The 113,135-nt window shown below is 71.8% G+C and carries 106 protein-coding genes and 3 pseudogenes (2 of these 109 cut by a window edge); 66 read left to right on the forward strand and 43 right to left on the reverse strand.

The genetic code is table 11. The annotated features are described in order from the left end of the window. The 3 genes in view from RCO28_RS23745 to RCO28_RS23755 are tightly spaced (at most 35 nt apart) and all read left to right on the forward strand, a layout consistent with a single transcriptional unit that may run on beyond the window. On the forward strand, positions 1–340 hold the 3' end of the coding sequence (locus tag RCO28_RS23745) for a sugar ABC transporter permease (RefSeq protein ID WP_308943441.1). Its footprint begins 512 nt before the window's first position; the window shows 340 of its 852 coding nt (coding positions 513–852); the start codon falls outside the window, past its left edge; the stop codon is at positions 338–340. Then, entirely contained in the window at positions 337–1,254 is a 918-nt protein-coding gene (locus tag RCO28_RS23750) for a carbohydrate ABC transporter permease (protein WP_308943259.1), read from the forward strand. The genes RCO28_RS23745 and RCO28_RS23750 overlap by 4 nt, the downstream gene beginning before the upstream one ends. 35 nt (positions 1,255–1,289) lie before the next feature. Continuing rightward, positions 1,290–2,270, forward strand: coding sequence for a hydroxyacid dehydrogenase (locus RCO28_RS23755; RefSeq protein WP_308943442.1), 981 nt, complete (start codon positions 1,290–1,292; stop codon positions 2,268–2,270). Positions 2,271–2,299: 29 nt separating this feature from the next. Here RCO28_RS23755 and RCO28_RS23760 read toward each other — a convergent pair whose 3' ends face one another. After that, the gene (locus RCO28_RS23760) at positions 2,300–2,812 is read right to left on the reverse strand and encodes a hypothetical protein (protein ID WP_308943261.1); all 513 of its coding nucleotides are present in this window, start codon (positions 2,810–2,812) and stop codon (positions 2,300–2,302) included. A gap of 10 nt (positions 2,813–2,822) precedes the next feature. Continuing rightward, positions 2,823–3,533 (reverse strand): heparin lyase I family protein, encoded by a 711-nt coding sequence (locus RCO28_RS23765; protein ID WP_308943262.1) that lies wholly within the window; start codon positions 3,531–3,533, stop codon positions 2,823–2,825. A 281-nt stretch (positions 3,534–3,814) separates the two neighbouring features. On the opposite strand from RCO28_RS23765, the gene RCO28_RS23770 reads away from it, so the two are divergent. Continuing rightward, entirely contained in the window at positions 3,815–6,175 is a 2,361-nt protein-coding gene (locus RCO28_RS23770) for a hypothetical protein (protein WP_308943263.1), read from the forward strand. A gap of 75 nt (positions 6,176–6,250) precedes the next feature. On the opposite strand, the gene RCO28_RS23775 is transcribed toward RCO28_RS23770, so the two are convergent. Beyond that, positions 6,251–7,972 carry a hypothetical protein gene (locus RCO28_RS23775; protein ID WP_308943264.1) on the reverse strand — a complete coding sequence of 574 codons (1,722 nt, stop codon included), beginning with the start codon at positions 7,970–7,972 and terminating at the stop codon, positions 6,251–6,253. A 173-nt stretch (positions 7,973–8,145) separates the two neighbouring features. Between RCO28_RS23775 and RCO28_RS23780 the strand changes: the two genes are divergently transcribed. Next, complete coding sequence (locus tag RCO28_RS23780) at positions 8,146–9,396, forward strand: FAD-dependent oxidoreductase (RefSeq protein WP_308943265.1); 1,251 nt, start codon at positions 8,146–8,148, stop codon at positions 9,394–9,396. Between the two features lie 41 nt (positions 9,397–9,437). Here the strand turns inward: RCO28_RS23780 and RCO28_RS23785 are convergent, their stop codons facing one another. The 5 genes and pseudogenes from RCO28_RS23785 to RCO28_RS23805 form a co-directional block, all read right to left on the reverse strand. Then, positions 9,438–10,058: a TetR/AcrR family transcriptional regulator gene (locus tag RCO28_RS23785; RefSeq protein ID WP_308943267.1), complete on the reverse strand. Its 621-nt coding sequence runs from the start codon at positions 10,056–10,058 to the stop codon at positions 9,438–9,440. A 108-nt stretch (positions 10,059–10,166) separates the two neighbouring features. Beyond that, the gene (locus RCO28_RS23790; protein WP_308943443.1) at positions 10,167–11,006 is read right to left on the reverse strand and encodes a tetrahydrofolate dehydrogenase/cyclohydrolase catalytic domain-containing protein; all 840 of its coding nucleotides are present in this window, start codon (positions 11,004–11,006) and stop codon (positions 10,167–10,169) included. A gap of 305 nt (positions 11,007–11,311) precedes the next feature. Continuing rightward, positions 11,312–11,734, reverse strand: a complete 423-nt coding sequence (locus tag RCO28_RS23795) for an acyl-CoA thioesterase (RefSeq protein WP_308943268.1) — start codon at positions 11,732–11,734, stop codon at positions 11,312–11,314. A 30-nt stretch (positions 11,735–11,764) separates the two neighbouring features. Further along, a pseudogene (locus tag RCO28_RS23800) lies at positions 11,765–12,905 on the reverse strand (acyltransferase family protein). 92 nt (positions 12,906–12,997) lie between these two features. Further along, on the reverse strand, positions 12,998–13,681 hold the full coding sequence (locus RCO28_RS23805; protein WP_308943270.1) for a hypothetical protein: 684 nt from the start codon (positions 13,679–13,681) through the stop codon (positions 12,998–13,000). Positions 13,682–13,821: 140 nt separating this feature from the next. On the opposite strand from RCO28_RS23805, the gene RCO28_RS23810 reads away from it, so the two are divergent. Further along, positions 13,822–14,403, forward strand: coding sequence for a hypothetical protein (locus RCO28_RS23810; protein ID WP_308943272.1), 582 nt, complete (start codon positions 13,822–13,824; stop codon positions 14,401–14,403). Positions 14,404–14,435: 32 nt separating this feature from the next. On the opposite strand, the gene RCO28_RS23815 is transcribed toward RCO28_RS23810, so the two are convergent. The 3 genes from RCO28_RS23815 to RCO28_RS23825 form a co-directional block, all read right to left on the reverse strand. Continuing rightward, entirely contained in the window at positions 14,436–15,656 is a 1,221-nt protein-coding gene (locus RCO28_RS23815; protein WP_308943273.1) for an FAD-dependent monooxygenase, read from the reverse strand. Positions 15,657–15,831: 175 nt separating this feature from the next. Beyond that, positions 15,832–17,454, reverse strand: a complete 1,623-nt coding sequence (aceB, locus tag RCO28_RS23820) for a malate synthase A (protein ID WP_308943274.1) — start codon at positions 17,452–17,454, stop codon at positions 15,832–15,834. Positions 17,455–17,826: 372 nt separating this feature from the next. Then, entirely contained in the window at positions 17,827–18,444 is a 618-nt protein-coding gene (locus tag RCO28_RS23825; RefSeq protein WP_308943275.1) for a nucleotidyltransferase family protein, read from the reverse strand. A gap of 424 nt (positions 18,445–18,868) precedes the next feature. Here RCO28_RS23825 and RCO28_RS23830 point away from each other — a divergent pair, with 424 nt between their 5' ends. Continuing rightward, positions 18,869–19,162 carry a DUF5955 family protein gene (locus RCO28_RS23830; protein ID WP_308943444.1) on the forward strand — a complete coding sequence of 98 codons (294 nt, stop codon included), beginning with the start codon at positions 18,869–18,871 and terminating at the stop codon, positions 19,160–19,162. A gap of 27 nt (positions 19,163–19,189) precedes the next feature. On the opposite strand, the gene RCO28_RS23835 is transcribed toward RCO28_RS23830, so the two are convergent. Further along, positions 19,190–20,656: a PLP-dependent aminotransferase family protein gene (locus RCO28_RS23835; RefSeq protein WP_308943276.1), complete on the reverse strand. Its 1,467-nt coding sequence runs from the start codon at positions 20,654–20,656 to the stop codon at positions 19,190–19,192. Positions 20,657–20,773: 117 nt separating this feature from the next. Between RCO28_RS23835 and RCO28_RS23840 the strand changes: the two genes are divergently transcribed. Then, a complete protein-coding gene (locus RCO28_RS23840; protein WP_308943278.1) occupies positions 20,774–21,388 on the forward strand; it encodes a universal stress protein in 615 nt (204 codons plus the stop codon). Here the strand turns inward: RCO28_RS23840 and RCO28_RS23845 are convergent. Next, on the reverse strand, positions 21,375–22,010 hold the full coding sequence (locus tag RCO28_RS23845) for a response regulator transcription factor (protein ID WP_308943280.1): 636 nt from the start codon (positions 22,008–22,010) through the stop codon (positions 21,375–21,377). The two genes, RCO28_RS23840 and RCO28_RS23845, sit on opposite strands and share 14 nt — an antisense overlap. Then, positions 22,007–23,299 (reverse strand): sensor histidine kinase, encoded by a 1,293-nt coding sequence (locus tag RCO28_RS23850; RefSeq protein WP_308943281.1) that lies wholly within the window; start codon positions 23,297–23,299, stop codon positions 22,007–22,009. Before RCO28_RS23850 ends, RCO28_RS23845 begins: the two co-directional genes overlap by 4 nt. A gap of 172 nt (positions 23,300–23,471) precedes the next feature. Between RCO28_RS23850 and RCO28_RS23855 the strand changes: the two genes are divergently transcribed. Beyond that, positions 23,472–24,557 (forward strand): ABC transporter permease, encoded by a 1,086-nt coding sequence (locus tag RCO28_RS23855; protein WP_308943283.1) that lies wholly within the window; start codon positions 23,472–23,474, stop codon positions 24,555–24,557. Then, positions 24,554–25,237, forward strand: a complete 684-nt coding sequence (locus tag RCO28_RS23860; protein WP_308943285.1) for an ABC transporter ATP-binding protein — start codon at positions 24,554–24,556, stop codon at positions 25,235–25,237. Before RCO28_RS23855 ends, RCO28_RS23860 begins: the two co-directional genes overlap by 4 nt. Positions 25,238–25,586: 349 nt before the next feature. Here RCO28_RS23860 and RCO28_RS23865 read toward each other — a convergent pair whose 3' ends face one another. Next, positions 25,587–26,393, reverse strand: a complete 807-nt coding sequence (locus tag RCO28_RS23865) for an IclR family transcriptional regulator (RefSeq protein ID WP_308943286.1) — start codon at positions 26,391–26,393, stop codon at positions 25,587–25,589. A gap of 299 nt (positions 26,394–26,692) precedes the next feature. Here RCO28_RS23865 and allB point away from each other — a divergent pair, with 299 nt between their 5' ends. From allB to RCO28_RS23885, 4 genes are all read left to right on the forward strand, one after another. Next, a complete protein-coding gene (gene allB, locus RCO28_RS23870; protein ID WP_308943287.1) occupies positions 26,693–28,030 on the forward strand; it encodes an allantoinase AllB in 1,338 nt (445 codons plus the stop codon). A gap of 5 nt (positions 28,031–28,035) precedes the next feature. After that, entirely contained in the window at positions 28,036–29,163 is a 1,128-nt protein-coding gene (alc, locus tag RCO28_RS23875) for an allantoicase (RefSeq protein ID WP_374991230.1), read from the forward strand. Positions 29,164–29,393: 230 nt separating this feature from the next. Continuing rightward, positions 29,394–29,993 (forward strand): dihydrofolate reductase family protein, encoded by a 600-nt coding sequence (locus RCO28_RS23880; protein ID WP_308943289.1) that lies wholly within the window; start codon positions 29,394–29,396, stop codon positions 29,991–29,993. 108 nt (positions 29,994–30,101) lie between these two features. After that, entirely contained in the window at positions 30,102–30,515 is a 414-nt protein-coding gene (locus tag RCO28_RS23885; protein WP_308943290.1) for a ribonuclease, read from the forward strand. 71 nt (positions 30,516–30,586) lie between these two features. On the opposite strand, the gene RCO28_RS23890 is transcribed toward RCO28_RS23885, so the two are convergent. Beyond that, positions 30,587–30,796, reverse strand: coding sequence for a hypothetical protein (locus RCO28_RS23890; RefSeq protein WP_308943291.1), 210 nt, complete (start codon positions 30,794–30,796; stop codon positions 30,587–30,589). A gap of 186 nt (positions 30,797–30,982) precedes the next feature. On the opposite strand from RCO28_RS23890, the gene RCO28_RS23895 reads away from it, so the two are divergent. The 4 genes from RCO28_RS23895 to RCO28_RS23910 all read left to right on the forward strand — a co-directional run bounded on the left by RCO28_RS23895 (position 30,983) and on the right by RCO28_RS23910 (position 33,908). Further along, on the forward strand, positions 30,983–32,242 hold the full coding sequence (locus RCO28_RS23895) for a histidine kinase (protein WP_308943293.1): 1,260 nt from the start codon (positions 30,983–30,985) through the stop codon (positions 32,240–32,242). Continuing rightward, the gene (locus RCO28_RS23900) at positions 32,239–32,925 is read left to right on the forward strand and encodes a response regulator transcription factor (RefSeq protein ID WP_308943294.1); all 687 of its coding nucleotides are present in this window, start codon (positions 32,239–32,241) and stop codon (positions 32,923–32,925) included. The genes RCO28_RS23895 and RCO28_RS23900 overlap by 4 nt, the downstream gene beginning before the upstream one ends. A 351-nt stretch (positions 32,926–33,276) precedes the next feature. Then, positions 33,277–33,681, forward strand: a complete 405-nt coding sequence (locus RCO28_RS23905; protein ID WP_308943296.1) for a hypothetical protein — start codon at positions 33,277–33,279, stop codon at positions 33,679–33,681. Between the two features lie 38 nt (positions 33,682–33,719). Next, complete coding sequence (locus RCO28_RS23910) at positions 33,720–33,908, forward strand: hypothetical protein (protein ID WP_308943298.1); 189 nt, start codon at positions 33,720–33,722, stop codon at positions 33,906–33,908. 53 nt (positions 33,909–33,961) lie between these two features. Here the strand turns inward: RCO28_RS23910 and RCO28_RS23915 are convergent, their stop codons facing one another. The 5 genes and pseudogenes from RCO28_RS23915 to RCO28_RS23930 form a co-directional block, all read right to left on the reverse strand. Continuing rightward, positions 33,962–34,468 carry a GyrI-like domain-containing protein gene (locus tag RCO28_RS23915; RefSeq protein ID WP_308943299.1) on the reverse strand — a complete coding sequence of 169 codons (507 nt, stop codon included), beginning with the start codon at positions 34,466–34,468 and terminating at the stop codon, positions 33,962–33,964. A gap of 61 nt (positions 34,469–34,529) precedes the next feature. Then, a complete protein-coding gene (locus RCO28_RS39395; protein WP_374991231.1) occupies positions 34,530–35,096 on the reverse strand; it encodes a glycoside hydrolase family 30 beta sandwich domain-containing protein in 567 nt (188 codons plus the stop codon). Positions 35,097–35,123: 27 nt separating this feature from the next. After that, entirely contained in the window at positions 35,124–35,675 is a 552-nt protein-coding gene (locus RCO28_RS39400; RefSeq protein ID WP_374991232.1) for a hypothetical protein, read from the reverse strand. Further along, a pseudogene (locus RCO28_RS23925) lies at positions 35,624–35,755 on the reverse strand (family 1 glycosylhydrolase); the annotation flags it as partial. The pseudogene RCO28_RS23925 and the gene RCO28_RS39400, both read right to left, overlap by 52 nt. An 89-nt stretch (positions 35,756–35,844) precedes the next feature. Continuing rightward, positions 35,845–36,018, reverse strand: a pseudogene (locus RCO28_RS23930) (carbohydrate ABC transporter permease); the annotation flags it as partial. A gap of 147 nt (positions 36,019–36,165) precedes the next feature. Between RCO28_RS23930 and RCO28_RS23935 the strand changes: the two are divergent. From RCO28_RS23935 to RCO28_RS23945, 3 genes are read left to right on the forward strand one after another with little or no spacing between them, the layout of a single operon-like run. Beyond that, positions 36,166–37,545 (forward strand): ROK family transcriptional regulator, encoded by a 1,380-nt coding sequence (locus tag RCO28_RS23935; protein WP_308943300.1) that lies wholly within the window; start codon positions 36,166–36,168, stop codon positions 37,543–37,545. Beyond that, positions 37,542–37,967, forward strand: coding sequence for a PaaI family thioesterase (locus tag RCO28_RS23940; protein WP_308943302.1), 426 nt, complete (start codon positions 37,542–37,544; stop codon positions 37,965–37,967). The genes RCO28_RS23935 and RCO28_RS23940 overlap by 4 nt, the downstream gene beginning before the upstream one ends. A 5-nt stretch (positions 37,968–37,972) precedes the next feature. After that, on the forward strand, positions 37,973–38,479 hold the full coding sequence (locus RCO28_RS23945; protein ID WP_308943304.1) for a hypothetical protein: 507 nt from the start codon (positions 37,973–37,975) through the stop codon (positions 38,477–38,479). Positions 38,480–38,688: 209 nt separating this feature from the next. Here the strand turns inward: RCO28_RS23945 and RCO28_RS23950 are convergent, their stop codons facing one another. Beyond that, a complete protein-coding gene (locus RCO28_RS23950) occupies positions 38,689–39,681 on the reverse strand; it encodes a Gfo/Idh/MocA family oxidoreductase (protein WP_308943306.1) in 993 nt (330 codons plus the stop codon). Between the two features lie 390 nt (positions 39,682–40,071). Continuing rightward, positions 40,072–40,995, reverse strand: a complete 924-nt coding sequence (locus RCO28_RS23955; protein ID WP_308943308.1) for a trypsin-like peptidase domain-containing protein — start codon at positions 40,993–40,995, stop codon at positions 40,072–40,074. Between the two features lie 184 nt (positions 40,996–41,179). On the opposite strand from RCO28_RS23955, the gene RCO28_RS23960 reads away from it, so the two are divergent. The 12 genes from RCO28_RS23960 to RCO28_RS24015 all read left to right on the forward strand — a co-directional run bounded on the left by RCO28_RS23960 (position 41,180) and on the right by RCO28_RS24015 (position 55,672). Further along, a complete protein-coding gene (locus RCO28_RS23960) occupies positions 41,180–41,722 on the forward strand; it encodes an EF-hand domain-containing protein (protein ID WP_308943310.1) in 543 nt (180 codons plus the stop codon). Positions 41,723–41,772: 50 nt separating this feature from the next. Then, a complete protein-coding gene (locus RCO28_RS23965; RefSeq protein WP_308943311.1) occupies positions 41,773–42,006 on the forward strand; it encodes a hypothetical protein in 234 nt (77 codons plus the stop codon). Positions 42,007–42,155: 149 nt separating this feature from the next. Beyond that, a complete protein-coding gene (locus tag RCO28_RS23970; protein WP_308943313.1) occupies positions 42,156–42,944 on the forward strand; it encodes a GntR family transcriptional regulator in 789 nt (262 codons plus the stop codon). Positions 42,945–43,066: 122 nt separating this feature from the next. Beyond that, complete coding sequence (locus tag RCO28_RS23975) at positions 43,067–44,071, forward strand: sugar ABC transporter substrate-binding protein (protein WP_308943315.1); 1,005 nt, start codon at positions 43,067–43,069, stop codon at positions 44,069–44,071. 157 nt (positions 44,072–44,228) lie between these two features. Further along, positions 44,229–45,230, forward strand: coding sequence for a sugar ABC transporter substrate-binding protein (locus RCO28_RS23980; RefSeq protein WP_308943446.1), 1,002 nt, complete (start codon positions 44,229–44,231; stop codon positions 45,228–45,230). Between the two features lie 46 nt (positions 45,231–45,276). Continuing rightward, positions 45,277–46,335, forward strand: coding sequence for an ABC transporter permease (locus RCO28_RS23985; RefSeq protein ID WP_308943317.1), 1,059 nt, complete (start codon positions 45,277–45,279; stop codon positions 46,333–46,335). After that, entirely contained in the window at positions 46,332–47,150 is an 819-nt protein-coding gene (locus RCO28_RS23990; protein WP_308943318.1) for an ATP-binding cassette domain-containing protein, read from the forward strand. Before RCO28_RS23985 ends, RCO28_RS23990 begins: the two co-directional genes overlap by 4 nt. A gap of 82 nt (positions 47,151–47,232) precedes the next feature. Beyond that, on the forward strand, positions 47,233–48,390 hold the full coding sequence (locus RCO28_RS23995; RefSeq protein WP_308943319.1) for an ROK family glucokinase: 1,158 nt from the start codon (positions 47,233–47,235) through the stop codon (positions 48,388–48,390). Next, positions 48,391–48,969 (forward strand): sugar kinase, encoded by a 579-nt coding sequence (locus RCO28_RS24000; RefSeq protein WP_308943320.1) that lies wholly within the window; start codon positions 48,391–48,393, stop codon positions 48,967–48,969. 112 nt (positions 48,970–49,081) lie between these two features. After that, positions 49,082–51,961 (forward strand): DEAD/DEAH box helicase, encoded by a 2,880-nt coding sequence (locus RCO28_RS24005; protein WP_308943321.1) that lies wholly within the window; start codon positions 49,082–49,084, stop codon positions 51,959–51,961. Further along, on the forward strand, positions 51,958–54,018 hold the full coding sequence (locus tag RCO28_RS24010; protein WP_308943322.1) for an SWIM zinc finger family protein: 2,061 nt from the start codon (positions 51,958–51,960) through the stop codon (positions 54,016–54,018). Before RCO28_RS24005 ends, RCO28_RS24010 begins: the two co-directional genes overlap by 4 nt. A gap of 202 nt (positions 54,019–54,220) precedes the next feature. Next, on the forward strand, positions 54,221–55,672 hold the full coding sequence (locus tag RCO28_RS24015) for an FG-GAP-like repeat-containing protein (RefSeq protein ID WP_308943323.1): 1,452 nt from the start codon (positions 54,221–54,223) through the stop codon (positions 55,670–55,672). Positions 55,673–55,754: 82 nt separating this feature from the next. On the opposite strand, the gene RCO28_RS24020 is transcribed toward RCO28_RS24015, so the two are convergent. Genes RCO28_RS24020 through RCO28_RS24035 form a run of 4 tightly spaced genes read right to left on the reverse strand, consistent with a single transcriptional unit; the run spans position 55,755 to position 59,627 of the window. Further along, the gene (locus RCO28_RS24020; RefSeq protein ID WP_308943324.1) at positions 55,755–56,936 is read right to left on the reverse strand and encodes an alpha-hydroxy acid oxidase; all 1,182 of its coding nucleotides are present in this window, start codon (positions 56,934–56,936) and stop codon (positions 55,755–55,757) included. Further along, on the reverse strand, positions 56,933–57,799 hold the full coding sequence (locus RCO28_RS24025) for an amino acid ABC transporter ATP-binding protein (RefSeq protein ID WP_374991233.1): 867 nt from the start codon (positions 57,797–57,799) through the stop codon (positions 56,933–56,935). Before RCO28_RS24025 ends, RCO28_RS24020 begins: the two co-directional genes overlap by 4 nt. Next, positions 57,796–58,743, reverse strand: coding sequence for an amino acid ABC transporter permease (locus RCO28_RS24030; protein ID WP_308943325.1), 948 nt, complete (start codon positions 58,741–58,743; stop codon positions 57,796–57,798). Before RCO28_RS24030 ends, RCO28_RS24025 begins: the two co-directional genes overlap by 4 nt. Further along, entirely contained in the window at positions 58,740–59,627 is an 888-nt protein-coding gene (locus RCO28_RS24035; RefSeq protein WP_308943326.1) for an ABC transporter substrate-binding protein, read from the reverse strand. Before RCO28_RS24035 ends, RCO28_RS24030 begins: the two co-directional genes overlap by 4 nt. Before the next feature lie 152 nt (positions 59,628–59,779). Here RCO28_RS24035 and RCO28_RS24040 point away from each other — a divergent pair, with 152 nt between their 5' ends. Next, on the forward strand, positions 59,780–61,432 hold the full coding sequence (locus RCO28_RS24040) for a helix-turn-helix domain-containing protein (RefSeq protein WP_308943327.1): 1,653 nt from the start codon (positions 59,780–59,782) through the stop codon (positions 61,430–61,432). Between the two features lie 69 nt (positions 61,433–61,501). On the opposite strand, the gene RCO28_RS24045 is transcribed toward RCO28_RS24040, so the two are convergent. The 6 genes from RCO28_RS24045 to RCO28_RS24070 all read right to left on the reverse strand — a co-directional run bounded on the left by RCO28_RS24045 (position 61,502) and on the right by RCO28_RS24070 (position 69,279). Beyond that, positions 61,502–62,365, reverse strand: a complete 864-nt coding sequence (locus RCO28_RS24045; RefSeq protein ID WP_308943328.1) for a 3-hydroxybutyryl-CoA dehydrogenase — start codon at positions 62,363–62,365, stop codon at positions 61,502–61,504. An 83-nt stretch (positions 62,366–62,448) separates the two neighbouring features. Further along, the gene (locus tag RCO28_RS24050) at positions 62,449–63,924 is read right to left on the reverse strand and encodes a cytosine permease (RefSeq protein WP_308943329.1); all 1,476 of its coding nucleotides are present in this window, start codon (positions 63,922–63,924) and stop codon (positions 62,449–62,451) included. Positions 63,925–64,030: 106 nt separating this feature from the next. Continuing rightward, complete coding sequence (locus tag RCO28_RS24055) at positions 64,031–64,786, reverse strand: enoyl-CoA hydratase/isomerase family protein (RefSeq protein WP_308943330.1); 756 nt, start codon at positions 64,784–64,786, stop codon at positions 64,031–64,033. 79 nt (positions 64,787–64,865) lie between these two features. Then, positions 64,866–66,035, reverse strand: a complete 1,170-nt coding sequence (locus RCO28_RS24060; RefSeq protein WP_308943331.1) for an acyl-CoA dehydrogenase — start codon at positions 66,033–66,035, stop codon at positions 64,866–64,868. 48 nt (positions 66,036–66,083) lie between these two features. Next, positions 66,084–68,195 carry an acetate--CoA ligase family protein gene (locus RCO28_RS24065; protein ID WP_308943332.1) on the reverse strand — a complete coding sequence of 704 codons (2,112 nt, stop codon included), beginning with the start codon at positions 68,193–68,195 and terminating at the stop codon, positions 66,084–66,086. A 220-nt stretch (positions 68,196–68,415) separates the two neighbouring features. After that, positions 68,416–69,279 (reverse strand): SDR family oxidoreductase, encoded by an 864-nt coding sequence (locus tag RCO28_RS24070; RefSeq protein WP_308943333.1) that lies wholly within the window; start codon positions 69,277–69,279, stop codon positions 68,416–68,418. A gap of 203 nt (positions 69,280–69,482) precedes the next feature. Here RCO28_RS24070 and RCO28_RS24075 point away from each other — a divergent pair, with 203 nt between their 5' ends. Both RCO28_RS24075 and RCO28_RS24080 read left to right on the forward strand, forming a co-directional pair. Continuing rightward, complete coding sequence (locus RCO28_RS24075; protein ID WP_308943334.1) at positions 69,483–70,142, forward strand: TetR/AcrR family transcriptional regulator; 660 nt, start codon at positions 69,483–69,485, stop codon at positions 70,140–70,142. A 235-nt stretch (positions 70,143–70,377) separates the two neighbouring features. Continuing rightward, positions 70,378–70,626, forward strand: coding sequence for a hypothetical protein (locus RCO28_RS24080; RefSeq protein WP_308943335.1), 249 nt, complete (start codon positions 70,378–70,380; stop codon positions 70,624–70,626). Between the two features lie 256 nt (positions 70,627–70,882). On the opposite strand, the gene RCO28_RS24085 is transcribed toward RCO28_RS24080, so the two are convergent. Both RCO28_RS24085 and RCO28_RS24090 read right to left on the reverse strand, forming a co-directional pair. After that, positions 70,883–72,175 carry a cytochrome P450 gene (locus RCO28_RS24085; RefSeq protein ID WP_308943336.1) on the reverse strand — a complete coding sequence of 431 codons (1,293 nt, stop codon included), beginning with the start codon at positions 72,173–72,175 and terminating at the stop codon, positions 70,883–70,885. A gap of 70 nt (positions 72,176–72,245) precedes the next feature. Next, positions 72,246–73,640 (reverse strand): glutamine synthetase family protein, encoded by a 1,395-nt coding sequence (locus RCO28_RS24090; RefSeq protein WP_308943337.1) that lies wholly within the window; start codon positions 73,638–73,640, stop codon positions 72,246–72,248. Positions 73,641–73,992: 352 nt separating this feature from the next. Between RCO28_RS24090 and RCO28_RS24095 the strand changes: the two genes are divergently transcribed. The 11 genes from RCO28_RS24095 to RCO28_RS24145 all read left to right on the forward strand — a co-directional run bounded on the left by RCO28_RS24095 (position 73,993) and on the right by RCO28_RS24145 (position 85,428). After that, positions 73,993–74,181, forward strand: a complete 189-nt coding sequence (locus tag RCO28_RS24095) for a ferredoxin (RefSeq protein WP_282514091.1) — start codon at positions 73,993–73,995, stop codon at positions 74,179–74,181. A gap of 3 nt (positions 74,182–74,184) precedes the next feature. Continuing rightward, on the forward strand, positions 74,185–75,417 hold the full coding sequence (locus RCO28_RS24100) for an FAD/NAD(P)-binding oxidoreductase (protein ID WP_308943338.1): 1,233 nt from the start codon (positions 74,185–74,187) through the stop codon (positions 75,415–75,417). A gap of 10 nt (positions 75,418–75,427) precedes the next feature. Further along, positions 75,428–76,234 carry an acetoacetate decarboxylase family protein gene (locus tag RCO28_RS24105; RefSeq protein WP_308943339.1) on the forward strand — a complete coding sequence of 269 codons (807 nt, stop codon included), beginning with the start codon at positions 75,428–75,430 and terminating at the stop codon, positions 76,232–76,234. Positions 76,235–76,265: 31 nt separating this feature from the next. Then, complete coding sequence (locus RCO28_RS24110; protein WP_308943340.1) at positions 76,266–77,729, forward strand: aldehyde dehydrogenase; 1,464 nt, start codon at positions 76,266–76,268, stop codon at positions 77,727–77,729. Next, positions 77,722–78,609 carry a 3,4-dihydroxyphenylacetate 2,3-dioxygenase gene (locus RCO28_RS24115; protein ID WP_308943341.1) on the forward strand — a complete coding sequence of 296 codons (888 nt, stop codon included), beginning with the start codon at positions 77,722–77,724 and terminating at the stop codon, positions 78,607–78,609. Before RCO28_RS24110 ends, RCO28_RS24115 begins: the two co-directional genes overlap by 8 nt. A 62-nt stretch (positions 78,610–78,671) precedes the next feature. Beyond that, positions 78,672–79,517, forward strand: a complete 846-nt coding sequence (locus RCO28_RS24120) for a fumarylacetoacetate hydrolase family protein (RefSeq protein ID WP_308943342.1) — start codon at positions 78,672–78,674, stop codon at positions 79,515–79,517. Between the two features lie 23 nt (positions 79,518–79,540). Continuing rightward, entirely contained in the window at positions 79,541–80,212 is a 672-nt protein-coding gene (locus tag RCO28_RS24125; RefSeq protein ID WP_308943343.1) for a TetR family transcriptional regulator, read from the forward strand. A gap of 149 nt (positions 80,213–80,361) precedes the next feature. After that, positions 80,362–81,819, forward strand: a complete 1,458-nt coding sequence (locus RCO28_RS24130) for an APC family permease (protein ID WP_308943344.1) — start codon at positions 80,362–80,364, stop codon at positions 81,817–81,819. A gap of 95 nt (positions 81,820–81,914) precedes the next feature. After that, positions 81,915–83,078: an MBL fold metallo-hydrolase gene (locus RCO28_RS24135; protein ID WP_308943345.1), complete on the forward strand. Its 1,164-nt coding sequence runs from the start codon at positions 81,915–81,917 to the stop codon at positions 83,076–83,078. Further along, the gene (locus RCO28_RS24140) at positions 83,075–84,574 is read left to right on the forward strand and encodes an aldehyde dehydrogenase (RefSeq protein ID WP_308943346.1); all 1,500 of its coding nucleotides are present in this window, start codon (positions 83,075–83,077) and stop codon (positions 84,572–84,574) included. Before RCO28_RS24135 ends, RCO28_RS24140 begins: the two co-directional genes overlap by 4 nt. Before the next feature lie 53 nt (positions 84,575–84,627). Beyond that, complete coding sequence (locus RCO28_RS24145) at positions 84,628–85,428, forward strand: gamma-glutamyl-gamma-aminobutyrate hydrolase family protein (RefSeq protein ID WP_308943447.1); 801 nt, start codon at positions 84,628–84,630, stop codon at positions 85,426–85,428. A 255-nt stretch (positions 85,429–85,683) separates the two neighbouring features. Here RCO28_RS24145 and RCO28_RS24150 read toward each other — a convergent pair whose 3' ends face one another. Continuing rightward, entirely contained in the window at positions 85,684–86,256 is a 573-nt protein-coding gene (locus tag RCO28_RS24150; RefSeq protein WP_308943448.1) for a MarR family transcriptional regulator, read from the reverse strand. Positions 86,257–86,629: 373 nt separating this feature from the next. On the opposite strand from RCO28_RS24150, the gene pcaC reads away from it, so the two are divergent. The 3 genes from pcaC (at position 86,630) to RCO28_RS24165 (ending at position 89,426) form a co-directional block, all read left to right on the forward strand. Further along, on the forward strand, positions 86,630–87,910 hold the full coding sequence (gene pcaC, locus RCO28_RS24155) for a 4-carboxymuconolactone decarboxylase (protein ID WP_308943347.1): 1,281 nt from the start codon (positions 86,630–86,632) through the stop codon (positions 87,908–87,910). A gap of 29 nt (positions 87,911–87,939) precedes the next feature. Next, a complete protein-coding gene (locus RCO28_RS24160; protein ID WP_308943449.1) occupies positions 87,940–88,581 on the forward strand; it encodes an MBL fold metallo-hydrolase in 642 nt (213 codons plus the stop codon). 65 nt (positions 88,582–88,646) lie between these two features. Next, a complete protein-coding gene (locus RCO28_RS24165; protein ID WP_308943348.1) occupies positions 88,647–89,426 on the forward strand; it encodes an exodeoxyribonuclease III in 780 nt (259 codons plus the stop codon). 131 nt (positions 89,427–89,557) lie between these two features. On the opposite strand, the gene RCO28_RS24170 is transcribed toward RCO28_RS24165, so the two are convergent. Together RCO28_RS24170 and RCO28_RS24175 are read right to left on the reverse strand one after the other, a co-directional pair. Then, positions 89,558–91,384 carry an SGNH/GDSL hydrolase family protein gene (locus RCO28_RS24170; RefSeq protein WP_374991234.1) on the reverse strand — a complete coding sequence of 609 codons (1,827 nt, stop codon included), beginning with the start codon at positions 91,382–91,384 and terminating at the stop codon, positions 89,558–89,560. A 222-nt stretch (positions 91,385–91,606) separates the two neighbouring features. Further along, positions 91,607–91,786 carry a hypothetical protein gene (locus RCO28_RS24175; protein WP_308943350.1) on the reverse strand — a complete coding sequence of 60 codons (180 nt, stop codon included), beginning with the start codon at positions 91,784–91,786 and terminating at the stop codon, positions 91,607–91,609. A gap of 217 nt (positions 91,787–92,003) precedes the next feature. Here RCO28_RS24175 and RCO28_RS24180 point away from each other — a divergent pair, with 217 nt between their 5' ends. The 5 genes from RCO28_RS24180 to RCO28_RS24200 all read left to right on the forward strand — a co-directional run bounded on the left by RCO28_RS24180 (position 92,004) and on the right by RCO28_RS24200 (position 95,836). Continuing rightward, entirely contained in the window at positions 92,004–92,444 is a 441-nt protein-coding gene (locus RCO28_RS24180; RefSeq protein WP_308943351.1) for a DUF6278 family protein, read from the forward strand. A 151-nt stretch (positions 92,445–92,595) separates the two neighbouring features. Next, positions 92,596–93,339 (forward strand): amino acid ABC transporter ATP-binding protein, encoded by a 744-nt coding sequence (locus RCO28_RS24185; protein ID WP_308943352.1) that lies wholly within the window; start codon positions 92,596–92,598, stop codon positions 93,337–93,339. Between the two features lie 42 nt (positions 93,340–93,381). Then, on the forward strand, positions 93,382–94,314 hold the full coding sequence (locus tag RCO28_RS24190; RefSeq protein WP_308943450.1) for a glutamate ABC transporter substrate-binding protein: 933 nt from the start codon (positions 93,382–93,384) through the stop codon (positions 94,312–94,314). An 8-nt stretch (positions 94,315–94,322) separates the two neighbouring features. Further along, positions 94,323–94,967 (forward strand): amino acid ABC transporter permease, encoded by a 645-nt coding sequence (locus tag RCO28_RS24195; RefSeq protein WP_308943353.1) that lies wholly within the window; start codon positions 94,323–94,325, stop codon positions 94,965–94,967. Next, complete coding sequence (locus RCO28_RS24200) at positions 94,964–95,836, forward strand: amino acid ABC transporter permease (RefSeq protein WP_308943354.1); 873 nt, start codon at positions 94,964–94,966, stop codon at positions 95,834–95,836. Before RCO28_RS24195 ends, RCO28_RS24200 begins: the two co-directional genes overlap by 4 nt. 45 nt (positions 95,837–95,881) lie before the next feature. Here RCO28_RS24200 and RCO28_RS24205 read toward each other — a convergent pair whose 3' ends face one another. Together RCO28_RS24205 and RCO28_RS24210 are read right to left on the reverse strand one after the other, a co-directional pair. Next, positions 95,882–97,477 carry a CocE/NonD family hydrolase gene (locus RCO28_RS24205; RefSeq protein ID WP_308943451.1) on the reverse strand — a complete coding sequence of 532 codons (1,596 nt, stop codon included), beginning with the start codon at positions 97,475–97,477 and terminating at the stop codon, positions 95,882–95,884. 137 nt (positions 97,478–97,614) lie between these two features. Next, entirely contained in the window at positions 97,615–98,829 is a 1,215-nt protein-coding gene (locus RCO28_RS24210) for an Ig-like domain-containing protein (RefSeq protein ID WP_308943355.1), read from the reverse strand. Between the two features lie 285 nt (positions 98,830–99,114). On the opposite strand from RCO28_RS24210, the gene RCO28_RS24215 reads away from it, so the two are divergent. Both RCO28_RS24215 and RCO28_RS24220 read left to right on the forward strand, forming a co-directional pair. Continuing rightward, positions 99,115–99,885 (forward strand): alpha/beta hydrolase, encoded by a 771-nt coding sequence (locus RCO28_RS24215; RefSeq protein WP_308943356.1) that lies wholly within the window; start codon positions 99,115–99,117, stop codon positions 99,883–99,885. Further along, positions 99,882–101,159 carry a cytochrome P450 gene (locus RCO28_RS24220; protein WP_308943357.1) on the forward strand — a complete coding sequence of 426 codons (1,278 nt, stop codon included), beginning with the start codon at positions 99,882–99,884 and terminating at the stop codon, positions 101,157–101,159. Before RCO28_RS24215 ends, RCO28_RS24220 begins: the two co-directional genes overlap by 4 nt. A 119-nt stretch (positions 101,160–101,278) precedes the next feature. Here the strand turns inward: RCO28_RS24220 and RCO28_RS24225 are convergent, their stop codons facing one another. Together RCO28_RS24225 and RCO28_RS24230 are read right to left on the reverse strand one after the other, a co-directional pair. Then, a complete protein-coding gene (locus tag RCO28_RS24225; protein WP_308943358.1) occupies positions 101,279–101,488 on the reverse strand; it encodes a hypothetical protein in 210 nt (69 codons plus the stop codon). A 231-nt stretch (positions 101,489–101,719) separates the two neighbouring features. Next, a complete protein-coding gene (locus tag RCO28_RS24230; protein WP_308943359.1) occupies positions 101,720–102,475 on the reverse strand; it encodes a hypothetical protein in 756 nt (251 codons plus the stop codon). Between the two features lie 127 nt (positions 102,476–102,602). On the opposite strand from RCO28_RS24230, the gene ggt reads away from it, so the two are divergent. Then, the gene (gene ggt / locus RCO28_RS24235) at positions 102,603–104,414 is read left to right on the forward strand and encodes a gamma-glutamyltransferase (RefSeq protein ID WP_308943360.1); all 1,812 of its coding nucleotides are present in this window, start codon (positions 102,603–102,605) and stop codon (positions 104,412–104,414) included. 19 nt (positions 104,415–104,433) lie between these two features. Further along, positions 104,434–105,120 (forward strand): glycoside hydrolase family 75 protein, encoded by a 687-nt coding sequence (locus RCO28_RS24240; protein WP_308943361.1) that lies wholly within the window; start codon positions 104,434–104,436, stop codon positions 105,118–105,120. 124 nt (positions 105,121–105,244) lie between these two features. Here the strand turns inward: RCO28_RS24240 and map are convergent, their stop codons facing one another. After that, positions 105,245–106,012 carry a type I methionyl aminopeptidase gene (gene map / locus RCO28_RS24245; RefSeq protein ID WP_308943362.1) on the reverse strand — a complete coding sequence of 256 codons (768 nt, stop codon included), beginning with the start codon at positions 106,010–106,012 and terminating at the stop codon, positions 105,245–105,247. Between the two features lie 78 nt (positions 106,013–106,090). Here map and RCO28_RS24250 point away from each other — a divergent pair, with 78 nt between their 5' ends. The 7 genes from RCO28_RS24250 to hydA form a co-directional block, all read left to right on the forward strand. After that, positions 106,091–106,342 carry a helix-turn-helix transcriptional regulator gene (locus RCO28_RS24250; RefSeq protein WP_308943363.1) on the forward strand — a complete coding sequence of 84 codons (252 nt, stop codon included), beginning with the start codon at positions 106,091–106,093 and terminating at the stop codon, positions 106,340–106,342. A 113-nt stretch (positions 106,343–106,455) separates the two neighbouring features. Beyond that, positions 106,456–107,703: an alginate lyase family protein gene (locus RCO28_RS24255; RefSeq protein WP_308943364.1), complete on the forward strand. Its 1,248-nt coding sequence runs from the start codon at positions 106,456–106,458 to the stop codon at positions 107,701–107,703. Between the two features lie 43 nt (positions 107,704–107,746). Continuing rightward, the gene (locus tag RCO28_RS24260; RefSeq protein WP_308943452.1) at positions 107,747–108,157 is read left to right on the forward strand and encodes a PPOX class F420-dependent oxidoreductase; all 411 of its coding nucleotides are present in this window, start codon (positions 107,747–107,749) and stop codon (positions 108,155–108,157) included. Positions 108,158–108,506: 349 nt separating this feature from the next. Next, positions 108,507–109,793 carry a hypothetical protein gene (locus tag RCO28_RS24265; protein WP_308943453.1) on the forward strand — a complete coding sequence of 429 codons (1,287 nt, stop codon included), beginning with the start codon at positions 108,507–108,509 and terminating at the stop codon, positions 109,791–109,793. Positions 109,794–110,028: 235 nt separating this feature from the next. Then, complete coding sequence (locus RCO28_RS24270; RefSeq protein WP_308943365.1) at positions 110,029–110,871, forward strand: nitrilase-related carbon-nitrogen hydrolase; 843 nt, start codon at positions 110,029–110,031, stop codon at positions 110,869–110,871. Next, a complete protein-coding gene (locus RCO28_RS24275; protein WP_308943366.1) occupies positions 110,868–112,148 on the forward strand; it encodes an aspartate aminotransferase family protein in 1,281 nt (426 codons plus the stop codon). Before RCO28_RS24270 ends, RCO28_RS24275 begins: the two co-directional genes overlap by 4 nt. 61 nt (positions 112,149–112,209) lie before the next feature. Beyond that, positions 112,210–113,135, forward strand: partial view of a dihydropyrimidinase gene (gene hydA, locus RCO28_RS24280; RefSeq protein ID WP_308943367.1) — the 5' portion only. Its footprint extends 481 nt past the window's final position; the window shows 926 of its 1,407 coding nt (coding positions 1–926); it begins with the start codon at positions 112,210–112,212; its stop codon lies beyond the right edge, outside the window.

Raw genomic sequence — 113,135 nt, forward strand, 5'->3', positions numbered from 1 at the left:
CGTCCCGCGCGAGACCCTGGAGGCCGCGAGGGTCGACGGCGCGGGAGCGTTCCGTACCGCGTTCCAGGTCAAGGTCCCGATGATCCGCTCGACCGTCGTCCTCACCCTCCTGTTCACCTGCGTCGGCGCCATCCAGCTCTTCGACGCGCCCAAGCTGATCCAACTGCGCGCCACCGAGCTCGGCCCCGAGTGGTCGCCGACCATGTACATCTACGCGCAGGCCTTCGAGAGCCGCGACTACGGGCTCGCCGCGGCCGCGTCCCTGCTGCTCGCCCTGGTCGCGGGCCTGCTCTCGTTCGTTGTCACCAAGCTCGGCAACCGGTGGAAGGCGGCCGCATGAGCACGCAGACCGCCCGCCCTGTTCGTCCGGCGACAGCCCCGGAGCCGGTGCGCTCTCGGCGCCAATACCCGCGCCCAGCAAGGCAGTTGACGTCCAAGTTCGCCGTCCACGCCGTCCTGATCGTCTTCGCCCTCTACACCCTGATGCCGCTGACCTGGCTGGTCATCGCGGCCACCAAGACCTACCGGGACCTGTTCGCCACCAACCCGTTCGCCCTCGGTGACTTCAACCTCTGGCACAACCTCGGCGAGCTGCTCGCGTACAACGACGGCATCTACAGCCGCTGGCTCGCCAACAGCGTGCTCTACACCGTCGTCGGCTCGCTGCTCTCCACCCTCATCTCGGTGGCCTGCGGCTACGCCTTCGACAAGTACGAGTTCAAGGGCAAGGAGTCGCTGTTCGGGCTCGTCCTGGTCGGTGTGCTCGTGCCCGCCACGGTCGTCCAACTGCCGCTGTATCTGCTCGCGTCCGAGGCCGGCCTGGTCAACACGTACTGGGCGGTGCTGATCCCGAGCCTCGTCAACCCGTTCGGCGTGTATCTGGCGCGGGTCTTCTCCGAGGGGTACGTGCCGGGGGAGGTCCTGGAGGCCGCGCGGGTCGACGGGGCGGGGGAGCTGCGGACGTTCGCCTCCGTGTCGCTGCCGATGCTGGCGCCCGGCTTCATGACGATCTTCCTGTTCTCGTTCACCGCGTCCTGGAACAACTTCTACGGCGCCCTGATGATGCTGAACGACGAGGAGCTCTATCCGGTCAACCTCGGCCTGTACGCCTGGCAGAAGAACGTGTACCAGCAGCCCGAGCTGTATCCGCTGGTCATCGTCGGCGCGCTCGTCGCCGTACTGCCGCTGATCGTCGCCTTCCTGTGCCTGCAGCGCTTCTGGCGCTCCGGGCTGACCGCCGGAGCCGTCAAGTGAACCCTGTTCAGCGCCGCCCCCGCACCCTGCTCGCCATGAGCCCGGAGACGCGCGACGCGGTGTTCGGGGCCGCCGCGCTGCGCCGCCTGGCCGAGGTGGCGCGCATCGAGCCGGGCCTGCTCGTGACGGACTTCCAAAACCCCTTGTTCGGCGGGGAATTGAGCGAGGCCGAGGTGCTGCTCACCGGCTGGGGCTGCCCGCCCCTGGACCGGGCGGCGCTGCGGCGACTGCCCCGGCTGAAGGCCGTCGTGCATGCCGCCGGGAGCGTGAAGGGGCATGTCACCGAGGAGTGCTGGCGGCGCGGCATCGCTGTCACGACGGCCGCCGCGGCCAACGCCCTGCCGGTCGCCGAGTACACGCTCGCCGCGATCCTCTTCGCCAACAAACGCGTCCTGACCGGCGCCCACGCCTACCGCACCGCCCGCGGCCGTGTGAACCTCATCGAACGCTTCCCCGACGTCGGCAACTACCGCCGCACCGTCGGCCTCGTCGGCGCCTCCCGCATCGGCCGCCGCGTCATCGAACTCCTCGCGCCCTTCGACGTACGGGTCCTGCTGCACGACCCGTACGTCAGTCCGGGGGAGGCGGCAGGTCTCGGGGTCGAGCCGGTCGACCTGGACGCGCTCGCCCTGCGCAGCGACATCGTGTCCCTGCACGCGCCCCAACTCCCGTCCACCCAGCACCTGTTCGACGCCCGCAGGCTCGCCCTGATGCCGGACGGCGCGACGCTCATCAACACGGCCCGCGGCTCGCTCGTCGACACCGAGGCGCTCACGGAGGAGGTACGTACGGGCCGCCTCCACGCGGTCCTGGACCACACCGACCCCGAGGTGCTGCCCGCCGACTCGCCCCTCTTCGACCTCCCGAACGTCCTCCTCACCCCGCATCTCGCCGGATCCATCGGCGGCGAACTGCACCGCCTCGCGGACACGGCCATCGACGAACTCGCCCGGTACGCACGGGGGTTGCCGTTCCTGCACGCGGTGGATCCGGGGACGCTGTCGCGCTCGGCGTGAGGGTGCGTACGTACGGGTCGGGGCTGGGGTCAGTCGGACACGAGATGGAGCAGCGCGGTGCCGTCCTCCCCGGCCGCCAACTGGACGACCACGGCGTCGGGTTGGGCCTCGGGTGCCGCAGTGCCGACTCTGCCGCAGGAGTTGCCGCTGCCGTTCTCCCGTAGGACCGTCAGGCATCCCTGCCCCGGCCCGCTCGCGCTGCCCCGCGAGCGGCCGTTCGCGGACTTCACGGTGTACGCGACCTTGTCCGGCCCGACCTCGGTGACGGAGAGGGCGGCCTTCCCGCCGGGTCCGTCGAAGCTCACCTCGACCGGCTCCGAGATGAGCACCTCGCAGTCGGCGTCCGCGCAGGCCTTGATGTCGTGGCCGTCCTCGGCGGTGAGGGAGGGCGTGGGGCTCGGTGTCGGTCGAGGTGTCGGTGACGTTTTCGGGCTGGGGCTCAGTGCCTTTCCGTCGTCGGTGCTGCCGCCGCACGCCGTGAGCGTCACGGCGGCGAGCAGAACGGCGCCTACGGCCCTGCTGCGCAAGGAAGTCGCACCCATGCGGGGCACGCTAGTCCACGTCGCCGTACTCCGTACCGACCTTGAGCCCGTCGATCCAGTTGATGACGCGCTTGTCCTTCACCTCGGCCCCGTACGTCCCGAACCGGGTGTCGTTGCCGAGGTCGTCCCAGGTGCGGCCGGAGAACTCGGCGACCTTGGTGCCGTTGTAGAACGCCGCAACCCAGCCGGTGGACGCCTCGTCGGAGGTGTGGATGCCGAGCACGATCCGCTTGTACGTGCTGGTCGCGACGGGCGTGGACCACTTCAGCGTCCACTTCTCGCCGACCTCGATGTGGAACAGCTTGAGCTGCCCGCCCTCGACCTTGATGAGCACCGGGTAGTTCTGCTGGTGCTGGTCGCCCGTGCCGTACGACTTCCACTGGAAGATCGTCCCGGCGTCCGGGGTGTTGGTGGAGGTGTCCCAACCGATCCAGTACGTGCTGTCGTTCCGGAACGTGTACCGGGAGCCGCCGACCCGGATCCCGTGCACCTCGCAACGCTCAAGGCCCAGCGGCTTGTTGAACTTGAACACCTGCCCGCGCCCGTCGCCGTTGTCCTGCGCCACTACGCTCCCGGGCGAGTCGCAGAGCGTGGACGAGAATGCGCCGGTCCCCTGCCCGGCGTCCCCGTCCCAGATGACGGATGCCTGAGCGGGACTCGCGGTGACGAGCCCGAGGGAACAGGAGGCGGCAACGAGGGCACCGGTACGTCGCTTGCGCATGGGGGCTCCTTGGAGAGGGAGACGCTCTGCGGGGGCCTTGGGATGGCCTTGGGATGGCCTTGGGATGGCCTTGCGGGTGCGCTGCGTACGGGGCGTTTCTAGCATGGGGCGATCGAACGCTCAATAGATGCAAGGGAGTTGAGCGTTTCGATCGGTTGGTGGTGCCGGTCCGATCCGGTCCGATCCGGTCTGATCGGTCCGATCCAGTGCCGGTGGGGCGGGATGATCTCTACGGTTGGGGGCGCGGGCGCGCGTACCGGCGTGTGGGGAAAGGGAGTTGCATGGAGGAGATCGCCACGTTGGCGGGGGTGTGCGCGAGCAGTGTGGTCACGTTGCTCGTGTCGGACGGGTTCGGCTGGACCAAGGCCCGGCTCCTCGGGCTCTTCCGGCGCGGACGGCACAACGGCCGCACCGCCGACGGGCGGGACGCCGAGCAGACCGTCGAGCGGCTGCGGCGTGCGCTCCTGGAGGGGCGCGAGGCGGGCGACGAGACCGTGGAAGGGGCCGTCGAGCATCAACTGGCCGACGAATTCGAGGAGTTGATGCGCGAGGACCCGGCGTTCGCCGAGCATGTCGAGGAGGTGGTGCGCGATGCCCGCAGCGCGGGTCCGCCGGCCGCGTTCGGGGCGAACATCCTGCACTACGTCAACCACGAGGAGCTCCTCGACGCCATGGAGGCGCACTGGTCCCGGTGCGCGGAAGCCGAAGTGTCCGCGGTGATGTTCCTCGCCGGACTGCGCGGCACCGGCCGCCGTACGACGGCCCTGCGCTGGGCGCACTCCCGTGCCGGGCACTTCGCCACGCCCCCGCTCGAAGCCGACCTGGGCCGGAACGCCGACGGCGCGCACGCCGACCCCGCCGCGGTCCTCGACGGCTGGCTGGCCCAGCTCGCGGTGCCCCCGGCGGACCGGCCCGGCGGCCTGGCCGGGAAAGCGGCGGCCTTCCGGGCGGCGTGCGCCCGGGTGCACCGCGACCAGGGGCCGGTCCTCGTGTTCCTCTTCAACGCCGAGACGCGCAGCCAGATCGAGCCGCTGCTTCCCCGTACGCCCGGCAGTGCCGTCGTCATCACCGGCCGCGAGGCGCCCCGGCACCTGGACAGCTCCCCGGACTTCGCACCCCTGCCGGTGCCCCCGCTGGGCCTCGACCACTCGGTGGAGCTGCTCGCCCGGGTCAGCGGCATCGCCACCGACCCCGGCCGACTGCGTCCGCTGGCCCGGAACGTCGGGGGCAACCCCTGGGCGCTGCGGATCGTCGCCGGACAGTTGCGCTCCCCGGACCCCGGCGTCCTCGACGACATCGGCGACCTGCTCGCACACCGCGACACGAGGCGGGAGCTCCTGGACATGACCGACGAGCACTCGCTGTACGCCACCCTCGACCTCGCGTACGACCGTCTCGCCCCGAAGCCCGCCCGGCTGTACCGCGTCCTCGGACTGTTGCCGTCGGGACGGGTCCAGGTGGACACCTTGTGCACGCTCCTCCCGGCCTGGAGAACGTCCGAAGTGCGGGGCGCACTGCGGGAGTTGAGGGACGGCAGCCTCGTGGAGCGCGCCGCGCAGGACGCGTACCGCCTCGAACCCCTCGTCCACGACCACGCCCTGACCCGCGCCGAACAGGACGAGGAGCCCACGGAGCGCGAACAGCTCCGGGACGGGTTCTTCGCGCACCTCCTGGAGTACGTGGAGCGCTGCGAGGCGGCGCTGTCGGCGCGTTGGCTGTACGACCCGGAGTACGTCGCCCCGCGCAGGGAGAGCGCGCCACGAGCCGAAGCAAGCCGCGCCGAGGAGCAGTTGGCCCGTCGGCGGGACGCGCTCGTGCCCGCCGTGCTCCTCGCGCACGCCACCGGCCGGCACCGGCACGCCTGGCGGCTCTGCCAAGGGCTGTGGAGCTTCTACCTGCGGACGGCGAGCCACACGGAGTGGATCGACTCGCACCGCGCGGGCCTCGCAGCGGCCCAGTCCTGCCTCGACGATCCGCTCGCCGTCGCACGGATGCACTTCCAGCTCGGCTTCGCCCACCTGGACCGCTGGAGCCTCGACGAGGACGACCCGCGCCTGGCCCGCGAGCAGTTGGAGGCGGGCCTGCGTCTGGTGCGTACCGGAGAGCGGGGGGAAGGGTGGCGGCGCACCGAGTCCAGCCTGCTCGAAGCCCTGGGGCTGCTCGCCCTGAAGCTGAAGCACGGCACGCGGGCCCTCGACTGCCTCACCCGGGCCAAGGATGCCCTCGACGGCATCGTCCACCCGCGCGGCCACGCCCTGCTCACCTTCCACGCGGCTCGCGCGTACTCGGCCCTGAACCGGCACAACGACGCCGAGCGGCAATTCGCCCTCGCGCGCGAGGAGTTCGAGCTGCTCCCGACCGGCCCCGACCACTTCAACATCGCCAAGACCTGGTGGCGTCAGGCCGAGGACCGCCTGGCCTGCGGGCAGCCGGAGTCCGCACTGCGCTGCCTGAACGAGGCCGACGCGGGCACGGCCGGTGCGACGTATCAGCGAGCGGTGGTCCTGCTGCTGCGCGGCGACGTCCACCAGGAACTCGGCGACCGCGACGCGGCGGAGGCGGACTGGGCGCACGCCCGGGACGTGTTCGCGGAACTCGGCAGCCCCCGGGCGGAGGAGGCACAGGAGCGCCTCGACGGCTGAGGTCGCGGGGTGTCGGGGTGCCGGGGTGCCGGGGTGTCGGGGTGTCGGGGGAGCCAGGCGGGAGTCATGCAGGAGTCAGGCGGGGCGCAACTCCAGCACCCCGACGTCCTGTTGCTCACCGGCGCGCACCCGTACGAGCCGGGCATGCCCGCCCCCTGTGTGCGTCAGGAGCGTGTGGACCACGGAAGCGGCGACACCGAAGTCGGCCCAGGCGGGACGCCGTGCCCAACGAGCCTGCAGAGAGCCGGAGTTGGTCGAGGCGGCCAGGCACCCATGGCCGGGTTCCTCGTACGCAAGCAGGTCGTGGTGCGGGAATCGTGCCGCGTACGTCCGGGCGTCCGGGCGCCGGTCGAGCGGTACGAGGAGTACGTCGGCGGTGCGGGGCAGGCGCTGGTCGGGGTCGTCGACGTCCGCGGCGAGGTGGGCGGACGTGAGGTGGGCGCTCTGGGTGCGCTGGTGGGCGGCGGGGTAGCGGCGCAGGGTGAGTTCCGCGGCGCCCTCCGACAGGTGCACGTCCGCGGTCACGTACTGGGCGGGCAGGTGGGGGAGTGCGCGGCGTGCGGGCGGGCCCGGAGGTACGGGGACCGCGCGCGTGATGGCGGGCTGTTCCGGTTCGGGGAGGTCGAGCCAGGAGTAGAACAACGTACGCAGGAGCCCGGCGGCCTCGCCCGGCCGTGAGGTGATGGGGTCGTACGTCGGGACCTGAGCCTGCGCTTCTGCTTCGGCGAGCTGTCGGGCGAGTGGGGTGCCGCGGCGGAGGCGGGGGAGTTGTTCGCCCAGGTGGTGCATCGGGGAATCCGGTGCGACGGTCGCGCTGTCGAATGCGCCCAGGACGCAGGGAATTCCGAGGGTCTGCCCGTACAGAGTCACCGAACCGTGGTCGCCTATCAGGAAGTCGGCGGCGCACAGTGCTGCTTTCCAGGTCTCCGTCTCGGGTGCGGGCAGGAGCAGTCCGGAATCCAGCATCGGGGCCAGCCAGTGGTGCCATTGCCAGGGGCTGTGGGCGTAATAGGCGCCGGGATGGGCTGTGACGAGTACGCGGAATTCGTCGGTGGGGAGTTCGGCGATGGCCCGGAGGATCACGTCGCGCGACGGCGAGCCGAGTATGGAGCCGGGCCCCCACGTGGAGGAGACGACGACGAGCCGTTCTCCCGGTTCGAGGCCGAAGGCGCGACGGTACTGCTCACGGAACGGCAGGGCGGCTCTGAGCTGGTCGATCACGGGGTCTCCGGCGACCACGGCTGCGGGGAGGGCCTGCGGGCAGCTTTCGGCGAGGCGGTCGAGCTGCTCTGAGTGGGAGAGGACGATGGCCGACGGAATCAGCTTCCCGTCGTGCACCAGCCACTCTTCCGTAAGCCCGAAAGCCCCGGAGTCCGGTTCCGGTTCCGGTTTCCGGTTTCCGGTTTCCGGTTTCCGGTTTCTTGCCAGCTTCTTATTGTATCCGGCCCCATGTGGCGTGCTGACAAGGGGAGTTCGGAGCCGGTGCAGGTCTCCGCCCCTGCTCGTCGCGATCGCGAGATCGAACTCCTCGGAGTCTCTCGCCTCCTCCCACGGCACGTACACCATTCCGCGTTCCGCGAAGAATTCCGTCACCCCGGAGTCGAGGGCGGACGAACCGGTGCAGGAGAAGACGACCTGCACGCGTTCGTCGCCCTCGAAGGCCGCGAGCAGATCGAGGAGCCGGGTCGCGGAGGTGATGTTGTGCACCACGCCGAGAACCGTGCGCGCGGGACGGACCGTGGCCCAACGGCCCCGGTCCGCACTGATCGGCAGCGGCAGCCGCCGGTCCTCCCGCACTGCATGACTCCTCGTGGTCCACGTCCTCCTGGGCTGCGGTCACCCTAACGGCCGCTCACCGCACCCCGACCACCACCCGCATTTCGATCGATCTGCGGGTGGTGACGAGACCCCGTCTGACCGATCGGTTAGATTGCTGTCCAGTCGGTCAGCCCTGCTGTGGAGGTACTGCGATGACCCAGGAACGTACGACGTGCTGCATCGTGGGCGGCGGACCCGCGGGCATGATGCTCGGGCTGCTGCTCGCCCGCGCCGGAGTGCGGGTCACCGTCCTGGAGAAGCACCGGGACTTCCTGCGCGACTTCCGCGGCGACACCGTCCACCCCTCGACGCTCCGCCTGCTCGACGAACTCGGCCTCGGCGCCCGCTTCGAGAAGCTGCCCGCGCGCCGCCTGGACGAGATGCGGATCCGGATCGGCGCCACCACCGTGACCATGGCGGACTTCGGGCGCATGCCCGGCCGGATACGGCACAAGTACATCGCGATGGTCCCGCAGTGGGACTTCCTCAACCTGCTCGCCGAAGCCGCCGCCGACGAGCCCACGTTCACCCTGCGCCGCAGCACCGCCGTCACGGGCCTGCTCACCGACTCCGCGGGCCGCGTCACGGGCGTACGCAGCACCGATGCTCAGGGCGCCCCGGGCGAACTCTCGGCCGACCTCGTCGTCGCCTGCGACGGGCGCGGCTCCGTCGCCGCCGCGGCGGCAGGACTGCGGCAGCGGAACTTCCCCGTGCCCATGGACGTCTGGCAGATCCGCGTGCCCGCCCCCGGCCCGGACGCCGCGCACAGTGGGCGGGTCTTCGGGCACTTCGGCTCCGGACAGGTCGCCGTCACCATGGACCGCGGCGACTACTACCAGACCTCCTACCTCATCGAGAAGGGCACCGACGCCGCCCACCGCCGCCACGACATACGCGAACTGCGCGACCGGCTGGCCCAACTCTTCGGCTGGGGGCCGGAGTCGACCGACGCCATCCGCTCCTGGGACGACGTGAAGATGCTCGACGTGACGATGGGGCGGCTGCCCCGCTGGTACACCGACGGGCTGCTCTGCATCGGCGACGCCGCGCACACCATGTCCCCGGTCGGCGGCGTCGGCGTCAACCTCGCCGTGCAGGACGCCGTGGCCGCCGCCCGCATCATCGCCGGTCCGCTGCGCCGCGGCCGGGTCACCGAGGCCGAGCTCGCGCGGGTGCAGAAGCGGCGCGAACTGCCCATGGCCGTCACGCAGAAGTCGCAGCTCGCCGAGCACGACATGCTGATCGGCCCCGCCCTCGACGGCACCCTCGACCACCGTCCGCTCCCCCTGCCGCTGCGCGCCCTGCGTCGCTCCCGGCTCCTCCAGGGAGTGGCCGCGTACGTGGGTGGCATGGGCGTACGACCGGAACACGCACCGGAGTTCGCCCGCAGAACGGTGTCCTGAGCAGGCGTCAGGCTCAGGTGGGACGCGTCAGGCGCAACGCGTCACGCGTCGATCGCCCGCAGCGTGAACTCGACCAGCTCATCGGCCGCCGCGTCCAGGTCGAGATCCGGGTCCGAGAGCCAGGCCGCGACCACCCCGTCGATCGCGCCGCCCACCGCCAGGGCGACCACGCGCGGCGCGAACTCCCGGCACACACCGGCCTGTTGGCCCGCGACGAGCAGCTCCACGAGCCCGTCGAGCCGACCGGTGGCCGCGTGCCCGCCCGGTGTCTTCAGGCGGGTGCCGCCCGCGTCGTCGAGGAGGGTCTCGGTGATCACGCGGACATGGCTCCGGTGGGCCTGCTGATAGCCGACCATCGCGCGCACGTACGCGACGATCGCCGCCCGCGGATCCGGCGCGGCGGCCACCCGCTCCCGCACATGGGCCGCGAACCGGCTCACGACATGCTCGAACGCTGCCCGCGTCAGCTTGTCCTTCGAGCCGAAGTGGTACAGCACCGCGGCCTTCGACAGGCCCGCGCGCTCGGCGATGGCGGAGAGCGAGGCCGCCGGGTAGCCGCGGCTCGCGATCAGCTCGATCGTGCACGCCACGAGCTGCTCGCGGCGGGCCCGCTCGGTGAAGGTCGGCTCCCCAGCGGATCCGGGGCTCCGGCGCGGGCTCATCGTGGGTCATCTCCCCTGCGTACGGGCGGTTCCTGGCCGGGCACCCGAGCGACACCCCCGGGGCGCCGCGACCGGGACCGACCGTACACCGGGACCTCCGCGGAGGCCTCAGGCGGAGGCCACGCCCAGCTGCCGCTCGGCGGCGTCCAGGGTCTGCTCCAGGAGCACCGCGATCGTCATCGGGCCGACGCCGCCCGGCACCGGCGTGATCAGGCTCGCCCGCTCGGCCGCCGCGGCGAACTCGACGTCGCCGACGTTGCCCTCGTTGTACCCGGCGTCGATGACCACGGCGCCCGGCTTGATGTCCGCGCCGCGGATGAACTCCGGCCGCCCGACCGCCGCGACGAGGATGTCCGCCTCCCGCACCAGGGACGACAGCTCCCGGGTGCGCGAGTGGCAGTACGTGACCGTCGCGTCCCGCGCGAGCAGCATCATGCCGACCGGCTTGCCGAGGATCGCGCTGCGCCCGACGACCACGGCGCGCTTGCCGGTCGGGTCGACGTCGTACGCGTCGAGGAGGCGCATGATGCCGCCCGGCGTGCAGGACGCGAAGCCGGGCAGCGCGAAGCCCATCGCCGCGAACGACCGCATCGTCACGCCGTCGACGTCCTTCTCCGGCGCGATCGCCTCGAACGCGGCCCGCTCGTCGATGTGCTCGCCGCACGGGTGCTGGAGCAGGATGCCGTGCACCTCCGGGTCGGCGGACAGTTCGGTGAGCTTCGCGACCAGCTCCTCGGTGGTCGTCCCGGCGGGCAGCGGCACGTGCAGGGAGCGGATCCCGGCCTTCTCGCAGCGGTTCCGCTTCATCCGTACGTACGTCACCGACGCCGGGTCCTCGCCGACGAGCACGGTCGCCAGACAGGGGGTGGCGCCGGTGCGCTCGGTCAGGGCGGCGGCGCGGGCGGCGGTGCGCTCCACGATGCGGCGGGCGACGGCGCTGCCGTCCATGAGCTTCGCGGTCTCGGCGGTCGTGGTCTCGGCGGTCGCGGGCTGCGGCTGGGTCTTCGTGGGCTGTGCGGCCATGGGGTGCTCCCGGGCGTCGTCGGCATCAACTGCGGATCTCGCCCAGGCGCGCGGCAGCGTACGCACCCCTCGCGGGGCCGTACGGCGACGGAGACCGTCGGGCCGCTCCCCGGTGGTACTCCACCTCAGCGCCAGTCACGGCCCGCACCCAGGGTAGAGGAGGGCGCGCCGGGGCCTTCCGCCCGGCCCCCGGCTCGGGTCCCTCAGGTCCCTCAGGTCCCTCGGGTCCCTCAGAGGCCGAACAGCTCCGGCCGCTTCGCGAGCGTACGGAAGTGGTCCTGCGGCTGAGCCACCAGCCTGCGGGCCTTCAGGTCCATCAGGCCGCCCACTCCGGAGAGCTCCGCCGACACCGTGCCGTCGGCCTTGCGGATGGTCTGCGTGATCCGGAACGACTTGCCCTCGCCCCACTGGAACGCGCAGCTCACCGTGACGTCGTCCCCGGCGTGCAGCTCGCGCAGATACCGGATCGTGGTCTCCAGGACGACCGGGCCGACGCCCTGGCCCACCAGATCGTTCTGCCCGATCCCGGCGGCCTGGAGCAGCGACCAGCGGGCGTGCTCGGCGTACTGCAGATACACGGCCTGGTTGAGGTGTCCCTGGACGTCCGTCTCGTAGCCACGGACGGTCACAGGTACGGAGAACGCTTCGGTCACGGTCTTTCCTTCGCTCGACGCCGGTGCGCGTCACCGAGGGGGCGGCGCGCGGCCATCATGCCCAACGGCACTGACAGGGACGGCATTCGGGTCCGCGGCGGGCGCACGGAACAGCCACGGCACCCGCGGCTCCACCACCGGCCGGAACACCCGGCGCACCGGCGCAGAGCAGAGCAGCGCGATCCCGCCCACCGCCAGCGCTGTCACGGCGAGTGCACCGGGCGGGGGTGTGCAGCCACGGCCTGTCGTACCAGTCCCAGAAGTGGGCGGCCTTGATCAGGAAACCGTGCAGCAGGTAGCCGTACAGCGTGCCCGTGCCGAGCGCCGTGATCCACAGTCGGCGGCCCGGCACCCAGGCCAGGAAGCAGGCGGTGAGCAGCAGCGCGAGCGCGAACAGCGCCGGTGTCGCCACGAGCCCCGCCCACGCGGGCACGCCGCGCCCGGTGACGTCCCCGCGGTGGTACAGCCAGCCGGCGTCGAACCACGGAGCCACCGCGTACGGCGCGACCAGGGCGCCCGCGAGGACCGGGAGCGCCGCGATCCGCACCCGGCGGCGGCGCAGCCACGTGAAGTGCTCCGGTCTCAGCATCAGTCCGGCCACGAAGCACGGCAGGAACCCGAGCACCCGCTGCAGCGCCAGGTCCCCGCCGAGCGCGGGCGAGGCGGAGGCCAGCGCGGCCACGGCGAGCGAGACGGCCACCGGCCACCGGATCAGCAGCCACAGCGGTGTGGTCAGCCGCCAGATGAACAGGGCGAGCAGGAACCACATCACGTACCACGGATCGAGCAGGCTGATCGGATAGCCGGGATCGTCCTCCGCCCAGCGGTAGAACAGCGTGTACGCGACCTCGAAGACGACGTACGGCACGGCCACGCTCGCGATCAGCCGCCGCACCCGGCCGGGCCCGAGGTCGAAACTCCGGGAGAAATAGCCGGAGATGAGGGCGAAGGCCGGCATGTGGAAGGCGTACACGAGGAGATACAGCGCGGTGGCGGCGCGGCTGCCGTACGTGAGCGGCTCCCAGGCGTGACCGCAGGCCACCAGGACGATGGTGAGGTACTTGGCGTTGTCGAAGTACGGGTCGCGGTACGAATCGCGGTTCGGCTCGCGGTGCGAATCGCGGTTCGGCTCGCGGTTCGGCTTGCTGTCCCGCTCGTTTGGTCGCTGCATCTGCCCCCCTCGTCGTGCGCGCTGCCTCCTCGGTTGCCCAGGAGGCCGGTGGTCATGTGTGCGCTTCGCGCCGCCACGCAGCGGTGTGCGGTTCAGACGCGGCGCGGTGAGGCGAGCAGCAGTCGGCCCCCGCCCCGCTCGCCGTGCTCGCTCACCTGCCAGCCCGCGCGCTCCAACGCGCCCGCGCACACGGTGAGTTCGGCCCGTACGTCCTCCGGCCCCACGGCGGGGGCCCCGGTCCGGCCGGGTATCACCCGCACCGCGACTGCCTCGGGCTGGTCCGTCGCCGTGACGCGATAGCCGGGCGTCGCGGTCGCCCCCGCGCCGGACGCCGGGGTTCCGCCCGCCGCCTCCAGGGCCAGCGCGGCGGCCTGCACGAGGTGGCCGCGTTCCCAGGCGCAGGGGCGGTCCAGGGCGCCGTCGGCGTTCGTCATCCGGCGCAGCTCCACGAGACCTTGCCAGGCACTGTGCACCTCGCGGAGCCGTGCGGGCCCCGCCACCGGCGCGTCCGGCTCGGCCCCGGTGCGGGCGGCGAACACCGCGCCCCTGGTGTCGGTGACCGGCGCCGCCGCGGGTGGGGCGGCGCTCGACAGCTCGGCCCGCGCCCGGTGTCCGGCGGGGGTGAGGAAGTGCGCCCGCGGCGGCCGGGCGTGCCGGAACGCCAGGCCCAGTCGGACCAGGCCCGCCAACTGCGCCTCGGAGCCGGTGATCCGGCCCGTCACATCGTCCGCACCGGCCACGATCCGCCGCTGGCCCGCGGTCAGCCGTCCCGTCATCGGCCCACCCCTTCCACACCGTCTCCCCGTGCACTCCATGGTGCCCCGGACCACTGACAACGGCCTTCCGGGAAAGCGGCTAACTTACGGGGACCGCCGGTGGATCATGAACCGGCGTCTCCGAATCCGAGAGGCCCCCCATGTCCACGCCTCCGCCCCAGGGCGGCTACCCCAACCCGTACGGCCACCAGGGCCCGCAGCAGCAGTACGGGTACCCGCAGCAGGGCCAACCCCCGTACGGCCAACCCCCGTACGGCCAGCCCCCGTACGGCGGTCAACCCCCGTACGGCCAACCGCCTTACGGGCAGCAGCCCCCGCAACAGCCCTACCAGGGCCAGCCGCAACCGCAGCCGCCAAGGCGAGGCGGCGGGCTCAACCAGAAGGTCGTCAAGGTCGTCTCCGTCGTCATCGCGGTGATCGTCGTCGGCATCTGGAAGTTCGCCACGAACGGCGACACCGTCGAGGACGCCAAGGACACGGCGAAGAACGACACTTCGGCCACCGGCGCCGACGTCGGCGAGTGCGTGCAGCGGCTCGGCACGGACGCGGAGCCCGACATCCGCGTCGTCGACTGCTCCGACGCGAAGGCCCAGTACAAGGTCGCCGAAGAGGGCTTCACGGCGGGCAGCCTCACCTGCAAGGCGGGCCAGTCCAAGTTCACCATCGAGTACACGCGCGGCCGTTCCGACGTCGCGCTCTGCCTGACGCCGCTCGACAAGTAGGACTCGACAAGTAGAAGACGCGCTCGGGAGCGTCAGCGCAGCCGTCCGCCGCCGAACGCCCCCGAGCCGTCCGCCCGTTGCCACCACTCCTCCAGGGCCCGCTGGTCGAGGGCCAGCCAGTCCGGCGTACGGGCCACGAGCGCGTCGCCCAGGCGGCGGCCCAGGTCGACCAGGGTCCGGCCGGTGGGCGTGCGCTCGTCGTCGTACGCGTCGAGCGCCGTGCCCAGGTCATCAGTCCCCGTGAGGGCGCGCTCCAGTGCCGAGGCGTCCTGCAGCGCCTTGACCGCGCCCGCGCCGGTGTGCGGCCTGGCCACGGTCGCCGCGTCGCCGAGCAGCAGCAGCGGTCCCGAGGTGTAGCGCGGCGCGGTGAAGTCGTACAGCGTCTGCACCGCGAGCTCCTCGCGCGCGGTGGCCTTCAGGAGCGTGGCCCAGTACGGCGGCAGCAGCGCGTCGGCGAAGCGGGCGAGGCGCTCGCGCTGCGCGTCGTCGAGGGTGTCGTCGTGCGCGTCCGGGGCGCCCGGCGTGCGGGCCAGACCGGTCGAAGGGGCCGTGTAGAGCACCCAGTTGACGCGGTGGCCCGGCGGGTCGGCCGGGCCCGTCGGGATGCGGTAGACGATCAGATGGCCGCCGGGGAAGACCACATACGCGCACGCGTCGGCCGGCCAGCGCTCCGGATCCGGCAGCCGCTCCACCGGGAAGGCGCCGCGCCAGGCCGGATAGCCCGCGAACCGCGGCTCCACCTGCGCGAACGCCGCGGCCCGCACCACCGAGCGGTGCCCGTCCGCGCCCACGACCAGGTCGTACTCCTCCGCGCCCGCCGCGGTATGCACCGCTGCGCGGCGGCCGTCGCGGGTCACCTTCGTCACCGGCGTACCGGAGCGGATCTCCGTCCCGGCGGGCATCCGGCCCCGCAACTCGTGCCAGAGAGAACCCCAGTTGTACGTACGGAAGGGGAAGACCGTCCCTGCGATCCGGCGGCCGAGCGGGTCCGGGCAGGCCGCGTCCCGCACATACCAGTGCCGGTGGTTCAGCTGCACCCACGGCATCGCGGCGTCCAGGTAGCCCGCCGCCTCCAGCTCCGCGTACCGCGCGTCGTGCACGGCGATGCCCATGCCGCGCTCGCCCAGCCGGCCCGGCGCGCGTTCGTAGAGCGTGACCGTGTCCGCGCCCCCGCGCCGGGCCGCGAGCGCCGCCGCGCACCCCGCGATGCTGCCGCCGACGACGGCGACCCCGCGCTCCCGCTGCTTGTCCATCCCGTACCGCCTTCCCCGTAGTAGATCGAGCAGTCCATCAACGGCCGTGCGGGGAGGGCAAGTTGGCGCGTCGGCCGATTGGCCGAAGCTTTTCGGCAGCGGGGCCCGGACACGGGTGTGCCCCCGCGGGCGCCGCTGGGGCGCGCCACGGGGGCACGGTGAGGCGCGGTCGGACTCAGCCGGCCAGCTGCTCGTACGCGGGCAGCGTCAGGAAGTCCGCGTAGTCGGCGTCGAGCGACACCGTCAGGAGCAGGTCGTGCGCCTGCTGCCAGTTGCCGGCCTGGAAGGCCTCGTCGCCGATCTCCTCGCGGATCTTGGCGAGTTCCTCGGCGGCGACCTTGCGGGTCAGCTCGGCGGTGGCGGTCTCACCGTTCTCGAAGACGACACCGGCGTTGATCCACTGCCAGATCTGCGAGCGGGAGATCTCGGCGGTGGCCGCGTCCTCCATCAGGTTGAAGATCGCGACGGCGCCGAGGCCGCGCAGCCAGGCCTCGATGTAGCGGGTGCCGACCTGGACGGCGTTGCGCAGGCCGTCGTAGGTGGGCTTGGCGTCGAGCGAGTCGATCGCGATGAGGTCGGCCGCCTTGACGTCGACGTCCTCGCGCAGCCGGTCCTTCTGGTTCGGCTTGTCGCCGAGCACCGCGTCGAAGGAGGCCATGGCGATCGGCACCAGGTCGGGGTGGGCGACCCAGGAGCCGTCGAAGCCGTCGCCGGCCTCGCGGTCCTTGTCGTTCTTGACCTTCTCGAACGCGACCTTGTTGACCTCGGCGTCCCGGCGCGACGGGATGAACGCCGCCATGCCGCCGATCGCGTGCGCACCGCGCTTGTGGCAGGTGCGCACGAGCAGCTCGGTGTAGGCGCGCATGAACGGGGCGGTCATCGTCACCGCGTTGCGGTCCGGCAGGACGAACTTGGCGCCGCCGTCACGGAAGTTCTTGACGATGGAGAAGAGGTAGTCCCAGCGCCCGGCGTTGAGACCGCTCGCGTGGTCGCGCAGCTCGTAGAGGATCTCCTCCATCTCGTACGCGGCCGTGATCGTCTCGATCAGGACGGTGGCGCGGACGGTGCCCTGCGGGATGCCGACGTAGTCCTGGGCGAAGACGAAGATGTCGTTCCAGAGGCGGGCCTCCAGGTGCGACTCGGTCTTCGGCAGGTAGAAGTACGGGCCCTTGCCGAGCTCGATGAGGCGCTTGGCGTTGTGGAAGAAGTACAGGCCGAAGTCGACCAGCGCACCCGGGACGGCGCGGCCGTCGAACTTCAGGTGCCGCTCCTCCAGGTGCCAGCCGCGCGGGCGCATCACGACGGTGGCCAGCTCGTCGGTGTCCTTGAGGGCGTACGACTTGCCGGACTTCGGGTCGGTGAAGTCGATGTTCCGGGCGTAGGCGTCCTTCAGGTTGACCTGGCCGAGGACCACGTTCTCCCAGGTGGGGGCCGAGGCGTCCTCGAAGTCGGCGAGCCAGACCTTGGCGCCCGAGTTGAGGGCGTTGATGGTCATCTTGCGGTCGGTGGGACCGGTGATCTCCACGCGGCGGTCGTTCAGGGCCGCGGGCGCGGGGGCCACGCGCCAGGAGTCGTCCTCACGGATCCGAGCGGTCTCCGGGAGGAAGTCGAGCGTTGAAGTGCGGGCGATCTCGGCGCGGCGCTCGGCGCGGCGGGCGAGGAGCTCGTCACGCCGGGGCGTGAACAGCCGGTGCAGCTCCGCCACGAAGGCGAGGGCGGCGTCGGTGAGGACCTCTTCCTGCCGAGGCAGGGGCTCGGCGTCGACGATGGCCAGCGGGGACGGCGCTGGTGCGGACATGAGCTGTCACTTCCTTCAGCGGGATGAACGGGTGCGGCCCGAAGGCCTCGGAGCCGCTGCGACACCGGAAGACGGGTGGCCAGAACACGGCACTGAGTGCCGCGAAGGGGCATAACCGGCTTCTAGGCCGCCGGAGCGCGGGGCGCTTCTGACCAGTGGATAGTAGTTTCCTCATAGTGGAAGTTCAAGGTGTGTTGATGTCGAGATTCTCCGAGTCGACAGAACATGGCTCTGAGTGCCATTCCGATCACTCCATGTTCACTGCCCGGGAATGCGGTCGGTTCACACCGCGGGGCCCATTGCCGGGGCCACCGCCCCCGCTCACGGCCCGCGTCACCGCCCGCGCCCACTGCACCGGGTCACCGCCCGCGCTCACTTCAACCGCACCAGATCCGCCTCCGTGTCGATGTCGTACGCCTCGGCCACGTCCCCGCACTCGACGCGCGTGATCTCCGCCTCGTGCTCCCGCAGATAGGCGCGCGCCCCGCGGTCCCCGGTCGCCGCCGCCGCGATCCCCGCCCAGCGCTCGGCCCCGAACAGCACGGGATGCCCGCGCCTGCCGTCGTACGCGGCACACACCAGGCTCGACGGGGACGCGCAGGCCGCCACCACTCGGCGTACGGCCTCCGCGCCGATGCCCGGCTGGTCGACGAGCGAGACGAGCGCCGCCTGCGCCGCCCCCGCCGAGAGCGAGGCGAGCCCGGCCCGCAGCGACGAGCCCATGCCCTGCTCCCACTCCGGGTTCTCGACCAGGACGCAGCCGTCGAGCGCGGCCTCCTCCCGTACGCGATCGGCCGCCGCCCCGATGACCACGTGCACGTCGGCGCAGCCGCCCGTACGCAACACCCGCACCGCGTGCTCCACCAGGGGGCGGCCCCGGTACGGCAGCAGCGCCTTCGGCCGGCCGCCGAGCCGGCGCCCGCCGCCCGCGGCGAGCAGCAGCCCCGCGATGCGCGGTGCCTTTACCGCAGCCGGCTCGCTTTCCCTCATGGCTCAGCCTCCGCGATTCGGCCAACTCCGTCGTGCCGGTCCGGCCCGTCGAGCCGCGACCCGCTTATACCGCCAGCCTACGAACGCCTTCGCTGTCGCGCGGAACGGAACGGAACACTTCGCTCAGTCCCGGACACGGGGCGAGGTGGTCGAATTCAGTCACGGGAGTGGCGAGCGCGCCGCCGCGTGGCGTTTACTGACCCGCGTCCCCGGCGACCGACCATCGCAGGCAGGCCCCGTCTTGAAGGCAGGGGCCAGGGGGACCGGAGGCGCGGGGGAACCGCGGTGGGCGTGGCGGAACCGCCAGATCCACCTGAGGCATCAGATCCACCTGAAGCATCAGATCCACCTGACACGAGAACGGGCGCACGACCGAGTGCGAGGGGGATGAGCTGTGTTGCGAAGCGTGCGACAGAGACGACCGGTGGTGGGCGGTGACATGGATCCGAAGGTGGAGCGACTGCGCTCCGCCGTGTCCCGGCTGCGCCGCGAACTGGCCGCGTACCCGGCCGAGTTCCCGGACCGCGGCATCGCCGAGGACGAACTGGCCGCGCTCGCCGCGATGGCCGCGCACGGCGCCCCCGAGGTGCCGCGGCTGCGCCGCTCGCTGCTCCTGATCGCGGGCTCCGTCGGCTCGGTGAGCGCCCTGACCGGCGCGCTCACCGACGTACGGGAAGCGGTGGACGTCTTCGGGGGACCGGGCCCCGCCTCGGCGTGAAGCGGGTGGCGGGTGGCGGGTGGCGGGTCAGGCCACCCAGTGGCGGCGCCTGCTCTCACCGTCGGCCGTCGGCAGTCCTGCCGCCAGCGCCCTGGCCAGTCGGCTCACCGCCTCCACGCAGAGCTCGGCGGGCAGCGCGTAGGGGATGCGCAGGCGGTGCTCGTGCGTGCCCGGATCGGCGCCGAAGCGCGAGCCGCCCTCCACGCGTACGCCGTGGTCGAGTGCCGCCGTCGCCAGGGCCGAGGAGATCGGCGCGCCCAGATCCACCCACAGGCAGAGCCCGCCGGGCGGCAACTGCCAGCGCCACTGGGGGAGTTGCTCGGCGAGCGCGGCCGCGAGCGCCGACCGCTGGGAGCGAAGCAGCGGCAGCCGCTCCTTGAGCACCGCGTCCGTACGCTCGATCAGCTCGGTCGCGAGGAGCTGGTCGAGGACGGAACTCGCGATGTCCGTCGGCACGCGGTGGGTGGCCAGCTCGGTGATCATCTGCGTGCTCGCCCGCACCCAGCCGATCCGCAGTCCGCCCCAGTGCGTCTTGCTCAACGAGCCGACGGTGACGAGCTGTTCGCCCACACCGTGCCCGGCGAGCGAGGCGAACGGCGCGGGCGGCGGGACGTCGAGCGCGATGTCCGTGAGGGTCTCGTCGATGAGCAGCCAGGTGCCGGTGCGGCGCGCCGTGTCGAGAATCCGCTGGCGCTGCCCCACGGGCATCAGGCGGCCCGTCGGATTGTGGAAGTCCGGTACGAGATAGGCGAGTCGGGGCGCCGCCTGCCGCAGCGTCGACTCCGCCACCTCGGCGTCCCAGCCATCGTCCGTCACCGGCACGGGGATCGCCCGCAGCCCGCCCCTGCGGACCGCGTCGAGGACGTTCGCGTAGCTGGGGTTCTCCACCAGGACCCGGTCGCCGGGCCGGGCCAGGAGCGACAGGGTGAGCGACACCGCCTGCTGGGCGCCGGAGGTGATCAGGATCTGCTCGGGCAGCGTGGGCAGTCCGCGGCGCGTGAACCGCTCCGCCACCGCCGCCCTCAACTCCGGTAGCCCGTAAGGGTGGTAGCCCGCCGTCGCCGCGTGCCGGGCCATCGAACCCGTCACCGCGGCGAGCGCCTCGGCGAGCGCGCCCTGCGGTGCGTACGGGGCGGCCATGGCCAGATCGATGACGTCGTCCGTCTCCGCGTACGCGACGTTGCTGGGCCGCCGGCCCTCGGGCAGGGCGGTCCAGGTGCCCGAGCCGCGCCTGCTGTGCGCGAAGCCGTCCGAGCGCAGCAGGTCGTACGCCGCCGTGACCGTGGCCCGGCTGATACCGAGGGCCGTCGCGAGCTCGCGCTCGGCGGGCAGCCGGGTGCGCAGGGCGATCCGGCCGTCGAGCAGCAGGGTGCGGACGCCCTGCGCCAGGGCGCGGTAGCCGGGCCGCTCGCCCGCGGTCGCGGTGAGGAGCCCCGCGAGCCGACGGCTGCCGAGGGTGCTGTCCACGGAACGGACCACCTGCATCTTCGCCATGCCAACTCCTCGTGATTGGCCCTACTGGGCGGGCCAATCACTCTACAGACTGGGCGCAGTGGTCGGCCCCCGCGAGGGAAGTGGCCTGGATCGGACTGGCTGTGGGAGGAGGCGGCGATGGTGCGGGAGAGCACGGTGGAGTACGTCGGTGAGGTGGCCGCGGGAGGTGATCCCGGACGGGTTGTCGTCGGCGTGAGCGGCTCCCTCGCGAGCCTGGCCGCCCTGCGCGCGGGCGCCGCCGAGGCCCGCCGCTCCGGCCGCACCCTGGTCGCCGTGCACGCCTGGGAGCCGCCCGAGGGCGAGGGCCTGTACCTGCGCCACCCGGACCGGGTCTGGGCCGCCCTGTGGAAGACCCAGGCCAGGATCTGCCTCGACCGCGCCTTCGACGAGGCGTTCGGCGGCGACCCGCAGGGCGTCACGGTGCGCCGTCTCGTCGTACGCGACCGGCCGGGCCCGGCGCTGTGCAAGGTCGCCCACCGGGAGTCCGACGTGCTGCTGCTCGGCACCCGCCCGTCCCGCCGTACGGGCGCTCCGCGCGGCCGCGGCGGGAAGGTCGCCCGGCACGTCCGCCGGCGCGCGGCCTGCACCTGGCGCCTGGTGCCGGGCCCGGCCCGCCCGAGGGGGGTGCGGCGCGCGCTGCGCGGTCTGCGCGCGGACGACTTCCGTACGGCGCCCGCGCCGACTGCCGGGCGGGGTACGGGAGTTGGCGGGGACCGGTTCAGCGGCGGATGAGGCCGAGCCCGGTCGCCGTCGCCACCGCCGCGGTGCGGGAGTCGACGTCGAGCTTCGCGTAGATGCGCGCCAGGTGGGACTTGACCGTGCCTTCGGTGAGGTGCAGCCGGCCGCCGATCGCCTGGTTGGACAGGCCCTCGGCCACAAGGGACAGGACTTCGGTCTCGCGCCGGGTCAGCGTGGTGGCGGGGGTGCGGAGCCGGTGCATCAGACGGTCGGCGACGGCCGGGGCGAGCGTCGTCCGCCCGGTGGCGGCCGTGCGGACGGCCGCCGCGAGGTCCTCGGGCGGGGCGTCCTTGAGGAGGTAGCCGGTGGCGCCGGCCTCGATCGCGGGCAGGGTGTCCGCGTCGGAGTCGTACGTGGTGACGATCAGGACGCGGGGCGCGCCGGGCCGCTCGGTGATCCGGGCGGTGGCCTCGGCCCCGCCCATGCCGCGGCCGAACTGCAGGTCCATCAGGACGACGTCGATGTCCCCCAGGGCGGCACGCGTGACCGCCTCCTCGGCGGTGGCGGCCTCGGCGACCACGGTGAGGCCGGGCTCCGTCTCCAGAACGGCCCGGAGCCCGGCCCGCACCACCGGGTGGTCGTCGGCGAGCAGCAGGCGGATGGGGCTCTCGGTCATCGGTCGGCCTCGGGTTCGCTGTCGGCGCGGGGGGCTGTGTGGGGTTCTGTACGGGAGTCTGTACGGAGGTCTGTACGGGGGTCCGTACTCGATTCCGTACCGGGTTCCAGGGGAAGCTCGGCGGTCAGGGAAGTGCCCCGGCCGGGGGCCGAGTCGAGGGTGAAGGTGCCGCCGAGGGCGTGCATCCGGGCGCGCATCGCGGCCAGCCCGAAGCCGCCGCTCTCCGGGTCTGGGGCGGGCAGCCGGTCCGGGGCGAATCCGGCGCCGTCGTCGACGACGCTGAGGGCGACGCGGCCACGGTGATGACACAAGGTGACATCAGCGGTTTCGGCACCGGCGTGCTGGACCGTATTGGCAAGGGCGGACTGGGCGATGCGGAGCAGCGCCACCTCGTGCGCGATCGGCAGCGGCACCGGCTCGCCGTCGAGACGGAAACGCGCGGTCAGCCGGTGCCGGGCGGACGTGGTGGCGCAGAGCCGCTCCAGGGCGCCGGCCAGCGTGGTGCCCTCCAGGGCGGGCGGGGTGAGCGCCGCGACGAAGCGGCGGGCCTCGGCCAGGTTGTCGACGGCGGCCTGCCGCGCCTGGTCCACATGGCGGGCGGCGTTGCCCGGCGCTTCCGGCAGGGCCCGCTCGGCGGCGCGCAGCAGCAGCTGAATGCTGGTCAGTCCCTGGGCGAGGGTGTCGTGGATCTCCCGGGCCAGGCGTTCACGCTCCGCCAGGACGCCCGCGGTGTGCTGGGCGGCGGCCAGGTCGGCACGGGTGGCGGTGAGCTCCTCGATCAGCTTCCGGCGCTCCTCGCTCTCCCGGTACAGGGCCTGGTACCCCCACACCACGGCGACGGCCACCGCCGCTCCCAGGGCCGGGCCGATCGCCATGGGCGCGCTGAACGAGCCCTGGTGGGCGGCGAACGCGGCGATCGCCGCCACCGCCGTCGCGAGCACCGCGAGCAGCCCGGCACGGCGGGGCAGCAGGTGGAGTTGGAGGAAGTACAGCGGGAACGCCACCCACACCCCGTCGGCCGACAGGGCGAGCAGGGCCAGCCAGCAGGCGCCCACACCGACCAGCCACCACGCGGCGGCCGACCGGGACCGCCGTATCCGAGGCAGCAGCGGGCCCGCCGCGTACACCAGGGCGCACACCACGGTCACGGTGATGACCGCCCCCGCGTGCGGCCGGCCGTCGGCCACCGCGCGGACGGCGGTCAGGGCGAGCAGGCCGACGATCAGCAGGTGCAGGCACCAGGCCAGGATCCGGGTGGTCGGGGTCAGGGACAGGGCGGTGGCGTTCACAGTCGTTCCAGCCTAAGGAGCCGGACCCGAAGCGGCCTCCATCGAAAGTTACAACTCGCCTCCCGCCCTTCGATCCCCGAGCTCCCGTCCTGCGCCAGATGCCCGAGCAGGGGGTCGACGGCGACGGTGGAGTCGCTTTCGAAATCCACCACGTGAAGGAGTAGGCCGAGCCGTGTTCGTCGCCTGGAGAGACCTGAAGTTCGCCAAGGGGCGCTTCGCCCTGATGGGAACCGTCATCGTGCTGATCACCCTGCTTGTCGGCCTGCTGTCCGGGCTGACCGCCGGCCTGGGGCAGCAGAACATCTCCGCCGTCACCGGCCTGCCCGCCGACAAGATCGCTTTCAACGCCCCCGGCCGCGGACAGGACCTGTCGTACGCCAACTCCACCGTCACGGACGAGCAGTGGCGTCAGTGGGCGCGGACGCCCGGAGTCACCTCCGCCGAACCGCTGGGCATCACCACGACCAAGGCCACGGCCGGCGACCGGAGCACCGGCGTCTCCGCGTTCGGCGTGCGGCCCGGCTCCTCTCTGGCCCCCGAGAGCGGCAGGATCGACGACACCTCCGCTGTGCTGTCCACCACGGCGGCCGACGACCTCGGCCTGCGGCCCGGGGACACCCTCACGCTCGCCGGGCAGCAGCTGACCGTGGCCGCCGTACGGGGAGACGCCTCCTTCAGCCACACGCCCGTCGTCTGGACCAGCCTGACGACCTGGCGGAAGGCCGCACCGCCCACCACGGCCGACGGCCCGGCCGCCACCGTGATCGCCCTGAACGCCGACTCGGGCGCCGACCTCGGCGCCGCGGACCGGGCAGCGGGCACCGAGACCGTCTCCAAGCAGGACTCCCTGTCCGCGATCGGCTCGTACACCTCCGAGAACGGTTCGCTGCAGTTGATGCGCGGCTTCCTTTTCGCCATCTCGGCCCTGGTCATCGGTGCGTTCTTCACCGTCTGGACGATCCAGCGCAGCGCGGACGTCGCCGTCCTCAAGGCGCTCGGCGCTTCCACGGCCAACCTGCTGAAGGACGCCCTCGGCCAGGCCCTCGTCCTGCTCACCGGCGGCACGCTGCTCGGCACCGCGGTCGCCGCCGGGCTCGGCGCCCTCCTCGCCGGTGGCGCGGTGCCGTTCCTCCTCACGCCCGCCACCGTCCTCGTACCCGCCGCGGTGATGATCCTGCTCGGCGCGCTCGGGGCCGCCCTGTCCATCCGCCGCATCACGTCCGTCGACCCGCTGACCGCTCTGGGGAGCGCCCGATGAGCCTCAACCTGACCGACATCACCCTGACCTACCCCGATGGCGACAGCCGTCTGACCGCCCTGGACCGGGTCGGCCTCGACGTGCCGAAGGGCAGCCTGACCGCCGTGGTGGGGCCGTCGGGCTCCGGGAAATCCAGCCTCCTCGCCGTGGCCGCCACCCTCATCACGCCCGACGACGGCACCGTGACCGTCGACGGCACCACCACCACCGGAATGAGCCGCGCGGAGCTGACCGAGCTGCGCCGGCACAAGATCGGGATCGTCTTCCAGCAGCCCAACCTGGTGCCGTCGCTCACCGCGGTCGAGCAACTCCAGGTCATGGCGCAGATCGACGGCCGCCGACCGGCCGGGGCCCGCACCCGCGCACTCGAACTCCTCGACGCGGTCGGCCTGGTGGACCAGGCCCGGCGGCGGCCCCACCAGCTCTCGGGCGGCCAGCGTCAGCGGGTCAACATCGCCCGCGCCCTGATGAACGACCCCACCGTGCTCCTGGTCGACGAGCCCACCAGCGCCCTCGACCACGAACGCGGCGCCGCCGTCATCGAGTTGATCACCCGGCTCACCCATCAGCGGGCGACCGCCACGGTCCTGGTCACCCACGACCGCACCCACCTGACCGCCGTCGACCAGACGGCGGAGGTCCACGACGGCCGCCTCCGCCTGCCCACCGCGGCACGCTGACGCGCCGGTCCGGCCGCACGCATGGGCCCGGGGGCCCGCCGTACGTAACGGACGGGTCCGGGTCGGCCGCACGCCCGCACGCCCGCACGCCCGCACGGACGGGTCCGGGTCGGCCGCACGCCCGCACGCCCGCACGCCCGCACGGACGGGGTCCGGGGTCGGTCAGACGCACGGATGGGCCAGGAGCCCGCCGGACCTACGGACGGGCCCGAAGCCGCCGGTCACTCCGGCGGCCTCGGGCCCGTCCGCTTGCGTCAGTCGACGTCCGTATCCCCGGACTCCGTATCCCCGGACTCCGTATCCCCGGACTCCGTACCCCCGGACTCCGTACCCCCGAACTCCCGGCCCCTCAGGACCCGTTCGTGTTCGCCAGGGCCACCGACAGCTCCGCCGCGACCTGCTGGAGGATCGGGACGATCTTCTCCGTGGCGGCCTCGGTGACGCGGCCGGCCGGGCCGGAGATCGAGATGGCCGCCGCCGTGGGGGAGTCGGGGACCGGGACCGCGAGGCAGCGGACGCCGATCTCCTGCTCGTTGTCGTCCACCGCGTACCCCGCCTGGCGGACCTCGGTGAGCGCGTCGAGGAACCCCTCCGGCGTGGTGATGGTCTTCTCCGTCGCGGCGGGCATGCCGGTACGCGCGAGCAGGGCGCGGACCTCGTCGGCGGGCGTGCCGGAGAGGAGGGCCTTGCCCACGCCGGTGGAGTGCGGCAGGACGCGGCGGCCGACCTCCGTGAACATCCGCATGGAGTGCTTGGACGGCACCTGCGCCACGTACACGATCTCGTCGCCGTCGAGCAGCGCCATGTTCGCCGTCTCGCCGGTCTCCTCGACCAGGCGGGCGAGGTAGGGCCGCGCCCAGGTGCCGAGGAGGCGGGAGGCGGATTCGCCGAGGCGGATCAGGCGGGGGCCCAGGCTGTAGCGGCGGTTGGGCTGCTGGCGGACGTACCCGGTGGCGACCAGGGTGCGCATCAGGCGGTGGATGGTCGGCAGCGGCAGACCGCTGCTCGCGGAGAGTTCGCTCAGGCCGACCTCGCCCCCCGCGTCCGCCATGCGCTCGAGCAGGTCGAAGGCGCGCTCAAGTGACTGGACTCCCCCGCTGGCGGCGGGCTTGGAGGCGCTTTCGGTGGAGGCGTCGCTGGCGTTGGACGTCGGCACGGCGCGGTCCTTTCGGTGCTCAGGAGCAGGCGGAGGTGCAGCCTACCCGTCGGTTCCTCGCGTGCGGGTGCCCGGTGGCCCGGTCTTGTACGTAAGTATATTCTGCGTAGCGAAATCTAGCTTTCACTTCATGGAAAGCTCTAGTCTGGGTAGAGAACCGGAACGAAGCCCTCCGGGTGTACCCAGGGGGTCTTGACTGGGCCAGACGGCCCGGTGAAGATTCGTTCAACAGATTGTTGAATACCAATACCCCCTTCCGTGCTCTTCAGAGCCGCGGAAGAGGAAGAGAGGGGAAACGGGTGTCCGACGTGGAACTGGTCCTTCGCTCGACGCGAGTCGTCACCCCCGAGGGCACGCGCGCCGCCTCCGTCGCCGTGGCCGACGGGAAGATCGCAGCCGTCCTTCCGTACGAGACCGAGGTCCCCGAAGGTGCCCGGCTCGAGGACTTCGGGGACGACGCGCTGCTCCCCGGCATCGTCGACACCCACGTCCACGTGAACGACCCCGGCCGCACCGAGTGGGAGGGCTTCTGGACCGCCACCCGCGCCGCGGCCGCCGGTGGCATCACCACCCTCGTGGACATGCCGCTCAACTCCCTGCCGCCCACCACCACCGTCGACAACCTGCGCACCAAGCAGGAAGTGGCCCGCGCCAAGGCGCACATCGACATCGGTTTCTGGGGCGGCGCGCTCCCGGACAACGTCGCGGACCTCAAGCCCCTGCACGACGCGGGCGTCTACGGCTTCAAGTGCTTCCTGTCGCCCTCCGGCGTCGACGAGTTCCCGCACCTCGACCGCGAGCAGCTCGCCGCGTCCATGGGCGAGATCGCGGGCTTCGGCGGCCTCCTCATCGTGCACGCCGAGGACCCGCACGAGCTGGACTCCGCCCCGCACCTGAGCGGCCCGAAGTACGGCGACTACCTGCAGACCCGGCCGCGTATCTCCGAGGACGCGGCGATCAAGGGCCTCATCGAGACCGCCAAGCGCCTCGACGCGCGCGTGCACGTCCTGCACCTGTCGTCCTCCGACGCGCTGCCGCTGATCGCCGCCGCCAAGGCCGAGGGCGTCAAGCTCACCGTCGAGACCTGCCCGCACTACCTCACCCTGACCGCCGAGGAAGTCCCGGACGGCGCCAGCGAGTTCAAGTGCTGCCCGCCCATCCGCGAGGGCGCCAACCAGGACCTCCTGTGGCAGGCGCTCGCCGACGGCACCGTCGACTGCATCGTCACCGACCACTCGCCGTCCACCGCCGACCTGAAGACCGACGACTTCGCCACCGCCTGGGGCGGCATCTCCGGCCTCCAGCTCAGCCTCCCGGCCATCTGGACCGCCGCCCGCGAGCGCGGTCACAGTCTCGACGACGTGGTGCGCTGGATGTCGGCGCGTACGTCGGAGCTGGTCGGCCTGGACCAGAAGGGCGCCATCGAGGCCGGCCGCGACGCCGACTTCGCGGTCCTCGCGCCCGACGAGACCTTCACCGTCGACCCCGCCGGACTCCAGCACCGCAACAAGGTCACCGCCTACGCGGGCAAGACCCTGCACGGCGTCGTGAAGTCCACCTGGCTGCGCGGCCAGCGCATCCACGCGGGCGGCGAATTCACCGTGCCCTCCGGCCGACTCCTCGAAAGGAAGAACTGATCCCCGTGGCGCAGAACAATTCCGGTTTGGCCTCCTTCACCGGCGACGCGAGCCCCTACGGCGGCGGCGAGCCGTACGCCGACTACCGCAGCGCCGAATTCCCCTTCACCCAGTACGCCAACCTGGCCGACCGCCAGCTCGGCGCGGGTGTCATCGCCGCCAACGACGAGTTCTTCGCCGAGCGGGAGAACCTGCTCAAGCCCGAGGCCGCCGAGTTCGACCCCGAGCACTTCGGCCACAAGGGCAAGATCATGGACGGCTGGGAGACCCGCCGTCGCCGCGGTGTCTCGGCCGAGGTCCCGCACCCCACCGACGAGGACCACGACTGGGCGCTCGTCCGCCTCGGCGCCCCCGGCGTCATCCGCGGCATCGTCGTCGACACCGCCCACTTCCGCGGCAACTACCCGCAGGCCGTGTCCATCGAGGGCGCCAACGTCGAGGGCTCGCCCACGCCCGACGAGCTGCTCTCCGGCGACGTGAAGTGGACGACGCTCGTCCCGCGCACCGCCGTCGGCGGCCACGCGGCCAACGGCTTCGAGGTCACCGCCGAGCAGCGCTTCACGCACCTGCGGGTCAACCAGCACCCTGACGGCGGCATCGCCCGCCTGCGGGTCTACGGCGAGGTCGTGCCCGACCCGAAGTGGCTCAAGGCGCTCGGCACCTTCGACGTGGTCGCCCTGGAGAACGGCGGCCAGGTCGAGGACGCCTCCGACCGCTTCTACTCCCCGGCCACCAACACCATCCAGCCGGGCCGCTCCCGCAAGATGGACGACGGCTGGGAGACCCGCCGCCGCCGCGACAAGGGCAACGACTGGATCCGCTACCAGCTGGTGCAGCAGTCCGAGATCCGCGCCGTCGAGATCGACACCGCGTACCTCAAGGGCAACTCGGCGGGCTGGGCCGCGCTGTCCGTCAAGGACGGTGAGGACGGCGAGTGGACCGAGGTGCTTCCCCGCACCCGCCTGCAGCCCGACACCAACCACCGGTTCGTGCTCGACACGGCGGCCAAGGGCACGCACGTCCGCATCGACATCTACCCCGACGGCGGCATCTCCCGCCTCCGTCTCTTCGGTTCCCTGACCGAGGACGGCGCGGCCGGCCTGGCCGCCCGTCACCAGGAGCTGGGCGGCTGACGACACCCGCCCACGGGGCGTGCGTACCGCCCTCAGGGGCGCGCCGGGAGGACAGCCCCGGCGCGCCCCTCTTTCTCGTACGAGCTCACGCCGCTCGCCCGCCGTCGACGGAGAACTCGGCGCCGGTGACGTACGCGGGGTTCCCGGGGTGCGGGGGTGAGCGATGAGTTTCCGAGGGGCGGGCGGTCATTCCTGGTGACAGCGGCGCTCACGAGACAACGGGACCGGTCATGAAGCTCACACTCACCCAGATGGTCACCCTCGACGGCGTGATGCAGGGCCCCGGCGGGCCGGACGAGGACACCGGCGGCGGCTTCACCCAGGGCGGCTGGGTCTGGTCGTACTTCGACGAGGACTTCAGCGGGTTCGTCGACGAGAACTTCCGGCGCGCGGACGCCTTCCTCCTCGGCCGTCGCACGTACGAGATCTTCGCCGCGTACTGGCCGAAGCAGAGCGGCGACCCCGTCTCCGACGCCCTCAACTCCCTGCCGAAATACGTCGCGAGCACCACCCTGACCAGCGCCGACTGGGAGGGCTCTCAGGTCATCGGCGGCGATCTCGCCGCAGCGGTCACCGCGCTGAAGGAGCAGCCGGGCCGCGAGCTGCAGATGCACGGCAGCGCCGGTCTCGCCCGGTCACTGTTCGGGCACGGGCTGATCGACACCGTGCACCTCATCACGGTGCCGGTCGTGCTCGGCGCCGGAGAGCGCCTCTTCGCGGAGGGCACCCTGCCCACGGCCTTCCACAACGCCGACACCCGCGTCACCCGCACGGGAGTCGTCATCGGCACGTACGAGCGCGAGGGCACCCCGGAGTACGCCTCGATCTGACCGCCCACCGTCCGGCGCGGCTCGCGGCGGCCCGCACGGGTGAACTCCCTGAAAATTTCCGGTACTTGACGTTGACACGGCAGGCTCTACGCGCGTCATGCTAGGGGCATGCGAATCCCCCCACGCATCGCCACAGGCATCGCTCTGGCCGCCGCGCTCCTCGCCGGCGGACCCGTGGCCGCGAACGCGGCCCCCGCTCCCGTGACCCCCCACTCCGCGACCGCGACCGTCGCCGCCGTCGGCGACATCTGCTACTCCGCGCTGCCGCCCGAGGCCCACGACACCCTCGACCTGATCGAGGCGGGCGGCCCCTACCCGTACCCGCAGGACGGCACCGTCTTCCAGAACCGTGAGGGGCTGCTGCCCCCGCAGGACTCCGGCTACTACCACGAGTTCACCGTCGAGACCCCCGGCTCCGACGACCGCGGCGCCCGACGCATCGTCACGGGCGAGGCGACCGAGGAGGACTACTACACCGCCGACCACTACGAGTCCTTCGACCTGGTCGACCACGGCTGCTGACCCGATCCCGGCCCGTCGGCTCCGGTTGCCTCGCAACGTACGCGGCGACCGGAGCCGCATCGGCCCACGCGTCAGCCCCCCTTGCCGCTGCTCTCCGCCGCCGCGAACACGGCCACCGAGAGCACCACGAGCGCGATGCCCGCGTACAGCTCGTACCCCCGCAGGAAGTCCAGGTGCTGGATGACGCCCCAGGCGAGGGGCCAGTCGGTCAGTTCGCGCACGATCGCGAAGGCGCCCTGGAGCAGCAGGAGCAGACCGAGGAACTCAAGACCTTTCTTCATGCGCCGATCCTCGTCCGCCGCCGGCCCCCGCACATCGGCCGCACGGCGAACCCCGGCGGGCGGCGGAGGGCCGAAGGTCGATGCCCGGCAGACTTTCGGCTACGGCCCAGGAGCTTTCGGCTACCGTCCCCGCGCGCGCCGCCCGCACAGCTGCGCGGGTGCATAGATTTGTCGACCATGAGAGGTATGGAGCAGCAGCCGCCCCCGGCCGACCCCACGCCGGGCCCCGAGTACCGGTGGCCCAGTCTGCTGCCCGCCGCCGTCGCCGCCGAACTCGACCCCGACCGGATCAGGAACGGCCGGGCCCGGCGCACCGTGCGCGACTGGATCGTCGACTTCGCCTGTTTCCTCACCGCCGTGCTCGTCGGCCTGGTCGGCGCCGAGGCGGTCGGCAGCAACCCGAACGTGCCCCCGGGCCTCGTCCGGGTCGACCACGCCGTCGGCGCCCTGGCCTGCGCCGCGGTCTGGCTGCGCCGCCGCTGGCCGGTCGGCCTGGCCATCGCGATGGTGCCGGTCAGCCTGGTCTCCGACACCGCGGGCGGCGCGGCCGTCGTGTCGATCTTCACCCTCGCCGTGCACCGGCCGTTCCGGTACGTCGCCTGGATCGGCGGCATCTCCGTGGCCGTCGTGCCGCTCTACTACTGGCTGCGGCCCGAGCCGGACCTGCCGTACGTGATCACGGTCGCCTTCGCCGTGCTGATGTCCGTCACCGTCATCGGCTGGGGCATGTTCGTACGCTCCCGGCGCCAGCTCCTGCTCAGCTTGCGCGAGCGCGCCGAACGCGCCGAGTCCGAGGCGGCGCTGCGCGCCAAGGAGGCCCAACGGCTCGCCCGCGAGGCCATCGCCCGCGAGATGCACGACGTACTGGCCCACCGGCTGACCCTGCTCAGCGTGCACGCGGGCGCCCTGGAGTTCCGGCCCGACGCCCCCGAGAAGGAGATCGCCCGCGCCGCCGGGGTGATCCGGGACAGCGCCCACGAGGCCCTTCAGGACCTGCGCGAGATCATCGGCGTCCTGCGCACCGATGCCTCCGGTGACGAGGGCGGCCGACCCCAGCCCACCCTCGCCGCACTCGACGCCCTGGTCGCCGAGTCCCGCGCCGCCGGCATGAAGGTCGCCCTCGACAACCGCGTCGCCGACCCCGAGGCCGTCCCAGCCGGCGCCGGGCGCAACGCGTACCGCATCGCCCAGGAGGGGCTGACCAACGCCCGCAAACACGCGCCCGGCGCCGAGGTCACCGTCCGGGTGGCGGGCGCTCCCGGCGAGGGTCTGACCGTCGAGGTGCGCAACCCGGCCCCGCCCGGCGACGTGCCCGAGGTGCCCGGTTCGGGGCAGGGGCTGATCGGCCTCACCGAGCGCGCGACCCTCGCCGGGGGCCGCCTCACGCACGGCGCCGAGGGCGACGGCGGGTTCCGGATCGCCGCCTGGCTACCGTGGGCGCCATGACCTCGAACCCGATCCGGCTGCTGCTCGTCGACGACGACCCTCTCGTACGCGCGGGCCTGTCCCTGATGTTCGGCGGCGCCGACGGCATCGAGATCGTCGGGGAGGCCGCCGACGGGGCCGAAGTCCCCGAGCGGGTCGCCGAGTTGAAGCCCGACGTCGTCCTGATGGACCTGCGCATGCCGAAGGTCGACGGCCTCACCGCCACCGAGCGGCTGCGGGTCCGTGAGGACGCTCCGCAGGTCGTCGTCCTCACCACCTTCCACGCCGACGAACAGGTCCTGCGCGCCCTGCGCGCGGGCGCCGCGGGCTTTGTCCTCAAGGACACCCCGCCCGCCGAGATCGTCACGGCGGTACGCCGCGTCGCCGCGGGCGACCCGGTCCTCTCCCCGACTGTGACCCGCCAGCTGATCACGCGCGCGGCGGGCCCGGACACGTACACCGACCGCAGAAGCCGCGCCGAGGCCCGCCTCGCGGCCCTCGCGGACCGGGAGCGCGAGGTCGCCGTCGCGGTCGGCCGGGGCCACTCCAACGCGGAGATCGCGACCCGCCTCTACATGAGCGTCGCCACGGTCAAGGCCCACGTGAGCCGCATCCTGACGAAACTGGACCTCAACAACCGTGTGCAGATCGCGCTGTTGGCGCATGACGCGGGGTTGCTGGAGCCGACGGAGGACGAGGGCTAGGTATCCGTGCCCCGAAAGGGGCGCGGGGCCTGAACGCGTCTGCCGGGACCCTCAGTTGCGGGTGGACGGATTCCAGCGGAAAAGGTTCCAGTCAGCTCGCAACGGCTCGATAAAGCACGAGGTCATTGGTCCCTTCAAGCAGGGACTTTGGTCCTGTGGCTTTTACGTCCCGAAATGATGGACTGTCACGGTCCGTTTGACCGACGGGCTTTGTTTTTCATCAACATGGGGAGAGTTGTGTCTGTGACCAAGTCCCGTCTTTTCCAGACGACTTGTGCCGCTGTGCTCGCGGGGGCTGTTCTGCTGGGGACCGCTCCGGCGGCATCGGCCCATTCGGGGGAAGCGGAACCGGTGAAGGTGGCCGCCGCCGGTGACGGAGGCGCGTATGTGGACCTCGCCGCCCAGGGCTACACGTACGAGGAGGCGGTCGAGGCGTTCAAGGACTCCGACGTCGTCGAGGTGGTGCGGGGCGATCTGCCCGGTGACGAGGAGAGTCCGGTGCTGCGTGGGGTCAGCTTCGGCTGGTACGTCTACGTGAAGCTGAGCAAGTCCCAGGCCAAGGCCATCAACGCGGGTTCCGCGGCCACGGCGGCCGGCATCATCGGGGTCATCACCGGGGGGATCGGCGCCGCTGTCGCCGCGGGTGTCTACTCTTACATGGTCTCGCTCGGCAACGAGGGGATCGACAAATGCAAGAAGGGTGTTGAGATGAAGTTCTCCTACACCGGCAGGCCCAAGGGCGTGAAGTGCTACTGAGTGCTTGAGGGCGCCAGGTGAGAGAGGAGAAGAGGGATATGAAAGGCCGGACCTCGACAACCGTCGGTTTCCTCGTCGCGATCTTCGTGTTCTTTCTGGGGCTGCTCATCAGCGGTGAGCTGAATTCGAGCGACGGAAGCCTCATGGAATCGGTCCCCCTGTACTTGGCCATCGCCGTTCCAGGTGGGCTGTTGACCGCCTGGATCGCGTCCAGAGGGCGACGCTGAACCACTGCCCTGCCGGGCCGCCCCCGCCGGAAGGCGAGGGCGGCCCCGGGGCGTCAGTCCCGCAGTCGGAACGCCAGTTCCGTCTCCCACTTGTTCAAGTCCGGCTCCACCCGCGGATCCGTCTTGTAGCTCTCCAGGCGGCAGGCCCACACCTCGCCCGCCTCCGTGCGCTCCACGTCCCAGGCGAGCCCCTTCGCCGTGCCCCACTTCAGGACTGTCGCCGTCACCGCGAACAGCTCGTCGGGGTGGCCGATATGACGTACCGTCACATACCGCCCGGCCGGCAGCGTACCCACGAACAGCTCGCCGTCCGGGACCCGGACCCGCTCGCCGACCGGCACCCCGGCCACCACCTCGAACTCCCGCGTACGGTCCTCCGGATCGAGCACCTCGTACTTGAAGAACGGGCCGTCGGCGATGGGGATGCCGCGTTCGCCGAGCCAGCCCACGATCTCCGGCAGCCGGTCCGCGAGCTGGCCGAACGTGTCCCAGCTGACCCGTCCCCTGACCCCGACGAAGTGCTGTGCGGGGCGTTCTTCGATCCTCGGTTGGTTCGCCATGCGCCGATCCTGCCGGGACGCGGCGCGGGGCGCACCCCGGCCGCGCGGATCGGCCCGGCGATCAGTCCGTCGGAGCCCCCGGCCAGGTGAAGGTCGCGACGGCCCCGGCGGGCAGCTCGTACGCCAGGGAGCGACCGGACTCCGTGACGGAGAACGTCCGGGGCGCGTCGGCCGCGTTCACGACGACGGAGAACGTCCGGGGCGCGTCGGCCGCGTTCACGACGACGGAGAACGTCCGGGGCGCGTCGGCCGCGTTCACGACGACGGAGACCCGCTCGCCGTCCGGGTTCTCGAACGTGACGTTCTGCAGTCCGCCAGGGCCCTGGCTCGTCGAGGCGATGCGGTGGGCGCCCCGGTCCATGAACTTCGAGACGTGCCCGAGCACGTAGAACTCCGCGTTCTTCTCGGCCTTGCCGCCCGCGACCTGCACGACCCCGTTGCAGCGCTCGCCGCACAGGCCGAAGTGCGGGCCGCCCTTGTCGTCCAGGGCCATGTTCCACAGCACGACGGTCTCCGCGCCGGAGCGCAGGCTGCGTACGACCAGGTTCTCCGTCTGCCACTTGAGGGTGTCCGCGAACGTACGCGACGGGTCCTCGCTGTCGGTGCCCGAGCACTCCGTGAAGAACACCCCCTCACCCGCGCCCCGCACCTGCTGCTACGCCTCGGGCCGCCCGCCGTAGCAGTGGAACGCGGCGCCCTGCACGCGCGCGATGTCCTTGGTCCTGTTGAGGACGTCGAGCGGGTAGTCGGGCCGGTCCCAGTTGTGGTCGTACGCGAAGAGCTGCGTGTCCAGGCCCGCCGCGGTCAGCCTAGCCTCCAACACCCGGAAAAAATCGGCCTGTTGGGCGGGCGACATGCCCATCGAGGGGTACGAGGTCTCGAAGAGCGGCTCGTTCTGCACGGTCAGGTCGTCCACGGGGACGCCGGCCTTCGCGTACGCCTGGAGCGTCTTCACCAGGTAGTCGGCGTACGCCTCGTACATCTCCGGCTTGAGCCCGCCGCCCTCCAGCTTGCCGCTGTCCTTCATCCAGGCGGGCGCCGACCACGGGCTGCCCATGACCCGCACCTGGGGGTTGAGCTGCTTCGCGGTGCGGACGAGCGGCAGGATCTCCTGCTCATCGCGGCCGATGGAGAAGGAGCCCTGGGTGTCCTCGTACGAGTAGTACGTGTGCCGAGGGTGCGCATCAGCGTGATGTCGTCCCGCCACCGGTGGTAGTGGTCGCAGGTCGCGTCGCCGTGGTCGCCGCCGTCGATGGTGCCGGGGGTGTGCGCGAAGGTGTCCCAGACGAAGTCGGCGGGGAGTTGGTGCGGGGGCTGGTGCAGGAGCTGGTGCTGGGGCTTGTGCTGGGGGGCCACGAATTCCCTTTCCTCAATGGTCACTTGACGGCCCCGGCGGTGAGACCGGCGACCAGATGGCGCTGGAGCAGCAGGAACCCGGCGACCACCGGAACGCTCACCACGAGCGAGGCGGCCATGACCTGGTTCCAGTACACGTCGATCTGGGTGGCGTAACCCTGCAGACCGACGGCGAGCGTGCGCGTCGTGTCGTTGGCCGCTCTCCGGGGGTGGCTCCGTTCGACTCGTGAACAGACCTCACGGCTAAATTCAAGTCGTGAGTTAAGTAGTGAGGGAACGGTCCGTCAATACTTCGCGCACACGTTCCCGCCCGGGTAGGTTCACTCAGGGAAGGGGAGGCGATGGTGGAAACGAACCGGCGTACGGTGCGCGACCTGCGGCGCACCAACCGCGCGGCGGTCCTGCACAAGCTGTACTTCGAAGGCCCGCTCAGCAGACAGGAGTTGGGCCCGCTCACCGGACTCAGCTCGGGCTCCGTCAGCAACGTGGCCGGCGAGCTGATCGCGGACGGCCTGGTCGAGGAGGCCGGCACCGTCGACTCGGACGGCGGCCGCCCGCGCACGCTCCTGCGCGTCGCCCCCGACAGCGGCCGCCTGGTCGGCGTGGACGTCGGCGAGACCCGCGTACGCGTCGAGCTGTTCGACCTGGCCCTGACCGAACTGGCCCGCGCCGAACTGCCGTTGCCGGAGCCGGGCGAGGGGCACGACGTGGAACGCGTGGTGCGGGCCGTGGTGGAAGGTTTGCGCGAAGTCACGCGCGGGGAGACCCGGCGGATCGTCGGCGTCGGCGTCGGCGTCCCCGGCATCGTCGACGCGGCGGGACCTGACGGCGCGGTGGTCCACGGGCAGACGGTGGGGTGGAACGCGGTGCCCCTGGAACGGCTGCTGCGGGCGGAGCTCGGGGTGCCCGATGACGTGATCGACGAGGACACCCTCCCCATCGACGACACCCTCCCCGTCGACGACACCCTCCTCGACGACGACACCCTCCTCGTCATCGACAACGGCGCCAAGACCCTCGGCCGGGCCGAGATGTGGTTCGGGGCCGGTCGCGGCGCGCGCAACGCCGTCATCACGCTCATCGGCTCCGGCGTCGGCGCCTGCGTGATCGCCGACGGCGTCCCCTACCAGGGCTCCGCCAGCAGCGCGGGCGAATGGGGGCACACCGTCCTGCGGGTCGGCGGCCGCCGCTGCCGGTGCGGGGCGCGCGGCTGCCTGGAGGCGTACGTCGGCGCGGAGGCCGTACTCGAACGGTGGCGCGAGGCGGGCGGGCGGCAGCGCTCACCGGACGAGGAGGACGGCCTCGCCCAGCTCCTCACCGAGGCCGCCGGGGTGACGGGCCCGGACTCGGCGGCCTCGGCGATCCTCGACGAGACCGCCGAGTACCTCGGCGCGGGCATCGCCGACCTCGTCAACCTCTTCAACCCGGAGCGCATCGTCGTCGCGGGCTGGGCCGGACTGCTGCTCGGCCCCCGCCTGCTGCCCGACGTACGGAAGGCGGCCGCCGCGTACGCGCTGCGCCACCCGTACGCGCAGACCACCATCGAACTGGGCAGGCTCGGCCCCGATGCGGTGACCGTCGGCGCCGCGACGCTTCCGCTGGCCCGGTTCCTGGACACCGGCGGCGCGGGTAGATTCACGCCCCGCCGCGACGAGCCCCGGGGCCCGCTGCCCCGGACCGGCCGCCGCACCACCACCGAGCAGAGGAGATCCGCACGATGACGCAGCCGCCCGCCCTCGACCTGGCCGCGGCCGAACAGGCCCTGGACTCGCAGCCGTTCAGCCGCCTCCTCCAGGCCAGGATCACCGCCTTCGGCGACGGCAGCGCCACCCTGGAGGTCGACGTCCGCGAGGAGCTGCGGCAGCAGAACGGACATCTGCACGGCGGCGTCGTCGCGTACGCGGCGGACAACGCCCTCACCTTCGCCGCGGGCACCACACTCGGCCCGGCCGTCCTGACCGGCGGCTTCTCCATCCAGTACGTACGGCCCGCACGCGGGCGCATCCTCGTCGCACGCGCCGAGGTCGTACACAGCGGCCGCCGCCAGGCCGTGGTCCGCTGCGACCTGGTCACTGTCGACGACGCGGGCGAGGAGAAGCTGTGCGCCGTCGCCCAGGGCACCGTCCTGGCGGCGGGAGGCTGAGGGCCGTGCAGCGCAGCATCGAGATCTGCACCGACGTCACCGGCCGTACGGGCGGTGGCGAGGGTTTCCACTACCTCCGCTGGGGGTCCAAGATTGAGCTGTCCCTCGACTGCTTCGTCTGCGAACGGACCGCCCGCACCACGGTGTTGGAGGTCGGCGCCGAGCGCGCGGTGTGCAGCGGCAGCCGTGGCGGCCCCGTCGGCCACTACACCGCCGCCCGCATTGCCGCCTTCGACGTCACCTCGGGCGCCGACCAGCTGGCGCTCAGGGCCGTGGTCAGCTTCTGGTGGGCCCCGTTCACGGACTCCGCCTCCGGCCACCGCGCGGCCGCCCCGACCCTGCACCCCTGGGTCCGCCTGCACCTCGGCTACGACTGCCCGCAGGAGGGGGGCGCCTCGGGCTCGTTCGGCATCCAGACGAACATGGAACGCCCGGTCAGCGAGCCCTGCGCGCACTGCACCCGCCCGGTCGCGACGAGCACCCGCACGCCTACAATCCGGCTCCTGGACTGAGCGGCTCGAAAAAACTAGCCCCTCCGGCGTTTGAGGAGGGGGGTCCGGGGGCGGAGCCCCCGCAGCCGACGGCGGTCTTTCGGGAAGGGGCGGGGAGGGGAGAGAATCAGCCCGTCCGGCGCTTGAGGACGAGCCCGCAGGGCGATCGACGGCGCCCGAGCCGACGGCGCCCGAGCCGGCGGCACCCGAGCCGACGGGGCGCGGGACGACTACCCCGCAAGACTCACCACCCGCCCCTCCCGCCGAGACACCTCACAACCCTCCGCAATCCGCAAAGCGGCCAACGCCTCACGCCCGTCGCAGGGATTCTCGCGCCCGCCCCGCGCCACCTCCACGAACGCGGAAATCTCCGCCTCGTACGCCGGAGCGAACCGCTCCAGGAACCCCGGCCACGGCTTCTCGGGCGCCGCGGGCCCCGTCGGCTCGGCGGACGTCAGCGGCGTGCGCTCGTCCCAGCCGACCGCCAACTGGTCCCGCTCACCGGCGAGTTCCATGCGTACGTCGTACCCCGCGCCGTTGCACCGCGTCGCCGTAGCCGTGGCGAGCGTGCCGTCGTCCAGGGTGAGGACCGCCGCGGCAGTGTCGATGTCGTCGGCCTCGCGGAACATCGCCGGACCCGCGTCCGAGCCGACCGCGTACACCTCGCGCACCTCGCGCCCCGTCACCCAGCGCAGCGCGTCGAAGTCGTGGACCAGGCAGTCCCGGTAGAGCCCGCCGGACAGCGGCAGATACGCGGCGGGCGGCGGCGCCGGGTCGGACGTGATCGCCCGCACCGTGTGCAGCCGGCCGAGCCGCCCCTCCCGTACCGCCTCCCGCGCCGCCGCGTACCCCGCGTCGAAGCGCCGCTGGAAGCCGAGCTGGAGCACCGAGCCCGCCCGCTCGACCTCTTCCAGCGCGGCCAGGGTGCCCGGCAGGTCGAGGGCGATCGGCTTCTCGCAGAACGTGGGGAGCCCGGCGCGTGCCGCCCGGCCGATCAGGGCGGCGTGCGCCGCGGTCGCCGCGGTGATCACGACCGCGTCCACCCCGGCCGCGAACACCGCGTCCACGTCCGCCGCGGCGTCCGCGCCCGTGCGGCCCGCCAGCTCCGCCGCCCGTGCGGGGTCCGCGTCGGCGACGAGGAGAGCGTCCACCGCGGGGTGCCGGGCGAGCGTCGCCGCGTGGAACGAACCGATACGACCTGTTCCGATGAGTCCGATGCGCATGACCCCAACCTGGCACCGCTGCCCGTACCGCGTCCAGCATTTGTCAGGACATTCCAACTCCCGGCGGTGTGGCACCTCCATCCGCACACTCGAATTCCCCGCGCAGCCAACGGAGTTGACGTAGAGGCGGGCGGTGTGACCCTGGTGCCCCGCTCCCGCGAGGAGTTCACGAGCCACTTCGACGGCCTCGACCGGTCGACCCGGGCGTCGTCCGGGTCCCGGACTGGCGCCCCGAACTCGCCGATGACGAGGTCAGGGACGGCTCGCCCGTGCCGGTGTACGCGGGGGTCGCGCGCAAGGCGTGAGCCCCGGCCCCACCGGCTCACAACGCCTCGGCTCACGACTGCTCGGTCGGCTCACAACGGCTCGGCTCACGACTGCTCGGTCGGCTCACAACTGTTCGGCCCGCGCGTGCACATGACCCGCGAGTGGGCCGAGCACCTCGCCCTCGATCACCGAACCGCCCTCCGCCTCGTCCCCGAAGCTGTTCACCGACACCAGCGTGCCCCGCCCCGACTTCGCGTCGAACCCCGCCAGCCAAGGCCCTCCGCTCGACCCGCCCTCCATCGGACAGGGCACGCTCTGCTTGCCGTCCGGTGTCGCGGACGTGGTGCCCGAGCAGTACATGAGGCGCTCGCCGCGCTCCTCCCGACTGTCCGGGTAGCCGAAAACAGTCACCTTTCCGCCCGGCTTGCGGCCGACGGCGAGCCGCTGCCCGCCGACCGTGTCCGCCAGCGCCTTGCCCGAGCGGTGATCCACGACCACGGCGGCCACATCGGTCGTGGCGTCCTGCTCCCAGCTGCGCGGCATCACCACCGCCCGAATCACGAACACCCCGTAGGGGAGACGGTTTTCGCCGCTCTTCTCGCCGCTCGTTTCGCCGCTCTTCGCGCCGTAGCCGGGCACGAACACCATATTGGTGTGGTGGTTTCCGGGGGACGCGGGCAACTGCACACAGTGCCCGGCCGTCATCACCGTGGACCGGTTGCTGCCGCGCACCGCGGTGGCCGTGCAGTACGAGTCCTCCCCCTTCTCGTCGGTGAAGAACAGCCGCCCCACCGTCCTCATCTCCGGCCCGCCCCACGGCCGTACGACAGCGGAGTCCTGCCCGAGCGGTGCGTTCGCGCCGACCTCGCGCATCCGGCCGGGCGTCCAGTACGCGAGGGTGCCGCGTCGCTCGGCCGCGGTGAACGTCACTTCGGTGAGCGCCGCCTCACGGGCCGCCTCACGGCTCGACGGGCCGGCAAGCGCGCCCGCGGCCACCACCGCCGCCACGGAGGCGACGGCCAACGCGGACGGGACGATGCGATGCATGAACGGGCACCTCCTCTGCCCCCGGTACGACGCTAGGTCCCACCTCGGCATCCGGCACGGCGGACCGCTTCTCCGGTGAATCGGCCCGCCCGAACGGACGAGCCTCACGGCAAGGCCCCCCTCACACGCCCCCGGCTGAAGGTAAGCACCCTTCCAACTGAAGTCTCCACGAAAGGAACAGGCCGTGAGCGAGGACCTGCTGCGCCGCAAATTCGAGCACCGATTCAACATGCTCGACACCGACAACGACGGATACATCACCGAGGCCGATCTCACCGCACTCGGCGACCGGCTGATCGCACACCTGCAAGAGCCGCCGACCTCACCCAAGAGCCGCTCCGTGGCCGACTCCAAAGCCCACTACTGGCGCTGCCTCTCCCAGCTCGCGGCACCCGACGCCGACGGCCGCGTCTCCAAGGACGCCTTCGTCGTCGGCCTGGCCGCCTCAGCCGACAGCCGGCGGGTACGCGAGATGGTCCACCCGTCCATCAAGGCCGATCTCGCACTCGCCGACCGCGACGACGACGGCGTGGTCGACATCGACGAGTTCACCACCCTCTACACCGCCATCGGCGTTCCCGCCGGCCAGGCGCGGGACATCTTCCGCGTACTGGACCGCAACGGCGACGGCAACCTCGACCTCGACGAGTGGCTCGAAGCAGCCGACGAGTTCTTCACCGCCACCGATTCCACCGCCCCCGGCAACCACATCCTCGGCCGCGTCTGAACGCCTCGACCACCACACCCCACACGTACGACCCAAGGAGCTGCACCCACATGGCAGGATTTCTCGACCGGGCGAAGGAGCAGGCGCAAGGCGCCCTCCAGGCCGGCAAGCAGAAGGCGGACGAGGTCCAGCAACAGCGCGCCGGGAACGATCTGCTGAAGAAGCTCGGCACCGCCTACTACGCAGAGCGGAGCGGCAACGGCAGCCCGGAAGCCACTCAGGCCGCGCTGAGCGCCCTTGAAGCCCACATCGCCACCCACGGGGACGGCTTCCTGCGCGGATGAGGCGGCGACCCGGTGCGCCACGTCAGGGTGGTCACCGGGTCCGCTTCTGGTCGTACAGCAGGATGCGCAGGTCACCGTCCGGATCGCCGCCGACGGGGCGGAAGGCCTGCGTTTGTCCGGACAATCGAACCTCAGGACTTCCCGTCAACATGAGCCACGGCTACGCTCGCCCCGTGCCCAAGCCCGTAGCCGATCAGGCCGAGTCGCTTCAGCTCAGCGTGGACCGCAGTAGTCCCGTCCCGCTGTACTTCCAGCTGGCGCAGCAGCTCGAGGCGGCCATCGAGCAGGGCCGGCTCGCCCCGGGCAGCCTCCTCGGCAATGAGATCGACCTCGCCAGGGGCCTCGGCCTGTCCCGGCCCACCGTCCGGCAGGCCATCCAGTCCCTGGTCGACAAGGGCCTGCTCGTACGCCGCAGGGGCGTCGGGACGCAGGTCGTGCACAGCCAGGTCAAGCGCCCGCTGGAGCTGAGCAGCCTCTACGACGACCTCGAAGCGGCCGGTCAGCGCCCCGCCACCCGCGTCGTACGCAACGCGGTCGAGCCCGCTTCCGCCGAGGTCGCCGCCGCCCTCGGCCTCGCGGAAGGCGCCGAGGTGCACCGCGTCGAACGGCTCCGGCTCGCCCACGACGAGCCCATGGCGTACCTGACGAACCACCTGCCCGTCGGCCTGTTCCAGCCGGAGTCCGCGCGGCTCGAAGGCACCGGGCTCTACCGCCTCATGCGCGCCGCCGGCATCACCCTGCACAGCGCCCGCCAGACCGTCGGCGCCCGCGCGGCCACGGAGGCGGAGGGGCAGCTGCTCGCCGAACCGGCGGGGGCGCCGCTGCTCACCATGGCCCGTACGACCTTCGACGACACGGGCCGCGCGGTCGAGTTCGGCTCGCACATCTACCGCGCCTCGCGCTACTCCTTCGAGTTCCAGCTGCTCGTACGGGCCTGAGCGTGCCGTCGTCCTCAAGGACCGGTCCGTATGTTCTGACAAAGTCATTGACGGCCCCGCGCGCCCCCGCTAGAACACCTCCAGCCGCACCCGGGCGGCCCGGAGAAGGGGTGGGTCCACCAATGCGCAGAGCCCGAACAGCCCGCACAGCGACCGGAGTTGCCGCCCTCGTGGGTGCGCTCGCCCTCGTCGCCGGGTGCAGCGGATCCGGCGGCAAGGGCGCCGAGGACCGCGGCGACGAGGAGTCCGGCGGCAAGGCGTCCGGGCCGCGCCTGAAGATCGGGATGGTGACGCACTCCGGCGAGGGCGACACGTTCTGGGACATCGTCCAGAAGGGGGCGAAGCGGGCGGCGGCCAAGGACAACGTCGAGTTCCTGTACGCCAACAACAAGGAGGCGAAGGAGCAGGCCGAACTCGTCCAGTCGTACATCGACAAGAAGGTCGACGGCCTGATCGTCACGCTCGCCAAGCCCGAGGCGATGAAGTCCGTGCTCGCCAAGGCCGCGAAGGCCGGCATCCCGGTGATCACCATCAACTCCGGGGGCCAGTTCTCGCAGGAGTTCGGAGCGCTCACGCATATCGGGCAGGACGAGGCCGTCGCGGGCGAGGCGGTCGGCGACGAGCTGAACGCGCGCGGCCGGAAGAAGGCGCTGTGCGTCATCCACGAGCAGGGCAACGTCTCCCTGGAGGAGCGCTGCGCGGGCGTCGGGAAGACCTTCGACGGCTCGGTGGAGAACCTCAACGTCAACGGCACCAACATGCCCGAGTCGCAGTCCACCATCCAGGCCAAGCTGGACTCGGGCGCCGACTTCGACGTCGTCGTCACGCTCGGAGCCCCCTTCGCCGAGGCCGCCGTACAGGCCAAGGAGGACTCGGGCAGCACGGCGGAGATCGACACGTTCGACCTCAACGCCGAGGTCGTCAAGCAGCTCAAGGCGAAGGAGATCGGCTTCGCCGTCGACCAGCAGCCGTACCTCCAGGGCTATCTCGCCGTCGACGGTCTCTGGCTGCACCGCGTCAACGGCAACGTCACCGGCGGCGGCAAGCCCGTCCTCACCGGCCCCGCGATCGTCACCGAGAAGGACGTGCCGAAGCTGGAGAAGCTCACCGCAAAGGGCACCCGGTGACTCCGGCGAAGGGAACCCGGTGACCGGGGACGAACGGCAGCCGGTGACCCCGCTGCCCGCACCCGTGATCGCCGTGACCGATACTGGGGCGTTCGGGGCGGGCCGGCGGCCCGCCCCACGGCACCACCCGGCAGTACAGCGAGAAGGGCACGACTTCGTGGCAAGAGTTCGGACCTGGGCAGGCATCGCGCTCGCGGCGGTGCTCGGCATCGCGCTCACCGGGTGCAGCAGCACCGGCGGCAAGCGCGCCGAGGACGCCCGCAAGGCCCAGGCGCAGGGCAGGGCCGCGGTCGACACCCCGCGCTGGACCATCGGCATGGTCACCCACTCGGGCGACGGCGACACCTTCTGGGACATCGTCCGCAAGGGCGCCGAGCAGGCCGCCGTCAAGGACAACATCAACTTCCTGTACGCCAACCACGACGAGGGCAAGGAGCAGGCCCAGCTGGTCGACTCCTACATCGACAAGAAGGTCGACGGCCTGATCGTCACGCTCGCCAAGCCCGACGCGATGAAGGCGGCGCTGGCCCGTGCCCGCAAGGCCGGCATCCCGGTGATCACCGTCAACTCCGGTTCCGCCGAGTCCAAGGAGTTCGGCGCCCTCGCCCACATCGGCCAGGACGAGGAGATCGCCGGTGAGGCGGTCGGCGAGGAGCTCAACAAGCGCGGGAAGAAGAAGGCCCTGTGCGTCCTGCACGAGCAGGGCAACGTCGGCCACGAGCAGCGCTGCGCGGGCGCGAAGAAGACCTTCGACGGCACGATGCAGAACCTGTACGTCGACGGCACCAACATGCCCGACGTCCAGTCCGGCATCAGCGCCAAGCTGCAGTCCGACTCCGCCATCGACACGGTGGTCACGCTCGGCGCGCCCTTCGCCGACACCGCCGTGAAGGCCAAGGAGGACGCCGGCAGCAAGGCGGAGATCGACACGTTCGACCTGAACGCCAAGGTCGCCGCGGGCCTCAAGTCCCGCGCCCTCGGCTTCGCCGTCGACCAGCAGCCGTACCTCCAGGGGTACGAGGCGGTCGACCTGCTGTGGCTGTACAAGTACAACGCCGACGTCCTGGGCGGCGGCCGGCCCGTGCTGACCGGCCCGGAGATCGTCACCGAGAAGGACGCCGTAAAGCTCGAGGAGTTCGCGAAGCGGGGGACCCGATGAGTGATCCGACGCAAGCGGCCGTGACGGCAGTCGGGCAGGTGGCCCGATGACCGCCACGGCCCCGGCGAAGAAGGCGCCGGACAAGCCGGTCGACGAACGGCTCCTGAAGACCTCGCTACCGCGCAAGCTACTCGGCCGGCCCGAGCTGGGCGCGGTCGTCGGCGCCATCGCCGTCCTCGTCTTCTTCTCGTTCGCCGCGGACAGCTTCCTGCAGGCGTCCAGCCTGTCGACGGTTCTGTACGCCTCGTCGACGATCGGGATCATGGCGGTGCCGGTGGCGCTGCTGATGATCGGCGGCGAGTTCGACCTGTCCGCGGGCGTCCTGGTGACCAGCTCCGCGCTGATCTCGTCGATGTTCAGCTACCAGATGACGGCGAACGTCTGGGTGGGCGTGGGCGTCTCGCTCCTCACCACGCTCGCCATCGGCGTCTTCAACGGCTTCATGCTGACCCGTACGAAACTGCCGAGCTTCATCATCACGCTGGGCACGTTCCTGATGCTCACCGGGCTGAACCTGGGCTTCACCAAGCTGATCAGCGGCACCGTCTCCACCAAGACGATCGCCGACATGGAGGGCTTCGAGTCCGCGAAGGTGCTCTTCGCCTCCCAGATCACCCTCGGCGGCGTCGCCTTCAAGGTGACCATCCTGTGGTGGATCGCCCTGGTCGCCGTCGCCACCTGGATCCTGCTCCGCACCCGCGCGGGCAACTGGATCTTCGCGGTCGGCGGCAACATGGACGCCGCACGCGCGGTGGGTGTCCCGGTCATCAAGACCAAAATCGGGCTCTATATGGGTGTCGCTTTTGCCGCCTGGGTGTCAGGACAGCACCTGCTTTTCTCCTTCGACGCGGTGCAGTCCGGCGAGGGCGTCGGCAACGAGCTGATCTACATCGTCGCGGCCGTCATCGGCGGCTCCCTGATCACCGGCGGCTACGGCTCCGCGATCGGCTCCGCCTTCGGCGCGTTCATCTTCGGCATGACCGGCAAGGGCATCGTGTACGCGGAGTGGAACGCCGACTGGTACAAGTTCTTCCTCGGAGCGATGCTCCTCCTGGCGACCCTCCTGAACCACTGGGTCCGCAAGCGCGCGGAGGCCACGAAATGACGACGTCGGACACCTCTGCACCGCTTGTCGGGCCCGCACCCCTGGTCGAGCTGGACTCGGTCAGCAAGTACTACGGCAACATCCGCGCCCTCGAAGGCGTCTCCCTGCAGGTGCACGCGGGGGAGGTGTCCTGCGTCCTGGGCGACAACGGCGCCGGCAAGTCGACCCTCATCAAGATCATCGCGGGCCTGCACCGGCACGACGCGGGCACGTTCCGCATCGAGGGCGAGGAGGCCCGGCTCAGCAACCCGCGCGACGCCCTGGACCGCGGCATCGCCACCGTCTACCAGGACCTCGCCGTCGTCCCGCTGATGCCGGTCTGGCGCAACTTCTTCCTCGGCTCCGAGCCGACGAAGGGCGCGGGCCCCTTCAAGCGCCTGGACGTCGACCGGATGCGCCGCACCACGCGCGAGGAACTCCTCCGCATGGGCATCGACCTGCGCGACGTCGACCAGCCCATCGGCACCCTCTCCGGCGGCGAGCGCCAGTGCGTGGCCATCGCGCGTGCGGTGTATTTCGGCGCGAAGGTCCTCGTCCTGGACGAGCCGACGGCGGCGCTCGGCGTGAAGCAGTCCGGCGTGGTCCTCAAGTATGTGGCGGCCGCACGTGACGCAGGCCTCGGCGTGGTGCTCATCACCCACAACCCGCACCACGCCTACCTGGTCGGCGACCGTTTCGTCCTCCTCAAGCGCGGCACGATGGCCGGCAGCCACCTCCGCGAGGAGATCGAACTGGACGAGCTGACGCGCCAGATGGCGGGCGGCTCGGAACTGGAAGAGCTCAGTCATGAACTGGAGCGGGCTCAGCGGAAGTGATCCGTCCTGATCCGAAGGAGACGGCCTGGGCCCGGTCCCACCTCACCGGGCCTTGACACACGGCCCCCGTAGAATCGCCCCGATGAGCACCTACCGCGACTTCGCCCACCGCGGCTCCGCGCGCGCCACCGTCCTGCGGACCGTCGGCACCCGCGAGCGCCGCTCCCACCTCTCCGCTCCGCGCGTGCCGACCGTCGGCATCGACATCGGCGGTACGAAGGTGATGGCGGGCGTGGTCGACGCGGACGGCAAGATCCTGGAGAAGGTCCGCACCGAGACCCCGGACAAGTCCAAGAGCCCCAAGGTCGTCGAGGACACCATCTGCGAGCTGGTGCTCGACCTCTCCGACCGGCACGACGTCCACGCGGTCGGCATCGGCGCGGCCGGCTGGGTCGACGCGGACCGCAACCGCGTCCTGTTCGCCCCGCACCTGTCCTGGCGCAACGAACCCCTGCGCGACTCCCTGCAGTCCCGCCTCGCCGTCCCGGTGATGGTCGACAACGACGCCAACACCGCGGCCTGGGCGGAGTGGCGCTTCGGCGCGGGAGCCGGCGAGGACCACCTCGTCATGATCACGCTCGGCACCGGCATCGGCGGCGCCATCCTGGAGGACGGCCAGGTCAAGCGCGGCAAGTTCGGCGTCGCGGGCGAGTTCGGCCATATGCAGGTCGTGCCCGGCGGCCACCGCTGCCCGTGCGGCAACCGCGGCTGCTGGGAGCAGTACAGCTCCGGCAACGCCCTGGTCCGCGAGGCCCGCGAGCTCGCCGCCGCCGACTCCCCGGTCGCGTACAACATCATCGACCGGGTCAAGGGCCAGATCCCCGACATCAGCGGCCCGCTCATCACCGAGCTGGCGCGCGAGGGCGACGCGATGTGCGTCGAACTGCTCCAGGACATCGGGCAGTGGCTCGGCGTCGGCATCGCCAACCTCGCCGCCGCCCTGGACCCGTCCTGCTTTGTCATCGGCGGCGGCGTCAGTGCCGCCGACGACCTCCTGATCGGCCCCGCCCGCGACGCCTTCCGCCGCCACCTCACCGGCCGCGGCTACCGCCCGGAGGCCCGTATCGCCAAGGCTGAGCTGGGCCCCGAGGCCGGCATGGTGGGCGCCGCCGACCTGGCGCGCCTCGTCGCCCGCCGCTTCCGCCGCGCCAACCGCCGCAGGCTCGAACGCTACGAGCGGTACGAGCGGTACGCGCAGGCGATCCGCACCACCACTCGCCACACCCAGGGAAACAAGTAGATGAACCCGTCCGTGCCCGGCCAGTCCACCTCGCCGGAGGGTTCGAAGCCGCCCGAGGACCGCAAGCACATGATCCGCCGCCGCTGGCTCACGGCGATCATCATCGTGCTCCTGATCGGCATCCCCGCCGGCTACCTGGCAATCTCCGCAGGCCAGAGCCGGGACAGCGGCCGCGACAAGGAGGAGAAGTACGCCGCCACCGGCCTCACCTCGGAGTGGCCCTCGCGGGTGCAGCGCCGTATCTACGAGGTGCCGATCCCGCCGTACTCCCGCCGCGTCGCCTACTACGAGACCAACAACTGGCGCACCAGCAGGCTCTACGTCCAGTTCCTCACCAGCAACAAGGGCCTCGACAAGTTCCTCAAGAGCATGGACAAGGACGTCGCCGACCTGAACAAGGGCGACATGACGCTCAGCAAGCGCGACCGGCAGATCGTCGGCTGGACGTTCACGAACTCCGGCCCGTTCTACGGCCTGAAGCACAAGCAGCCGGACCCGCGCCCCAGCCACGACGTCTACGTGGACCGCAGCAACCCGCACCACCCGATGGTCTACGTCGTCGCGACGGCCAACCCCTGACGCTCCGCGCCCGGGCCGCCCGTGACGGCGTGCGCGGTCGATTGTCAGTGCCCCTCCGTAGAGTCGTAGACGTCCGATCGACGACCGATATCCGGAGGGGGTGAGCCGCGCCATGACCGAAGTGCTCGACCGACGTCAGGCGGGGACGGACCCGCAGGCTGCGGGGGCGGATCCGCGCCTGCGCCTCGCCGCCGTCTTCCTGCCCGCCGCCCTGCCGCGCGAGGGCCGCATCGCGCTGTGGAACCCCGCCGGCGGACCGCTCCCCGACGCCCCCGGCACACCCACGGAACTCACGGTCGTACGCGCAAGCGGCGCCGTCGTCCGCAGGGCCGCCGCACCCGCCCTGACGCTGCCGGTCGACGCGTCGCTGCCGCTGCTCCTCGCCGCCCACCCGTCGGCGCGCCCGCACCCGTCCGCCCACCCCGCCGCGGCCTGCTGGGGCGCCGCCGCCCGCCTCGCCCTGCGCCTCGTGGCCCGCGGCCGGCTTCTCCCCGGCCTCACCGCGGACGACCAGGACGCCTGGCGCGCGGGCCCGCTGGAGGGCGGCGACGTCGAGCAGTTGCGGGCGATCGCCGCCGCGCTGCCGTACGAAGGCCATGCCGTCCCCCTCAAGGACGCCGTTCCGCTGCAACTGCCGCAGCCCGAGGCCCTGATGCGCGCCTTCCTCGACGCGGTCGCGGACTCCCTGCCGCGCACCCCGGCCGCGCCGCACTCCGTGGGCGCGGCGTTCGCCGCGCGCGCCCCGCAGCGCCTGCCGCAGGCCCGCGAGTGGGCCGCCGAGGCCGCGGCGGGCATGGACGCGGGCGTGCGGATCTCCCTCCGCCTCGACCTGTCGGGCCGTGACCTGTTCGACCGCAGCGACGAGGACCGGACGGCGGGCGCGGCCGTGGTCCAGGTGCACAGCCTCGCCGACCCCACGCTCGTCATCGACGCGGTCGCCCTGTGGGAGGGCGAGGGCGAGGAGACCTTCGGGCCCCGCGCGCGTGTGGACGCCGCCCTCGCCCTGCGCCGCGCCGCCCGCGTCTGGCCACCCCTGGAGCGCCTCGGCGAACAGTCCTCCCCGGACGTACTCCCGCTCTCCGAGACGGAGTTGTACGACCTGCTCGGCAGCGCCGCCGCCCGCCTCGGCGCCGCCGGGGTCGCCGTGCACTGGCCGCGCGATCTCGCCCAGGACCTGTCGGCCGCCGCCGTGGTGCGCTCCGCGCCCGGCTCCGCGACGGACGGCACGGGCTTCTTCGAGGCCGAGCAACTCCTGGAGTTCCGCTGGCAGTTGGCGCTCGGTGGCGAGCCGCTCACCGAGGCCGAGATGGACCAGCTCGCCGAGTCGCACCGCCCCGTCGTGCGCCTGCGCGACCAGTGGGTGCTCGTCGACCCGGCGCTCGTCCGCAAGGCCCGCAAGCGCGAACTGGGCCTGCTCGACCCGGTCGACGCCCTGTCGGCCGCCCTCACCGGCACGGCCGAGGTCGACGGCGAGGAGGTCGAGGCCGTCCCGGTCGGCGCCCTCGCCGAGCTGCGGGACCGCCTCACCACAGGCCTCGCCCCGGCACAGCCGCCACCCGGCCTGGACGCCGAGCTGCGGGACTACCAACTGCGCGGCCTGGCCTGGCTGGACCTCATGACCTCGCTCGGCCTCGGCGGCTGCCTCGCGGACGACATGGGCCTCGGCAAGACCGTCACGCTCATCGCCCTGCACCTGCGCCGGTCCCGCCGCGAACCCACCCTGGTCGTCTGCCCCGCCTCCCTCCTCGGCAACTGGCAGCGGGAGATCGCCCGCTTCGCGCCCGGCGTCCCGGTCCGGCGGTACCACGGCGCGAGCCGCTCCCTTGACGACCTGGACGGCGGCTTCGTCCTCACCACGTACGCCACGATGCGCACCGCCGCCGCGCGCCTTTCCGAGCAGACCTGGGGCATGGTCGTCGCCGACGAGGCGCAGCACGTCAAGAACCCGCACTCCGCGACGGCCAAGGCGCTGCGCACGATTCCGGCCCCGGCCCGCATCGCCCTCACCGGCACCCCGGTCGAGAACAACCTCTCCGAGCTGTGGGCCCTCCTGGACTGGACGACGCCCGGGCTGCTCGGCCCCCTCAAGGCGTTCCGGTCCCGGCACGCGCGCGCGGTGGAGGGGGGTGAGCAGGACGACGCCGTGGAGCGCCTCGCCCGCCTGATCCGCCCGTTCCTGCTGCGCCGCAAGAAGTCCGACCCGGGCATCGTCCCCGAACTCCCGCCGAAGACGGAGACCGACCACCCGGTGCCGCTCTCCCGCGAACAGGCCTCGCTGTACGAAGCGGTGGTCCGCGAGTCGATGGCGGCGATCGAGGCGGCCCAGGGCATCGCGCGGCGCGGCCTCGTCCTGAAGCTCCTCGGCGCGCTCAAGCAGATCTGCAACCACCCGGCGCAGTACCTGAAGGAGTCCACCGACGCGTCGGGAGCCGTCGGCCGCGCGGGAGCGGTCCGCCTGGACGGCCGCTCCGGCAAACTCGACCTGCTCGACGAGCTGTTGGACACGATCCTCGCGGAGGACGGCTCGACGCTGATCTTCACGCAGTACGTCGGGATGGCCAAGCTGATCGCCGGGCACCTGGAGGGCCGCGCGGTCCCGGCCGAGCTGCTGCACGGCGGCACGCCGGTGGCCGAGCGCGAGCGCATGGTCGACCGCTTCCAGTCCGGTGAGACGCCGGTCCTCGTCCTCTCCCTCAAGGCGGCGGGCACGGGCCTCAACCTGACCCGCGCGGGTCACGTGGTGCACTTTGACCGCTGGTGGAACCCGGCGGTGGAGGAACAGGCCACGGACCGGGCGTACCGCATCGGGCAGACCCAGCCGGTGCAGGTCCACCGGCTGATCACCGAAGGCACGGTGGAGGACCGCATCGCCGAGATGCTCGCCTCCAAGCGCGCCCTCGCGGACGCGGTGCTCGGCTCGGGGGAGTCGGCCCTGACGGAACTGACGGATCGCGAACTGGCGGACCTGATCTCCCTGCGGAGGCCCGCATGAGTACGTCGCCGAGGGGCGACCGCACCCCCGAGACTCCGGCCCAGGCGGCCCGCCGTGCGCTGCGCGAGGCGCGTGAGGCTAGCGAGGCCCGCGAGGCTAGCGCGGTGGTGGAGGCGGCGGAAGGGGCGTACGAGGAAGGCGCTGAGGCCACCGCCTCCGCAACCCCCTCCGGCACCGCACCCGCCCCCGTTCCGGACGCCGACCCCGTATCCGCCCGGCCTGCCGAACCCTCCGCTCCCCGCCCCGGTGACGTGGCCAGGGAGGCGCTGCGTGCGGCTCGTACTCCGTCCGTCACCGAAGCTGGAACAGCAGCCGAAGCGGCGACCGAGACGGCAACCGAGACGGCAACCGCTGCGGCGACTGAAGCGGCGACCGAGACGGCAGCCGAAACAGCAGCCGAAGCGGCGAACGAAACAGCAACGGAAACCGAAGCAGCAACCGCCGCGTCCGCCGCCCCCACCGCGCCCGCCGAGGCCCAATCGGCGGAAACCGTCGCTGAGTTGAAGCGGATGGCGCGCATCGGCCGCCGCTCGATGCGGCCGTCCAGCGGGGTGGGCGAGGTGGGCGAAGTCGGCGAGGCGGGCGTAGTCGGCCAGGGCGAGCCCGTGGCCGCCGGGGCACCGGACGAGCCCGGCCCGGAGTCCCCGAGTGCCGCCGCGCGGTCCGCCCTGGCGCGGGCCGGTGCCGAGCGCCGGCGGGCGGCTCGGGACGGGGCGCAGCCCGTACGCACCGGAAGGCGGGCGCGCCGCAGGCGGCTGAGCGAGGACACCCCGGCAACCCCGGCCGTACGCGACACGGGAACCCGCGCGTCCCACCCCGAGCCCACGGAAGAGCTCCGGCGCACGTTCAGGGCGGAAGGCCCCGATGCCTCGGCGGGGGAGGGGAGTTGGTGGGGCTCGGCCTGGATCGAGGCCCTGGAGGAGTCCGCGCTCGACCCGGCACGCCTCGCCCGCGGGCGGGACTACGCGGGGCACGGCCGCGTGGACGCCGTGACGGTCACCCCCGGCCTGCTCCTCGCGTACGTGCACGGCAGCCGCCCCCGCCCGTACCGCGCGAAGATCACCCTGCCGACGTTCACCGACGAGGAGTGGGACCGCTTCCTGGACGCGGCCGCGGCGCAGCCCGGGCACATCGCGGCGCTGCTCGACCGGGAGATGCCGCGCTCCCTGGCCGACAGCGGCGTGCCGCTGCTGCCCGCGCCGGGCGAGCTGCACCCCGAGTGCTCGTGCCCGGACTCCGGCCACCCGTGCAAGCACGCGGCGGCGCTCTGCTACCGGACGGCGCGGCTGCTCGACGAGGACCCGTTCGTGCTGCTCCTGCTGCGCGGCCGAGGTGAGCGCGGACTGCTCGCGGAGCTGTCCCGCCGCAACGCGACGCTGGCCGCCCGCTCCGGTGCGCCCTCAACGGCCGTACGCATCCCGGGAGTTCGCGCCCGAGACATCCTCGCGCCCCGCACTCTGCCCCCGTTGCCGCGTCCGCAGCCCCCGCTCCCGCACCCCGAGCAGCCGTCCGCGTACCCGGCGGCGCCCGGCGGGCCCGACCCGTTCGCCCTGGACCAGCTGGCCACGGACGCGGCCGCCCGCGCGTATGCCCTGCTCGCCACCGGCCGGGACCCGGTCGCCGAACTGACGCTGTGGCAGGACGCGGTCAGAATCGCCGCCGCCCGCCCGGGTTCGGGCCTGACGGGGGCGAGCCGCGCGCAGTACGAGTCGCTGGCGGCGGCAGCCGGACGTACGGCCACGGACCTGGCACGCGCTGTCGCGGCCTGGCGCCAGGGCGGCCGCGAGGGCCTCGCCGTCCTCGAAGAGCCCTGGGACCCGCCCGCGGGCCGCTTCGACCAGGCGAGACCCGCCCTGCGCGCCGCCGAGTTCCCCCTGTTCACCCCTCGCCGCAACCACCTCACCCACCCGGAGGGCACCCTCCAACTCCGCCTGGGCCGCGACGGATTGTGGTACGCGTACGAAAGCGAACCGGGCCACGACGACTGGTGGCCCAGAGGCACCCCGGACCACGACCCGGTGGGCGCGCTGACGGCGCTGGCCGGGGGCGGGGTGTGAGGTCCTGACACTCGGACCGACCGCCCAAGGATGAGCAGGGCCCGACGCCACGGCCTTGAGCAGGGCCCAGCACCACCGCCTTGAGCAGGGCCCGAACGCCACGCCCTTTTCGCTGGTGAACCAGTGCGTTCGTACAACCTCACCGGGGTCTCGGGGGTCTCCTGTGTACCTCCCGTTTCTTCTGCCTCACGGAAAGGGCGTCATGTCCCGCCACAAACGCTCCCGTCGTCTTGCCGTCCTCGGTGCCGCGGTCGTCGCCGCAGCTCTGGGCGGTGGCCTGTTCGTCGCTCTGCCCGGAGATGCGAGCGCCGCACCCTCCGGTCTCGCCGACGACTTCAACGGCGACGGCTACCGCGATCTGGCGACCGGTGCCACGGGTGCCGTCGCGAACAGCAAGGCCAAGGCGGGTGCCGTGGTCGTCAACTACGGCTCGTCGAGCGGGATCAGCGCCTCACGGAAGAAGATCACGTCGCAGAGTTCCTCCGGTGTGCCGGGGGCATCGGAGACCGAGGACCGGTTCGGCACCGAGCTGGCGCACGGCGACCTCAACAACGACGGCTACGGCGACCTGGTCGTGGGCACGCCGCTGGAGGACGTGCCGGGCGATGTCGATCGCGGCGCGGTCACGATCCTGTGGGGCGGCTCGTCCGGCCTGTCCGGTGGCACGACCCTCAGCGACCCGAACGGTTCGGGCCACGACCGGTTCGGCCAGTCCCTCGCGGTCGGCGACTTCACCGGCGACGGGCGGACAGACCTGGCGGTCGGCTCCACCGGCAAGGACATCTGGATCTTCAAGGGCGGCTTCACCAAGTCGGGCGGCGCGGCCGGGAAGCTGCGCTTCGACGCCCGGATCGAGCCCGGGGCGTACCCGGACGGCGCCGTCGAGTTGGCCGAGGGCGACTTCGACGACGACGGTACGGACGACGTGGTGGTGGGCTCTTACACGGGCAACTTCGTCTATCGGGGCACCTCGACCGGGCCCACGTTCCAGACCGAGGTCGGCGAGGGGTCCGCGAGCGCGCTGACCACGGCCGACTTCGACCTTGACGGCCACGACGACCTGGCCGTCGGCACCGACTCTCCCGCGGTCCTGGACTCGACGGCCGACGGCGGGTACGTCACCGTGTTCCACGGTGGCGCGGCGGGTGTCGACACCTCCCGCAGCAAGGTCTTCAGCCAGGCCACGGAGGGCGTGCCGGGGGCGGACGAGTCCGACGACCTCTTCGGCTCCGCGCTCGCCGCGGGCGACGTCAACGGTGACGACTACCCGGACCTCGCGGTCAGCGCCGTCTTCGAGACCATCGGCTCCGCCTCGCACGCCGGCAACGTCTGGGTGCTGCGCGGCAGTTCCTCCGGCCTGACGGCGACCGGCGCCCAGTCCTTGCATCAGGGCACCTCGGGTGTGCCGGGCGCCAACGAGTCGTCCGACCTGTTCGGCGGGGCCGTCCAGCTCGCCGACCACAACAAGGACGGCCGCGTGGACCTGGCCGTCGGCGCTGGCGGTGAGAACAGCGACGACGGCGCGGTGTGGTTCCTGCGCGGCTCCTCCTCCGGCGCCACCACGTCCGGCGCGACGAGCTTCACCGGCCCGACCGTGGGGATCACCCGCTCCGGTGACGACCCCATGTTCGGCCGCCCGATGTCGGGCTCCTGACCGGCGTGACCGGCGTGACCGGCGTGACCGGACGGGGGCCGGTCGTGGTGGCGTACGTACGGAAGGGCGTGGTGCGAGGCGCTCAACAGCCCACGTCCGTACGAGAGTCGGCTCGGGTGTGGGCTGTGTCGCTCCGGGGTGCGAGAGCCGAGGTGTTGAGGGTGTTGAGGGTGGTGTTGCCGGTGAAGGCGAGGGCGGTTGCCGCCTCGTCGCGCAGGATGTCGAGCACGGCGGCGACACCGGCCTGGCCGGAGTGGACCAGGCCGTAGACGGCCGGCCTGCCGATCAGTCCGGCGGTCGCGCCGAGCGCCCGCATCTTGACGAGGTCGCTGCCGCGCCGGATGCCGCTGTCTACCAGTACTTCGGCCTGGCCGTCGACGGCCTGTGCTATCTCGGCGAGTGCGCTGACCGTCGAGGGCTGCGCGTCGAACTGCCGACCGCCGTGGTTGGAGACGAAGATCGCGTCCGCGCCCGCATCGACTGCCCGCAGTGCGTCCTGGGCGTTCATCACCCCCTTGACGGCGAGTTTTCCGTGCCAGCGCTTGCGGATCCGTGCAACGTCGTCCCAGCTCACCGCGGCATTGTCGTCGTGCAGGAACTCGCCCATCTCGCGTAGGTTCATCGCCCGGCCCTCAATGGTCTGATCGCCGAACGTGATCCTGGGTCCGAAGAGGAAGTTGGCGACCCACCTCGGCTTCCGCGCGGCGTTCAGCACGCTCCGCGGCGAGGGGCGCGCCGCCATGGTGAAGCCGTTGCGGAGGTCGCGTTCTCGCTTGCTGGACACGGAGACGTCGCCGGCGAGGACGAGCACCGGGACGTCGGCCGCCTCGGCGCGGTCGAGGTGTTGGTCGACCAGCCGCTGGTCCGGCCAGATCGCGGCCTGGCACCAGACCGCGCCGGGAGCCGCGGCCGCCACCTTCTTTAGCGGCAGGCCGGACCAAGCGCTGTGCACGAAGACTGTTCCCGCGTCACGGGCCGCCCGAGCGAGGGCGATGTCCGCGTCGCGGTGGAACAGCGACAGCAGGCCCATGGGTGAGATCAGTGCCGGCGTCCTCAGGGTCTGCCCCAGGACGGTCGTACTGAGGTCGATGTCGGAGACGTCGTTCATGATCGACTGGCGCAGGTGGAGCGCGGCGAGGTCGGTGATGTTGCTCCGCAGCGTGATCTCGTCGAGCGCGCCGCCTTCGAGGTAGTCGTAGACGATCCGAGGCAGGCGGCGCCGGGCGACGCAGCGGAAGTCGTTGATGCTGACGGGCGCGCTCATGACGCGGTGCTCCTGTCGTCGAAACCGTCGGAACCGTCGGAACCGGCGGGGGTGTTGGGGCTGGTGCGAGTCGTGGCGTTGTGGCCGTGCTCGTCGGTCGGGGAGGCCCTGAAGTGGCTCATGAACGTGGTGACCAAGGGGTCTGTCGAGGTCAGCCACTCCTGGGGGCGGGCGTCGTATGCGACCGTGCCGCTGTCCATGAGCACGATGCGGTCGGAGACGTCGAGCGCGAACCGCACCTCGTGGGTGACGATCACCATCGTCATTCCGCTGTCGGCGAGTTGCCGGATCACCCGCAGGACCTCGCCGACCAGGTGGGGGTCGAGCGCCGAGGTGGGCTCGTCGAAGAGCATGAGCTTGGGGTGCATGGCCATGGCCCGGGCGATCGCCACGCGCTGCTGCTGCCCGCCGGAGAGCTGACGCGGATACGACTCCACGTGCTCGGCGAGGCCGACCCGCGCGAGCAGGCCGCGTGCCTCTTCCTCGACTTCGGCACGTGGCCTGCCGAGGACCTTGCGCGGGCCGAGGGTCACGTTGTCCAGCGCGGTCAGGTGGCCGAAGAGGTTGAAGTGCTGGAACACCATGCCGATGTCGCGGCGCTGACGGCACAGGGTCGACTCCTTGACCTCGTGCAGGAGGCCGCCTCGCCGGTCGTAGCCGATCAGCCGGCCGTCGACGCTGATGGTTCCGGCGTCCACTGTTTCGAGGTGGTTCACGCAGCGCATCAGGGTCGACTTGCCCGCCCCGGAGGAGCCCAGGATGCTGACGACCTCCCCGCGGCGGACATCGAGTGAGGCACCACGCAGGACGGCGGCCGGGCCATAGCTCTTCTTGACGTTCCGTATCTCGAGCATGGCTGTCATGACTTCCCGTCCGAGGTGAGAGTGGCGGAGGACCGCAGGGAGGCGAGGCGGTGCGCGGCGCGTGCGGTCCAGGGCTGCTGCCGGACGCGGAGCACGACTTGCAGCCGGCGTTCCAGGAGGCTCTGTGCCAGCGAGGCCACGGTCGACAGGGCCAGGTACCAGATACTGGCGACGATCAGCAGCTCGATGACGAGGTAGTTGACCCCGTAGATCTGCTGAGTCGCGGTCAGTAGTTCGCGGGCGGCGATGACACTGACGAGCGAGGTGTTCTTGAGCATGTTGATCAGCTCGTTGCCGGTCGGCGGAACGATCGTGCGCAGCGCCTGCGGGAGGATCACGTGCCGCATCGCCTGGCCGCGGGTCATGCCGAGGGTGGCCGCCGCCTCGCTCTGCCCCTGCTCGACGGAGATGAGGCCGCCGCGCACGATCTCCGCCATGTACGCGGCCTCGTTGAGGCCGAGCGCGATGACGGCCGCGGCGACCGGCGTGATGAGGGAGTTGGTGGCGACGCTGAAGCCGATCGAGGTGAACGGGATGTGCAGCGCGACGGCCGGAAAGATCAGGGCGAGGTTGTACCAGAAGATGATCTGGATGAGCACCGGTGTACCGCGGAAGATCCACAGGTAGAGCCCGCTGATGGCCTTGAGTACCGGGTTGCTCGAGCGGCGCATGACGGCGAGGACAATGCCGCCGACGATGCCGACGCCCTGGGCCACCACGGTGAGCAGGACGGTGAGGCCTATGCCGTCGATGACGGAACCGGCTGTCAGACAGGAACCGACCTCGCCCCACTGGAGGTTGGGGGATCCGGCGAAGGACCACACGACCGCGGTTCCGACCGCCAGGGCGAGGAGTGCCGAGACCCAGCGCCAGGGATGACGGCGTGCGACGGTGCGCAACTCGTCCGGGTGGGTGTGCGGTTCCGTGAGGGTGGAGTTGATCACTGCTTGCCTCCGTTGATGGTGGCTCTGGTGACCAGGGCGCTGCCGGTGATCCCGTACTTCGCGCAGATCCGGGCGTAAGTGCCGTCGGCGATGAGGGAGTCGAGTGCCTCGGCGATCGCCTGAGCCAGTGCCGGGTTGTTCCTGTCGACCGCGAATCCGTAGAGGAAGTCCGGCGCGACGTCGTCGAAGACTTCGGCGTAGTGCCGGGGTTGGCTGCCCGCCAGGTGCTGGGCCACCACGCTGTCGACCAGGGCCACGTCCACGCGTCCGCTGCGGATCGCCACGGTGGCTTCGCGGTCAGTGGGGAAGATCTGCGTGGAGACTGCCTGGCCGCCGTCCTTCACGCAGCGCTTCGAGACGGTCTTCGCCACGGCGACGGTCGCCGAGCCGTTCGCGACGCCGACCCTCTTGCCGCACAGCGCGGAGGGTTTCGGAAAGTGGGCCTTGTCCGCGGCCCGCACGATGCCTGCGATGCCGCCCTTGAGCATGTCGACGAAGATGACCTGCTTCCGGCGCTCGGGGAAGTCGCCGAACGACGACGCCAGCATGTCGTGGCGGCCAGCGTTCAGCGCGGGGATCAGGCCGTCCCAGGAAGAGTTGGAGAAGCTCGCCCTGAGCCCGAGGCGGCGTGCCACCGCCCTGGCCAGGTCGATGTCGATGCCCGAGAGGGTCGACCCGTCGGGTGCGTAGAACTCCATCGGCACGAACGGCACGTTGGTACCGACGCGCAGCACTCCGGCCTCCTCGACCAGGCGCGACGCGGCGCCACTCTCCGGTGTCGGCGGCGTGCCCGCGCCGGCCGGCTGGTAACCGCACGCCGTGAGGACGGTGACTGACGTCGCGACGAGGACGGCGGCGACGTACCGCAAGGAGACAGGCGTCATCGTGGGCTCCTACGCCAGGGGGGATGGTGGTCGCCAGGCCCCGGTCGACGGGGCGACGGGGCGGCGGTGGGACCAGCGTAGGAGGGCGGATCACCCACCGGTACGGAGCGATCTACAAAGGATTCAGCGTTCTGCTGCTAAATTCTCCAAACATGGCGAGCGGAACCCCGGACCCGACCGCGCGGGCCGCCGACGGCCCGCAGACATCGACCCTGTCGGACGTGTTGGTGAACGTCGGAGCGGACCTGTGGGTGGTCCACCAGCAGGACGACCCGGTCGTGCAGTCGATCGCGCTGCGCGAACCGTCCGACGACGACACGCACATCCCTCGGCGTGCGGTGCTCCTCGCGGTCGGCTTCCCCGCGCAGGGTCCCGCCTTCACCGATCTGCTGGTCCGGGCGGGCGAGGCCGGAGTCTCGGCGGTGATCGCCAAACCCGCCACGGCCGACCCCGAGTCCCTGCGCGCGCTCGGTGAACTGCACGGCGTCAACACGGTGTTGGCCCGCCAGTCCGTGGACTGGCTGCAGCTGGCGGCGCTCCTCAAGGCGAGTGTGTCCGTCTCGGAAGCCGACGCTGTGGCGGGCGCACGGCTCGGCGACCTGTTCGCCTTCGCCAACGCGGTGGCCACCATGGCGGGCGGCGCCACCAGCATCGTCGACCCCGCGGGCCGGGTGCTCGGCTTCTCCAACCTCGCCGACCAGCCCGTCGACGAACACCGCCGCAAGGTCACCCTCCTGATGAGCGAGGTCGACTCACCCGCGACCGACCCCGACTACCGCCTCACCTACGCCGCCACCGGATGCGTCTTCGTCCCCGGCGACGCGGAGACCTACGGACGGGTCGCCGCCGCCGTCCGCAGCGACGGCGAAGTGCTCGGCACCATCTGGGTCATCGTGACCGATCCGGATCAACGCCACCACGTCGTACGGGCCTTGGAGGAGCTGCTGGACGCAGCCTCCCTCCACCTGCACCACGCCCGCTCCTACGTCGACGTCGAACGACGGCGAGAAGCCGACCTCCTGTCCCACCTCCTGCGCGACCCGCAGCAGGCATCCGCGTGCGCGTTCGCGTTGGAGATCGCCGACAAGCAGTGGTACCGCCTCGCCACCCTCACCTCGACGGACCCGCCCACCCGCACCACCGAAGTGGCCCCGCACCGGCTCGTCCAGCGCGTCTCGACATGGCTGCACCTCATCCAGCCGAACGCGATCGTGGCGGAGGTCGACTCTCATCTCGCCATGCTGTTCAGCGGCCAGAACCGTCAGGAGTGGACGAACCTCCAGCACAACCTCGACGACTTCCTCCGCCGCGTCGAACCCACCGCACCGTCACTGGCGGTCGTGGTGGGCCGCGAACTCCACGAAGTCCACGAGCTCGGCGACGACTTCACGCACCTGCGCACCCTGGTCCGGCTGACCGCGCTCGGACTCGTGAGCCCGCGCCCCGGCGGCGCCGTCGTACTCATGGACGAGCACCTACCGCAGCTCGACCTGGCCCTGCTCGCCGACTGGCACCGCTCGACGAACCATCTCCGCCTCCGGGTCCCGACCCTGGAACGGATACGGGAGTACGACCGTGAACGCGGCTCCGCGTATCTGGAAACCCTCAAGACCTACATCGAGAGCAACAAGAGCATTCCCGCTACGGCAGCCGGCCTCAACGTCCATGTGAACTCGGTCCGTTACCGCATCGAAAAGCTGCAGTCGCTCTTCGAACTCGACCTCAACGACATCGATGTGTTCGCCTGGCTGCTCCTGCAGTTCCGCTTCGCGGAGTTCACGACCAGTGTGGCGCCTCGTGAATGAACTACGGCATGACGGTTGACCAGTGCGGTGCTCTGTCGCCTGGTGAGGCCCTGGCCCCGGGTCCGGCGGCTACGGCTCGTACGGGTGGAAGCCCCGTCCCGTCTTGCGGCCGAGCAGGCCCGCCTCCGTCATGCGCAGGAGCAGTGGCGGCGGGGCGTACAGCGGCTCCTTGTGCTCCGCGTAGAGGGACTCGGCGATCGCCGTGACCGTGTCGAGGCCGATCAGGTCCGCGAGGGCGAGCGGTCCGAGCGGGTGGGAACAGCCCTGCACCATGCCGTCGTCGATGTCCGCGGCGGACGCGGTGCCGCTCTCCAGCATCCGTACGGCGGCGAGGAGATACGGCACGAGCAGCGCGTTGACCACGAAGCCCGCACGGTCCGCGGCGAGGACCACGCGCTTGCCGAGGCGGTCCTCGGCGAAGGCGCGGGCGCGTCGCAGGGTGGCCGGGCCGGTCAGGAGCGACGGGACCAGCTCGACCAGCGGGAGCACCGGGACGGGGTTGAAGAAGTGGATGCCGATGACCCGGTCGGCGCGGGTGGTGGCCGTGCCGAGCCGCATGACGGGGATGGAGGAGGTGTTGGAGGCGAGCACGGCGTCCTCGCGCTCCACCACCTTGTCGAGCGTCGCGAACACCGAGGTCTTCACGTCCTCCCGCTCGGCCACCGCCTCGATGACCAGGTCGCGGTCGCCGAAGTCGCCCAGGTCGGTGGTGAGCCGGAGGCGGGAGAGGGCGGCGTCGGCCTCGTCGGCGGTGAGCTTGCCGCGTCCGGCGGCGTGGCGCAGGGACGTCTCGATGCGGGTGCGGGCGGCGCGGGCCGCGTCCCGGTCGGTCTCCGCGACCAGGAGGTCCAGGCCCGCCCGGGCACACACCTCCGCGATGCCGGATCCCATCAGTCCCGCTCCTACGACGCCGACGCGTTCGATGTCCGCCACGGTGCTGCTCCTCGGGTGTTCGGGTACGCAGGTTGTTCGGGTACGCAGGGTTACGGGTACGCAGGGTGTTCGGGTACGCAGGGTTACGGGTGCAGGGACGAGTCCAGGTCCGCGTCGGCAGCCTCGACGACCGCGCGTTCGGCGTCGAGATCGAGGGAGCGGCACAGGACGAGATACAGGACGGCCGATACGGCGAGGCCGACGAGCATCGTGACGTCCGCGCCGCGTACCCAGTGGGCCAGCGGACCGTGCAGGTCGCCGATGACGGCGAACGGCAGCATGGCGACGAAGCCGACGCCGTACGCGGTGAGCCCGCGCCAGTTCCAACGGCCGTAAATTCCTTCGGGGTTGAAGATCTCGCGGATCGAGTAGTGGCCGCGGCGCACCACGTAGAAGTCGATCAGGTTCACCGCGGTCCACGGGGTGAACAGCATGCCGAGCACGATCAGGAAGTGCCCGAACGTGGTGAGGAAGTCGTCGCTGGAGCTGAACGCCAGGGCGGTGGAGGCCACGCCGAGGACGAGCAGCGTCACGATCCTCGACGTCAGGGTCAGCGGGATGCGCTTCACCGAGTCGACGGAGGACAGCAGGGTCAGGCTGCCGCCGTAGAAGTTCAGGGTGCCGATGGTGATGAGCGGGGCGACGGACATCAGGAGCAGCGTTACGCCCAGGCCGGGGAACACGGTGTCACCGGCGTGGATGATCTGCTCCACCAGGCCCAGCTTCGGGAAGAGGCCCGCCGCGACCGCGCCGACCAGCATCATCCACGTACCGCCGAAGCCCGCGCCGAGATACGTCCACCAGAACGAGGAGCGCACGCCCACGGTCGGCGGGAGGTAGCGGGAGTAGTCGGAGACGTAGATCGACCAGGACAGCTGGTACACCGCCGCGTGGAACAGCTGGATCAGGAACGGGGCGAGGGAGAAGGCGCCGAGGTCCAACTGGTCGGCGGAGAACGGCGCCGCGACGAGGACGCCGACGGAGAAGACGATGAGACCCGCCGTCATCAGATAGGTCAGCCAGCGCGAGGCCCGGTGGATGAAGTCGTAGCCGACGATCGCCAGGACGATGGCGATCGCGGCGTACGCGATGTAGCTGACGCCCACTGGCGTGCCGGCCAGGTGCTCCATGGTGGAGCCGACGAGGACCTGGTTGAACGCGGTGTAGCCGATGTACGTGACCAGCGCGACGATCCAGACGAGCAGCGCCCCTACGAACCCGAACTGCGGCCGGGACTGCACCATTTGGGGCAGTCCGAGCTGCGGTCCCTGCGTGGAGTGGAACGCCATGAAGAACGTGCCGAGCGCGTTGCCGAGGACGATGGCGATCGCCGTCCAGATCAGGTTGCCGCCGAGGGCGACGCCGATCGCGCCGGTGGCGACCGTGGCCAGATGGGCGTCGCCCGCGAACCACACGGGGAAGAGGTGCCAGACCTTCCCATGGCGCTCGGCGAGCGGCACGTAGTCGATGGACCGGGTCTCCACGACGGGGCGTTTGCCGGTGTGGGCGGGCTCAGGTTGCTGCGGGGACTGCCCCGTGCTCGACGTGGCGACTGTCATGGGGTGGACCTCCTGGAGCGGACGGGCGACGGGCGACGGGCGGTGCGGGTGGTCGTGGTCGCGTTCGGTGGTTGGGCTCCCCCTGTCGTGCGGTGCGGTGCGCGGTTCAGCCGGTCCGGTTGAGGGCCGCGTACGCGAGGTGTTCGAGGAGCAGCGCCGTCTCCTTGGGGGCGTCGGCCGCCGCGTCCACGACCTGCTTGGCGAGGGCCAGGGTGAGCGGCGCGTGCTCCGTGAGCTCGGCGGCGAGGGCCAGGGCGCGGTCGGTCACGGCCCCGGGGTCTTCGGTGATCTCCGTCAACAGGCCCCAGGCGTACGCCTCTTGGGCATCGAAGCGGCGGCCGCGCAGCACCAGGTCGCGGGTGCGGGCCGGACCGACCTCGCGCACCAGGCGGGCGATGCCGCCGGAGCCGGGCAGGATGCCGAGGCCGACCTCGGGCAGCGCGAACACGGCGCCCGGAGCGGCGATACGGAAGTCGGCGGCGAGGGCGAGTTCCAGGCCGCCACCCATGCAGTAGCCGCTGATCGCGGCGACCGTGGGCTGGGGGAGCGCCGCGAACGCCTCGTACACGGCGCCCGATCCGCGGTAGTACGCGGCGATCGCCTGCGGGGTCATGTCGCGCAGCTCGCCCGTGTCGGCGCCGGCCGAGAAGGCGCGCTCGGTGCCGGTGACGACGACGGCACGACACTCTGTGACATCACTGCTGCGCAGGGCGTCGAGGAGCGTGGCCTCCATGTGGGTGGAGAGGGCGTTGAGTTTGCGCGGGCGGTCGAGGGTGAGCAGCGCGATGTCCTGCCGCTCGCCGCGGAGTTGGACGGTGACCTCGCCGTCGGTCACGGCAGGTGCGGTGGTGGTGGAAGCCATGGCGGGGCGTCTCCGGTCGTGGGACGGGGACCGCCGCCGTACGAGAAGGGCGGCGGCCCCGAGGTCGGACGGGGGCGGGTCAGCTGGTCGTGAAGGACAGCAGGTCGTCCAGGCCGCGCTTGGCGGCCTCGTTCGCGATGACCAGGCGCTGGACCTCGGACGTGCCCTCCCAGATGCGGTCGACGCGCAGCTCGCGCCACAGCCGCTCGACCGCGTTCTCCCGCATGTAGCCGCGGCCGCCGAAGATCTGCAGGCAGCGGTCCACGATCCGGTTGGACGCCTCGGACGCGGCGAGCTTCGCGGTGGCCGCCTTGGCGTGCAGCGTCTTGCGGTCGCCGCCCTGGTCGAACTCCCAGGCCACCTGGTGCGTGAAGGCCCGGTTGGTGGCGATCTCGGTGACCGAGTCGGCGATGTACGCCTGGATCATCTGGCGGTTGATCAGCAGATCGCCGCCCTGCTCGCGCTCCTTGGCCCAGTCGACGGCGAGGCGCAGCGCGCGCTCCGCGGCGCCGATCGTGCGGGCCGCGATCATCAGGCGCTCCTCGGTGAACCAGTCGCGCGTCAGGTCGTAGCCCTCGCCGATCCGCCCGAGCACGGCCTCCGGTCCGACGCGGACGTTCTCGAAGAGGAACTCCGGGTGCTCGTACACGAAGGTGTGGGTGTAGCGCGGGGTGCGCTTCACGGAGATGCCGGGGGTGTCCTTGTCGACGAGGAACATCGTCGGCTCGTCGTCCGGCCGCACGTAGGCGAGGACGATCAGGAAGTCCGCGACGTCGCCGACGGTGACGAACCACTTCTCGCCGTTGATGAGGTACCCGTCGCCGTCCCGGGTGGCGGTCGTGGTGATCCGGGACGGGTCCGATCCCGCGTGCTCCTCGGTGATGGCGACGGCGTCGCGGCGGTTGCCGAGGATGTCCGGGGCCAGGTAGCGCTCCCGCTGCTCCGGGGTGCAGGCGCGCAGGCAGTTGGCGGGCCGCCAGACCGCGTCCCACAGTGCGTTGGTGAGCTTGCCGAGCTCGTCCTGGACGACGACCTGCTCCAGGACGGACAGCCCGGCGCCGCCCCACTCGACGGGCATGTTGACGGCCTGCAGACCGTGCGCGAGTACCTCCTCGCGGATCGCGGCGTGCGCTTCCGGCGAGAGGCCGTTGTCGTTCTCGCACGCGTCCTCGTACGGCATGATCTTGCCGGTGAGCGAGGCGGCGCGCTCCTTGAGCTCGGCGAGCCGGGGGGTGAGGGTGAACTCCACGGTGTTTCCTTCTGAGTTGAGGGTTCGGATACGGGTGAGGGGAAGTCGTCAGTCGAGGACGATGCGGGCGTCCAGGCCGAGGCAGCCGTGCGGGGTGGCGAGCAGCGGGTTGACCTCAAGGTCGGCGATCTCCGGGTGCGCCGCGGCGGCCTCGGTGATCGCGGCGACGGTGCGGGAGACCGCGTCCAGGTCGACCGCGGGCCGGCCGCGTACCCCGTAGAGCAGGGCCTTCGCCTGCAGCTCGTCCAGGAGTCGGCGCGCGGCGGCGGGGCTGAGCGGGGCGAGGCCGAAGGTGACGTCGCGCAGCACCTCGGTGGTGATGCCGCCCAGGCCGACCATCGCGACGGGTCCGAAGCGCGGGTCCTGCCGTACGCCGACGATGAGTTCGACGCCCTCGCTCAGGTCGGCCATCGCCTCGACGCAGTAGCCGGGAGGGTTCAGGCGGTCGGCCATGTCGACGACCGCGGCGCGCACGGCCTCCGGGGTGCTCAGGCCGAGCGCGACGCCGCCCGCGTCGGACTTGTGCAGCAGCCCGAGCGCCTTGACGACGACGGGGCCGCCGATCGCGCGGGCCGCCTCGACCGCCTCGTCCGGGCCGCCGACGAGACGGGCCGCGGGGAACTCGACGCCCGCGGCGCGCATGAGCTGGCGGGCGGTCCAGTAGCCGTCGTCAGTCACCAGGGCGGCGGGTGCGGGTAGTTCACGGATCGCCGGGGCGACGGGGGCGTGCCCGGCGAGCATCCCGAGGCTGCGCGCGGCCTCCTCCACGGCCCGGAACACCGGGACGCCGAGCCGCTGCAACTCCTCGGCGGCGGGGCTCTGGTGGTACATCGTGTGCACGGCGACCGGCTTGGCGCGGTGCCGGACAAGGTCGCCCATCTCGGCCGCGGCCGCGAGTTCGGCGGCGGCCAGCTCGGGACCGTACTCGCCGTACCCGCCGAAGTAGCCGGTGACCAGGACCGATTCGACCTCGGGCGCGTCCAGGAGTACCCGCAGGGTGCGGGAGAACGAGGTGATGTCCTGCTCGCCCGCGCCCGCGAGGTCGACGGGGTTGCCGACGCCCGCGGACGGGATGAGCTCGGCGCGCAGGTCCGCCGCGAGTTCGGCGGAGAACTCCGGGACGGTCAGGCCGTGCGCCTCGGCCAGGTCGCTGGCGACGGAGGCGTGGCCGCCGCCGTCGGCGAGTACGGCGGTGCGGCGGGCCGGGGCGGCGCCGAACAGGTGCAGGGATTCCAGCAGTCCGGCCATCTGGCGCGGGCTGGCCACCCGGTCGATGCCGCCCGCCCGGCAGGCGGCGTCGATGACGGAGCTGTCACTGGCCAGGGCCCCGGTGTGGGACTGGGCGCCACGCACGGAGGCGGCGCTGGCCCCGATGGTGAGCAGGACGACGGGTTTGCCGACGGCGTTGGCCTCGGCCGCGGCGGCGACAAAGTCCCGGCCGTCCCCGAAGTCCTCGCTGTAGACGGCGATCAACTCGGTCTCGGGGTGCACGGTGTAGGCGCGGATCAGGTCGGCGACGGTGAGGTCGGCCTGGTTGCCGAGCGAGGCGAACCGGGAGACGCCGAGGCCGCGTTCGGCGAGGATCCGGCTGAGTTCGAGGGCCATGTTGCCGCTCTGCGAAATCAGGCCGACCGGCCCGGGCGGCAGCGGATTGGACGACAGATACAGCTCGCTGCTGCTGTCGAGCACGCCGAGGCAGTTGGGCCCGAGCAGCACGGCCCCGGCGGCGCGGACGCGTTCCGTGAGCCGTGTCTGCACCTCCCGGCCCTCCTGCCCGGTCTCGGCGAACCCGGCAGTGATCGCCACGATGGCCTTGGCCCCGGCCCCGAGCGCGTCGTCGACGGCGGCCTCGAACCCGGCCGCCGGTACGGCGATCACGGCGAGGTCCACCTGCTGGGGCAGCGCGGCCATGGACGGGTACACGGGCCGGCCGAGCACGGGCTCACCGCGCCGGTTGACCAGGAACACCGGCCGGTGCTCGCGCATCCGCAGGGCCTGGACACTGATCCAGTTGCCCCACTTGGACGTGTCGTTGCTGGCCCCGACGACGGCGACGGCGTTGGGCGTGAACAGGGCGCGCAGATCGCGGGGGGTGCCGGGGCCCCGGTCGGGCTGGTGGTCGGGAAGGGGCGGCGTCGGGTGCGCTGCGTCGACGGTCATGAGGGCCTCCGGGGCGGCGGGTGCGGGTGCGGGCGGGCGGGGCGGGGCAACGGCGGGGCGCTGGGTGCCGGTGGGGTCAAGTGCGAGGGGACACGGTCGAGTTGCCGGGCATGTGACGTACGGGCCTCTGGGCCTCTGGGCCTACGGCGTACTGGCGTATTGCGCACGTACGGGCCTACGGGTGGAGCGGCGAGGAAGCGGCCCCCGAGGACCGCGCGCCTCACACCGGCGCCGGCTCCTCCGCGAGGTCCGGCGCCGGCTTCTCCGCGAGGTCCGGCACCGGATGGCCCGCGCCCCAGGCGTCCGCGCCGCCGTCCACGACGACGGTGGTGCCCGTGACGTACGCCCCGCCGGGCGAGGCGAGGAAGGAGAGGACTCCGGCCACGTCCTCGGGGGTGCCGAGACGGCCGAGCGGAACGGACCGGGCCCAGCGGTCGCGGTCCTCGGCGGAGTAGTGGCCGTCGAGCCCGTCGGTGGCGATCGTGCCGGGCGCCACGCACACCGTGCGGATTCCGTACCGGCTCCACTCCAGGCTCAGGCCCGCCGCCAGGTTCTCCACCGCGGCCCGCGCCGCGGTGGCATGAGCGAAGCCGGGGATGCCGCGCCGGGGAGAGAACGCGATGAAGAAGACGGCGCCGCCGCCCTGGGGAATCATCGCGCGCCGGGCCACTTCGCGGGTCACGTTCCAGGTGGCGTCGACGGCGAGACGGTGCACGGCGCGCCAGCCGTTCGGGGTGATCTCCTCGGCGGGGGCGGAGAATTGGCCGCCCGCGTTGTTGACCAGGACGTCGATCCGGCCGAAGGCGTCGAGCGCGCGGTCGACCACGGCGGTGACCTGCTCGGGTTCCCTGATGTCGGCGGACATCGCCAGAGCTGTCCCGCCGAAGGACTCGATCTCCTCGACGACCCGGGCCAGCGGTTCGGGCCGTCGGCCGCACACCAGGACCCGCGCGCCGGCCGCCGCGAGGGCAAGGGCCGTGGCCCGGCCGATACCGGTTCCTCCGCCGGTCACCAGCGCCGTACGGCCGTCGTGGACGTCCGGCCTGAGGACGCCGGAGTACGGCAGGGGGGAGTTGATGCGCACAGCGCCTCCTGAGGGTCTGCGGACTACCGCTGTTGTGATTGACTGATGCGTCAGTCAGCCATCGCATCGCAACGGCCGTCAAGAGGGTCGACGTGATGGGTTTCCGCTCTTGCCAAGGGGATTGGCGATGCCCCACCATGCGGAGGTGATCTGACGCCTCAGTCAGAATCCGACAGGCGCAGAACGAGAAACGGAGCGGCTCGATGGCCACGCGGAGCACCGGCAACGTCCCCGACACCGGGGACGACACTCGCCGGCGGCGCATTCTGGAGGAGACCTGGCAGCTCATCGCCGAGCGCGGGATCCACTCCGTACGGATCGCCGACATCGCACGCGCCTGCGGCACCAGCACGGGCACGGTGCACTACCACTTTCCGGGCAAGGACGACGTGCTGGCGGAGGCTCTGCGGCACTGCGTGAGCCAGGCGTTCACCCGGCAGAGCATCGAGCTGCGGGCCATCGACGACGCGCACGCGCGGATGCTGAAACTCATCGACCTGCAGCTGCCGCGCTTCGGGCAGGTCCGCGACGAGTGGTCGATCTGGCTGCAGTACTGGGCCGAGGCGGCGCTGCGCCCCGAACTCCGCCCGGCGCACAACGAGTACTACGACCGGTGGCAGGACACGGTCCGCAGGATCGCGCGGCGCGGACAGCGGCAGGGGGTCTTCCGCACGGACGTCGACCCGGACGTCGTCGCGCTGCGGCTGACAGCCCTCACCGACGGGGCTGCGATCCAGGTGCTCACCGGTGTGCGCGGCATGACGGTGAGCACCATGCGGGAACTCCTGGTGGAACAGGTCGCCAGGGAACTCCTGCCCGCACCGGCCCACGCATCCCCGGTGACCGCGTACGGGGCGGGCTGACGGCAGGCCGGGAGCGCGACCGGCGCACGACCTCCTGGAAGCGCGCGGAGGCCAATGCCCGCTCCACCGCGCCGTTTTCACCCTCCTACCGGGCCCCCGGACGCCTGGTCAACACCGGCCCGAACTTCGCCCTCTTCGTCAACTGCTGCTCTACTACGTACCCCTGCTCACCGGACCCAACTTCTGGACCACACTCGCCTGTTGGGGAGTCTTCGGCATCGGCCTCGCCGGCTTCGTGCCGCTCACCGCCTTGATGCCCGGACTCGTACGCCCCGCCGACAGCGCGAACGCGCTCGCCGTCTACAGGTTCGCCGCCGGCCTCTCCGCCTTCGTCGGCCCCGCTCTCGTCGGCCTGCTCGGCGGCACCGCGCACATGACCCTGCTCATCTGGACCTTCGTCGGCCTCTACCTCGCGGCCGCTGCCGTAAGCCTCACCCTCAACTCCCGCGTCGACCCCGGCTACCGCGGGCCGGTCAAGGCGTAGTGTTCCGTGCCTCCCGACCCGTGGGGTGCGTAAACAGGGGCGCGAGTGAGCGCTTGCTGACGACGGCGGCGATCATCTCCTCGAATGCCTCGCCGGTCTCGTCGTACGATGCTGTACGGCCATGCGCCGCCGCTCCTGTGGGTCGTTCGGTACGAGGACGCCCGACCGAGTCTGCTGCGCCGGGGCCGGGAGGCCGTACTGGCAGAGTGACACGAAGAACCGGGCCGGTTTCCCTCGTATCACCCAACCAGCGTTTTCAGGCGAGTGTGACCTCCACCGGCAGCTCCTTGATGCCGTTGACGAAGTTGGAGCGCACCCGCGGCACCGGCCCCGCGAGGCGGATGTCCGCCAGGCGCGGGATCAACTCCTCGAACATGATGCGGATCTCGGTACGCGCGAGCAGATTGCCCAGGCACAGGTGCGGGCTGCCCTTGCCGAACGTGACGTGGTCGTTGTCCTGCCGGGCGACGTCGAAGTCGTACGGGTTGCCGAAGACCTCCTCGTCCCGGTTGCCGGAGGCGAACCACATCACCACCTTGTCGCCCTCCTTGAGCTGCTTGCCGCCCAGCTCGACGTCCCGCGTCGCGGTCCGCCGGAAGTGGTAGACGGGGGAGGCCCAGCGCAGGAACTCCTCCACCGCGGTGGGGATCAGCGACGGGTCGTCCCGCAGGCGGGCCAGCTGCTCGGGGTGCTGGAGCAGCGCCAGCATCGAGTGCGTGATGGTGTGCCGCGTCGTCTCGTTGCCGGCGACGACCAGGAGCAGGAAGTAGTTGTCGAAGTCCCGGGCGGAGAGCGGCACCCCGTCGCGCGGGGTCTCGTTGACGAGCCGCGAGATCAGGTCCGTGCCGCTGCCGCCGCGCCGCTGCCGGGCCAACTCCCTTCCGTACGCGAAGACTTCGAGGGAGGCGGGGGAGCGGAACGGCAGATCGCGGAACTGCTCGCTCTCCGCGCTGTGCAGCAGCACGTCCGCGTAGTCCGGGTCGGTGTTGCCGATGATGCGGTTGCCCCAGTCGATGAGCTGCTGGTTGTCCTCGGGCGGCACGTCCAGGAGGCGGGCCAGGACGTTGATGGGGAAGTCCGCCGACACCTCCTTGACGAAGTCGAAGGTGCCCTTGGCGAGGGCCGCGTCGAGAGTGGTGGCGGTCAAGCCGCGCAGGAAGTCCGCGTAGCTGTTGATCACGCTCGCGCCGAACTGCCGCTGCAGCACGCTGCGCAGCGCCCGGTGGCGGACGCCGTCCAGCTCCAGGATGGAGGCGCGCTTCTTGATCTGGTCCTCGTCGACCTCCTCCAGGTTCACGAACCTCGTGGACGTGAAGGTCTCCGCGTCCCGGTCGACCCGGGCGATGTCGGCGTGCCGGGTCACCGACCAGAAGCCGGAGTTGGGCGCGTCCTCCTCCTGCCAGTGCACCGGGTCCTCGTGCCGCAGGGTGTGGAACATCCGCCAGGGCGTCACGCCGTCGGTGAAGCGGTCCAGGTCGGCGAGGTCCACGTCGGCGAGGGGGAGGGGTTCGCGGACGGCTTCGGTCAGGGGGCTGGTGGTCTTGGTCATAGGGCGTTCTCTCTTCGGATTCGGTGTGACGGCGGTACAGGCGGTGCAGGCGGTATAGGCGTCACCGGCGTCACAGGTGGAAGGCGTACTCGGTGAACTCCCAGTCGGTGACGTGCCGTTGGAAGCGGGCCACCTCGTCGCGCTTGTACGTCAGGTAGGAGGCGGTGAACTCCTTGCCGAGGACGTCGGCGAGGGCGGTGTCCGCCTCCAAGGCGTCCAGGGCGGCGGGCAGGTTCTGGGGCAGCAGGGCGGACCTGGCGGTGTCGTAGCCGTAGCCCTCCAGCGGGGCGGGCGGCTCCTCGCCGGCGAGCACGCCGAGCAGCGCGGCGGCGATCGTCCCGGCGATCATCAGGTACGGGTTGGCACTGGCGTCCCCGAGCCGGACCTCCAGGCGCGCCCCGGGGCCGCGCTCGGGCGGGATCCGGACCAGGGCGCTGCGGTTGTCCAGGCCCCAGTCGACCAGCCACGGGGCGAGGGTGTCCGGGCCGAACCGCTTGAACGAGTTGACCGTGGGGTTGGCGAGCGCCGTGAGCGCCGGGGCGTGCGCGAGGACCCCGGCCACGGCGTGCCGGGCGGCGGCGGAGAGCCCGTACGGCGCCGAGGGGTCGTCGAAGGCGTTCGCCCCGCCGCCACCCGCACTGCCGCCCTCCTCGGTGCCGTCTCCCGCGTCCGTGACGCAGGACAGGTGCAGATGGAAACCGGAACCGCCCGCGTCGTTGAAGGGCTTGGCCATGAACGTGGCCAGCCTGCCCTCCTTACGGGCGAGTTCCTTGATCGCCGACTTGAATCGGAAGGACCGGTCGGCGGCGTCCATGGCGTCCGTGTGGGTCAGGTTGATCTCGAACTGCCCGCCGTCGAACTCGTGGTTGCCGTTGGTCACGCCGATGCCGAGCTCGCGCAATTGGCGCAGGGTGCGCAGCAGGTGGTTGTCGCCGTCGGCGCGCAGGCCCGCCGTGTAGACGACGCCGGCGGCTTCGTCGTAGCGCCGCCAGCCGGTGGGCGTGCCGGGTGCGGGCTCGCAGAGGAAGTACTCCAGCTCCGGGCCGATCACCGGGTGCAGGCCGTGCTGTGCGCACCGGTCGAGGACGGTACGGAGCAGGTCCCGCGGCGACTCGGGGGCGGGCCGGCCGGTCGCCGGGTCGGTGACGTCGCCCAGACAGCTCGCGACGCCGGGCTCCCACGGCAGCGCGGTGAGCGTGTCGAGGTCGGGGCGTACGCAGATGTCGGGCAGCCCGGCGTCCAGGCCGCCGGCGACCGGGACCACGTCGCCCTGCGGGCTCGTGTGGTAGACGGCGCGGCAGAAGGCGAGCCCGTGGTCGCAGGCCGAGGGCAGGTGGTCGAGCAGGACGTCACGGGCCCGGTCGCTGCCGATGAGGTCGGGATAGGTCACCCGGACCACGTCGATGCCCTCGGCGGCGAGCCGGTCCATGTGCCGGTGTGCGGGGTGGGTTTCGGATGCGCTCACCGATGTCTCCTCAAGGGGAAGTGGGGCGCCTCCCAGGGCGCGCAGGGCACTGGGGGAAGGGGGAACGGTGGACGCGGCGACGCACTGCGTGGGGAACGCGGGGCCGCATCCGAATCCGTCGTTTGGCGTCAAACCGTAGGGACGGAAGTCATCGCCCCGCAAGGGGTCGGCAACAGAAATTTATCCATCCGGATAGCTATTGACCAGGGTCCCGCGGGTTCCTATGTTGTTTGACATCAAACGAGAGCGGGCGGTGCTCACCGCCCACGCCGGCCGGACCCGCCCCGCGCGCCCGGCCCGCCCGTGACTCTTCCTCTCCCTGCCCGACGCCCCAGTACCCGGAGGTACGGCCATGAAGGTCGTCGTCGACATGAACAAGTGCCAGGACCACGGCCAGTGCGTCTTCGCCGCCCCCGATGTCTTCAGCTTCGACGACGCCGGTCGTCTCGCCTACGTCGGCGACCCCGACGACGCGCTGCGCGACGAGGTCGAGGAAGCCGCGGACGTCTGCCCCCTGCAGGCCATCCGGATCGAGGGCTGAGCGATGAGCACGCCCACCGTGCGGGCCGTGCGCGCACCCGTCGTGGTGGCCGGCGCGTCCATGGCCGGACTGCGCGCCGCCGAACAGCTGCGCGCCGCCGGCTGGGACGGCCCGGTCACGCTCGTCGGCGCCGAGCCTCACATGCCGTACAACCGGCCCCCGCTGTCCAAGGAGGTGCTGGCCGGGAAGGCGTCCTTCGAGTCCCTTGCCTTCCGGCCCCGGGCGAGCGTCGCCGACGTGGCCTGGCGCCTCGGCACCCGCGTCGCCGCGGCCGACCTGGACCGGCGCACCGTCCGGCTCGACGACGGCGACACCCTCTCGTACGCCGGACTCGTGATCGCCACCGGCATGCGCCCGCGCCGACTGACCTGCCCCGGACCGCTCGCCGGCCGGCACGCCGTCCGCACCCTCGACGACGCCCGGGGCCTGCGCGCCGCGCTGACCCGGCCCGGGGCGCGGGTGGTCGTGGTGGGGGCCGGGTTCATCGGCTGCGAGGTCGCCGCCACCGCCGTCGCGCTCGGTGCCGCCGAGGTCACCGTCGTCGACCCGCTGCCGCTGCCGATGGTCGGCCCGCTCGGCGAACTCCTCGCCTCCGCCCTCCGGAAACGCCACGAGAACCGCGGGGTCCGCTTCGCCCTCGGCACCGGAGTGACCGCCTTCGAGGGCGAGGACCAGGTCACCGGGGTCGTCCTCGGCGACGGCACCGTCCTGCCCGCCGACGTGGTCGTGGAGTCGGTCGGCTCCGTCGCCAACACCGAGTGGCTGGACGGCAACGGGCTCGACCTCGCCGACGGCGTCCGCACCGACGCCCACCTGCGCGCGGGCGGACGGCCCGAGGTGGTCGCCGTGGGCGACGTGGCGCGCTTCCCCAACGCCCGCTACGACGGCGTCCCGCGCCGCGTCGAGCACTGGTCGATCCCCACCGACACCGCCAGGCACGCGGCCCGCGTCCTCACCGCCCGGCTCACCGGTGACCAGCACGACCCGGACCCGTTCGCTCCGCTGCCCACCTTCTGGAGCGACCAGCACGACTTCCGCCTGCAGTCCTTCGGCGCCCCCGCCCTCGGCCAGGCCGACGTACGCATCCTGGACGGCGACCCCGACGGCGACGTCATCGCCGGATACCACCGGGACGGCCGGCTCGTGGGCGTCGTGGCCCTCGGCGGTCCGACCGCGGCGGCGGCCGCCGCCCGGCACCGCGCCGCACTCCTCAAGCATCCCGCCCGCACCGCGTAAGGAACCCCAAGTGCCCTCAGTCCGTGGATACTTCCACCCCAAGACCGCGACCGGCGACGCCTCGCTCATCCCCGCCCCGCCCTGGCGCTACTCCGGCGACCTGCTCACCGTCGAGTACCGCACCGACCCCGCCCGCGTACGCGAACTCCTCCCGGAACCCCTGGAGCCGGCCGAGGACGACCCCGGCGCGGTGGCGCTGATCTGGGCCGACTGGCAGTCCTGCTCGGCCGACGGCCACGAGCTCCTCGACCCGGTGCTCGCCCAGTACAAGGAGGCCTTCGCGGTCGTCCGCTGCACATACCGGGGGCGGACCTACAGCCGCTGTGTGCACATCTGGGTCGACAAGGACTTCGCCGTCGCGCGCGGTCTGCACCAGGGCTACCCGAAGAAGCTGGGCTCCATCCACCAGACCCGCCCGCACCCGTACGGACCCGCCCCGCGCATCGAGGCCGGCGCCCGCTTCGGCGCCACCCTCGCCGCCGCCGACCGGCGGCTCGCCCAGGCCGCCGTCACCCTGCGCGAGCCGTCCGAGAGCAACGGCTTCGTCAACGCTCACCCCATGGCCCACCACCGCTGGCTGCCGTCCATCGAGAAGGGCAAGGGGCTCGCCCTCGACGAGCTGATCGAGACCGGCGCCGCCTCCTTCGAGGCCGGCCAACCCTGGGTCGGCGACGCCGAGTTGGAGCTGTTCGAGGCGCCCACCGAGGAGCTGGCCCGCCTGGAGGTGCGCGAGCCGATCGCCGCGTACTACCGGCAGGTCGGCGTCGTCTGGGACGGCGGCCGGCTCCTGGAGTCGCACACCTCCGGCGCCGAGTGACCCCAGCCCACCCATACGAGGAGCCTGACCCATGACCGAGCACACCCTCACCGTGGCCGGTGTCACCGTCGACACCCGGCACTGGATCGGCGGCGAACGCCTCGCCTCCGCCGCCACGTTCACTGATGTCTCGCCCGTCGACGGCAGCGTCATCGGCGAGATCTCCCGCGGCACGCCGCAGGAGGCCGAGGCCGCCGTCGCCGCGGCCAAGGCCGCCTTCCCCGGCTGGGCCGCCACCCCGCGCGCCGAACGCGCACGCCTGCTGCACGCCGTCGCCGACGGAGTCGAGAAGCGCCTCGAAGAGCTCGCGATCGTCGAGACCACCGACAACGGCGCGCTGCTCCGCTCCCACCGGCGCGGCGTCATGCCCCGCGTCGCGCACAACTTCCGCTTCTTCGCCGACTGGCTGCTCACTCTCGGCCACGAGGACTTCGAGACGCGCGGCCACACCAACCACGTCAGCTGGGACCCGGCCGGGCCCTGCGTGCTGATCACCCCGTGGAACGCGCCGCTGATGATGGCCTCCTGGAAGATCGCCCCGGCCCTCGCGGCGGGCGACACCGTCGTCCTGAAGCCCGCCGAGTGGACCCCGCTCACCGCCTCGCTGCTCGCGGACATCGCCGCCGAGGCCGGTCTCCCCGCCGGTGTCCTCAACATCGTCCAGGGGTACGGCTCCGAGGTCGGCGACGCGCTCACCTCCCACCCGGACGTGGCCCGCATCAGCTTCACCGGCTCGGTGCCCACCGCGCGGCACATCGCCGCCCAGGCCGCCCCGCAGCTCACCCCGCTCAGCCTCGAACTCGGCGGCAAGTCACCGCTGTTGGTGTTCGCCGACGCCGACCTGGACCTGGCCGTCGACCTCGCCGTCGAGCAGTACGACAACGCCGGGCAGGTGTGCCTCGCGGCGACCCGCCTCCTCGTCGAGGAGAGCGTGGCCGAGGAGTTCACCCGCCGCTTCACCGCGAAGGCGGCCCGGCTCAGGCAGGGCGACCCGCGCGACGAGGCCACCGACATCGGCCCGAACATCCACCCCCGCCAGCTGGACAAGATCGACGGCTTCGTGCAGCGCGCCCTCGCGGCCGGCGCCCGCGCGGTCGTCGGCGGCCACCGCGGCGAGGGCCAGTCCTACGCGCCGACCCTCCTCACCGACGTGGCCCAGGACTCGGAGATCGTGCAGGAGGAGGTCTTCGGACCCGTACTGACCCTGCAGACCTTCCGCACCGAGGACGAGGCCGTCCGCCTCGCCAACGACACCCGCTTCGGCCTGGCCGCCACCCTCGCCACCGGCAGCCACGAGCGCGCCGAACGCGTCACCGCACGGGTCGTCGCGGGCACGGTCTGGGTCAACTGCTTCTTCGTACGCGACCTCCAGGCGCCCTTCGGCGGCTCCCGCCAGTCCGGCGTCGGACGCGAGGGCGGCACCTGGAGCTTCGACTTCTACTGCGACCTGAAGAACACCGTCACCGCACCGAAGGGATGGCTGAACCATGGGTGAGATCGTCGGCGCGGGCCTCCTCGCGCACGTCCCCACCGTCGTCCTCCCCGAGGCCGTCCGGTGGGAGCTGAACGAGGGCAAGGAGATCACCCTCGTCACCGGCCTCAAGGAGCTCCGCGCGGACGTCTTCGACAGCGACGCCTACGACACCGTCGTCGTCCTCGACTCGCACTGGGCCACCACCGTCGAGTTCGTGGTCACCGCCCAGGACCGCAGGGCAGGACTGTTCACCTCCGAGGAACTGCCGCGCGGCATGTGCCGCATGCCGTACGACTACCCCGGCGACCCCGAACTCGCCCGCAACATCGCCGAGTTCGCGGACCGGCACGGCACCTGGATCACCCCGATCGACGATGCCTACCTGCCCGTCTACTACGCCACCATCAACCTCTGGAAGTACCTCGGCGAGGGCCTGCCCGACAAGAAGTGGGTGACCGTCGGCGTCTGCCAGACCGGCGACATGGAGGACCACCTGCGCCTCGGCCGTGCCCTGGCCGACGGCATCGCCGCCACCCCCGGCCGCCGCGTCCTGCTCATCGCCTCCGGAGCCCTCTCGCACACCTTCTGGCCGCTGCGCGAACTGCGCGACCACGAGTCGAGCGACCCGGCGCACATCTTCACCCCCGAGGCCCGCGCCGCCGACCTGGAACGCATCGCCTGGTTCAAGGAGGGCCGCCACGACAAGGTCCTCGACACCATGGGCGAGTTCTGGAAGTACAAGCCGGAGGCGAAGTTCTTCCACTACCTGATGATGGCCGGCGCCCTCGGCGAACAGGCCTGCACCGCCCCGGCCCGCCAGTACGGGGAGTACGAGAACTCCATCGGCACCGGCCAGGTCCACCTCTGGTTCGACCGCCCGGCCTCCGGCTGGACCCAGTGACCCAGTGACCCGGTGAACCGGGGTGACCCGGTAACCGTCAACCCTTGAACCCAGGAGCCCTCATGCCCGAGTACCGCCGCATCCTCCTCGACGGCGCCGCCGTCCAGGTCACCGTCGACGGGGACGAACTCGTCGCCGGCGACGGCCGCCGCGTCAAGACCGAGGACGCGCGCCACCTGCCGCCGGTCGTCCCCTCCAAGGTCATCGCCGTCCACCTCAACCACCGCAGCCGCGTCGACGAATTCGGCATCGGGCTGCCCGACACCCCCACCTACTTCCACAAGCCCACCTCCGCCCTCAACTCCCACCAGGGCGCGATCGTCCGCCCCGAGGGCTGCACCTGGCTCAACTACGAGGGCGAGGTCGCCATCGTCATCGGCCGCACCGCCCGCAACATCGCCCCGGAGGAGGCGGCCGAGTACATCGCCGGGTACACCGTCGCCAACGACTACGGCCTGCACGACTTCCGCGACACCGACGCCGGGTCCATGCTCCGTGTGAAGGGCTCCGACACCCTCTGCCCGCTCGGCCCCGGCCTGGTCACCGACTGGGACTTCCACGGCAAGCGGCTGCGGACGTACGTCAACGGCGAGGTCGTCCAGGACGGTTCCACGGACGAGATGACCTGGGACATGCACTACCTCGTCGCCGACATCGCCCGCACCATCACCCTGTACCCCGGCGACGTCCTGCTCTCCGGCACCCCGGCCAACTCCCGGCCCGTGCGGCCCGGGGACATCGTCGAGGTGGAGGTCGAGGGCCTGGGCCGGCTCACCAACCACGTCGTCACCGGGCCCACCGCGATCCGCGCCGACGTGGGCGCGCAGCCCACCGAGTCCGAGGAGGTGCTGTCCACGGCACTCGGCGGCGACTGGGAGTTCCGTGGCATCCGCCCGCCGAGGCGCTGAGCGGAGTCGTTAGGCTCCTCGGTATGAGCGAGCCCGTCGAATCCGCAGGTTCCGCAGCTTCCGCAGCTTCCGCGGCTGAGAACCGTCCGCGCAAGCGGGTGCGGAACTACGGCACGGGCCGCGTCGCCCTCCTGGAGGCCGCCGTGCGCGTGGTGGCCCGCGGCGGTCTGCGCAAGCTGACCTACCGGGCCGTCGCCGAGGAGGCCGGCGTCACGCACGGACTCGTCGTCCACCACTTCGGCACCCGTGACGCCCTCATCGAGGAGACCGTCGGCCACGCCATCCGCTCCTCGCTCAGCGTGAGCACCCTCGGCCTCGGCACCGGCAAGGCCGCCGACTTCGCCACCGGACTCGTCGACATGGTCGAGTCCGGGCCCGACGTGCAGGCCTTCCAGTACGAGCTGCTGCTGGAGGCCCGCCGCCGCCCCGAACTCCTCCCGCAGCTACGGCACTTGTACGAGGAGTACTTCGAGGCCACCCGCAGCGAACTGGCCCGCCTGCTTCCCGGCGAGCCGCGCCAGGGGCTGTCCCGCCTGGTCTTCGCCGCCCTGGAAGGACTCGTCCTGCACCAGCTGGTCTTCGGCGAGCGGGACGTGACCGAGGACGCGCTGACCGAACTGCGCGGGCTGCTCGGGGAGTTGGCGGACCAGGAGCAGGGCGAGCGCTCGCCGGGCGCGGCGGACGGCAACGCCTGACCCCTCGCCGGTCACGCCCGGACGTGTAACCGCCACTCCACACCCCTTGCCAAACGGATAGTCCCGGCCCACGATGAGGCAACTCGTTTGGCCTGAAACGATTCTTGGCCCGATGCGGCCCTCCCCTCTCCCTCTGGCAGGTGATCCGAGTGGACAGTCAGACGCGCTCCGCACAGCGGACCGCAACGGACGGCACTCCCACGGCGACCGCCCTGAAGCCCAACGCCCTCGGCGTCCTGGGCATCCTCTTCTTCGTCCTCTCCGGCCAAGCCCCGCTGACCGGTATCGCCGGCGCCGCCCCGATCTCGGTCGCGATCGGCAACGGGGCCGGCACGCCCGCCGCGTACGTCCTGGCGGGAGCGGTCATCCTGCTGTTCTCCGTCGGCTTCGTCGCCATGGGGCGGCACGTCGTGGACGCCGGCGCGTTCTACACCTACATCGGCACCGGCCTCGGCCGGACCGCCGGCGCGGGCAGTGCGGCCGTCGCGCTGTTCTCGTACTGCATCATCCAGGGCGCCATGTACGGCCTCTACGGCGCGACCATGAGCCCGCTCGTCGCCCACCACACCGGGCTCGAACTGCCCTGGTGGGCCTGGGCGCTGCTCACCATGGCCGTGGTGCAGGCGCTCGCCGCGACCGGCATCGAGGTCGGCGCCAAGGTCCTCGCGGTGCTCGTGCTCGCCGAGTTCAGCATCCTGCTCGTCTTCGGCCTCGTCACCCTCCTGAAGGGCGGCGGCCCCGAGGGGCTCGGCGTGGCGGAGAGCTTCGCGCCGTCGGCGGTGCTCGCGGGCGCCCCGGGCGTCGCCGTCATGTTCGCGGTGGCGTCGATGTTCGGCTTCGAGGCCACCGCCATCTATGGCGAGGAGGCCCGGGACGCCAAGAAGACCGTGCCCAGGGCCACTTACCTCTCCGTCATCGTCGTCACCGGCTTCTTCGCACTCACCTCATGGATGCTGATCTCCGCCTGGGGCGCCTCGAAGGCTCCGGGCGCGGCGGGCGAGGCACTGGCGGGCGGCGACTCCTCGGGGTTCGTGTTCGCCCCGATCGCCGCGCAGTTCGGCGGCTGGGTGAACGAGGTGCTTCCCGTGCTGCTCGCCACCTCGCTCTTCGCGGGCATCCTCACCTTCCACAACTCCGCCAACCGCTACCTCTTCTCGCTCGGCCGCGACCGGCTCCTTCCGCGGCGGCTCTGCCGGCTCAACGCCCGGCACGCGCCCTGGCTCGCGGGCTGCGTGCAGACGGCGATCGCCCTCGCGCTCGTCCTGCCGTTCGCGCTGCTCGGCCAGGATCCGGTGGTCAGCCTGTTCTCCTGGTTCAGCGGACTCGCCGTCCTCGCGATGATGCTCCTCTACCTGCTGACGTCGGTCTCCGTCATCGTCTTCTTCCGCCGCGAGCGCGCCGACACCCGCCGCTGGAACACCCTGGTCGCCCCCGCCCTGGGCGCGGTCGGCCTCGCCGGAGCCGTCTGGCTGGTCCTCGCCAACTTCACGACCCTCATCGGCGGCGACACGGGCACCGCGATGTGGCTGGTGGGCTCGGTGCCGGTGGTGCTGGGGGCCGGGGTGGCGGCGGACCGGGTGCGGCGCCGGAGAACGGCGGTGCGCTGAGTGCCCCGACCTGTACGACGCCGTTGCCGTACGCCCGGCCGACCCCGCCCTGTTCGCCCGTACGGCCCGACCTCCCGGCCCGGAAGGACCCGCACATGACCCTCGACCACCGCCGCAGCCTGAATCGCAGGACCGTCCTCGGCGGCACCGCCGCCGCGACCTCCGCCGCACTGCTGCCGACGCTCACCGCCACCCCGGCCGCCGCCTCCCGCCGTCCCCGCCCCGCCCCGGCGAACCGTCTGGTGCTGCTCGGCACGGCGGGCGGTCCGCCGCCCGAGCCCGGCCGGGCGGGCATAGCGTCCGCGCTTGTCGTGGACGGGCGGGTGCACCTCGTCGACGCCGGCCGGGGCGCCGTCACGCAGTACCTCGCCGCCGGCCTGCGCTACCGCGACCTCGCCGCGGTCCACGTCACCCACCTCCACGCCGACCACATCGCCGACCTGCACAACTTCTTCCTGCTGCCCGGCTTCGGCGCCAACGACAGCGGGGACGGCATCACGCGCCCCGTCGACGTCCACGGCCCGGGACCGGCCGGCGCGCTGCCACCCGTGTACGGCGGCGGCACAGCCCCGACCGTCGCCCCCGACCGCCCCACCCCCGGCCTCGCCGACCTCCTGGACCGGCAGATCGAGGCCTTCGCGTACAGCACCAACGTCTTCCTCCGCGACTCCGGCATCCGCGACGTGCGCGAGCTGATCCGCGTCCACGAGACCGCCGCGCCGGACGTGGGCGCCGACCCGCTCGGGCCGACCGCACCCGACATGGAACCCTTCACCGTCACCGACGACGGCTCGGTCAAGGTCACCGCCGTCCTCGTCCCGCACGGCCCGGTCTTCCCGTCGTACGCCTACCGCTTCGACACCCCGTACGGCTCCGTCGTCTTCTCCGGCGACACCGCCCCGTCGGACAACCTGGTCCGCCTGGCCCGGGGCGCCGACATCCTGGTGCACGAGGTCATCGACCTCGACTTCTACGACGGCCAGGGCCTGGACGACGCCCTGCTCGACCACCTCCGCGTCTCGCACACCGACGTCACCGAGGTCGGCCCGCTGGCCGAACGCGCGGGCGTCGGCACGCTCGTGCTCAGCCACATCGTCCCGGCCGACCCGGCCCTGGTCGGCCGCGGCTCCTGGGCGCGCAGGGCCGGCCAGGGGTTCGGCGGGCGGGTGGTGGTGGGGGAGGACCTGCTGTCCCTGCCGCTCCACGGACTCCCGCACCCCGCGGCATCTCCCACTGCACGAAACGAGGACGCACGGTGACCACGACCCGCGACGACACCACCCGCGACGACTGGCTCCGCCGCGCCAAGACGCTCCCGCTCCCCGCCACGCACTTCATCGACGGCGCCGCACACGACGGCGGCGGCGCCTTCACCGTCGTCTCGCCGCGCGACGGCCAGGCCCTGGCCGAGGTGGCCGACGCCGGCACCGCCGAGGTCGACCTCGCCGTCGCCGCCGCCCGCCGCGCCTTCGACCACGGACCCTGGCCCCGCCTCGCGCCCGCCGAACGCGGCCGCGCCCTCACCCGCCTCGCCGGTCTGCTCGACGCCCACCGCGCCGAACTCGCCCTCACCGTCAGCCTGGAGATGGGCAAACCCATCACCGACGCCCACGACATCGAACTGCGCGCCCTCGTCAACACCTTCCGCTGGTACGGGCAGTTGGCCGACAAACTCACCGACGCGTCCCCGCACACCGCGCCCGACGCCCTCGCCCTCGTCACCCGCGAACCCGCGGGCGTCGTCGGCGCCGTCGTCCCGTGGAACTTCCCGCTCACGCTCGCCGGCTGGAAGGTCGCCCCCGCTCTCGCGGCCGGCTGCACGGTCGTCCTCAAACCGTCCGAGAACTCGCCGCTGTCCGCCCTGCGCCTCGCCCGGATCGCCGCCGAGGCCGGACTGCCGCCCGGCGTCCTCAACGTCGTGGCCGGTGACGGTCCGACGGCCGGGCGGGCGCTCGGCCTGCACCCGGACGTCGACGTGCTCGCGTTCACCGGTTCCACCGCCGTCGGCCGCCACTACCTGCGGTACGCGGCCGACTCCAACCTCAAGCGCGTCTGGCTCGAACTCGGCGGCAAGTCACCGAACATCGTCCTGCCCGACGCCCCCGACCTGGACCGGGCCGCCGCCACCGCGGCCTGGGGCATCTTCTTCAACCAGGGCGAGATGTGCACCGCCCCCTCCCGGCTCCTCGTGCACTCCTCCGTCGCCGAACGCGTCACCGAGGCGGTCGTCGACCGGGCCCGCGCCCTGCGCGTCGGCGACCCCCTCGACCCGGACACCGAGATGGGCGCCCTGGTCGGCCGCGACCACCTCGACCGGGTCCTCGGGCACGTCCGGGCGGGCGTCGAGGCCGGGGCCCGGCTCCGTACCGGCGGCGACCGCACCCTCACCGGGACCGGGGGCACGTACCTCGAACCCACCGTCCTCGACCGCGTGACGCCCGACAGCCGCCTCGCCCGCGAGGAGATCTTCGGGCCCGTCCTGTCCGTCCTCACCTTCGACGACCTCGACGAGGCGGTCCGGCTCGCCAACGCCACCGAGTACGGCCTCGCCGCGGGCCTGTGGACCTCCGACCTGACCACCGCGCACCGGGTCTCGCGCGCCCTCAAGGCCGGCACGGTCTGGGTCAACTGCTACGAGGAGGGCGACCTGACCGTGCCCTTCGGCGGCGTGAAGCAGTCCGGCAACGGCCGCGACAAGTCCGTACACGCCTTGGAGAAGTACACCGAACTGAAAACCACCTGGATCCAGTTGTGACGAGGACGACGAGGACGACGAAGACGACGAAGGCGATGAGGGCGATGAGGGCGATGAACGCGATGAAGGCGACGAAGGCGGCGAAGACGACGGCCACCGCCACCAGCGCACGCCGCCCGCTCATCGCGATCCCCGCCCGGTTCTCCGCCACGACCTCCGCGCTGCGGTACGCGGCCGAGGTCAACGCCAGCGCCCTGATCGAGGCCGTCTGGCGGGCGGGCGGCGAACCCGCCACCGTCCACCCGTACGCCCCCGACGGCACCTGCGACCCCGCCGAGGTCGCCGCCCGGCTGGCCCGCTTCGACGGCGTACTCCTGCCCGGCGGCGGCGATCTCGCCCCGCGGCGCTACGGGGCGGGCACGGCGCACGAGGCGGTCTACGACGTGGACGACGAACAGGACGCCTTCGACCTGGAGACCGCCCGCCAGGCGCTCGCGCTGCGGCTGCCGCTGCTCGCCGTCTGCCGGGGACTCCAGGTCGTCAACACGGCCCTCGGCGGCACGCTCCACCAGGACATGGGCGGCCCGGGCCGCGAACACCGCCACGTCACCCACCCGGTGTCCCTCACGCCGGGCTCCGCGGTGGCGGGCATCGTGGGCGGCGACAAGGCGGAGGCGTCCTGCTACCACCACCAGCACGTCGACCGCCTCGCGGACGGCCTCACGGTCACCGCCCGCGCGATGGACGGCACGATCGAGGCGGTCGAATCGGCCGCCCCGGCGGGCTGGTTCGTGGCGGTCCAGTGGCACCCGGAGGACACCGCCTCCTCGGACCCGGCTCAGCAGGGGTTCTTCGACGCGCTGGTACGCGAGGCGGGCCCGCGCCCGAGCCCGCGAAGGGGCGCGAGGCTGTGACATTGGCGGCTCCGCCGCGTGGGCGCGACCAGCCACGACGGCGCGTCAGTAAAACGACAGCCTGAGGAGCGCAGCCCGGCAGCCGACGGCAGCCACGCGGCGCCAGCCGCATATCGGACACAGCCGGGAAGGGAGGGGGAGGGGATCAAATCCAGCCCGTCCGGGGGCGCCTCTCAGCGGTAGCCGGGGGAGTTTGAGGGCGAGCCCGCAGAGCGACGAGACGGCGCCCGAGTCAACGGCACCCTGACCCGGAACCTACCCCTTCGCCCGCCGCCCGCTCCGCCGAGGCGCCGGCTCCGCCCCGCCCAACAGCTCCCGGCGCCGCTCCTCCCCGCGCTCCTCCACCTGCAGCACCACGCGCCGCAACCCGTCCGCGAGCCCCCGGCACTCCTCGTCGCTCAACTGCGAGGTGACGAACGCCTCTTCCTCGTTGAACGCGGGGAAAACCTCGCGCATGAACGCCTCGCCCTCGTCGGTGAGACGCAGCAGCACCAGCCGCCCGTCGCTCGGGTGGTCGGCCCGCCGCAGCAGCCCGCGCGACTCAAGGGTGCGCGCGACCCCCGTCAGGGTGCCCTTGGAGATCCCCGCCTCCTCGGCGATGTGCCGGGTCTCGGACTCGCCCCAGACCCACACCACCCACAGGACGACGAACGCCGTCCACGTCAGATCGGAGCCGCGCAGCACGGAGTTCTCCAGGTGGTGCCGTACCGTGGCGGCGGCCCGGTAGATGTTCGCCACGGCCGCCATCTGCTCGCGGCGGATCGCGATACCGCCGAGCTTGGCCTGCGCGAGCTTCTCCGCTTCCGTGATCGATCGGTGGCCCGGCAAGCTTGCTCCTCGGTCGTCTGGCCGACGAAACCGGACGCACCGTGCGGCCGGGTCGTTCGACACCGAAGTGTACGGGCGGGACCCGCGCATCACGCTGTCCGCACACGCGGCGATCAGGGCCGAGGCTCCGCCGCCGCCATCCTTCGACAGCAGGTGGAGGGTGTCCTTGGAGGTGACGAAGGTGCTCGTAGGATCTGGGGGAGCGCGCCACGCACGGCTCTGCCCGCCACGGTCACGCGCACAGGCCGGTGAGCGCGTGTCTGGGCTCTTGAGGCCTTCGGTCAGTACCGGGCCTGCTGTTGCGAGAGAATCACGAACCGACAGGTCCACCCCGGCGGTGTGACAGCTCGTGACAGATGAGAGGGTCGGACGGGTGAGCGAGACGCCGAAGAACAGCCTGCAATACCGCTTTGACGGGCCAGAAGACGCCCCAGTCCTGATCCTGGGTCCGTCGCTTGGTACCACATGGCACATGTGGGACCGGCAGGTTCCGGAGCTGGCGCAGACCTGGCGCGTGTTCCGGTTCGACCTGCCCGGGCACGGCGGTGCGCCCGCGCGCGCAGCCGACAGCGTCCAGGAGCTGGCCGACCGGGTGCTCGCCACTCTCGACGAACTCGGCGTGCAGCGCTTCGGATACGCGGGCTGCGCCCTCGGCGGTGCCATCGGCGCCGACCTCGCGCTGCGGTACCCGCAGCGCGTCGCCTCGCTCGCACTGATCGCGGCCTCGCCCCGGTTCGGCACCGCGGACGAGTTCCGGCAGCGCGGCGTGATAGTGCGTACGAACGGTCTGGACCCGGTCGCACGGACCTCCCCGGAGCGCTGGTTCACGCCCGGCTTCGCCGCCAACCAGCCCGCGATCACCGAGTGGGCCGTGCAGATGGTCCGCACCACCGACCCCGGCTGCTACATCTCCGCCTGCGAGGCGCTCGCCGCGTTCGACATACGGCCCGAACTCGGCCGTATCGGTGTGCCCACGCTCGTGCTCGTCGGCTCCGAGGACCAGGTCACCGGCCCCGCCGAGGCCAGGACACTCGTCGCCGGCATACCGGACGCCCGGCTCGCCGTCGTGCCCGGTGCCTCGCACCTGGCCCCGGTCGAGCAGCCCGCCGCCGTCACCGACCTGCTCGTACGCCACTTCTCCACTGCCTGGACCGAGCAGCACTCGGCGATCTCCGCGACCCCGCCCAAGCCGGTCCTCGCGCCGCCGATGCCGACCTCGCCGGTGGCCGAGATCGCGCCCGCCGAGCAGGACGAGTCCGCTCCGGCCGGCCGGGCCGACACGTACGACAGCGGTCTGAAGGTCCGGCGCGAGGTGCTCGGCGACGCGCACGTGGACGCGGCGCTCGCCGCGGCCGACGAGTTCTCCGGCGACTTCCAGGACCTGATCACCCGGTACGCCTGGGGCGAGGTCTGGGCGCGGCCCGGGCTCGACCGGCGGATGCGCAGCTGCGTCACGCTGACCGCGCTGATCGCGGGCGGCCACCACGAGGAGCTCGTCTTCCACGTCAGGGCCGCGCTGCGCAACGGCCTGACGCCCAGCGAGATCAAGGAAGTCTTCCTGCAGGCCGCCGTGTACTGCGGCGTGCCCGCGGCGAACACCGCGTTCAAGGTCGCGCAGTCCGTCATCCGCGAGGAGACCACGCCGGAGGACTGAACCGGCGGCAGGATGGTGCCATGGCACACATGAAGCTCACGAAGAAGTCGCACGCCTGCGTCCGCCTGGAGAAGGACGAACGCACCCTCGTCATCGACCCGGGCGGCTTCAGCGAGCAGGACGCGGCGCTCGGCGCCGACGCGATCCTGATCACCCACGAGCACCCGGACCACTTCAACGAGCAGCGGCTGCGCGCCGCGCTCGACGCGAACCCGGCCGCCGAGATCTGGACGCTGCGCGCGGTCGCCGACCAGCTCGCGGCCGCGTTCCCGGGCCGCGTGCACACCGTCGGGCACGGCGACACCTTCACGGCCGCCGGGTTCGACGTCCAGGTCCACGGCGAGCTGCACGCGGTGATCCACCCGGACCTGCCGCGGATCACCAACGTCGGCTTCCTCGTCGACCCGGGCAGCACGGCCGTCTTCCACCCCGGCGACGCGCTGACCGTCCCCGAGCAGCCCGTCGAGACACTGCTCGTGCCGGTGATGGCGCCCTGGAACAAGATGTCCGAGGTCATCGAGTACGTCCGCGAGGTCAAGCCGCAGCGCGCCGTCGACATCCACGACGCGCTCCTCACCGACCTCGCCCGCCCGATCTACGACACCCTCATCGGCAACCTGGGCGGCGCCGAGCACAGCCGCTTCGCGTCGGGTGACGGTACGGAGATCTGACCCGGATCGGGGCGCGGTACGGAGCCCCGAGCCCGTTGTCGTACCCGCCCGGTAGGTTGTGAGACATGCGCATCGCGACTTGGAACGTCAACTCGATCACTGCCCGTCTGCCCCGCCTCCTGGCCTGGCTGGAGAACAGCGGCACGGACGTGCTGTGCATCCAGGAGACCAAGTGCGCCGCCGAGCAGTTCCCCGCGGACGAGCTGCGCGAACTGGGCTACGAAGCGGCGGTCCACGCCACCGGCCGGTGGAACGGCGTGGCGGTGGTCTCCCGGGTCGGCCTCGAGGACGTGGTCAAGGGCCTGCCCGGCGATCCGGGGTACGAAGGGGCGGAGGAGCCCCGAGCCGTCTCCGCGACCTGCGGCGGCGTCCGCGTCTGGTCGGTCTACGTACCGAACGGCCGCGAGCCCGAGCACGCGCACTACGCCTACAAGCTCCAGTGGTTCGAGGCGCTGAAGGCCGCCGTCGCGGGGGACGCCGCGGGCTCCCGCCCCTTCGCGGTGATGGGCGACTACAACGTCGCGCCGACCGACGAAGACGTCTGGGACATCAGCCTCTTCGAGGGCGCCACGCACGTCACCCCGGCCGAGCGCGCCGCCCTGGCCGCCCTGCGCGAGGCGGGCCTGAACGACGTGGTGCCGCGCCCGCTGAAGTACGACGTCCCGTTCACGTACTGGGACTACCGCCAGCTCGGCTTCCCGAAGAACCGCGGCATGCGCATCGACCTCGTGTACGGCAACGACCCGTTCGCGAAGGCCGTTTCGGATGCGTACGTGGACCGCGAGGAGCGCAAGGGCAAGGGCGCGTCGGACCACGCGCCGGTGGTCGTGGACCTGGACGTGTAGCGGCAGCCGAGCAGAGCGGGAGGGCCGGGCGGAACCGTGGTTCCCGCCCGGCCCTCCCGCGTCCGGCCTCCGCAGAGCCTCAGCCCGCGAGCGCCCTCAGGATCCTCAGCCCGCGAGCGCCCTCAGGGCCCTCAGCCCGCGAGCGCCCTCAAGTCGATGGACTCCGCGAGCGCGTTGAGGCCCGCGTCGCCCGGATGCAGATGGTCACCGCTGTCGTACTCGGGCAGCATCCGCGCCGGGTGTCCGGGGTCGCGCAGGACCTTGTCGAAGTCGAGGACCGCGTCGTACGTACCGCTGGAGCGGATCCAGGTGTTGACGGCCTCGCGATGGGCGTCGACGCCCGGGGCCGTGCACAGCCTCTCGCCCTCGCAGGGCGCTATCGTCGCGGCGACCACGCGCAGGCCGCGCGCCCGCGCGCGTTCCGCGATCTCCTCGAGGCCGGCGATGACGTCCCCGGCGCTCGCGCCCCAGCGCACATCGTTGACGCCCTCGAAGACGACCATCGTGCGCGCCGAGGTCTGGGCGAGGACGTCCCGGTCGAGCCGGTTCAGGGCGCTGACGCCGCCGGTGTCGGTGGAGATCCCGTCGCCCGGATACCGGTCGGTGACCACACGGTTCGCTGAGATCCCATGGTTGATCACGCCATAGTGCGGAACCTCGTCCTGAGCGAGCAGCCGCCGCGCGAGCACATTCGGCCAGCGCAGATTGGCGCCCTGGGTGGACTTCACGCCATCGGTGATCGAGTCGCCGAGCATCACGACGGACCCGGGCCCGCCGCCGACGTCGACGCCGGTGAGGAACGGCCAGGTGGTGATGGTCGAGGTGTACGCGCCGGGCGCGCTGTCGCCGCTGTGGTCACCGGCGGTGCTCAGGTACGAGCGCTGGATGGCCTGGCTGTGCACGGGCGCCGCCGAGACCGTGCCGGGGAGATGGAAGCTCACCAGCAGATTGCTGTCGGCGGGCACGTCGAAGTCGACGGGATCGCTGAACACCTGCGCCCCGGCCGGGATTTCGGTGCCGTCCGACCCCCGGAACGACAGCGGTACGGGCACCTGCCGAGGCTCGGCCCCGGAGCGCTGCACGGCCACCGTCGCACTGCCGATCCGTACCGGCGTACGCGCGAACGTGTTGTCGAGCCGGATGCGCACGCGCGGTCCGCCCGCGGAGGAGTGCACGACGAGCCGGAGGGTGCGGTCGACCCAGGGGCCGACGGCGGTGTAGCCCGCGGTGGACGCGGACCAGGTGCCGCTCCAGGCGGGCGTCGCAGGGCGTACGGAGAGGGCGAAGACATGCAGGTCGGGGCCGTGGTCGTCGGGCAGGCGGACCTCGGTGACCTCGCGGCCCCGGTCCAGCGGGACCGTGACGACGTAGAGGCGGGCGGTCTCGGTGCGCTGGCCCTGCGGGGAGTTGATGTGCGGCAGCGCCACGGACTTGGTGGCGAGGGGGCCGGAGCGCCAGTCGGGGGCGGTGAGGCGGTAACTGCTGCGGGAGCCGTCGCGGTAGCGCACGGTGCCGGTGCCGCTCGCGTCGCCGCCGGTGCCCGCGACGAGGAAGGCGAGGGCGTCACCGCGGCCGCGTACCGCCACGGACTGGCCGTCGGCCCTGACGTTGTCGGGCCGACCGGGCTCGGTGCGGGGTATCCGCAGGCGGGCCGAGTCCACGCCGACGGTGCGCCCCGGCGTCCAGCCGGCGGCGGCCAGGTCCTGGGCGGAGAGCGAGGCGCCCGAGCCGTCGAAGTCCGCGGCCTCGGGCTGCTCGTCGCTGCTCACCGCCCGGTTGTCGAAGAGCCGCTCCAGGGGGAGCGGCTTGTGTCTTGGTTCCGCCGCCGTGGCGTCGGCGACTGGTGCGACTCCGGCAAGGAGTCCAAGGACGACCGTGGTTCCCCAGAAACGTCGGCGCACGGGCTGGCTCCTCCTCCTCACCGGGCGGTGAGGGCCTAGTGACGACAGATGCGCCATGAAGCTAAGGAGAGGTGCAAGACCCGTCAATGACCGGCGTCTGAACTCGCCCTGAATTCAAGGGAGATGAGCAGAGCCGCTCAAACCTCGTGGTCAGACCGGATGCGCGACCGGACGCGCGACCGGACGCGCGACCGTATGCGAGCCAGCTGCGATCAGGCTTCGACCAGGCTTCGGACAGGGATCGGCCCCGCACGGCCGAGTTGTCCGGACAGGTGTCGCTCAGGCCGCCTCCACGACCTCGTCACGCATCGCGATTGCCCAGAGGGTGACCAGCCGTGCGTACTCCCGGCGCTGTTCGTCGGAGAGCCGGCCGTCCGCGCGGCTCCACAGCTCGCGTATCTGCGCGTTGATCTCCGCGGCGGAGGGCGTGGTGGCATGACGCTCGTCATTGAGGGACATGCGGTGAAGCTTAGGGGCGCGGTCTGACAATCCGCTACCGCTCGGTCACGGAAGGCTGCTCACGCACGGGTCGCCCACGCGCCGCCTGCCCCCACAATGGAACGAGGGGAGCCGTCGTGTCGGGGTTCGGGGCGGCGTCCGGAAGGTGATCTAGTGCAACTACGACAAAGTGACAGCCATTTTGGGCGAAGCGGGCTGATTCGGCGGAGCGTGGATCATGAAGGTGCCTTTTCTGGACAAGTGGCTCGGGCGGCGGACCGACGAGCCGGGTGCCGGCCTCGCGGAGGCTTTCGAGCAGAACCCGGACGGCGTGGCCGAGTTGCTGTCGGAGTGTGAGCTGCTGCGCTCGGAGGCCGCGACCGCAGGTCTTGAACTGGACGACAGCGTCGCCTCGTTGGAGGCCCTCGACCAGCTGACGCCGCACTGGCGCGACGACCCCGAGATGCTGCCCTGGCTCGGCAACGACGCCGGCCTCTATCTCGGAACCGTCCTCGTGCGCACCGTTCCGGGCGCCGTGTGGCACGTGTGGCCCGGCGGTCATCCGGTGGTCAGGCTGGCCTCCGGGCGCGAGATCCACGTCGTGGGGGCGGGCCTCGACTGGGCGGTGAGCGGGGCGCCCGAACTGTCCCAGGTGTACGCGGAAGCGGCCGAGGCCTGAGCCCTGACGGGGCCCGTTCGAAGGCTCCCTCAACCCCCTTGAAGCGGAAATACGGTTAATGCCCACAAGGTGCGTGTCGCCTGTTAAGTCCCGTATTGCTATGGATAGTTTGCGCGGACTGTCATACAGCGATGAGTGAGTAGGGCTGGGCATGGCCGTCGATCCGTTGATCGAACTGCGGGACGTCAACAAGTACTACGGGGAGTTGCATGTCCTGCAGGACATCAGTCTCACCGTCGGACGCGGGGAGGTGGTGGTGGTCATCGGGCCGTCCGGATCGGGGAAGTCGACCCTGTGCCGGACGATCAACAGGCTGGAGACCGTCCAGTCGGGACACATCACGCTGGACGGACAGCCGCTGCCCGAGGAGGGCAAGGAGCTCGCCCGGCTCCGCGCCGAAGTAGGCATGGTGTTCCAGTCGTTCAACCTCTTCGCGCACAAGACGGTCAGGCAGAACGTTTCGCTCGCGCAGGTCAAGGTGCGCGGCCGCAAGAAGGACGAGGCGGACCAGCGCTCCGGTGAGCTCCTGGAGCGGGTCGGCCTCGCCGCGCACGCCGAGAAGTTCCCGGCACAGCTGTCCGGCGGCCAGCAGCAGCGCGTGGCCATCGCCCGCGCCCTCGCCATGGACCCGAAGGTGATGCTCTTCGACGAGCCGACCTCGGCGCTCGACCCGGAGATGATCAACGAAGTCCTGGAAGTCATGCAGCAGTTGGCCCGCGACGGCATGACGATGGTGGTCGTCACGCACGAGATGGGCTTCGCCCGCTCCGCCGCCAACCGCGTGGTGTTCATGGCCGACGGCAAGGTCGTCGAGGACCGCACTCCGGAGGACTTCTTCACCAACCCGGAGAGCGAGCGGGCCAAGGACTTCCTCTCCAAGATCCTCAAGCACTGACGGGGGCGTGCACCGATGACACGTAGAGCACGCGGCACACGCATGCCCGCGGGCAGGATCGCCGGGCCCGGCAGGCTCACCAAGGCACTCGCCGGGCTCGCGCTCACCGCCCTGGCCGCCACCGCCTGCGGCAAGGAGGGCAGCCCGCCCGTGAAGGGGCCGAGCGCCGAGGATCTGCCCAAGTACCAGATCGCGCAGGGCTTCCAACTGCCGGACTCGCCCACCTGGAAGAAGGCGAAGCGGCGCGGCCGGCTAGTGGTGGGCGCCAAGGAGGACCAGCCCTACCTCGGCGAGAAGGACCCGGCGAGTGGCGTCTACTCGGGCTTCGACATCGAGATCGCCAAGATGATCTCGGCGTCCCTCGGCTTCGACCCGAAGACGGTCCAGTTCAGGACGATCGCCTCGGCCAACCGCGAGACCGCCCTGCAGAACGGCCAGATCGACTACTACGTCGGCACCTACACCATCAACGACAACCGCAAGAAGCTCGTCGGCTTCGCCGGCCCGTACTACATGGCCGGCCAGGGCCTCCTTGTGCGCAAGGACGAGGAGGGGATCAAGGGCCCGAAGGACCTGGCGGGCAAGAAGGTCTGCTCGGCGGCGGGCTCCACCCCGTACCAGCGCATCGAGGCGGACTTCCCGAAGGCGGACCTCGTCGCGTACGACACCTACTCGATCTGTGTCGACAACCTGCTGACGTACCAGGTCGACGCGGTCACCACCGACGACGCGATCCTCCAGGGCTATGCGGCCAAGGTGCCCGAGGAGCTGAAGCTGGTCGGCAAGCCGTTCTCGGAGGAGCCGTACGGGATCGGCGTGCCGCGGCGGGACAACGCGCTGCGCTTCGCCATCGACGACGCCCTCGCCCAGAACGAGAAGAACGGCAACTGGAAGAAGGCCTACGACGCGACGCTCGGCCTCTCCGGAGTCCCCGCGCCGAAGCCGCCCGCCATCGACCGCTACCCGGCGAGCTGAGGGGCGTCATGAACACACTGACCGACAACTTCTCCACCTACGGCAAAGGGTTCCTCGGGACCGTCGAACTCACCGTCTACGCCTCGCTGCTGGCGCTCGTGCTCGGGTTCTTGATGGCGTCGTTCCGGGTCGCGCCCGTCGGGTCGTTCCGGCTGTTCGGCACCGTGTGGGTGGCCGTCCTTCGCAACACCCCGCTGACGCTGCTGTTCTTCGCGGTGCTGCTCGGCCTTCCGCGGTTCGGACTCGTGCTGCCCTTCAAGGTGTTCGCGGTCCTCGCGCTCGGCTGCTACACGTCCGCGTTCATCTGCGAGGCGCTGCGTTCCGGCATCAACACCGTGCCCAAGGGGCAGGGCGAGGCGGCGCGCAGTCTCGGGATGAGCTTCGGGCAGACGCTCAACAACATCGTCCTGCCGCAGGCCTTCCGCTCGGTGATCCCGCCGGTCGGCTCCAATCTGATCGCCCTGGCCAAGAACTCGGCGATCGCGGGGGCGTTCAGCGTCACCGAACTCCTCGGCACGTACAAGACCCTCAACGAACTGGGCTACAGCATCATCTGGACGTTCATCTGGATCGCCCTCGGCTACCTGATCATCACCCTCACCATCAGCGCGATCTTCAACTTCCTGGAGAAGCGCTGGGGAGTCGCCCGATGACCGCGACCGCGCACGAAGAGTCCACCGCCCTCTACGACATCCCCGGACCGGCCGCCCGCAAGCGGCACTTCGCGTACGGGGCGTTCTCGACGCTCCTGATCCTGGGGCTCGCGGGCTGGATCCTGTATCTCCTCTTCGACACCGAGCAGTTCACCGCGACGAAGTGGACTCCCTTCGAATACGAGGGAATTCAGGAACTCCTCCTGACCGGACTCGGCAATACGCTCAAGGCGTTCGCCATGGCCGCCGTGCTCTCCCTCGTGCTCGGCACGGTGCTCGCGGTGGGGCGGCTCTCCGACCACAAACCGGTGCGCTGGCTGGCCACGCTGATCGTCGAGTTCTTCCGGGCGATGCCGGTCCTCGTGATGATCTTCTTCATCTTCGTGGCCCTGAAGGTGCATCCGCTGCCCGCGCTCGTCGCGGGGCTCACGCTCTACAACGGCTCCGTGCTCGCCGAGGTGTTCCGCTCCGGCATCAACGCCGTGGAACGCGGGCAGCGGGAGGCGGCGTTCGCGCTCGGGATGCGCAAGACACAGGTGATGACGCACGTGCTCGTGCCGCAGGCCGTGCGCGCCATGCTGCCCGCCATCATCAGCCAGCTGGTGGTCGCCCTCAAGGACACTTCGCTCGGTTACCTCATCACCTATGAGGAGTTCCTGCACGCGGGGAAACTCATCGCCTCGAATCTCGACTACGATTTGCCGTTCATCCCCGTAGTGATGGTGATCTCGCCGATCTACATCGGGATGTGCATGCTTCTGTCGTGGTTCGCCACCTGGGTGTCCAAGCGGCAGAGGCGCAGTCCCAAGACGGAGGCCGTGGACGTCGCCCCGGCCGAGCCGGGGACGCTGCTGCCGGGTGCGCAGTAGCTCTTGGGGTACGGGAGCCTGAGCCCGCCCGGCAGCAGCCGGAGATCACTGCTCGCGCAGCGGGACCGACACGTGAGACGGGTCGGCCGCGGGGGAGGAGAAGGTCAGCTGCGCGCCGGTCGGGTTGTGCTCGATGTAGAGCGGGTCGACCGTGTCGACGACCACGGCGAGGCGATGCCCGGCAGGTACGTCGTAGGCGGTGGAGAACAGCTCCAGATCCACGCCGAACGGCTTGCCGGGCGCCTTGTCGTGGAAGGTGAGAGGTGCGTGACTCACCAGCTTGCCGAGGCCGAGCGGCCCCACGTCGTAGAGGTACGCGACGAGGGTGCCGCTCGACTCGTTGCTGGTGACCGTGGTGTGCACCTTCGCGGTACCGCGCACCTGCTTGGCGGTCGCGTACCGCTCCGACTGCCAGACCGCCGCCCGTGAGCGGGGGAGCAGCGGGATCGACGCCATCGGCGGGATCTTCGCGAACTGGTCGAGCAGGCCGGTCAGCATGACGATGCCGCCGTTGGCGCCCGAGTCGGCGTTGGCGCGCACGGTGTGGGTGCCGTCGAGCGCGATCCTGGTGCTCTTCGCGCCCACCGACTTCCAGTCTGCGTAGCCCTCGTAGGCGCCTGTTGTACGGGATTTGAGCTGGACCGGGAGTTCCTGGTCGATGCCGTTGCGCTCGCCCTTGAGGTACCGGTCGAACCAGCGCTGGGAGTTGCTCCACACGTCGTTGGGCAGGCCGAGCAGGCCCGTCGCCTCGGCCGTGGCGTGGTCGCCGGGGCGGAACTCCAGGCGCTTGGGGCCGGTGAGCTTCTCGTAGAAGTCGGCGTACTGGTTGGGCGGGAAGAGCGAGTCGCCCCAGGCGTTGCCGAGCATGACGGCGGTGCCGTTCTTGTTCAGGGCGTCGACATAGGTCGCGGGGGAGCGCTTCGCGCCCCACGCGATCATCTCGTCCTCCTGGTCGAGGTTGGAGGCGAGGAAGTCCTTGAGGATCTGGCGGAGTTCGGGGCCGGGACGGCCGGTGACCTCGCCCAGGCCGCCGAGCAGCCCGGCGGCCTGCTTGTGCTGGGTGCGGCCGGAGTAGATCGAGTCGATCAGGTCGGCCCAGCCGCTGAGCGCCGCGACCGCCTTGACGCGCGGGTCGTGGGCGGCGGCGAGGAGGCTGATGCCCGCGCCGTAGGAGACGCCGGCCATGCCGAGACGGTCCGGGTCGGCCGGGGTGTGGGCGAGGGTCCAGTCGACGACCTTGCGGGCGTCGGCGATGTCCTCGGGGCCCGCGGTCTCGATCTCGCCGCCGGACTGCCAGAAGCCGCGTGAGTTGTAACCGACCACGACGTAGCCGGAGTCGGCGAGCTTCTTGGCCTGGGCGACGTACTCGATCTGCGGCATGGCCCAGCTGGTGGGCAGCACGATCGCGGGGTAGCGGGTGCCGGGCTTCGCGTCGGACGGGGTGAAGACGTTGGCCTTGAGGACCGTCCCGCCGTCGCCCTCGATGTCGACGAAGCGGGGCCCTGCGGAGTCGGCGGCGGTCACCGGGGCGGGTGTCGCCAGGGCAGCCGGGGCGACGCCGAACGCGGCGCCTGCGACGAGGGCCGCCGAGAGTGTGCCTGCGGCGGTGCTGCGGAGCGCCTTGCGGCGCGGTTCTCCCACGGGTACCACGGGTCACTCCTCAGGGTCGGATCAAAGTGACCCGACGGTAACCTCGGGGGCTTACCCGAGGTAACCCGTCGGTAAGTTACGCGCACGTAACGATTGACGCGTCAGGAACAGCCGGTGGCGCGTCGGGGTCAGCCGGCCGAACCGCCGCCCCGCAGCGCGCTCTTGGCCTGCCACGCGTCCCAGCTCAGGTTCCACAGGCCGTAGCCGTTGCCCACGTCCGCATTGCCCTTGTGGCTCGATCCCTTCGTCACGAACGGGTCGCCCACCTGCACCGCGTCGTACAGCCACCGCGCGTCGCCGTCGCTCATGCCGACGCAGCCCGAGCTGTGGTTGGTGTTGCCGAAGTACGCGGCGTTCCACGGCGCGGCGTGCGCGTACATGCCCGACCAGGTCAGCCGCATCGAGTAGTCGACCATCTTGTCGTAGGCGTCGCCCAGGCCGACCGTCTCCGAGTTCATCCGGATCGTGCCCTCCTTCGACATCAGGACGTTCACGCCGCCCCAGGACGCCTTCTGGCCGCCCGGCGTTCCGGCCGACATCGGGACCGTACGGACCGCCTTGCCGTCCCGCAGCAGGGTCAGGCGCTTGCTGTCCAGGTCCACGTCGACCTGCTGGTCCTTGCCGACGGTGAACGACGTGTCGTAGTCGCGGACGAACCAGCCGCCGCCCTCGCCGGAGTTCACGCCGTTCAGGTCCGCGTCGAGCTTCACCTTCGTGCCCGGCTTCCAGTACTCCTTGGGGCGCCAGTCGATCCGGTCCTTGCCGGAGTAGTCGGTGATCCAGCCCCAGGAGCCCTCAGTGGAGTTCGAGGTGGTCACCTTGAGGTGCTGCTCCACGTCCTTCTTGTTCTTCACCGGGTTGTCGAACACGATCGACAGCGGCTGGGCCACGCCCACCGTGGTCTTGTTGCCGGGCGCGAGGGTCAGCTTGTTCACCCGGCCCGCCGCCTCCGTGGTGAACTTCCGCTCGGCGCTGCGGCCGCGGTCGTCCTCGGCCTTCACCTCGTACGTCGTACCGGGAGAGGCCACGCGGTCCGAGGTCCAGGTGCGGCCGTCCTTCGAGATCCGGCCCGCGAGTTCGCCGCCCTCGTCGTCGCCGACCGAGACATCCGCGAGGCGGCCCTCGGCCAGCTTCACCTCGACCCGCTCGCCCGCCTTCGCGTTCTGGCCTCGCAGGTTCACGGAGACCCGCGCGTCCTTGTCCGCGCCCAGATCGGCGCTGCCGTTCGCGGTGCCGCCCGCGCAGCCCGTCAGCGCCAGCGCGAGGGACGCGGCGCCCACGGCCAACACCGTGCCGTGGGGCGGCGAGATATGACGTATTCGGCTCGGGCGTGTACGGCTCAAGGTGAGACCTCCAGTGCTGCTCTCGGTTCCACGGGGGAGGAGTGGGCGGCGGGCGCCGAGGTTGCCGGGGCCGTACGGAAAAATCGCCGGAAACGGTGTGACATGGATTGCACCGGACTCCGACGGGGCCGGGGCGGGACGCGGGAGGGTCCGGCCGGGGGCGCAAGGTGGGCGCAGGGATCCTCCGGCGTGCCGCGCTCGTGACCACTCTGCGCCCTTGCCGGGGCCGGGAGTTGGAGTCACCTTTGGGGAGCCCGAACGCCCGCACCGCGAACGGAGTCGCCCGTGGCTTTCCCGTTGCCCCACACCCTGCTCGGATCAGGACCGCACAAGGTCTTCGCCGTGCATGGCTGGTTCGCCGACCGCAGCGCCTACGCCGCCGTCAGCGCCGACCTCGACCTGGAGTCGTTCACCTACGCCCTCGTGGACCTGCGCGGATACGGCGAGGCGCGCGGGGAGCCCGGGGCGTACACCACGCAGGAGGGCGCCGTCGACCTGGTGGCGCTCGCCGACCGGCTCGGCTGGGACCGGTTCTCGGTGATCGGGCACTCGATGGGCGGCTCGGTCGCACAGCGCGTCGTGGCGGCCGCCCCGGAGAGGGCACGGCGGATCGTCGGGGTGTCGCCGGTGCCCGCGGCGGGCCTTGCCATGCCGCCCGAGCAGTGGGAGCTGTTCACGTCCGCCGCCGAGCTCGCCGAGAGCCGCCGGGCCATCCTCGACTTCACCACCGGCGGCAACCGGCCCGCCGCCTGGCTCGACCGGATGGTGGGCCGCTCCTTCGAGTGCAGCGACCCCAAGGCGTTCCGCGCCTGGCTCGACTCCTGGGCGAGGGACGACTTCCACACCGAGATCGAGGGCAGCACCGTGCCCGCCCTCGCCGTCGTCGGCGCCCTAGACCCGGCGCTCGGCGCGGAGCTGACCCGGCAGACCTGGGGGCGCTGCTTCGTACGGGCCGAACTCGCCGAGCTGGCCGCCGCCGGGCACTACGCGATGGACGAGACACCCCTCGAACTCGTCCGCGTCGTCGAGGACTTCCTGCGCGCGGAGCAGCTGTGACGACCTCCTCGCGACCGGCCGCCGCACCCCGCGGCGTCCCCGACGTCTTCGACCCCAGGCTGCTGCGCGACGGCATCCCGCACGAGGCCTACCGCGAGCTGCGCGCCCACCACCCGGTGGCCTGGCAGGAGGAGTACGAGGTGCTCGGCTGGCCCGCAGGGCCCGGGTTCTGGGCGGTGTCGCGCCACGCCGACGTCGTCCGGGTCCTCAAGGAGCACGCCACGTTCTCCTCGCACCTCGGTGCCACGCAGATCCGCGACCCGGACCCGGACGACCTGCCGTTCATCCGCCGCATGATGCTCAACCAGGACCCGCCGCACCAGGTCCGGCTCCGACGGCTCGTCGGCAGGGCGTTCACGCGGGGGAGGGTCGAGCGGTTCGAGGCGAAGGTGCGCGAGCGGGCTCGTCAACTCTGCGTTGCCGCCCGGGAGTTCGGTGAGGTGGTCGATCTCGTGGCGACCGTCACGGACGACTACGCGCTGCTGAACCTCGCCGACCTGCTCGGCGTGCCCAAGGGCGACCGCGGGCTGCTCCTGGAGTGGACCGAGCGCGTCATCGGCTACCAGGACCCGGACGAGGCCGCGGCCCTGGTGCTCGGGCCCGACGGGCGGCCGGTCAACCCGCGCTCGCCCGCGATGCTCCAGGAGATGTTCGACTACGCGCAGCGGCTCGCCTCGTACAAGCGCCGCCACCCCAGCGACGACGTGATGACCGCGCTCGCCCACGCCACCGACGGCGATGCGCGGCTCACCGGGCCGGAGCTGGAGATGTTCTTCTTCCTGCTCACCGTCGCGGGCAACGACACCGTGCGCAGCGCCGCACCGGGCGGGCTGCTCGCGCTCGCCGAGCACCCCGAGGAGCAGGCGCGGCTGCGGGCCGGAGAGGTCGAACTCGGCTCCGCGGTCGAGGAGTTGCTGCGGGTGCACCCGCCGGTCCTCACGTTCCGGCGCACCGCCGTGCACGACACGGAGATCGCCGGGCAGCCGGTGCGGGCGGGCGACAAGGTGGTCGTCCTGCACGCCTCCGCCAACCACGACGAGCGGGTGTTCCCCGACCCGTACCGCCTGGACCTCGGCCGCACGTCCAACCCGCACGTGTCCTTCGGGGACGGTCCGCACGTCTGCCTCGGGGCGCACTTCGCACGGTTGCAGTTGGGGGTGTTGTACGAGGAGGTGTTGCGGCACTTTCCTGTGCTGGCCTCTGCGGGGCGGCCGCGCAGGCTGGTGTCGAACTTCATCAACGGGATCAAGGAGTTGCCGGTGCGGATCGGCTGAGTCCCGTGAACGCAGCGGCCGTCGGGCGCCAGGCGCCCGCAGGCGTTGCGACGGCAGCCCCCTCGGCCGCACGGCCGAGGGGGCTGCCGGCTCAGAACGGACTCAGCCGTTCCGGCTGATCAGGCGCCGGCGACGTTGAGGTTCACCGTCCCGTTCTGCAGAGACGCCCCACCCTCCGCGACGATGCCGTGGCCGGCCAGCTCGACGCCGCCGAATCCGTGGAGCCCGCTCTGGTCGCCGTGCAGGGCCAGGGCGGCGGCGCCGCCGGCCACGGCGTCCAGGGCGTCGTCGGCGATCTCGCGGGTCTCGATCTGGGCGTTGTGGTTCATGAGGAACGCTTCCTTCGTTGGGCGAACGGTGCGTGAGTCGGCCGAACTCACTTGTGACAGCGCACCCGGACGGCTCCGTGTCACACCTGCGCGGGAGGTTCACCGAGGGCGCACCAAGTAAGCCGATATGCCGGTCATACGGCATGCACCAAGATCACCAAGTGTCCGCGGATTGGGGTGTTGTGAGGTCAAGTCAGGACATCCGGCGAGCCGTCGGGCACCGGCACCTGCTCAGTCCTTCGGCGCCCGGTGCGACGTGCGTACGGCCGGTGCCGGGGCCTGCGCGGACTTCGTCACGTCGGCGACCAGCTCGGCCACATCAGGGCCGTACGCCTGGGAGTTGACGACCTTCAGGAGCAGGACGAAGGAGTTCGTGCCGTGCTTGCGGGACAGGCGCTCGTGGTGGCGGGCCAGATAGCGGGTCGCCGCCTGGTGTGTGATCGCCCGCTGGCCGCAGAAGAGGAACACCGGCCGCGCCTGCCCGCCCTGGCCCGCGGTCAGGCGGGCGAGTACGACGTACTCGGCGCGGCCCGGCTCCATCCGGTACCGCTCGCTGCCGATCTGGAACGCACCCCGGTCCGGGCCCGGCTCCGGCTCGGAGTTGACCCGTATGCCCGGAAGCATCGCGTGCAGATGCGCGGCCATGCGGCGGTTGGACGCGGGGCCGCCCACGCAGAACTCCGTGCGCTCGCCGAAGCCCTCCTTGACGGTGTCGTGCGCGATCACCTGGGCGTGCGCGCCGCACTCCTTGATCAGGGCGGAGAGTTCGAGCAGCGAGAACATGTCCGTGCGCGACACCGTGAGCTCCGGGCCCGCCGCGTCACGGTTCACGACCAGCAGGGTCTCCGCGTTGTCGGGCAGCCCGAAGAAGGCCTGCTTCCGCCGGAGCCCCCGCTTCCACAGGTACGTACGGGCGAACCAGCCGAGGCACAAGAGGATCCCCGCCGCGAACGCGCCGACGACAACGTACACAAGGTCTTCACTCATGGGCGGGCACTCTAGCCCTTGCCGTCGAACTCCCGTCTACCCCGCGGCGCACCGGTGTTCGAGAGGGTCCTGACGTGTTCGCGGCGTGAAGTTACGCTGCGCAGACAGTCGTTGACCGGAGGTACGGATGCGTCGTCCAGTTGCGCGGAATCTGTCGCTGCTCGCCGTTTCGGGCGCTTTGGTGGCGGTGGGGGCGGCCGCGCCCCCTTCGTCGACCGCGGCTCCGGGTGCGACGCCACCACCGCCGAAGTCGCCGGTCGCGGTCGGGTACGGCGGGGCCGTGTCCAGCGTCGACCCGGATGCCTCCGCCGCGGGCATCGAGGTGCTGCGCAAGGGCGGCAACGCGGTGGACGCCGCCGTCGCCACGGCCGCCGCGCTCGGCGTCACCGAGCCGTACTCGGCGGGCATCGGCGGCGGCGGGTACTTCGTCTACTACGACGCGAAGTCCGGCAAGGTGCACACGGTCGACGGCCGGGAGACGGCGCCGGCCAGTGCGGACAGCGAGCTGTTCGTCGAGGACGGCAAGCCGCTGCCCTTCGACGCCGCGATGACCAGCGGCCTCAGTGTCGGTACGCCGGGCACACCCGCCACCTGGGACGCGGCCCTCGACGCCTGGGGCAGCCGCTCGCTGCGCCAACTCCTCAAGCCCGCCGAGCGGTTGGCGGCCCAGGGCTTCGTCGTGGACGACACGTTCCGCGCGCAGACCGCCGCCAACGAGGAGCGCTTCGCCGACTTCCCCGCCTCCGCCGAGCTGTTCCTGCCCGGGGGCGAGCTCCCGGCCGTCGGCTCGGTCTTCAAGAACCCCGACCTGGCGGATACGTACGCCGAGTTGGGCCGCAAGGGCAGCCGCGCGATCTACCACGGCAAGCTCGCCGAGGAGGTCGTACGGACCGTCAACAATCCGCCGGTCGACCCGGACTCCGGGCGCGAGGCCCGCTCCGGTGATCTGACGACGGCGGACCTCGCCGGGTACTCGGTGAAGCGGCAGGCACCGAGCCGGTCCGAGTACCGGGGCCTCGACCTCTACTCGATGGCGCCCTCGTCGTCCGGCGGCACAACCGTCGGCGAGGCGCTGAACATCCTGGAGCGCACCGACCTGTCGAAGGCCAGTCAGGAGAAGTACCTGCACCGGTACATCGAGGCCAGCCGGATCGCCTTCGCGGACCGCGGGCGCTGGGTGGGCGACCCGGCGTTCGAGGACGTCCCCACGAAGGAGCTGCTCAGCCAGCGCTTCGCGGACTCCCGCGAGTGCCTGATCCGCGACGACAAGGCGCTCACCAGCCCGCTCGCGCCCGGCGACCCACGCGACCCGAAGCCGTGCGGCACCGGCGACAAGGCCGCGCCGACCACGTACGAGGGCGAGAACACCACGCATCTGACGGCCTCCGACCAGTGGGGCAACGTCGTCGCGTACACCCTGACCATCGAGTCCACCGGCGGCAGCGGCATCACCGTGCCGGGGCGCGGCTTCCTGCTCAACAACGAGCTGACCGACTTCTCCTTCGCCCCGGCGAGCCCGGACGTGCACGACCCGAACCTGCCGGGGCCGAGCAAGCGGCCGCGCTCGTCGATGTCGCCGACGATCGTCCTGAAGGACGGCCGTCCGGTGCTCGCGCTCGGCTCGCCCGGCGGCGCGACCATCATCACCACCGTCCTGCAGACCCTCACCGGAGTGGTCGACCGTGGCCTGCCGCTCGTCGACGCGATCGCCGCACCGCGCGCCAGCCAGCGCAACGCCGCCGCCACCGAGCTCGAACCGGGCCTGTACGACAGCGAGTTGAGGAAGAAGCTGGAGTCCCTCGGACACGCCTTCAAGGAGAACCCGGAGATCGGCGCGGCCACCGGAGTGCAGCGGCTGCCCGACGGGCGCTGGCTCGCGGCGGCGGAAAAGGTGCGAAGGGGTGGGGGCTCGGCCAGGGTGGTGCACCCGAGCTCTTGATCAACTTCTAGGGGTCCCCGTGCGTGCGCTGAAGTCCGTGCCGAAGTCCTTCCTGGTTCCGGCCGCCCTCGCTCCCGTGCTCCTCGCCACGCTCGCGGCCCCGCCCGCGCGGGCCGAGGGGGACGGGGGAGCGGTGGCGGCCGCGCTCCTCGCCAGGGTCCAGGGCTGCGAGCAGCTCTCGAAGGGCAGGTTCCGTACGGACGACGGGACGCCCGCGGACATCCCCGTCTGCGGCGGCAAGGGCGTCGTCCACTGGAAGGCCGACCTGGACATCGACTGCGACGGCCGCCCCAGCCGCGTCTGCAACAAGCGCACGGACCCCTACTTCCAGCCCACGACGGCCTTCCAGGACTCACGCGGCCGGCACCTCGACTCGGCGAAGCTGCCGTACGTCGTGGTGCCGGGCGCGAGCAAGCTGTGGAACCACCGCGAGGCCAAGGTCTGGGGCGGTGGGCTCGCCGCGATCGTCCACCGCGGCAAGGTGCAGTACGCGGTCGTCGGCGACACCGGCTCGACCGACCTGATCGGCGAGGCCTCGTACGCCACGGCCCGCGCCCTCGGCATCGACCCGCACCCGGTGCGGGGCGGGGCGGCGCGGGGCGTCACGTACATCTTCTTCCAGGGGTCGCAGGTGGGCCGGATCGAGAGCAGGGCGGATGCGGAGCGGGAGGGGGCGCGGTTGGCGGGGGAGTTCCTGGCGGGGTGAGCGGGCCCCAAGAGCAAAATCAGCCCGTCCGGATAGCAAAATCAGCCCGTCCGGCGCTTGAGGACGAGCCCGCAGGGCGATCGACGGCGCCCGAGTCGACAGCGCGGGTCGGACGGCCACAAGCTCACAACACCGTAAGCACCCGGGGCCCCTCCTCTGTAATGGCCACGGTGTGCTCCGCATGCGCCGCCCGGCTCCCGTCGCAGGTGCGGAGCGTCCACCCGTCCCGGTCCGCGTAGTAGTCGTCCTTGCCGCCGGCGGTCAGCATCGGCTCGATCGCCAGGACCATGCCGTGCCGCAGCGGCATCCCGCGTCCGGGACGGCCCTCGTTCGGTACGCCCGGGTCCTCGTGCATCCGGCGGCCGATGCCGTGGCCGCCGAAGCCGTCGGGGATGCCGTAACCCGCCGTGCGGCAGACCGTGCCGATCGCGTGGGCGATGTCGCCGATGCGGTTGCCGACAACGGCGGCGGCGATGCCCGCGTCGAGGGCCGCGAAGGCCGTCTCCACGAGCCGGGTGTCGGCCGGGCGCGCCCTGCCCACGGTGAAGCTGACCGCCGAGTCGCCGACCCAGCCGCCGAGCCGGGCGCCGAAGTCGGCGGAGACCAGGTCGCCGTCGCGCAGCCGGTACCCGTCCGGGATGCCGTGCACGATCGCGTCGTTCACCGAGACGCACAGGGTCGCCGGGAACGGGGTCGGGGCGAAGCCCGGCCGGTACCCGAGGAACGGGGAGTCCGCGCCCGCCTCCCGCAGCACCTCGCGCGCCACCCGGTCGAGGTCGACGAGCCGGACGCCGACGTCCGCCGCCTCCCGTACCGCCGTCAGTGCCTGGGCCACGACTCGGCCCGCTTCCCGCATCGCGTCCAGGGACGCGTCCGTCTTCAGTTCCACCATGCCAATTACTATACCGGTATTTCTATACCGTCATTACTGTACCGGTATAAGAATGGGCCGCCGCTGTAGACTGGCCGCATGGTGCGCACCCCCCTCACCCCCGAAGAGCGCGAACGCGGCGAGCGGCTCGGCCGGTTGCTGCGCGAGGCGCGCGGCGAGCGGAGCATGACCGAGGTCGCGGCCAACGCCGGGCTCTCCGCCGAGACGCTGCGGAAGATCGAGACGGGCCGCGCGCCCACCCCGGCGTTCTTCACCGTCGCCGCACTCGCCGGCGCCCTCGGCCTCTCCCTCGACGAGGTCCTGACGCGCTGCGCACCCGTTCCAGCCTGAGCCCCGCCCGCCACGGGAGCCGCAGCGCGGCCGGGCAACACATCGCGCGGGGCGACGCATCGCGCGGAGCAACACATCGCGCGGGGCGTGACACGCCGGTGCACCCTGCTCGTATGGCCACCCGACCGCGCCCTGCGCGCCGCGTACGCCCCGCACGCCGCGTACGCCCCGCACGCCGTGGGCTCGCCGCCTGCGTCACCCTCGTCGCAGCCCTCGCCGCCGCCCCGCACGCCGTGGCCGCGTCCGCGCCGCGACCGGACGCACCCCGCGCCTTCACCCACCCCGGCGTCCTCCTCGACCGCGCACAGCTCGAAGCGCTCCGCGCCCACGTGGAGTCCGGCGCCGAACCCTGGGCCTCGGCCTACCGCGCGATGAACGCGAGCCGGTACGCCCAAGCCGCGTACCGCCCGCGTCCCGTAGCCGTCGTCGCCTGCAAGCCGTACAAGAACCCGCCCGCCTGCACCGCCGAGCGCGAGGACGCCGTCGCCGCCTACACCCAGGCGCTGCTCTGGTCGGCCACCGGGAAGCGGGCGCACGCCGAGAAGGCCGTGCAGATCATGGACGCCTGGTCGAAGGTCCTTCGCGACCACACCGAGGGCAACGCCGGGCTGCAGGCCGCCTGGGCCGGGTCCACCTGGGCGCGGGCCGCGGAGATCGTGCGGCACACGTACGACGGCTGGCCGAAGGGGCGGGTCGCGCGCTTCTCGGACATGCTCCGCAACGCCTACCTCGGCGAGTTCGACGCCAAGGTCGCCGACTACAACGGCAACTGGGACCTCACCATGACCGACGCGGCCCTCGCCATCGGTGTGTTCCTCGACGACCGCAAGGTGTTCGACCGTGCCCTCGCGCGGTTCCGGGCGCGCGTGCCCGCGTACTTCTATCTGCGCTCCGACGGGCCGCTGCCGCTCGCCCCGCCCGGCGGCACCGCCGACACCCCGGACAAGATCCGCGACTACTGGTTCGGGCAGCAGCGCTTCGTCGACGGCCTCGGCCAGGAGTCCTGCCGCAACTTCCAGCACGTCGGGTACGCCATCGCCGCCACCGCGCACACCGCTGAGACCGCGCACCACCAGGGCGTGGACCTCTACGGGGAGGTACGGGAACGGCTGCGCGCGGCAACGGAGTTGCACGCCGAGTACCAGCTCGGCGGCGAGGTGCCGACGTGGCTGTGCGGCGGTAAGCCCGAGCTGACCCTCGGCCCCGACCTCGAAGTGGTCCTCAACCACCTCAAGAACCGGCTCCATGTGCCCGTCCCCCACACCGAACGCCTCGCGAGCCGCACCCGCCCCGCCGGCACCGACGACCTCTTCGTCGCCTGGGAGACCCTCACCCACGCGGGCGGCCCAGGCACCTCCTAGGAGGCGTCCGGCAGACACGTCCTAAGCTCCCCGCATGACCCCCATGAACGCCGAACACCTCGGCCGCGTCCGCTACATCAGCCTCACCACGTACCGCCGGAACGGGGTCGGTGTCGCGACGCCCGTGTGGGTCGTGCGGTCCGGGGACGAGCTGTGGGTGTGGACGCGGAGCGACTCGTGGAAGGTCAAGCGGCTGCGCCGGGACAAGGCCGTGCGCGTGGCGCCCTGTGACGTACGCGGGCGGGTCGCGGAGGACGCGCCCGCCGTCGACGGCACGGCGCGCTTCCTCTACGCCGACGAGATGCCGCGCCTGCGCAAGCTCCTCGGCCGCAAGTACCGCCTGCAGTACTGGCTCCTGGACCTGCCCGCCACCCTCGTACGCCTCGGCAAGCGCCCGCACACCGGGATCGCCGTGACCCTCGGCGGCTCCGCGAAGAGCGCCGACGTCCCGTAGGCCCTGTCTTCAATCTCCCTCCCCCAGCTACCGCTGGGAGGTGCCCCCAGCCCCGCGACGCCATGCACGCTCCCCCAGCCTCCGGCCGGGGGGACCCCCACTCGCCGCACCGGGCGAAGACCCAAGTAGCTCCGCTACGAGGGCCTGCGCCCGGCACGCCGAGAGCACGCACCTGACGCCGCGGGGCCGCCCTTCGGGCGACGACGGGAGATTGAAGACAGGGCCTAGGCCCTTCCGAACGTGCCCGGTGGAAAACTGCCCGTAGCCGCCCCGTAACACGCGGGGTGTGCAATGCGTGCCGGATGGGCGGACCGGAAGGGTCCGCTTCTACGCGACGGGGGCGAGCGGTATGGAACGGCATCAACTCCCCCGAGTCGAAGGGGAGTTCGCCGCGTACTTCGAGGGTCTGCTGTCCCGGCTCGACCAACAGGCGGGCTGGTGCGGGGTGTTCTGGCAGCGCGACCCCGAGGGCATGACCGCCTGCCTCGACGGCCAGGAGGTACCGCCGTGGGATGTCGTCCAGGCGCTCCTGCACGACCTCGCCGCCGACCGCGGAATCCCGGCCGCCGAACGCGAGGCCGACCTCGCCCGCCCGCTGCACCGCGCCGCCCTCGCCGCCCACGACACCAGGCCCGGCAGCCGCCGACTCCTCGCCGAACGGCTCGACCTGATGCTCGGCGAGGAGCGTTACGCGATCGACCGCCAGGACCACCTCACCGCGCAGCTCTCCGAGGCGCCCACACCGCACGAGGCCGACCGTATCCAGCTCGACCTCGCCTGGGCCCGCGACGACCAGGAGCGCGCGAGGGCCCGGAGCGAGGAACTCCGCGCCCGGATCGCCGAGTTGGACGAGAAGGCCGAGCGGGACCGGGTGCTTCCGCCGCGTACGGCCGACCGGAGGAAGCGGCCGCGCGGGGCCCGGTACGGGTGGGTCGAGGCGGACGAGGGCTCCGCCGCGGACGAGGTCGCGCCCGTACCGGACGTGATGCCCGGGGCGGTCGGTGCTCCGGAGGGGCCGCGGGGCGCTCGGTTCGCGGGTGGCGCCGGTCCCGTACGAGGAGCCGAGCCGCAGCCGGTGCGCGAGCCGGACCCCGCCGCCGAGGACGCCGCCGCCGAGGACGCCGCCGTCCAGGCCGTGCGCGAGCTGGTCCGGCTGCGCGCCGAAGGGCGCACGGGCGAGGCGTACGCGCTGCTCTGCGAGGCCGTGCTCTGGCCTGCGCCCCGACTGCCGCTGCTGGCGCGGGAGTTGGAGTACGCGGGGCTCGGCGCCGACTGGGTGACGCTGCTGTGGGAGAGCGCCTCGCTGCCCGTGGAGCGGCTCGTCGCGGCGGCCGACGCCCTCGCCGCCGCGGGCCGCGCCGACGACGGCGCCCAGCTGCTCAGGCAGGGCGTGGCCCGCCCGGCACCGGAGATCGCCGACGCGGTGCTCGCCCTGCGGGACGCCGGCCGGGAGCGGGAGGTCGCGGCGCTGCTCGACGCGTACGTACGGGTGCGCGCGCCGCAGGAGGCGGCGCGGTTCGTGCTGCACGACCCGGCACGCCTCGCGCCCCCGGTCCTGGAGGCGGCGCGGGCGGTCTCGCCGGAGCGGGAGTGGGACGTGGTGCACGCGCTGCGGGTGGCGGGTATCGCCGTCTGACGTGCGCGGAGGCGGGAGCGGCCGGGGGACGGCCGTGCGGCGAGATGTCGCGTGTGATCACTTCACCCGCACGAGTGCCGAAATCTGATCGACTCCGCCGGTTCACGACGATGGTCTTGCCCCGGGCTGTGACGCGGCTTACGTTCATCTCTCCACGGCCAGGATCTACGGGCGTAGAAGGCGTAGAGGCGCAGCGGCCGGTGGAGTTGTCGGCGTCGCGTCGAAGGAGCAGCTCATGGTGAACGTCGTACGCGCGGCCCTCGTCCAGGCGACCTGGACGGGAGACACCGAATCCATGATCGCCAAACACGAGGAGCACGCCCGGGAGGCCGCCCGTCAGGGGGCGAAGGTCATCGGGTTCCAGGAAGTCTTCAACGCCCCCTACTTCTGCCAGGTCCAGGAGGCCGAGCACTACCGCTGGGCGGAGCCCGTGCCGGACGGACCGACGGTGCGGCGCATGCAGGACCTCGCGCGTGAGACCGGCATGGTGATCGTGGTCCCGGTCTTCGAGGTCGAGCAGGCCGGCTTCTACTTCAACACCGCCGCCGTGATCGACGCCGACGGCAGCTATCTCGGCAAGTACCGCAAGCACCACATCCCGCAGGTCAAGGGCTTCTGGGAGAAGTACTACTTCAAACCGGGAAACCTGGGCTGGCCGGTGTTCGACACCGCCGTCGGCAAGGTCGGCGTCTACATCTGCTACGACCGGCACTTCCCGGAGGGCTGGCGCCAACTCGGCCTGAACGGAGCCCAGTTGGTCTTCAACCCGTCGGCCACCTCGCGCGGGCTCTCCGCGTACCTGTGGCAGCTGGAGCAGCCCGCCGCCGCCGTCGCCAACGAGTACTTCATCGCCGCGATCAACCGCGTCGGCCAGGAGGAGTACGGCGACAACGACTTCTACGGCACCAGCTACTTCGTCGACCCGCGCGGCCGGACGGTCGGCGAGACCGCGAGCGACAAGACCGAGGAACTCGTCGTGCGGGACCTGGACTTCGACCTCATCGACGAGGTCCGCACCCAGTGGGCGTTCTACCGCGACCGCCGCCCCGACGCGTACGACGGGCTGGTGCAGCCGTGACCGACCTCTACCAGCGGCACCGCGCCGTCCTGCCCGACTGGCTCGCGCTCTACTACGAGGACCCGATCGAGCTCACGCACGGCGAGGGCCGGCACGTGTGGGACGCCGAGGGCAACAAGTACCTCGACTTCTTCGGCGGCATCCTCACCACCATGACCGCGCACGCCCTGCCCGAGGTCACCAAGGCGGTGAGCGACCAGGCCGCCCGGATCATCCACTCCTCGACGCTCTACCTCGACCGCCCGATGGTCGAACTCGCCGAGCGGATCGCCCAGTTGTCCGGCATCCCGGACGCCCGCGTCTTCTTCACCACCTCCGGCACCGAGGCCAACGACGCGGCCCTGCTGCTCGCCACCACGTACAACCGCTCCAACCAGATCCTGGCGATGCGCAACAGCTACCACGGCCGCTCCTTCTCGGCCGTCTCCATCACCGGCAACCGCGGCTGGTCACCCACGAGCCTCTCGCCGCTGCAGACCCTCTACGTCCACGGCGGTGTCCGCAGTCGCGGGCCGTACGCGGCCCTGTCCGACGCCGAGTTCACCGACGCCTGCGTGGCCGACCTGGAGGACATGCTCGGCCAGACCCGCGGCGTCGCCGCCCTGATCGCCGAACCCATCCAGGGCGTCGGCGGCTTCACCTCCCCGCCCGACGGTCTTTACGCGGCGTTCCGCCAAGTCCTCGCCGACCGCGGCATCCTGTGGATCGCCGACGAGGTGCAGACCGGCTGGGGCCGTACCGGCGAGCACTTCTGGGGCTGGCAGGCGCACGGACAGCACGGGCCGCCGGACATCCTCACCTTCGCCAAGGGCATCGGCAACGGCATGTCCATCGGCGGCGTCGTCGCCCGCGCCGAGGTCATGAACTGCCTCGACGCCAACTCCATCTCCACCTTCGGCGGCTCCCCGGTCACGATGGCGGCGGGCCTCGCCAACCTCACGTACCTCCTGGAGCACGATCTGCAGGGCAACGCACGCCGGGTCGGCGGGCTGCTCCTTGAGCGGCTGCGGGCGGTCGGCGCGAGCGCCCCGCACGTACGCGAAGTGCGCGGGCGCGGCCTGATGATCGGGATCGAGCTGGCCAGGCCCGGCACCGACGAGGCCGACCCGGACGCCGCGTCCGCCGTCCTGGAGGCGGCCCGCGAGGCCGGACTCCTCATCGGCAAGGGCGGCGGCCACAACACCAGCGTGCTGCGGATCGCCCCGCCGCTCTCCCTCACGGTCGCCGAGGCGGAGGAGGGCGCCGCCGTACTCGAACAGGCTCTGCGCGGGCTGTAGTTCAGCCGCCCGTCCCTCGCCGTCGCCCACCCCCGTACGAGATCCCATGTGAGGGGAAGCCATGAGCACCCGCACCCTGATCCGCGGCGGACTGGTCATCACCGCCGCCGACGAGACCCATGCCGACGTCCTGATCGAGGACGGCCGGATCGCCGCCCTCGCCGCCCACGGCAGCGAACAGGCCGCGTCCTGGACCGCCGACCGCATCATCGACGCCACCGACAAGTACGTCATCCCGGGCGGCGTCGACGCCCACACGCACATGGAGCTGCCCTTCGGCGGAACCTTCGCCTCCGACACCTTCGAGACGGGCACCCGCGCCGCGGCCTGGGGCGGCACCACCACGATCGTGGACTTCGCCGTGCAGAGCCAGGGCCGCGCCCTGCGCGAGGGCCTGGACGCCTGGTACGCGAAGGCCGACGGCCAGTGCGCCATCGACTACGCCTTCCACATGATCCTCTCCGACGTCAACGACAGAACCCTCAAGGAGATGGACCGGCTCGTCGAGGAGGGCATCACGAGCTTCAAGCTCTTCATGGCCTACCCCGGCGTCTTCTACAGCGACGACGGCCAGATCCTGCGCGCCATGCAGCGCGCCGCCGGCAACGGCGGGCTGATCATGATGCACGCTGAGAACGGCATCGCCATCGACGTCCTCGTCGAACAGGCCCTCCAGCGCGGCGAGACCGACCCCCGCTACCACGGAGAGGTCCGCAAGGTCCTCCTGGAGGCGGAGGCGACCCACCGCGCCATCCAGCTCGCCCGCGTCGCAGGAGCCCCTCTCTACGTCGTGCACGTCTCCGCCGAGGAGGCCGTCGCCGAGCTCGCCGCCGCCCGCGACAAGGGCCTGCCGGTCTTCGGCGAGACGTGCCCGCAGTACCTGTTCCTGTCCACCGACAACCTCGCCGAGCCGGACTTCCACGGCGCCAAGTACGTCTGCTCGACCCCGCTGCGCCCGCGCGAACACCAGGCGGCCCTGTGGCGCGG

The sequence above is a fragment of the Streptomyces sp. LHD-70 genome, assembly GCF_031157275.1.
In the GTDB taxonomy this organism is placed as follows: domain Bacteria; phylum Actinomycetota; class Actinomycetes; order Streptomycetales; family Streptomycetaceae; genus Streptomyces.

Coding starts and splice junctions, on each gene's coding strand:
- RCO28_RS23840 (WP_308943278.1), top strand. CDS start 20,774: ATGGTGCGGGAGAGCACGGTGGAGTACGTCGGTGAGGTGGCCGCGGGA.
- RCO28_RS24005 (WP_308943321.1), top strand. CDS start 49,082: ATGACCGAAGTGCTCGACCGACGTCAGGCGGGGACGGACCCGCAGGCT.
- RCO28_RS24250 (WP_308943363.1), top strand. CDS start 106,091: ATGGTGCGCACCCCCCTCACCCCCGAAGAGCGCGAACGCGGCGAGCGG.
- RCO28_RS23935 (WP_308943300.1), top strand. CDS start 36,166: ATGGTGGAAACGAACCGGCGTACGGTGCGCGACCTGCGGCGCACCAAC.
- RCO28_RS24170 (WP_374991234.1), bottom strand. CDS start 91,384: ATGGCGCATCTGTCGTCACTAGGCCCTCACCGCCCGGTGAGGAGGAGG.
- RCO28_RS24160 (WP_308943449.1), top strand. CDS start 87,940: ATGAAGCTCACGAAGAAGTCGCACGCCTGCGTCCGCCTGGAGAAGGAC.
- RCO28_RS24085 (WP_308943336.1), bottom strand. CDS start 72,175: ATGACCAAGACCACCAGCCCCCTGACCGAAGCCGTCCGCGAACCCCTC.
- RCO28_RS23965 (WP_308943311.1), top strand. CDS start 41,773: ATGGCAGGATTTCTCGACCGGGCGAAGGAGCAGGCGCAAGGCGCCCTC.
- RCO28_RS24065 (WP_308943332.1), bottom strand. CDS start 68,195: ATGACCGTCGACGCAGCGCACCCGACGCCGCCCCTTCCCGACCACCAG.
- RCO28_RS24125 (WP_308943343.1), top strand. CDS start 79,541: ATGAGCGAGCCCGTCGAATCCGCAGGTTCCGCAGCTTCCGCAGCTTCC.
- aceB (WP_308943274.1), bottom strand. CDS start 17,454: ATGTCCGCACCAGCGCCGTCCCCGCTGGCCATCGTCGACGCCGAGCCC.
- RCO28_RS24075 (WP_308943334.1), top strand. CDS start 69,483: ATGGCCACGCGGAGCACCGGCAACGTCCCCGACACCGGGGACGACACT.
- RCO28_RS24145 (WP_308943447.1), top strand. CDS start 84,628: ATGAACGCGATGAAGGCGACGAAGGCGGCGAAGACGACGGCCACCGCC.
- map (WP_308943362.1), bottom strand. CDS start 106,012: ATGGTGGAACTGAAGACGGACGCGTCCCTGGACGCGATGCGGGAAGCG.
- RCO28_RS24175 (WP_308943350.1), bottom strand. CDS start 91,786: ATGTCCCTCAATGACGAGCGTCATGCCACCACGCCCTCCGCCGCGGAG.
- RCO28_RS23975 (WP_308943315.1), top strand. CDS start 43,067: ATGCGCAGAGCCCGAACAGCCCGCACAGCGACCGGAGTTGCCGCCCTC.
- RCO28_RS24020 (WP_308943324.1), bottom strand. CDS start 56,936: ATGAGCGCGCCCGTCAGCATCAACGACTTCCGCTGCGTCGCCCGGCGC.
- RCO28_RS23940 (WP_308943302.1), top strand. CDS start 37,542: ATGACGCAGCCGCCCGCCCTCGACCTGGCCGCGGCCGAACAGGCCCTG.
- RCO28_RS24035 (WP_308943326.1), bottom strand. CDS start 59,627: ATGACGCCTGTCTCCTTGCGGTACGTCGCCGCCGTCCTCGTCGCGACG.
- RCO28_RS23900 (WP_308943294.1), top strand. CDS start 32,239: ATGACCTCGAACCCGATCCGGCTGCTGCTCGTCGACGACGACCCTCTC.
- RCO28_RS23950 (WP_308943306.1), bottom strand. CDS start 39,681: ATGCGCATCGGACTCATCGGAACAGGTCGTATCGGTTCGTTCCACGCG.
- RCO28_RS23785 (WP_308943267.1), bottom strand. CDS start 10,058: ATGAGCCCGCGCCGGAGCCCCGGATCCGCTGGGGAGCCGACCTTCACC.
- RCO28_RS23955 (WP_308943308.1), bottom strand. CDS start 40,995: ATGCATCGCATCGTCCCGTCCGCGTTGGCCGTCGCCTCCGTGGCGGCG.
- RCO28_RS24110 (WP_308943340.1), top strand. CDS start 76,266: ATGACCGAGCACACCCTCACCGTGGCCGGTGTCACCGTCGACACCCGG.
- RCO28_RS24120 (WP_308943342.1), top strand. CDS start 78,672: ATGCCCGAGTACCGCCGCATCCTCCTCGACGGCGCCGCCGTCCAGGTC.
- RCO28_RS23990 (WP_308943318.1), top strand. CDS start 46,332: ATGACGACGTCGGACACCTCTGCACCGCTTGTCGGGCCCGCACCCCTG.
- RCO28_RS24010 (WP_308943322.1), top strand. CDS start 51,958: ATGAGTACGTCGCCGAGGGGCGACCGCACCCCCGAGACTCCGGCCCAG.
- RCO28_RS24255 (WP_308943364.1), top strand. CDS start 106,456: ATGGCCACCCGACCGCGCCCTGCGCGCCGCGTACGCCCCGCACGCCGC.
- RCO28_RS24185 (WP_308943352.1), top strand. CDS start 92,596: ATGGCCGTCGATCCGTTGATCGAACTGCGGGACGTCAACAAGTACTAC.
- RCO28_RS24270 (WP_308943365.1), top strand. CDS start 110,029: ATGGTGAACGTCGTACGCGCGGCCCTCGTCCAGGCGACCTGGACGGGA.
- RCO28_RS23890 (WP_308943291.1), bottom strand. CDS start 30,796: ATGAAGAAAGGTCTTGAGTTCCTCGGTCTGCTCCTGCTGCTCCAGGGC.
- RCO28_RS23910 (WP_308943298.1), top strand. CDS start 33,720: ATGAAAGGCCGGACCTCGACAACCGTCGGTTTCCTCGTCGCGATCTTC.
- RCO28_RS24165 (WP_308943348.1), top strand. CDS start 88,647: ATGCGCATCGCGACTTGGAACGTCAACTCGATCACTGCCCGTCTGCCC.
- RCO28_RS24040 (WP_308943327.1), top strand. CDS start 59,780: ATGGCGAGCGGAACCCCGGACCCGACCGCGCGGGCCGCCGACGGCCCG.
- RCO28_RS23970 (WP_308943313.1), top strand. CDS start 42,156: ATGAGCCACGGCTACGCTCGCCCCGTGCCCAAGCCCGTAGCCGATCAG.
- RCO28_RS24265 (WP_308943453.1), top strand. CDS start 108,507: ATGGAACGGCATCAACTCCCCCGAGTCGAAGGGGAGTTCGCCGCGTAC.
- RCO28_RS24000 (WP_308943320.1), top strand. CDS start 48,391: ATGAACCCGTCCGTGCCCGGCCAGTCCACCTCGCCGGAGGGTTCGAAG.
- RCO28_RS24190 (WP_308943450.1), top strand. CDS start 93,382: ATGCCCGCGGGCAGGATCGCCGGGCCCGGCAGGCTCACCAAGGCACTC.
- RCO28_RS23770 (WP_308943263.1), top strand. CDS start 3,815: ATGGAGGAGATCGCCACGTTGGCGGGGGTGTGCGCGAGCAGTGTGGTC.
- RCO28_RS23790 (WP_308943443.1), bottom strand. CDS start 11,006: ATGGACGGCAGCGCCGTCGCCCGCCGCATCGTGGAGCGCACCGCCGCC.
- RCO28_RS24050 (WP_308943329.1), bottom strand. CDS start 63,924: ATGACAGTCGCCACGTCGAGCACGGGGCAGTCCCCGCAGCAACCTGAG.
- RCO28_RS23985 (WP_308943317.1), top strand. CDS start 45,277: ATGACCGCCACGGCCCCGGCGAAGAAGGCGCCGGACAAGCCGGTCGAC.
- RCO28_RS24225 (WP_308943358.1), bottom strand. CDS start 101,488: ATGAACCACAACGCCCAGATCGAGACCCGCGAGATCGCCGACGACGCC.
- RCO28_RS24115 (WP_308943341.1), top strand. CDS start 77,722: ATGGGTGAGATCGTCGGCGCGGGCCTCCTCGCGCACGTCCCCACCGTC.
- RCO28_RS23915 (WP_308943299.1), bottom strand. CDS start 34,468: ATGGCGAACCAACCGAGGATCGAAGAACGCCCCGCACAGCACTTCGTC.
- RCO28_RS24230 (WP_308943359.1), bottom strand. CDS start 102,475: ATGAGTGAAGACCTTGTGTACGTTGTCGTCGGCGCGTTCGCGGCGGGG.
- RCO28_RS23765 (WP_308943262.1), bottom strand. CDS start 3,533: ATGCGCAAGCGACGTACCGGTGCCCTCGTTGCCGCCTCCTGTTCCCTC.
- RCO28_RS23755 (WP_308943442.1), top strand. CDS start 1,290: ATGAGCCCGGAGACGCGCGACGCGGTGTTCGGGGCCGCCGCGCTGCGC.
- RCO28_RS24015 (WP_308943323.1), top strand. CDS start 54,221: ATGTCCCGCCACAAACGCTCCCGTCGTCTTGCCGTCCTCGGTGCCGCG.
- RCO28_RS23825 (WP_308943275.1), bottom strand. CDS start 18,444: ATGAGGGAAAGCGAGCCGGCTGCGGTAAAGGCACCGCGCATCGCGGGG.
- RCO28_RS23885 (WP_308943290.1), top strand. CDS start 30,102: ATGCGAATCCCCCCACGCATCGCCACAGGCATCGCTCTGGCCGCCGCG.
- RCO28_RS23750 (WP_308943259.1), top strand. CDS start 337: ATGAGCACGCAGACCGCCCGCCCTGTTCGTCCGGCGACAGCCCCGGAG.
- RCO28_RS23760 (WP_308943261.1), bottom strand. CDS start 2,812: ATGGGTGCGACTTCCTTGCGCAGCAGGGCCGTAGGCGCCGTTCTGCTC.
- RCO28_RS24180 (WP_308943351.1), top strand. CDS start 92,004: ATGAAGGTGCCTTTTCTGGACAAGTGGCTCGGGCGGCGGACCGACGAG.
- RCO28_RS24195 (WP_308943353.1), top strand. CDS start 94,323: ATGAACACACTGACCGACAACTTCTCCACCTACGGCAAAGGGTTCCTC.
- RCO28_RS23895 (WP_308943293.1), top strand. CDS start 30,983: ATGGAGCAGCAGCCGCCCCCGGCCGACCCCACGCCGGGCCCCGAGTAC.
- RCO28_RS24200 (WP_308943354.1), top strand. CDS start 94,964: ATGACCGCGACCGCGCACGAAGAGTCCACCGCCCTCTACGACATCCCC.
- RCO28_RS23805 (WP_308943270.1), bottom strand. CDS start 13,681: ATGACGGGACGGCTGACCGCGGGCCAGCGGCGGATCGTGGCCGGTGCG.
- RCO28_RS23995 (WP_308943319.1), top strand. CDS start 47,233: ATGAGCACCTACCGCGACTTCGCCCACCGCGGCTCCGCGCGCGCCACC.
- RCO28_RS23815 (WP_308943273.1), bottom strand. CDS start 15,656: ATGGACAAGCAGCGGGAGCGCGGGGTCGCCGTCGTCGGCGGCAGCATC.
- RCO28_RS24055 (WP_308943330.1), bottom strand. CDS start 64,786: ATGGCTTCCACCACCACCGCACCTGCCGTGACCGACGGCGAGGTCACC.
- RCO28_RS24260 (WP_308943452.1), top strand. CDS start 107,747: ATGAACGCCGAACACCTCGGCCGCGTCCGCTACATCAGCCTCACCACG.
- RCO28_RS23780 (WP_308943265.1), top strand. CDS start 8,146: ATGACCCAGGAACGTACGACGTGCTGCATCGTGGGCGGCGGACCCGCG.
- RCO28_RS24095 (WP_282514091.1), top strand. CDS start 73,993: ATGAAGGTCGTCGTCGACATGAACAAGTGCCAGGACCACGGCCAGTGC.
- RCO28_RS24135 (WP_308943345.1), top strand. CDS start 81,915: ATGACCCTCGACCACCGCCGCAGCCTGAATCGCAGGACCGTCCTCGGC.
- RCO28_RS24025 (WP_374991233.1), bottom strand. CDS start 57,799: ATGACAGCCATGCTCGAGATACGGAACGTCAAGAAGAGCTATGGCCCG.
- RCO28_RS23835 (WP_308943276.1), bottom strand. CDS start 20,656: ATGGCGAAGATGCAGGTGGTCCGTTCCGTGGACAGCACCCTCGGCAGC.
- RCO28_RS23880 (WP_308943289.1), top strand. CDS start 29,394: ATGAAGCTCACACTCACCCAGATGGTCACCCTCGACGGCGTGATGCAG.
- ggt (WP_308943360.1), top strand. CDS start 102,603: ATGCGTCGTCCAGTTGCGCGGAATCTGTCGCTGCTCGCCGTTTCGGGC.
- RCO28_RS23810 (WP_308943272.1), top strand. CDS start 13,822: ATGTCCACGCCTCCGCCCCAGGGCGGCTACCCCAACCCGTACGGCCAC.
- RCO28_RS23845 (WP_308943280.1), bottom strand. CDS start 22,010: ATGACCGAGAGCCCCATCCGCCTGCTGCTCGCCGACGACCACCCGGTG.
- RCO28_RS23860 (WP_308943285.1), top strand. CDS start 24,554: ATGAGCCTCAACCTGACCGACATCACCCTGACCTACCCCGATGGCGAC.
- RCO28_RS24100 (WP_308943338.1), top strand. CDS start 74,185: ATGAGCACGCCCACCGTGCGGGCCGTGCGCGCACCCGTCGTGGTGGCC.